The sequence below is a fragment of the Bacillus sp. LJBS06 genome, from assembly GCF_016924995.1.
GTDB classification, from domain to species: Bacteria; Bacillota; Bacilli; order Bacillales; family Bacillaceae; genus Bacillus; species Bacillus stercoris.
Genome location: NZ_CP070483.1, coordinates 3432137 through 3547479, shown reverse-complemented (window position 1 = coordinate 3547479; position 115343 = coordinate 3432137). Strand labels below are relative to the sequence as shown.

107 protein-coding genes, 1 tRNA gene and 1 pseudogene (2 of these 109 running past the window's edge) are annotated in these 115343 nt (G+C 44.7%); 85 read left to right on the top strand and 24 right to left on the bottom strand.

Features of this window, described 5'->3' with window-relative positions:
- The 10 genes from hpf to minJ form a co-directional block, all read left to right on the top strand.
- A protein-coding gene (hpf, locus tag JQX68_RS18035; RefSeq protein ID WP_069150409.1) for a ribosome hibernation promotion factor crosses the window boundary here: on the top strand, positions 1-402 show its 3' portion. It extends 168 nt beyond the left edge of the window; only the last 402 of its 570 coding nucleotides appear in the window; its start codon lies beyond the left edge, outside the window; its stop codon occupies positions 400-402.
- A gap of 167 nt (positions 403-569) precedes the next feature.
- Entirely contained in the window at positions 570-3095 is a 2526-nt protein-coding gene (gene secA / locus JQX68_RS18030) for a preprotein translocase subunit SecA (protein ID WP_040081672.1), read from the top strand.
- Positions 3096-3164: 69 nt separating this feature from the next.
- A protein-coding gene (gene prfB, locus JQX68_RS18025; RefSeq protein WP_101172229.1) for a peptide chain release factor 2 occupies positions 3165-4266 on the top strand; the annotation gives its coding sequence in 2 pieces (ribosomal slippage) (positions 3165-3236 and positions 3238-4266; 1101 coding nt in all).
- A 166-nt stretch (positions 4267-4432) separates the two neighbouring features.
- Complete coding sequence (locus tag JQX68_RS18020; RefSeq protein WP_147772589.1) at positions 4433-5278, top strand: YitT family protein; 846 nt, start codon at positions 4433-4435, stop codon at positions 5276-5278.
- A 48-nt stretch (positions 5279-5326) separates the two neighbouring features.
- Positions 5327-5665: a cytochrome c551 gene (gene cccB / locus JQX68_RS18015; RefSeq protein ID WP_014665540.1), complete on the top strand. Its 339-nt coding sequence runs from the start codon at positions 5327-5329 to the stop codon at positions 5663-5665.
- 233 nt (positions 5666-5898) lie between these two features.
- A complete protein-coding gene (gene ftsE, locus JQX68_RS18010; protein ID WP_014665539.1) occupies positions 5899-6585 on the top strand; it encodes a cell division ATP-binding protein FtsE in 687 nt (228 codons plus the stop codon).
- Positions 6578-7468, top strand: coding sequence for a permease-like cell division protein FtsX (ftsX, locus tag JQX68_RS18005; protein WP_015251119.1), 891 nt, complete (start codon positions 6578-6580; stop codon positions 7466-7468). Before ftsE ends, ftsX begins: the two co-directional genes overlap by 8 nt.
- A gap of 140 nt (positions 7469-7608) precedes the next feature.
- A complete protein-coding gene (ctpB, locus tag JQX68_RS18000) occupies positions 7609-9051 on the top strand; it encodes a carboxy-terminal processing protease CtpB (protein WP_147772588.1) in 1443 nt (480 codons plus the stop codon).
- 383 nt (positions 9052-9434) lie between these two features.
- A complete protein-coding gene (gene swrA, locus JQX68_RS17995) occupies positions 9435-9788 on the top strand; it encodes a swarming motility protein SwrAA (RefSeq protein ID WP_015251121.1) in 354 nt (117 codons plus the stop codon).
- Positions 9789-9866: 78 nt separating this feature from the next.
- Positions 9867-11060, top strand: a complete 1194-nt coding sequence (gene minJ, locus JQX68_RS17990; protein WP_147772587.1) for a cell division topological determinant MinJ — start codon at positions 9867-9869, stop codon at positions 11058-11060.
- 47 nt (positions 11061-11107) lie between these two features.
- Here the strand turns inward: minJ and JQX68_RS17985 are convergent, their stop codons facing one another.
- From JQX68_RS17985 to JQX68_RS17975, 3 genes are all read right to left on the bottom strand, one after another.
- Positions 11108-12442, bottom strand: a complete 1335-nt coding sequence (locus JQX68_RS17985; RefSeq protein WP_147772586.1) for an MFS transporter — start codon at positions 12440-12442, stop codon at positions 11108-11110.
- A 30-nt stretch (positions 12443-12472) separates the two neighbouring features.
- Entirely contained in the window at positions 12473-13042 is a 570-nt protein-coding gene (locus tag JQX68_RS17980) for a TetR/AcrR family transcriptional regulator (protein ID WP_147772585.1), read from the bottom strand.
- Positions 13043-13116: 74 nt separating this feature from the next.
- The gene (locus tag JQX68_RS17975; RefSeq protein WP_147772584.1) at positions 13117-15612 is read right to left on the bottom strand and encodes a PEP/pyruvate-binding domain-containing protein; all 2496 of its coding nucleotides are present in this window, start codon (positions 15610-15612) and stop codon (positions 13117-13119) included.
- 427 nt (positions 15613-16039) lie between these two features.
- Between JQX68_RS17975 and JQX68_RS17970 the strand changes: the two genes are divergently transcribed.
- From JQX68_RS17970 to hag, 4 genes are all read left to right on the top strand, one after another.
- Complete coding sequence (locus JQX68_RS17970; RefSeq protein ID WP_003228053.1) at positions 16040-16270, top strand: CsbA family protein; 231 nt, start codon at positions 16040-16042, stop codon at positions 16268-16270.
- A gap of 185 nt (positions 16271-16455) precedes the next feature.
- Positions 16456-18441 (top strand): excinuclease ABC subunit UvrB, encoded by a 1986-nt coding sequence (uvrB, locus tag JQX68_RS17965; protein WP_014665530.1) that lies wholly within the window; start codon positions 16456-16458, stop codon positions 18439-18441.
- Between the two features lie 7 nt (positions 18442-18448).
- The gene (uvrA, locus tag JQX68_RS17960; protein WP_147772583.1) at positions 18449-21322 is read left to right on the top strand and encodes an excinuclease ABC subunit UvrA; all 2874 of its coding nucleotides are present in this window, start codon (positions 18449-18451) and stop codon (positions 21320-21322) included.
- Positions 21323-21659: 337 nt separating this feature from the next.
- Positions 21660-22481: a flagellin Hag gene (hag, locus tag JQX68_RS17955; protein ID WP_147772582.1), complete on the top strand. Its 822-nt coding sequence runs from the start codon at positions 21660-21662 to the stop codon at positions 22479-22481.
- 196 nt (positions 22482-22677) lie between these two features.
- Here the strand turns inward: hag and JQX68_RS17950 are convergent, their stop codons facing one another.
- Positions 22678-22908, bottom strand: coding sequence for a hypothetical protein (locus tag JQX68_RS17950; protein ID WP_040081687.1), 231 nt, complete (start codon positions 22906-22908; stop codon positions 22678-22680).
- Between the two features lie 217 nt (positions 22909-23125).
- On the opposite strand from JQX68_RS17950, the gene yvlA reads away from it, so the two are divergent.
- The 5 genes from yvlA (at position 23126) to JQX68_RS17925 (ending at position 29170) form a co-directional block, all read left to right on the top strand.
- A complete protein-coding gene (yvlA, locus tag JQX68_RS17945; protein WP_147772581.1) occupies positions 23126-23452 on the top strand; it encodes a protein YvlA in 327 nt (108 codons plus the stop codon).
- Positions 23453-23476: 24 nt separating this feature from the next.
- Positions 23477-24574 (top strand): DUF4097 family beta strand repeat-containing protein, encoded by a 1098-nt coding sequence (locus JQX68_RS17940; protein WP_069150401.1) that lies wholly within the window; start codon positions 23477-23479, stop codon positions 24572-24574.
- Positions 24575-24578: 4 nt separating this feature from the next.
- Complete coding sequence (locus JQX68_RS17935) at positions 24579-24776, top strand: PspC domain-containing protein (RefSeq protein WP_014665524.1); 198 nt, start codon at positions 24579-24581, stop codon at positions 24774-24776.
- A 1-nt stretch (position 24777) separates the two neighbouring features.
- On the top strand, positions 24778-25137 hold the full coding sequence (locus JQX68_RS17930; protein WP_003228066.1) for a phage holin family protein: 360 nt from the start codon (positions 24778-24780) through the stop codon (positions 25135-25137).
- 163 nt (positions 25138-25300) lie between these two features.
- Positions 25301-29170, top strand: coding sequence for a lamin tail domain-containing metallophosphoesterase family protein (locus tag JQX68_RS17925; RefSeq protein ID WP_147772580.1), 3870 nt, complete (start codon positions 25301-25303; stop codon positions 29168-29170).
- A gap of 18 nt (positions 29171-29188) precedes the next feature.
- Here JQX68_RS17925 and nagR read toward each other — a convergent pair whose 3' ends face one another.
- Genes nagR through nagA form a run of 3 tightly spaced genes read right to left on the bottom strand, consistent with a single transcriptional unit; the run spans position 29189 to position 31853 of the window.
- Complete coding sequence (nagR, locus tag JQX68_RS17920; RefSeq protein ID WP_103031078.1) at positions 29189-29920, bottom strand: N-acetylglucosamine utilization transcriptional regulator NagR; 732 nt, start codon at positions 29918-29920, stop codon at positions 29189-29191.
- A 17-nt stretch (positions 29921-29937) separates the two neighbouring features.
- On the bottom strand, positions 29938-30666 hold the full coding sequence (gene nagB, locus JQX68_RS17915; protein ID WP_069838634.1) for a glucosamine-6-phosphate deaminase: 729 nt from the start codon (positions 30664-30666) through the stop codon (positions 29938-29940).
- Complete coding sequence (nagA, locus tag JQX68_RS17910; protein WP_147772579.1) at positions 30663-31853, bottom strand: N-acetylglucosamine-6-phosphate deacetylase; 1191 nt, start codon at positions 31851-31853, stop codon at positions 30663-30665. The genes nagB and nagA overlap by 4 nt, the downstream gene beginning before the upstream one ends.
- Positions 31854-32034: 181 nt before the next feature.
- Between nagA and hprK the strand changes: the two genes are divergently transcribed.
- From hprK to hprF, 5 genes are read left to right on the top strand one after another with little or no spacing between them, the layout of a single operon-like run.
- Positions 32035-32967, top strand: a complete 933-nt coding sequence (hprK, locus tag JQX68_RS17905; RefSeq protein WP_014665519.1) for an HPr(Ser) kinase/phosphatase — start codon at positions 32035-32037, stop codon at positions 32965-32967.
- A gap of 13 nt (positions 32968-32980) precedes the next feature.
- Positions 32981-33790 carry a prolipoprotein diacylglyceryl transferase gene (lgt, locus tag JQX68_RS17900; RefSeq protein WP_014665518.1) on the top strand — a complete coding sequence of 270 codons (810 nt, stop codon included), beginning with the start codon at positions 32981-32983 and terminating at the stop codon, positions 33788-33790.
- Between the two features lie 23 nt (positions 33791-33813).
- A complete protein-coding gene (locus JQX68_RS17895; protein ID WP_147772578.1) occupies positions 33814-34752 on the top strand; it encodes a nucleoside recognition domain-containing protein in 939 nt (312 codons plus the stop codon).
- A complete protein-coding gene (gene ppaX / locus JQX68_RS17890) occupies positions 34749-35399 on the top strand; it encodes a pyrophosphatase PpaX (RefSeq protein WP_147772577.1) in 651 nt (216 codons plus the stop codon). Before JQX68_RS17895 ends, ppaX begins: the two co-directional genes overlap by 4 nt.
- Positions 35400-35402: 3 nt before the next feature.
- Complete coding sequence (gene hprF / locus JQX68_RS17885) at positions 35403-35921, top strand: acyltransferase (RefSeq protein WP_040081693.1); 519 nt, start codon at positions 35403-35405, stop codon at positions 35919-35921.
- Positions 35922-35940: 19 nt separating this feature from the next.
- On the opposite strand, the gene pelC is transcribed toward hprF, so the two are convergent.
- Complete coding sequence (gene pelC / locus JQX68_RS17880) at positions 35941-36606, bottom strand: pectate/pectin lyase PelC (RefSeq protein WP_147772576.1); 666 nt, start codon at positions 36604-36606, stop codon at positions 35941-35943.
- 239 nt (positions 36607-36845) lie between these two features.
- On the bottom strand, positions 36846-37598 hold the full coding sequence (locus JQX68_RS17875; RefSeq protein WP_147772575.1) for a C39 family peptidase: 753 nt from the start codon (positions 37596-37598) through the stop codon (positions 36846-36848).
- A 250-nt stretch (positions 37599-37848) separates the two neighbouring features.
- On the opposite strand from JQX68_RS17875, the gene JQX68_RS17870 reads away from it, so the two are divergent.
- The 23 genes from JQX68_RS17870 to JQX68_RS17760 all read left to right on the top strand — a co-directional run bounded on the left by JQX68_RS17870 (position 37849) and on the right by JQX68_RS17760 (position 61515).
- On the top strand, positions 37849-39024 hold the full coding sequence (locus JQX68_RS17870; protein ID WP_040081699.1) for an ATP phosphoribosyltransferase regulatory subunit: 1176 nt from the start codon (positions 37849-37851) through the stop codon (positions 39022-39024).
- Positions 39017-39658 (top strand): ATP phosphoribosyltransferase, encoded by a 642-nt coding sequence (gene hisG / locus JQX68_RS17865; protein ID WP_014665510.1) that lies wholly within the window; start codon positions 39017-39019, stop codon positions 39656-39658. The genes JQX68_RS17870 and hisG overlap by 8 nt, the downstream gene beginning before the upstream one ends.
- The gene (gene hisD, locus JQX68_RS17860; RefSeq protein WP_147772574.1) at positions 39655-40938 is read left to right on the top strand and encodes a histidinol dehydrogenase; all 1284 of its coding nucleotides are present in this window, start codon (positions 39655-39657) and stop codon (positions 40936-40938) included. Before hisG ends, hisD begins: the two co-directional genes overlap by 4 nt.
- Positions 40935-41519, top strand: coding sequence for an imidazoleglycerol-phosphate dehydratase HisB (gene hisB / locus JQX68_RS17855; RefSeq protein WP_103031073.1), 585 nt, complete (start codon positions 40935-40937; stop codon positions 41517-41519). Before hisD ends, hisB begins: the two co-directional genes overlap by 4 nt.
- Positions 41520-42158 (top strand): imidazole glycerol phosphate synthase subunit HisH, encoded by a 639-nt coding sequence (gene hisH / locus JQX68_RS17850; protein WP_014665507.1) that lies wholly within the window; start codon positions 41520-41522, stop codon positions 42156-42158.
- Complete coding sequence (gene hisA, locus JQX68_RS17845; protein ID WP_103031072.1) at positions 42155-42892, top strand: 1-(5-phosphoribosyl)-5-[(5-phosphoribosylamino)methylideneamino]imidazole-4-carboxamide isomerase; 738 nt, start codon at positions 42155-42157, stop codon at positions 42890-42892. Before hisH ends, hisA begins: the two co-directional genes overlap by 4 nt.
- A complete protein-coding gene (gene hisF / locus JQX68_RS17840) occupies positions 42889-43647 on the top strand; it encodes an imidazole glycerol phosphate synthase subunit HisF (RefSeq protein WP_069150392.1) in 759 nt (252 codons plus the stop codon). Before hisA ends, hisF begins: the two co-directional genes overlap by 4 nt.
- Complete coding sequence (gene hisIE, locus JQX68_RS17835; RefSeq protein WP_103031071.1) at positions 43644-44267, top strand: bifunctional phosphoribosyl-AMP cyclohydrolase/phosphoribosyl-ATP diphosphatase HisIE; 624 nt, start codon at positions 43644-43646, stop codon at positions 44265-44267. Before hisF ends, hisIE begins: the two co-directional genes overlap by 4 nt.
- 263 nt (positions 44268-44530) lie before the next feature.
- Complete coding sequence (locus JQX68_RS17830) at positions 44531-46189, top strand: DUF2339 domain-containing protein (RefSeq protein ID WP_147772573.1); 1659 nt, start codon at positions 44531-44533, stop codon at positions 46187-46189.
- Positions 46190-46320: 131 nt separating this feature from the next.
- Entirely contained in the window at positions 46321-47058 is a 738-nt protein-coding gene (locus JQX68_RS17825; RefSeq protein WP_147772572.1) for a lipoprotein YvcA, read from the top strand.
- Between the two features lie 314 nt (positions 47059-47372).
- Complete coding sequence (locus tag JQX68_RS17820) at positions 47373-48098, top strand: lipoprotein YvcA (RefSeq protein WP_187248797.1); 726 nt, start codon at positions 47373-47375, stop codon at positions 48096-48098.
- Positions 48091-49998, top strand: a complete 1908-nt coding sequence (locus JQX68_RS17815) for a DUF6792 domain-containing protein (RefSeq protein WP_147772571.1) — start codon at positions 48091-48093, stop codon at positions 49996-49998. The genes JQX68_RS17820 and JQX68_RS17815 overlap by 8 nt, the downstream gene beginning before the upstream one ends.
- A gap of 14 nt (positions 49999-50012) precedes the next feature.
- Entirely contained in the window at positions 50013-50372 is a 360-nt protein-coding gene (locus tag JQX68_RS17810; protein WP_069838651.1) for a hypothetical protein, read from the top strand.
- A 166-nt stretch (positions 50373-50538) separates the two neighbouring features.
- On the top strand, positions 50539-52308 hold the full coding sequence (gene bmrA, locus JQX68_RS17805) for a multidrug resistance ABC transporter ATP-binding protein/permease BmrA (protein WP_040081720.1): 1770 nt from the start codon (positions 50539-50541) through the stop codon (positions 52306-52308).
- Between the two features lie 125 nt (positions 52309-52433).
- Positions 52434-53888, top strand: coding sequence for a tetratricopeptide repeat protein (locus tag JQX68_RS17800; RefSeq protein ID WP_148343229.1), 1455 nt, complete (start codon positions 52434-52436; stop codon positions 53886-53888).
- A 380-nt stretch (positions 53889-54268) separates the two neighbouring features.
- Positions 54269-55678, top strand: coding sequence for a peptidoglycan DL-endopeptidase CwlO (gene cwlO / locus JQX68_RS17795; RefSeq protein ID WP_069150381.1), 1410 nt, complete (start codon positions 54269-54271; stop codon positions 55676-55678).
- Between the two features lie 205 nt (positions 55679-55883).
- A complete protein-coding gene (trxB, locus tag JQX68_RS17790) occupies positions 55884-56834 on the top strand; it encodes a thioredoxin-disulfide reductase (protein WP_069150380.1) in 951 nt (316 codons plus the stop codon).
- A 318-nt stretch (positions 56835-57152) separates the two neighbouring features.
- Complete coding sequence (locus JQX68_RS17785) at positions 57153-57629, top strand: 8-oxo-dGTP diphosphatase (protein ID WP_080478281.1); 477 nt, start codon at positions 57153-57155, stop codon at positions 57627-57629.
- A gap of 24 nt (positions 57630-57653) precedes the next feature.
- The gene (gene rapZ / locus JQX68_RS17780) at positions 57654-58541 is read left to right on the top strand and encodes an RNase adapter RapZ (protein ID WP_003235371.1); all 888 of its coding nucleotides are present in this window, start codon (positions 57654-57656) and stop codon (positions 58539-58541) included.
- A 1-nt stretch (position 58542) separates the two neighbouring features.
- Complete coding sequence (mgfK, locus tag JQX68_RS17775; RefSeq protein WP_040082505.1) at positions 58543-59496, top strand: gluconeogenesis morphogenetic factor; 954 nt, start codon at positions 58543-58545, stop codon at positions 59494-59496.
- Positions 59497-59518: 22 nt separating this feature from the next.
- Complete coding sequence (gene whiA, locus JQX68_RS17770; RefSeq protein WP_003243775.1) at positions 59519-60469, top strand: DNA-binding protein WhiA; 951 nt, start codon at positions 59519-59521, stop codon at positions 60467-60469.
- A gap of 23 nt (positions 60470-60492) precedes the next feature.
- Positions 60493-60750, top strand: coding sequence for an HPr family phosphocarrier protein (locus JQX68_RS17765; RefSeq protein ID WP_003219835.1), 258 nt, complete (start codon positions 60493-60495; stop codon positions 60748-60750).
- Complete coding sequence (locus JQX68_RS17760; protein ID WP_205440370.1) at positions 60751-61515, top strand: arylamine N-acetyltransferase family protein; 765 nt, start codon at positions 60751-60753, stop codon at positions 61513-61515.
- Between the two features lie 35 nt (positions 61516-61550).
- On the opposite strand, the gene JQX68_RS17755 is transcribed toward JQX68_RS17760, so the two are convergent.
- Positions 61551-61760, bottom strand: coding sequence for a hypothetical protein (locus tag JQX68_RS17755; RefSeq protein WP_014665489.1), 210 nt, complete (start codon positions 61758-61760; stop codon positions 61551-61553).
- 146 nt (positions 61761-61906) lie between these two features.
- Between JQX68_RS17755 and psdR the strand changes: the two genes are divergently transcribed.
- From psdR to psdB, 4 genes are all read left to right on the top strand, one after another.
- A complete protein-coding gene (psdR, locus tag JQX68_RS17750) occupies positions 61907-62620 on the top strand; it encodes a two-component system response regulator PsdR (protein ID WP_014665488.1) in 714 nt (237 codons plus the stop codon).
- Complete coding sequence (gene psdS / locus JQX68_RS17745; protein WP_205440369.1) at positions 62614-63684, top strand: two-component sensor histidine kinase PsdS; 1071 nt, start codon at positions 62614-62616, stop codon at positions 63682-63684. Before psdR ends, psdS begins: the two co-directional genes overlap by 7 nt.
- Positions 63685-63766: 82 nt before the next feature.
- Positions 63767-64546 carry a lantibiotic ABC transporter ATP-binding protein PsdA gene (gene psdA / locus JQX68_RS17740; protein ID WP_205440368.1) on the top strand — a complete coding sequence of 260 codons (780 nt, stop codon included), beginning with the start codon at positions 63767-63769 and terminating at the stop codon, positions 64544-64546.
- The gene (gene psdB / locus JQX68_RS17735) at positions 64521-66461 is read left to right on the top strand and encodes a lantibiotic ABC transporter permease PsdB (protein ID WP_205440367.1); all 1941 of its coding nucleotides are present in this window, start codon (positions 64521-64523) and stop codon (positions 66459-66461) included. The genes psdA and psdB overlap by 26 nt, the downstream gene beginning before the upstream one ends.
- A 36-nt stretch (positions 66462-66497) precedes the next feature.
- On the opposite strand, the gene JQX68_RS17730 is transcribed toward psdB, so the two are convergent.
- A complete protein-coding gene (locus JQX68_RS17730) occupies positions 66498-67475 on the bottom strand; it encodes a 2-hydroxyacid dehydrogenase (RefSeq protein WP_081483646.1) in 978 nt (325 codons plus the stop codon).
- A 382-nt stretch (positions 67476-67857) separates the two neighbouring features.
- Here JQX68_RS17730 and JQX68_RS17725 point away from each other — a divergent pair, with 382 nt between their 5' ends.
- The gene (locus JQX68_RS17725) at positions 67858-68451 is read left to right on the top strand and encodes a beta-class carbonic anhydrase (protein ID WP_103749337.1); all 594 of its coding nucleotides are present in this window, start codon (positions 67858-67860) and stop codon (positions 68449-68451) included.
- Between the two features lie 18 nt (positions 68452-68469).
- The gene (locus tag JQX68_RS17720; RefSeq protein WP_147772569.1) at positions 68470-70062 is read left to right on the top strand and encodes a SulP family inorganic anion transporter; all 1593 of its coding nucleotides are present in this window, start codon (positions 68470-68472) and stop codon (positions 70060-70062) included.
- 27 nt (positions 70063-70089) lie between these two features.
- On the opposite strand, the gene JQX68_RS17715 is transcribed toward JQX68_RS17720, so the two are convergent.
- Positions 70090-70410 carry a MazG nucleotide pyrophosphohydrolase domain-containing protein gene (locus JQX68_RS17715; protein WP_040081731.1) on the bottom strand — a complete coding sequence of 107 codons (321 nt, stop codon included), beginning with the start codon at positions 70408-70410 and terminating at the stop codon, positions 70090-70092.
- Positions 70411-70526: 116 nt separating this feature from the next.
- Here JQX68_RS17715 and JQX68_RS17710 point away from each other — a divergent pair, with 116 nt between their 5' ends.
- The 10 genes from JQX68_RS17710 to pgmB all read left to right on the top strand — a co-directional run bounded on the left by JQX68_RS17710 (position 70527) and on the right by pgmB (position 83155).
- On the top strand, positions 70527-71102 hold the full coding sequence (locus JQX68_RS17710) for an LOG family protein (protein ID WP_103749340.1): 576 nt from the start codon (positions 70527-70529) through the stop codon (positions 71100-71102).
- Between the two features lie 199 nt (positions 71103-71301).
- On the top strand, positions 71302-72252 hold the full coding sequence (locus tag JQX68_RS17705; protein WP_134975070.1) for a LacI family DNA-binding transcriptional regulator: 951 nt from the start codon (positions 71302-71304) through the stop codon (positions 72250-72252).
- 111 nt (positions 72253-72363) lie between these two features.
- A complete protein-coding gene (mdxD, locus tag JQX68_RS17700) occupies positions 72364-74133 on the top strand; it encodes a maltogenic alpha-amylase (protein ID WP_205440366.1) in 1770 nt (589 codons plus the stop codon).
- A gap of 95 nt (positions 74134-74228) precedes the next feature.
- Entirely contained in the window at positions 74229-75482 is a 1254-nt protein-coding gene (mdxE, locus tag JQX68_RS17695; protein WP_014665477.1) for a maltodextrin ABC transporter substrate-binding protein MdxE, read from the top strand.
- A gap of 39 nt (positions 75483-75521) precedes the next feature.
- On the top strand, positions 75522-76829 hold the full coding sequence (gene mdxF, locus JQX68_RS17690) for a maltodextrin ABC transporter permease MdxF (RefSeq protein WP_040081736.1): 1308 nt from the start codon (positions 75522-75524) through the stop codon (positions 76827-76829).
- The gene (gene mdxG / locus JQX68_RS17685; RefSeq protein ID WP_147772566.1) at positions 76830-77666 is read left to right on the top strand and encodes a maltodextrin ABC transporter permease MdxG; all 837 of its coding nucleotides are present in this window, start codon (positions 76830-76832) and stop codon (positions 77664-77666) included.
- A gap of 4 nt (positions 77667-77670) precedes the next feature.
- A complete protein-coding gene (locus JQX68_RS17680; RefSeq protein ID WP_069150372.1) occupies positions 77671-78555 on the top strand; it encodes a DUF1189 domain-containing protein in 885 nt (294 codons plus the stop codon).
- Entirely contained in the window at positions 78533-80806 is a 2274-nt protein-coding gene (locus JQX68_RS17675; protein ID WP_069150371.1) for a glycoside hydrolase family 65 protein, read from the top strand. The genes JQX68_RS17680 and JQX68_RS17675 overlap by 23 nt, the downstream gene beginning before the upstream one ends.
- The gene (gene malL / locus JQX68_RS17670) at positions 80799-82484 is read left to right on the top strand and encodes an oligo-1,6-glucosidase (protein ID WP_205440365.1); all 1686 of its coding nucleotides are present in this window, start codon (positions 80799-80801) and stop codon (positions 82482-82484) included. Before JQX68_RS17675 ends, malL begins: the two co-directional genes overlap by 8 nt.
- The gene (gene pgmB / locus JQX68_RS17665) at positions 82481-83155 is read left to right on the top strand and encodes a beta-phosphoglucomutase (protein WP_069150369.1); all 675 of its coding nucleotides are present in this window, start codon (positions 82481-82483) and stop codon (positions 83153-83155) included. The genes malL and pgmB overlap by 4 nt, the downstream gene beginning before the upstream one ends.
- 45 nt (positions 83156-83200) lie before the next feature.
- On the opposite strand, the gene clpP is transcribed toward pgmB, so the two are convergent.
- A complete protein-coding gene (gene clpP, locus JQX68_RS17660) occupies positions 83201-83791 on the bottom strand; it encodes an ATP-dependent Clp endopeptidase proteolytic subunit ClpP (RefSeq protein WP_014665471.1) in 591 nt (196 codons plus the stop codon).
- A 269-nt stretch (positions 83792-84060) separates the two neighbouring features.
- On the opposite strand from clpP, the gene JQX68_RS17655 reads away from it, so the two are divergent.
- Positions 84061-84136, top strand: a tRNA-Arg gene (locus JQX68_RS17655).
- Positions 84137-84284: 148 nt separating this feature from the next.
- Positions 84285-84797 (top strand): annotated as a pseudogene (locus JQX68_RS17650) (DUF3231 family protein).
- Between the two features lie 35 nt (positions 84798-84832).
- Here the strand turns inward: JQX68_RS17650 and JQX68_RS17645 are convergent.
- The 6 genes from JQX68_RS17645 to sacB all read right to left on the bottom strand — a co-directional run bounded on the left by JQX68_RS17645 (position 84833) and on the right by sacB (position 90967).
- Entirely contained in the window at positions 84833-85153 is a 321-nt protein-coding gene (locus JQX68_RS17645; protein ID WP_069150367.1) for a DMT family transporter, read from the bottom strand.
- Complete coding sequence (locus tag JQX68_RS17640; RefSeq protein WP_134975076.1) at positions 85153-85488, bottom strand: SMR family transporter; 336 nt, start codon at positions 85486-85488, stop codon at positions 85153-85155. Before JQX68_RS17640 ends, JQX68_RS17645 begins: the two co-directional genes overlap by 1 nt.
- 80 nt (positions 85489-85568) lie before the next feature.
- Positions 85569-86153 (bottom strand): TetR/AcrR family transcriptional regulator, encoded by a 585-nt coding sequence (locus JQX68_RS17635; RefSeq protein WP_014665467.1) that lies wholly within the window; start codon positions 86151-86153, stop codon positions 85569-85571.
- Positions 86154-86248: 95 nt separating this feature from the next.
- Positions 86249-87811 carry an aspartate/proton symporter AspP gene (aspP, locus tag JQX68_RS17630; RefSeq protein ID WP_147772562.1) on the bottom strand — a complete coding sequence of 521 codons (1563 nt, stop codon included), beginning with the start codon at positions 87809-87811 and terminating at the stop codon, positions 86249-86251.
- Positions 87812-87918: 107 nt separating this feature from the next.
- The gene (gene levB, locus JQX68_RS17625; protein ID WP_136653784.1) at positions 87919-89469 is read right to left on the bottom strand and encodes a 2,6-beta-fructan 6-levanbiohydrolase; all 1551 of its coding nucleotides are present in this window, start codon (positions 89467-89469) and stop codon (positions 87919-87921) included.
- A gap of 79 nt (positions 89470-89548) precedes the next feature.
- On the bottom strand, positions 89549-90967 hold the full coding sequence (gene sacB, locus JQX68_RS17620) for a levansucrase (RefSeq protein ID WP_014665463.1): 1419 nt from the start codon (positions 90965-90967) through the stop codon (positions 89549-89551).
- Positions 90968-91505: 538 nt separating this feature from the next.
- Between sacB and JQX68_RS17615 the strand changes: the two genes are divergently transcribed.
- The 4 genes from JQX68_RS17615 (at position 91506) to padC (ending at position 94655) form a co-directional block, all read left to right on the top strand.
- A complete protein-coding gene (locus JQX68_RS17615) occupies positions 91506-92876 on the top strand; it encodes a serine hydrolase (protein WP_040081741.1) in 1371 nt (456 codons plus the stop codon).
- Positions 92877-93560: a broad specificity amino-acid racemase RacX gene (gene racX / locus JQX68_RS17610; RefSeq protein ID WP_147772561.1), complete on the top strand. Its 684-nt coding sequence runs from the start codon at positions 92877-92879 to the stop codon at positions 93558-93560.
- 131 nt (positions 93561-93691) lie between these two features.
- Positions 93692-94147: a DUF3237 domain-containing protein gene (locus tag JQX68_RS17605; protein ID WP_147772560.1), complete on the top strand. Its 456-nt coding sequence runs from the start codon at positions 93692-93694 to the stop codon at positions 94145-94147.
- A 22-nt stretch (positions 94148-94169) separates the two neighbouring features.
- Positions 94170-94655 carry a phenolic acid decarboxylase gene (padC, locus tag JQX68_RS17600; RefSeq protein WP_147772559.1) on the top strand — a complete coding sequence of 162 codons (486 nt, stop codon included), beginning with the start codon at positions 94170-94172 and terminating at the stop codon, positions 94653-94655.
- 26 nt (positions 94656-94681) lie between these two features.
- Here padC and JQX68_RS17595 read toward each other — a convergent pair whose 3' ends face one another.
- The 3 genes from JQX68_RS17595 to slrR all read right to left on the bottom strand — a co-directional run bounded on the left by JQX68_RS17595 (position 94682) and on the right by slrR (position 96879).
- Complete coding sequence (locus tag JQX68_RS17595; RefSeq protein WP_069150361.1) at positions 94682-94873, bottom strand: hypothetical protein; 192 nt, start codon at positions 94871-94873, stop codon at positions 94682-94684.
- 2 nt (positions 94874-94875) lie between these two features.
- Positions 94876-96345: a para-nitrobenzyl esterase gene (gene pnbA, locus JQX68_RS17590; RefSeq protein WP_147772558.1), complete on the bottom strand. Its 1470-nt coding sequence runs from the start codon at positions 96343-96345 to the stop codon at positions 94876-94878.
- Positions 96346-96420: 75 nt separating this feature from the next.
- Positions 96421-96879, bottom strand: a complete 459-nt coding sequence (gene slrR, locus JQX68_RS17585; RefSeq protein WP_147772557.1) for an HTH-type transcriptional regulator SlrR — start codon at positions 96877-96879, stop codon at positions 96421-96423.
- Between the two features lie 245 nt (positions 96880-97124).
- On the opposite strand from slrR, the gene JQX68_RS17580 reads away from it, so the two are divergent.
- From JQX68_RS17580 to JQX68_RS17510, 15 genes are all read left to right on the top strand, one after another.
- Positions 97125-97829, top strand: coding sequence for a YveK family protein (locus JQX68_RS17580; RefSeq protein WP_069150359.1), 705 nt, complete (start codon positions 97125-97127; stop codon positions 97827-97829).
- Positions 97830-97834: 5 nt separating this feature from the next.
- The gene (gene epsB, locus JQX68_RS17575; RefSeq protein ID WP_040081747.1) at positions 97835-98518 is read left to right on the top strand and encodes a protein tyrosine kinase EpsB; all 684 of its coding nucleotides are present in this window, start codon (positions 97835-97837) and stop codon (positions 98516-98518) included.
- A 234-nt stretch (positions 98519-98752) separates the two neighbouring features.
- On the top strand, positions 98753-100573 hold the full coding sequence (locus tag JQX68_RS17570; protein ID WP_205440364.1) for a polysaccharide biosynthesis protein: 1821 nt from the start codon (positions 98753-98755) through the stop codon (positions 100571-100573).
- Between the two features lie 11 nt (positions 100574-100584).
- Positions 100585-101730: a glycosyltransferase family 4 protein gene (locus JQX68_RS17565; protein WP_136653779.1), complete on the top strand. Its 1146-nt coding sequence runs from the start codon at positions 100585-100587 to the stop codon at positions 101728-101730.
- Positions 101727-102563: a glycosyltransferase EpsE gene (gene epsE, locus JQX68_RS17560; RefSeq protein ID WP_040081750.1), complete on the top strand. Its 837-nt coding sequence runs from the start codon at positions 101727-101729 to the stop codon at positions 102561-102563. The genes JQX68_RS17565 and epsE overlap by 4 nt, the downstream gene beginning before the upstream one ends.
- Complete coding sequence (locus JQX68_RS17555; protein WP_136653778.1) at positions 102556-103710, top strand: glycosyltransferase family 1 protein; 1155 nt, start codon at positions 102556-102558, stop codon at positions 103708-103710. Before epsE ends, JQX68_RS17555 begins: the two co-directional genes overlap by 8 nt.
- Positions 103707-104810 (top strand): biofilm exopolysaccharide biosynthesis protein EpsG, encoded by a 1104-nt coding sequence (gene epsG, locus JQX68_RS17550; RefSeq protein WP_069838682.1) that lies wholly within the window; start codon positions 103707-103709, stop codon positions 104808-104810. Before JQX68_RS17555 ends, epsG begins: the two co-directional genes overlap by 4 nt.
- Positions 104811-104834: 24 nt before the next feature.
- Positions 104835-105869, top strand: coding sequence for a glycosyltransferase family 2 protein (locus tag JQX68_RS17545; protein ID WP_136653777.1), 1035 nt, complete (start codon positions 104835-104837; stop codon positions 105867-105869).
- A gap of 4 nt (positions 105870-105873) precedes the next feature.
- Positions 105874-106950, top strand: coding sequence for a polysaccharide pyruvyl transferase family protein (locus JQX68_RS17540; protein ID WP_205440363.1), 1077 nt, complete (start codon positions 105874-105876; stop codon positions 106948-106950).
- Positions 106947-107981 (top strand): glycosyltransferase, encoded by a 1035-nt coding sequence (locus JQX68_RS17535; RefSeq protein ID WP_147772554.1) that lies wholly within the window; start codon positions 106947-106949, stop codon positions 107979-107981. The genes JQX68_RS17540 and JQX68_RS17535 overlap by 4 nt, the downstream gene beginning before the upstream one ends.
- Positions 107978-109495 (top strand): MATE family efflux transporter, encoded by a 1518-nt coding sequence (locus JQX68_RS17530; RefSeq protein WP_205440362.1) that lies wholly within the window; start codon positions 107978-107980, stop codon positions 109493-109495. Before JQX68_RS17535 ends, JQX68_RS17530 begins: the two co-directional genes overlap by 4 nt.
- On the top strand, positions 109492-110100 hold the full coding sequence (locus JQX68_RS17525) for a sugar transferase (RefSeq protein ID WP_014480945.1): 609 nt from the start codon (positions 109492-109494) through the stop codon (positions 110098-110100). The genes JQX68_RS17530 and JQX68_RS17525 overlap by 4 nt, the downstream gene beginning before the upstream one ends.
- Positions 110097-110747 carry an acetyltransferase gene (locus JQX68_RS17520; RefSeq protein WP_136653773.1) on the top strand — a complete coding sequence of 217 codons (651 nt, stop codon included), beginning with the start codon at positions 110097-110099 and terminating at the stop codon, positions 110745-110747. The genes JQX68_RS17525 and JQX68_RS17520 overlap by 4 nt, the downstream gene beginning before the upstream one ends.
- A gap of 4 nt (positions 110748-110751) precedes the next feature.
- Positions 110752-111918 (top strand): DegT/DnrJ/EryC1/StrS family aminotransferase, encoded by a 1167-nt coding sequence (locus JQX68_RS17515; protein ID WP_205440361.1) that lies wholly within the window; start codon positions 110752-110754, stop codon positions 111916-111918.
- Positions 111897-112865: a polysaccharide pyruvyl transferase family protein gene (locus JQX68_RS17510; protein ID WP_136653771.1), complete on the top strand. Its 969-nt coding sequence runs from the start codon at positions 111897-111899 to the stop codon at positions 112863-112865. The genes JQX68_RS17515 and JQX68_RS17510 overlap by 22 nt, the downstream gene beginning before the upstream one ends.
- Positions 112866-112874: 9 nt before the next feature.
- On the opposite strand, the gene yvfG is transcribed toward JQX68_RS17510, so the two are convergent.
- The gene (yvfG, locus tag JQX68_RS17505; protein WP_003219905.1) at positions 112875-113093 is read right to left on the bottom strand and encodes a protein YvfG; all 219 of its coding nucleotides are present in this window, start codon (positions 113091-113093) and stop codon (positions 112875-112877) included.
- A 78-nt stretch (positions 113094-113171) separates the two neighbouring features.
- Between yvfG and rpoN the strand changes: the two genes are divergently transcribed.
- Positions 113172-114482: an RNA polymerase factor sigma-54 gene (gene rpoN, locus JQX68_RS17500; protein ID WP_205440360.1), complete on the top strand. Its 1311-nt coding sequence runs from the start codon at positions 113172-113174 to the stop codon at positions 114480-114482.
- A gap of 25 nt (positions 114483-114507) precedes the next feature.
- Here rpoN and lutP read toward each other — a convergent pair whose 3' ends face one another.
- Positions 114508-115343, bottom strand: the 3' portion of a protein-coding gene (lutP, locus tag JQX68_RS17495) for an L-lactate permease LutP (protein ID WP_147772551.1). It continues 856 nt past the right edge of the window; the window shows 836 of its 1692 coding nt (coding positions 857-1692); its start codon lies beyond the right edge, outside the window; it ends in the stop codon at positions 114508-114510.

Here is a 115343-nt window from a genome sequence, read left to right as displayed (position 1 = left end):
ATTCCGATGACAGATCTGGCGCTTCGATCCGAGGTGCATAACGAGGATATGTACAACGCAATTGATCTCGCAACAAACAAACTGGAACGTCAAATCCGTAAGCATAAAACGAAAGTAAACCGTAAATTCCGTGAGCAGGGCTCTCCGAAATATTTATTAGCCAGCGGCCTTGGCTCTGATACAGATATTGCGGTTCAAGATGATATAGAAGAGGAGGAGAGCTTGGACATCGTCCGTCAGAAACGCTTTAATTTAAAGCCGATGGATAGTGAAGAAGCGATCTTGCAAATGAATATGCTCGGCCATAATTTCTTTGTTTTCACAAATGCGGAAACAAACCTTACAAATGTCGTGTACCGCAGAAATGACGGGAAATATGGCTTAATTGAACCGACTGAATAATGAAGAGAAGCCTTCCGTGATGTCCGCGGAAGGTTTTTGTTTTTCTTATTTGCAAATTCTTTGGAAATAACAAAAGGTGTGATATGATAATGAGAGGTATACATGGACTAGTAAATTATTTATACATGCCTCTAAAATAGGCATGTGATGATAGAGGAGCGTTATAAATGCTTGGAATTTTAAATAAAATGTTTGATCCAACAAAACGTACGCTGAATAGATACGAAAAAATTGCTAACGATATTGATGCGATTCGCGGAGACTATGAAAATCTCTCTGACGACGCGTTGAAACATAAAACGATTGAATTTAAAGAGCGCCTTGAAAAAGGGGCGACAACGGATGATCTTCTTGTTGAAGCATTCGCTGTTGTTCGGGAAGCTTCGCGCCGCGTAACAGGCATGTTTCCGTTCAAAGTCCAGCTCATGGGGGGCGTTGCGCTTCATGACGGAAATATCGCGGAAATGAAAACAGGGGAAGGGAAAACGTTAACGTCAACTCTGCCTGTTTATTTAAATGCGCTAACAGGTAAAGGTGTACACATCGTGACTGTCAACGAATACCTGGCAAGCCGTGATGCTGAGCAGATGGGTAAAATTTTCGAGTTTCTCGGTTTGACTGTCGGTTTGAATTTAAACTCAATGTCAAAAGACGAAAAACGGGAAGCTTATGCCGCTGACATCACTTATTCCACAAACAACGAGCTTGGCTTCGACTATTTGCGTGACAATATGGTTCTTTATAAAGAGCAGATGGTTCAGCGCCCGCTTCATTTTGCGGTAATAGATGAAGTTGACTCTATTTTAATTGATGAAGCGAGAACACCGCTTATCATTTCTGGACAAGCTGCAAAATCCACTAAGCTGTACGTACAGGCAAATGCTTTTGTCCGTACGTTAAAAGCGGAGAAGGATTACACGTACGATATCAAAACAAAAGCTGTACAGCTTTCTGAAGAAGGAATGACGAAGGCGGAAAAAGCGTTCGGCATCGATAACCTCTTTGATGTGAAGCATGTCGCGCTCAACCACCATATCAACCAGGCCCTAAAAGCTCACGTTGCGATGCAAAAGGACGTTGACTATGTAGTGGAAGACGGACAGGTTGTTATTGTTGATTCCTTTACGGGACGTCTGATGAAAGGCCGCCGCTACAGTGAGGGGCTTCACCAGGCAATTGAAGCGAAGGAAGGGCTTGAAATCCAAAACGAAAGCATGACCTTGGCGACAATTACGTTCCAAAACTACTTCCGGATGTACGAAAAACTTGCCGGTATGACCGGTACGGCAAAGACAGAGGAAGAAGAATTCCGCAATATCTACAACATGCAGGTTGTCACGATCCCTACCAACAGGCCTGTTGTCCGTGATGACCGCCCGGATTTAATTTACCGCACGATGGAAGGAAAGTTTAAGGCGGTTGCGGAGGATGTCGCACAGCGTTACATGACGGGACAGCCAGTTCTTGTCGGTACGGTTGCCGTTGAAACATCTGAGTTGATTTCTAAGCTGCTTAAAAACAAAGGAATCCCGCATCAAGTGTTAAATGCCAAAAACCATGAACGTGAAGCGCAGATCATTGAAGAGGCCGGCCAAAAAGGCGCAGTTACGATCGCGACTAACATGGCGGGGCGCGGAACGGACATTAAGCTTGGCGAAGGTGTAAAAGAGCTTGGCGGACTCGCTGTTGTCGGAACAGAACGACATGAATCACGCCGGATTGACAATCAGCTTCGAGGACGTTCCGGACGTCAAGGAGACCCGGGGATCACTCAATTTTATCTTTCTATGGAAGACGAATTGATGCGCAGATTCGGAGCTGAGCGGACAATGGCAATGCTCGACCGCTTCGGAATGGACGACTCTACCCCAATTCAAAGCAAAATGGTATCTCGCGCGGTTGAATCGTCTCAAAAACGAGTTGAAGGCAATAACTTCGATTCGCGTAAGCAACTTCTGCAATATGATGATGTTCTGCGCCAGCAGCGTGAGGTCATTTATAAGCAGCGCTTTGAAGTCATTGACTCTGAAAACCTGCGTGAAATCGTTGAAAATATGATTAAGTCTTCTCTCGAACGCGCAATTGCAGCCTACACGCCAAGAGAAGAGCTTCCTGAGGAGTGGAAGCTTGACGGTCTAGTTGAGCTCATCAACACGACTTATCTTGATGAAGGCGCACTTGAGAAGAGCGACATCTTCGGCAAAGAGCCGGATGAAATGCTTGAACTCATTATGGATCGCATCATCACGAAATATAATGCGAAGGAAGAGCAATTCGGCACAGAGCAAATGCGTGAATTCGAAAAAGTTATCGTTCTTCGTGCCGTTGATTCTAAATGGATGGATCATATCGATGCGATGGATCAGCTTCGCCAAGGGATTCACCTTCGTGCTTATGCGCAGACGAATCCGCTGCGTGAGTATCAAATGGAAGGCTTTGCGATGTTTGAGCATATGATTGAATCAATTGAGGATGAAGTCGCAAAATTTGTGATGAAAGCTGAGATTGAAAACAATCTGGAGCGTGAAGAGGTTGTACAAGGCCAAACCACGGCCCATCAGCCGCAAGAAGGCGACGATAACAAAAAAGCAAAGAAAGCACCGGTTCGAAAAGTGGTTGATATCGGCCGAAATGCCCCATGCCACTGCGGAAGCGGGAAAAAATACAAAAATTGCTGCGGCCGTACTGAATAGTTCGCTCCGGCACGTTTATTGACCGCGGCGCCTGCAGGCGCCTGCGGATCTTTTAATGAGGTGAATGAAATGGAATTATCAGAAATCAGAGCAGAGCTCGAAAATATGGCTTCTCGTTTAGCGGACTTTAGGGGGTCTCTTTGACCTCGAATCAAAGGAGGCCCGCATTGCTGAGCTAGATGAACAAATGGCTGACCCGGAATTCTGGAATGATCAGCAAAAAGCTCAAACGGTTATAAATGAAGCAAATGGTTTAAAGGATTATGTCAATTCGTATAAAAAATTGAATGAATCCCACGAAGAATTACAAATGACTCATGATCTTTTGAAAGAAGAGCCGGACTCAGATCTCCAGCTTGAGCTTGAAAAAGAACTAAAATCATTAACAAAAGAGTTCAATGAGTTTGAGCTTCAGCTTCTTCTCAGCGAGCCGTATGATAAAAATAATGCGATTTTAGAATTGCACCCAGGTGCTGGTGGTACAGAGTCACAGGACTGGGGCTCTATGCTTCTTAGAATGTATACAAGATGGGGAGAGCGCCGCGGCTTTAAAGTGGAAACGCTCGATTACCTTCCAGGTGACGAGGCGGGAATTAAGTCAGTGACATTGCTAATCAAAGGACACAACGCTTACGGATATCTCAAAGCGGAAAAAGGTGTCCATCGTCTCGTGCGGATTTCACCGTTTGATTCATCAGGCCGCCGCCACACGTCTTTCGTGTCCTGTGAAGTCATGCCTGAATTTAACGATGAGATCGATATTGATATCCGTACGGAGGATATTAAAGTTGATACGTACCGTGCCAGCGGAGCGGGCGGACAGCACGTCAATACGACAGATTCAGCCGTTCGGATTACTCACTTGCCAACGAATGTGGTTGTGACGTGCCAAACGGAGCGCTCACAAATTAAAAACCGTGAAAGAGCCATGAAAATGCTGAAGGCCAAGCTGTATCAGCGCAGAATTGAAGAGCAGCAGGCAGAGCTGGATGAAATTCGCGGTGAACAAAAAGAAATCGGCTGGGGAAGCCAAATTCGTTCTTATGTATTCCACCCGTATTCCATGGTAAAAGACCATCGGACTAATACAGAAATGGGGAACGTTCAAGCTGTAATGGATGGTGACATTGATACATTTATTGATGCCTACCTGCGTTCTAAGCTTTCCTAAGCTGAAAAACACACCTGATGCATACGGGTGTGTTTTTTTATTCCTCATATCCTTGATTTCACTGCTGCTTTAGCATATTACCACTGTATTTGGGTGTTATTTACATCTAATCAGGGAAGGATTAAAATGCTATCGGAGAGCATTGGAAGAAACGGAGGATATTTTGATGGACGTACGGAATAAAACATTATGGATTTTGCGGGATTATGTATACATACTGATAGGAGCAGCGATTACAGCCGTGTCCTTTAATGTATTTTTGCTTCCGAACAAGATCGCCGCCGGCGGTGTCAGCGGGATCAGTACGATTTTACAATCATACGGTTTTGAAGCAGCGTATGTACAGTGGATTATTAATATTCCTTTATTTATTGCGGGTGTCATTTTGCTCGGCGGGAAATTTGGGCTAAAGACGCTTGCAGGTTCTGTTTTTTTGCCGCTAGTAGTGTTTTTGACAAGGGATATTCAGCCGGCCACTCACCATGAACTCTTGGCGGCGATTTTTGGCGGTGTCGGGATAGGTGTCGGAATTGGCATTGTGTACTTAGGGAAAGGTTCGACAGGAGGAACAGCCTTGGCTGCACAGATCATTCATAAGTACACCGGCCTGTCATTGGGGAAGTGTCTTGCTATCATTGACGGAATGATCGTTATTACCGCTATGATCGTATTTAATATTGAGCAAGGCTTATATGCCATGCTTGGCGTCTATGTGTCCAGCAAAACCATTGATGTTGTGCAAGTCGGCTTTAATCGTTCCAAAATGGCGCTCATTATTACAAAGCAGGAGCAGGCGGTCAAGGAGGCTGTCTTACAGAAGATTGACAGAGGCGTGACGAAAATTTCAGCAGTTGGCGGATATACCGACGATGACCGTCCGATTTTAATGTGCGTGGTGGGGCAAACTGAATTCACCAAATTGAAACAAATCGTCAAACAGATTGATGAGTCTGCTTTTGTGATTGTAGCAGACGCGAGCGAGGTGCTGGGCGAGGGTTTCAAACGCGCTTAAACGAGGTTATAATATGGAAGAGATCGTAAAGGAGTTGTGCTTCTCAACATGAAATCAAAGTTATCGATACTAATGCTTGGATTTGCGCTTTCTGTTCTGTTGGCTGCCTGCGGTTCAAACGATGCAAAAGAAGAGAAGACAGACACCGGCAGCAAGACGGAAGCCACTGCATCTGAAGGGGAAGAATTATATCAGCAAAGCTGCGTTGGCTGCCACGGCAAGGATTTAGAAGGTGTGTCAGGACCTAATCTCCAAGAGGTCGGAGGCAAATATGACGAACACAAAATTGAAAGCATTATTAAAAACGGCCGCGGCAATATGCCAAAGGGGCTTGTAAATGATAATGAAGCCGCTGTTATTGCCAAATGGCTGTCAGAAAAAAAGTAAGATGAGAAAATCCTTGCCGAGTGCTGGCAAGGATTTTTTTATACCTTAACAATATGAATGAAAAGAAACTGTAATAGTATTATGTCTAAATTTGACGTATAATGAAGTGTATTGAAAAAGGAAACTTTCAGATTTTTCATCTTTTTACAAATGAATGGGTCATAAATTGTCGAATGCATTCGAAGAGTATGACCGTGTGATAGATAAAATGATATAAAAGATTAGGTGATTTCATGATAGAAATGAAGGAAGTATATAAAGCCTATCCGAACGGCGTAAAAGCGCTCAATGGGGTTTCTGTTGCCATTCATCCCGGCGAGTTTGTGTATGTTGTCGGTCCGAGCGGAGCGGGTAAATCTACTTTTATTAAAATGATTTACAGAGAAGAAAAACCGACAAAAGGACAAATTTTAATCAATCATAAAGATCTCGCAGCAATTAAAGAAAAAGAGATTCCTTTCGTGCGCCGTAAAATCGGCGTTGTCTTTCAGGATTTCAAGCTTTTGCCGAAACTTACTGTTTTTGAAAATGTGGCATTTGCCCTTGAAGTGATTGGAGAACAGCCGTCTGTCATTAAAAAACGGGTGCTTGAAGTGCTTGATCTCGTGCAGCTGAAGCATAAAGCGAGACAATTTCCTGACCAGCTTTCAGGCGGGGAGCAACAGCGTGTATCTATTGCCAGATCAATTGTGAACAACCCTGATGTTGTGATTGCTGATGAACCGACAGGAAACCTTGATCCGGATACGTCTTGGGAAGTCATGAAGACGCTGGAGGAAATTAATAACCGCGGGACAACAGTCGTGATGGCGACACATAATAAAGAAATCGTAAACACCATGAAGAAACGTGTCATTGCAATCGAAGATGGTATCATTGTGCGTGATGAGTCAAGAGGGGAGTATGGTTCATATGATTAAAATTCTCGGGCGCCACTTGCGTGAGAGTTTTAAATCTCTCGGGAGAAACACATGGATGACATTCGCATCCATTAGTGCTGTAACCGTTACGCTGATTTTGGTCGGCGTGTTTTTAGTGATTATGCTGAATTTGAATAACATGGCTACGAATGCTGAGAAACAAGTCGAAATCAAAGTGTTGGTTGATCTGACTGCAGATCAGAAGGCGCAGGACAAGCTTCAGAACGATATTAAGGAACTGAAGGGCATTCAGAGTGTCACGTTTTCATCTAAAGAAAAAGAGCTTGACCAGCTGGTTGATAGCTTTGGCGACAGCGGAAAATCCCTGACGATGAAGGATCAGGAAAACCCGCTTAATGATGCGTTTGTCGTCAAAACGACAGATCCGCATGATACGCCGAACGTGGCGAAAAAGATTGAGAAAATGGATCATGTTTATAAAGTCACTTATGGAAAAGAAGAGGTCAGCCGTTTGTTTAAAGTAGTCGGCGTTTCCCGCAACATCGGAATCGCGTTAATTATCGGCCTGGTATTTACGGCGATGTTCTTAATTTCCAACACCATTAAAATTACAATTTTCGCAAGAAGAAAAGAAATTGAAATCATGAAGCTTGTCGGCGCGACAAACTGGTTTATCCGCTGGCCGTTTTTCCTTGAAGGGTTGCTGCTAGGCGTATTCGGTTCTGTGATCCCGATTGCATTGGTGCTGAGTACGTACCAATACGTCATCGGATGGGTCGTTCCAAAGGTTCAAGGGTCATTTGTCTCTCTTCTTCCTTATAATCCATTTGTATTCCAAGTTTCGTTAGTGCTGATTGCAATCGGTGCAGTAATTGGAGTATGGGGAAGTCTGACTTCCATCCGCAAGTTTCTGCGAGTATAAAGTGAAAAAGCCGTCCCGCTTTCAGGGCGGCTTTTTCATTTGCCTTCTTTTTCTTCTATGATTACATGAAATCTCCATCCTTTACATATACTATCTCTAGGTTTTGATAAAGACAGTCTGGCATACAGGAGGAGTAAAGGATGAATCAAAAAATAATGGCTGTGATAGCAGCAGGGAGCATGCTGTTTGGAGGCGCCGGTGTATATGCGGGAATCAACCTGCTTGAGATGGATAAGCCCCAGACTGCAGCAGTTCCCGCGACGGCACAAGCTGACTCTGAACGGGATAAAGCTATGGACAAAATCGAAAAAGCGTATGAGTTAATTTCGAATGAGTACGTAGAAAAAGTTGATAGAGAAAAGCTGCTCGAGGGAGCCATCCAGGGAATGCTGTCTACGCTAAATGATCCTTATTCTGTTTACATGGACAAGCAGACAGCTAAGCAATTTTCTGATTCTCTTGATTCCTCATTTGAAGGCATCGGGGCTGAGGTTGGCATGGAAGACGGCAAAATTATTATCGTTTCCCCATTCAAGAAATCGCCAGCGGAAAAAGCCGGGTTGAAGCCTAATGATGAAATTATCAGCATCAATGGAGAATCGATGGCCGGCAAGGATTTAAACCACGCTGTGTTAAAAATAAGAGGAAAGAAAGGGTCCAGTGTTTCAATGAAGATTCAGCGGCCCGGAACGAAGAAACAGCTGTCATTCCGGATCAAAAGAGCTGAGATTCCGCTTGAAACTGTTTTTGCATCAGAGAAAAAAGTGCAGGGGCATTCTGTCGGATATATCGCTATCTCTACTTTTTCTGAGCATACCGCAGAGGATTTTGCAAAAGCATTGAGAAAGCTTGAGAAAAAAGAAATAGAAGGACTAGTCATTGATGTACGCGGCAATCCGGGCGGATATCTTCAAAGTGTGGAAGAAATACTTAAGCATTTCGTTACAAAGGATCAGCCGTATATACAGATTGCTGAACGCAATGGAGATAAAAAACGTTATTTCTCAACATTGGCCCATAAAAAAGCGTACCCTGTCAACGTGATTACGGATAAAGGAAGTGCCTCCGCATCAGAAATTCTTGCCGGCGCGTTAAAGGAGGCTGGCCATTATGATGTTGTAGGCGATACGTCTTTTGGCAAGGGAACGGTTCAACAGGCTGTGCCAATGGGGGACGGCAGCAACATCAAATTAACGCTTTACAAGTGGCTGACGCCAAATGGAAACTGGATTCATAAGAAAGGAATTGAGCCGACCATTGCGATTAAGCAGCCCGATTATTTTTCCGCAGGGCCATTGCAGCTGAAAGAGCCGCTTAAAGTGGACATGAACAATGAAGACGTCAAGCATGCGCAGGTATTGTTAAAAGGTCTCAGCTTTGATCCGGGACGTGAGGATGGCTATTTCAGCAAAGACATGAAAAAAGCGGTTATGGCCTTTCAGGATCAAAACAAGCTGAATAAAACGGGTGTAATCGACACACGCACTGCAGAGGCACTGAATCAGCAGATAGAAAAGAAAAAATCAGATGAAAAAAATGATTTGCAGCTTCAAACAGCATTGAAATCATTATTTGTCAATTAAAGGAGATGGTATTCCATCTCCTGTTTCTTTATGCTTAAAGAGATTATGGATCATAAGTCACATAAAAAATGAGTTTTTGACAAGAAATTAAAAAAATTTTCACAAATAAACATTTATAAAGGACTGTTATTACCCGATATCAATATATGAGAGAGACTTTCTAACGAGTTAATATGCATTTAAAATGAAACTTTTGCAAGTTGCCTAGTCTTTGTTTACTTCATACAATATAAGAAGGTTCTAAAAAGAACAGTAATCAGGTTTATGGCAGCTGAACGACAGGTATTTAAAGAGTAACGTTAGCGAGAATGCTTGTTAGCACTCCAGTACTGCTGCGTATACTGGCCCGTGCTTATCTGGATAAAGAAAATGGGGGTTCACAATTGAAGAGGGCAAGTATTGTGCGTGAGAAAAAATATTATGAATTAGTGGAACAATTAAAAGACAGAACACAAGACGTAACATTTTCAGCTACAAAAGCACTAAGTCTTCTTATGCTGTTCAGCAGATATTTGGTCAATTACACCAATGTCGAATCAGTAAATGACATTAATGAGGAATGTGCCAAACATTATTTTAACTACTTAATGAAAAACCATAAGCGATTAGGAATTAATCTGACAGATATAAAAAGGTCAATGCATCTAATCAGCGGGTTATTGGATGTGGACGTAAACCACTATTTAAAGGATTTTTCACTATCGAATGTCACGCTGTGGATGACGCAAGAGAGATAAACTCTCCTGAGGATATCCAAGCCATTTAATATTTGATAGAATATGAGTAACATGTTTGGCTTGAGGCGGTGAGAGATAGTGTCTGTTCAATGGGGAATTGAACTGTTAAAAAGCGCGGGCCTGTTCTTCTTACACCCGCTTTTCTGGTTTTTTATCATCATAACTCTGGCTTTCGGCTATGTAAGAATCAAAAGGGAACGCAAAACCTTTCATACAAGAATAGCAGATATTTATGATGATCTGAAATTTACATATACAAAGGGACTGATTCCAGGTTTTCTTTTGTCAGTTATTTTAGGTGGACTCGGAATATCGATTCCTCTCGGTTTACTTGCGATTATTGCCGTTATCACTGCAGCGGCAGCGTTCACTCTTCGCGCAAACTGGATGTCTGCTGCATATATCGTCAGTGTGAGTATGCTGATAGGTTTTGGACTGCAAGTCTATCAGGCTGAGCCCTTTCTGGAGAGATTTCCGCAAGGATTTGCAGTTGTTTGGCCGGCTGTGGCTGTGTTTCTAGGTTTGCTGATTATCACTGAAGGAGCGGTTGCTTATCGTTCTGCGCATGTGAGAACATCACCGGCGCTTGTCGTAAGCAGCCGCGGTTTGCCGATCGGACAGCAGCTTGCAAACCGGGTTTGGCTTTTGCCGCTGTTCCTTCTCGTGCCCGGTAATGGTTTAGAATCGCATCTTAGCTGGTGGCCCGTGTTTACTGTTCCCGGCGGCTCATTCCATTTTCTATGGATTCCTTACTTTGTCGGATTCGGACAAAGGGTACAGGGATCGCTGCCTGAAACGAGTATAAGGATCACAGCGAAACGCGTTTGTATGCTCGGCCTTGCCGTCACAGTTCTTGGTGCAGCGAGCTTGCTTTGGACGCCGCTTGCGGGTGCAGCCGTCTGTACAGCTTTGTTAGGACGCATTTTTCTGTCTATAAAGCAAAGGGTGAATGATAACGCGGCTCCGTTTTATTTCTCGAAACGGGATCAGGGCTTGATGGTGCTTGGGATTATCCCCAATACGCCGGCTGAGGACCTGGAATTGAAAATCGGAGAAATCATTACAAAAGTTAATGGGATACCGGTTAAGAACGTTTCCGATTTCTATGAGGCGCTCCAGCATAACCGTGCATATGTGAAGCTTGAAATTATCGGTTTGAATGGAGAAATTCGTTTTGACCAGCGAGCTTCTTATGAAGGAGAACATCATGAATTGGGCATCCTCTTCGTACAGGATGAACGTGAAGACGAAGCAGCCGCTTCGGGATCATAAAAGGCAGCCCGGCACCGCAGGAAGATGCGGGGCCGGGCTGTTTTGTATTACGCTGAGTTTTTTTCAATCCGTGCCGTTTCATCAGATTTGATGCCCAATGAAACAAAAACGCCGATAATGGATACAGCAAAGAGAATCATAAATAGGGTGTGATATCCCGAAATCAGGCCGATTAAGGCTGATGAAATGATGCTTCCGAAATAGCGGAAGGTCGAGAAAATGCCGGATGCCACTCCTGACATACTAGGATCTACTGTGGCAAGGGATGATACCTGCATGCTGGTCAGGCCGACTCCGGAAGCAAGCCCGCCAAGGATAAGAGACAGCATGAGAAACAAGACGGAATGTGAGCTGCTTAACAGCAAAAATAATAGATTCGATCCAGCCATCATAGCAAATGAAAGAAAAATGATTTTTTTTGCTCCCCACTTATGATGGAACTGTGCGCCCACCCAGTTGCTGGCTGACATGAAGATCGAAAATACGGAAAGCGCCATTCCGCTGTTAGACGTAGTAAGCCCAAATTGGTTCGTCATGAACAACGGCATGATCAATAAGACGGCATACATCATTAAATTGCTTAACAAGACTGATAGATTGGCATTTGTAAAGGTTGAGCTTTTAAACAGTGCAAAGTCAATGATTGGATGCTGTGTACGTTTTTCTCTTCTGAAAAAAAGCGGAACAAAAAGAAGTATTAATACACTGTATAACGCATAACCCCACGAAGCCTCATTTTTCGTCAGCAGGATAATGGAAACGATGCTGCCTGCAAGCAAGAGAGAGCCGATGATATCCAGCGGCGCGTCAGATTTATTTTCTTTATATTGAGGAAACATCGTTAATGCCGTAAATAAAGCAATGGCGAGGAACGGAATGTTGACCCAAAAAATCGAATGCCAGCTGAAGCTGTCAATCAGTATAGAGCCGATAAAAGGCCCGAGTGCTGCACCAAGTCCCGCGCCCAGTCCGAAAAATCCAAACACTTTCGGCAGGCGTTTTTCAGAAACCACATGCCGGATAATGGCAATGCTGTTTGGCGTAAGCAATGCCCCGCCGACTGCCTGCAATGCCCGAAAGACAATTAACAGGAGCAGACTTGGTGAGAGAGCGCAGCCTAAGGATGCGAATAGAAATAGGCCGACTCCCCATAAGTACATTGTTTTATTGCCGTACATGTCACCGAGCTTTCCTGCAATCGGCTGTGTGACTGCCATCACGATTAAATAAACGGTAACCACCCAAGTGATGCTTGCGAGGGATTCGTTATACGTATGGGAAATAGATGAAAGCGCGACCGCGATCATCGTTGAGTTAATGGGAACCAGAATGGCCCCCAATAATAGCGAGACGATCAGCGCCCATTCTTTTCTTGAGCTCATTGGGATCCTCCTTTTTATTATGCCAAGGAGTTAATCAGCAGAAATTCCTTTGACAAATAAAGCTGTGCTGTGCTCCAGCATTTTTTCCTGGGGCATTGATATGACCCGGTTTCCTAAATGGAGACGGTGAATAAAATAACCGAAGATAATCGACATAAACACGTCGGCATGCTCCGCTTCATTTCCTGTCTGAATAACCCCTTTTTCACCCATCGTTTTGAGATAATCAACCAATAGCTGTTTCATAGATTGGGGATATTCAGTGACGTGGTTAATGACATCCTGAAACATGGCCGGTTCACGAAAGCTGATTTTAATGATATCTTTTCTATGTTCGAGCTCCTCCAAGAGACAGGTTCCGATATGAAGCAGGTCTTTGTACAAATCCCCTTCGGTTTGTTCCAAAATGCTGCTTCTGTTTGGAGAATGACGAGAAAGCAAAGCCTCAACTAGTCCTTGTTTGTTTTTAAAGTTCCTGAAAATCGTCGCTTCACTTACATTTGCTTTTTCTGCGATTTCTTTTGTAGTCGTTGCGCGATATCCTTTTTGGACGAGCAGCTGCATGGCAGCGTCAAGGATTCTCTTGTTTGTCGGTCTCAATACGTTTCACCTCACGAATATACTGGCAGGACAAGTATACACCTGCCCCGCTTGTATAAGAAAGAGGGGACGCATCAGGACCGGCTGACAACTGTGATTTTGCCGCTGCTTCCGTCAACCGTGATGATGTCTCCGTCTCGCAGTCTTTCTGTTGCCGTGCGTGTGCCGAGAACGGCTGGAATGCCGTATTCACGGGCGATAATCGCAGCGTGAGACAAAATGCCGCCCGTGTCTGTAATAACCGCTTTGGCATCTTGAAACAGGCTGGTCCACAGCGGTGTGGTCATCTTGCAAACAAGTATGTCCCCAGGAGCGAATTGAGAAAATTCATTGGCGTCCCGAATGATCTTCACCGGACCTGTCGCAATGCCGCTTGATGCCGCAATGCCAAAAATATGATTCTCTGTGTTTTTTTCATCCTCTATCACAGCGCCGACGATTTCTTCAGCAGCTTTTAGCTGTTCTTTTGTCGGAGTGCCGAGATAGGCAGGGGCTTGGGCCAGCTCATACTCATGAAAGGTCTGCCTGCGTTTTTCAGCCTTCTCTTGCAGGGATACAGGGTGAAGAAGCGCGTGTTCCACTTCGTCGTCATATAAGAACCAAAGATCCTCACGATCTTGAATAACACCGTTTTCCGCCAGCAATTCACCTACCTTTAGCAGAAAGATTCTCGCCTTGGCATCCAGCATGGCGTCAATATAAAAGTGGTGATCATCTTTTATATTTGCAGCGTTCAGCGTCCATTGATAAAGGCGGTCAAATTCTGTGCGTAAATCGGGATCTTCTATGTTTTCCAAGAATTCATTGTATAATTTCTCTCGTTTTTCTTTCGTTTTCTGAAATTCATTGTCAAAGTGATAGCCATTACGGACATAATTTTGAATATTGGCCAGAGCAAAATACGGATTTTCCGCCCAGATTTGTTCAATCAGATCATGACTTTTAACAGATCTCCATCCGTATTCTTGCAAGAATTCATGGATGTTCTTCAGGAAGTGTCTTCCCTCATCTGTTTGTTCCAATTTCTCCTGGAGCTGTTCAGGCTTGTTGTTTTCAAAAATGGCCAGAAGGTGCGGGCTCTCCTGAACTTCAACGGAAAAAAGCCATAGGCAGCGGTCAGTTTCCAGTGATTTGTTCATTTTTCCTGTCAGCATCTCGTAAAAATGAGCGTTTTCGGACTCTCCTTGAATGTCCTGATACATCGCTTGCAGTTTGTTTGTTAAAAGGATTTGCGGGAAAACGATATTGAAGTGCTCTTCATAAGCCGTGAGATAAAAGGCCTTTAGTTGTCGAAAAGCATCCAGTGCGCTTTCTGCAGTATGCTCAGTTTGTGCGAGCTGGTCCAGTGTCCGGTAAAAAGGAAGATAGGTGTGATTGATGATGTCATACATCCGCTCCGATAAAATTGGGAAAAGCTCTTTGCCACAGTCTTCAGAAGGAGGCTGTTGTCCTCCTTGATTTTTGGAATAAATATGTCCGCGATAAAGTTTTACTTCATCAACAACTACACCAATCGGGAACTTTTGCATGCTCTTCTTTAAGCCATATTCCAATGCCGGCACGATGAAGGATGAAAATAACGGACTCACCGGACCTTCAATATTAGACTCCATGTTAAGCCAGAAATCATTCATATCAGCATCGGTAATCATGAAGCTGCGTTTTTCTTCTGCCGCTTTTTTGTCCTGTTCAATGGTTGTAATCGGGCGAGCTTGCAGAAGGTATATTTGATGATCAGCAATTCCAAATTCTATATCAACAGGATACCCGTACAGGTCTTCAGTTTTTTTTGTGATTTCAGCCAAATCAATCACTTGTTCATCTGTAAGGCAAAAACGGCTGCGCATGTCTTCACTCGTTTCCTTTTCAGCAATTCCTTCTGCCGCAGACTCCATGTAGATTTCTTTTGCCCCTATTTCTTTCTGAATCTCAAACGAAGATTTATGAACAATGAACGTGTCTGGGGTAACACTTCCTGAAACGACAGCTTCACCCAGCCCGTAGCTGGCGCTGATTAAAAGCTCTCTATCATCATGGGTAACAGGGTTGCGGCTGAAAATAACACCTGACACTTCTGAATCGATCAGCCCCTGAACGACCACTCCCATTAACGGCTCTGTGATTTGATTGTTCATTTTTTTCTTGTAGCTGCTGACCCGCCCTGAAAAAAATGAGGCCCAGCACTCTTTCACTTTAGCCAGAAACTCTTCCTCTGTTTTGATATTTAAGTAGGTTTCATACTGACCCGCGAATGAGGCGCCTTCTAAATCTTCCGAAGCAGATGAAGAACGCACGGCTACGGATCGATATGATTCTCTAAGCTGATAAAAAGAACTAGTCAGCTCATTTTTCAGCTCTTCCGAAAATGTCCCGGAAATGATCCCGCTTTCGACGCTCTTGCTAGTCTCTTGAAGCTGGTTGTCCTCCATAAAACGTGCGAGCGCGTTCGTTTGAATAATAAACCCGTCCGGAACAGGAAGAGCGTGTTTGGTCAATTTAATCAAATTCATTCCTTTTGCTCCAGCCAGCTGGCTGGACTCTTCTGCCTGGCGAAATAAAACAGAATACATAGTTGAAACCCCTCTCTCCTTCATTTTATTTTTCTCTCTAGCCTTTTATGGCGGAGCCTGTGTTTAAAAATGATAGTAAACACTATCATTCCATTGTAGGTTTTCAGGAAAATGCTGTCAAACGCAGAAAGTCCTAAATAAAATGAATAGTTAAGTTAGTTAGATTATCATGAAATATACGGATGAACTGGTTCTGTATACCTATTTTCTTTTATTCTAGGAATCTGGCGGCGGACTTGATGATGTAACAAAAAAAGTGCCGCTGTGTGGAACAGCAGCACAATGTCCGGCACCAAAATGCAAATATGGTGATTGATTTTGGATGAAAAGGGGTATGGTGTAGGAGAGGGAGCGAATGCATGATTGTCCGATTCTTCATTTTTTACTATAATCAGATCAGATGAAGAATCCCTGAGGAGGGTTTTTGTTGATTACAAAAGCCGTTTTTGCATTGTTTTTCCCTTTTATGCTTGTCGTTCTATTTACTAGAGTCACTTTTAATCATTATGTGGCGATCGCTCTAACAGCTGCATTGCTGTTTGCTTCTTATTTAAAAGGCTATACAGAAACGTATTTTATTGTAGGATTGGATGTTGTATCACTTGTGGCTGGCGGACTGTATATGGCCAAAAAAGCTGCAGAGAAAAAAGAAGAATAAATCGGACATAATGAATATAAAGACCGAATACCTGCTTTTACGTTTAAAAAGCAGGTTTTTTATACACAAAAACAGCTGGAAATAAAAAACCACCGAACTTTAGTTCGTATTTTTAGTGATTTTGCTTTCCATTGTGTTACTATATCTATAGGAAGATTTCGTTAAAGAAACGGAGGCTTATTTTTGTGAAAGATCGCTTTGAGTTAGTCTCGAAATATCAGCCCCAGGGAGATCAGCCGAAAGCCATTGAAAAGCTTGTAAAAGGAATTCAGGAGGGCAAGAAGCATCAGACTCTGCTGGGTGCGACAGGAACTGGGAAAACATTTACGGTGTCCAATTTGATTAAAGAAGTCAATAAGCCGACTCTCGTGATTGCCCATAACAAAACTCTTGCTGGACAGCTTTACAGTGAGTTCAAGGAATTTTTTCCGAACAATGCTGTCGAGTACTTTGTCAGTTACTATGATTATTATCAGCCGGAGGCGTATGTGCCTCAAACGGATACATTTATAGAGAAAGACGCTAGTATTAATGATGAAATTGATAAACTGAGACACTCCGCTACATCATCTCTGTTTGAGCGTAGAGATGTCATTATTATTGCGAGTGTGTCTTGTATATACGGCCTCGGTTCGCCTGAGGAATACCGGGAAATGGTCGTGTCATTGCGGAGTGAAATGGAAATTGAGCGCAACGAGCTGCTCAGAAAACTTGTAGACATTCAATATGCCCGCAACGATATCGACTTTCAGCGCGGTACATTTCGTGTGCGCGGGGATGTAGTGGAAATCTTCCCGGCATCCCGTGATGAGCATTGTATCAGAGTTGAATTTTTCGGTGACGAAATTGAACGGATTCGGGAAGTGGATGCGCTGACAGGAGAAATTCTCGGCGACCGTGATCATGTTGCGATTTTCCCGGCGTCCCACTTCGTAACGCGGGCCGAGAAAATGGAGAAAGCGATTCAAAATATCGAGAAAGAGCTTGAGGAACAGCTGAAAGTTATGCACGAAAACGGCAAGCTGCTTGAAGCGCAGCGTTTAGAGCAGCGGACAAGATATGATCTTGAAATGATGCGTGAAATGGGTTTCTGCTCGGGTATCGAGAACTATTCAAGACATTTGACGCTGCGGCCTCCAGGTTCAACGCCGTATACGCTGCTTGATTATTTCCCAGACGATTTTATGATCGTAGTGGATGAGTCGCATGTGACCATTCCTCAGGTGCGCGGCATGTTTAACGGAGACCAGGCGCGGAAACAGGTGCTCGTGGATCACGGCTTCCGGCTTCCATCAGCGCTTGATAACCGTCCGCTTCGTTTTGAGGAATTTGAAAAGCATATGCACAATATCGTGTATGTATCAGCAACACCAGGGCCGTACGAGATTGAACATACAGATGAAATGGTTGAACAGATCATTCGTCCGACGGGGCTTCTTGACCCGCTTATCGATGTCCGTCCAATCGAAGGTCAGATTGACGACTTGATCGGCGAAATTCAAGCAAGAATCGAGCGGGATGAACGGGTGCTGGTGACAACCTTGACGAAGAAGATGTCAGAGGATCTGACCGATTATTTAAAGGAAATCGGCATTAAAGTAAACTATCTGCATTCTGAGATCAAGACGCTTGAACGGATTGAAATTATTCGTGACCTGCGCCTTGGCAAGTACGATGTGCTTGTCGGCATCAACCTGCTGAGGGAAGGCCTGGACATTCCCGAAGTATCCTTAGTTGCGATTTTGGATGCGGATAAGGAAGGCTTCCTTCGTTCTGAGCGTTCGCTGATCCAGACTATTGGACGGGCAGCGAGAAATGCGGAAGGCCGCGTCATTATGTACGCCGATAAAATAACGAAGTCTATGGAAATTGCGATTAACGAAACAAAACGACGCCGCGAGCAGCAGGAGCGGTTTAACGAAGAGCACGGCATTACGCCGAAAACGATAAATAAAGAAATTCGCGATGTCATTCGTGCCACAGTAGCAGCTGAGGATAAAGCGGAATACAAAGCAAAAGCCGCGCCGAAGCTGTCGAAAATGACGAAGAAAGAACGCCAGAAAGTCGTTGAACAGATGGAGCATGAAATGAAGGAAGCCGCCAAGGCACTTGACTTTGAAAGAGCCGCGGAGCTTCGCGATTTACTTTTAGAGCTAAAAGCGGAAGGATGATGAACAAATGGCTATGGATCGGATAGAGGTGAAGGGAGCCAGGGCGCATAACCTGAAAAATATAGATGTAACGATTCCGAGAGATCAGCTTGTCGTTGTCACGGGTTTGTCCGGATCAGGTAAATCCTCCCTTGCCTTTGACACGATATATGCTGAAGGACAGAGACGGTATGTCGAATCGCTGTCTGCTTATGCCCGCCAGTTTTTAGGGCAAATGGATAAGCCTGATGTTGATGCAATTGAGGGACTGTCTCCCGCCATCAGCATCGATCAGAAAACAACGAGCCGCAATCCGAGGTCTACTGTCGGTACGGTAACGGAGATTTATGATTATCTGCGTCTTTTATATGCGAGAGTAGGGAAGCCTCATTGCCCGGAGCACGGAATTGAGATTACATCCCAGACCATCGAGCAGATGGTGGACAGAATTCTGGAATATCCGGAACGGACGAAGCTTCAGGTGCTGGCGCCGATTGTCTCGGGCCGAAAAGGTGCTCATGTCAAGGTGCTTGAACAGATTAGAAAACAAGGCTATGTCAGAGTCAGAATTGACGGCGAGATGGCTGAGCTTTCCGACGATATCGAATTAGAAAAGAATAAGAAGCATTCCATTGAGGTTGTCATTGACCGGATTGTGGTGAAAGAAGGCGTGGCAGCCCGGCTGTCAGATTCATTGGAAACGGCGCTCCGTTTAGGTGAAGGACGGGTTATGATTGATGTCATCGGTGAGGAAGAGCTGATGTTCAGCGAGCATCATGCCTGTCCGCACTGCGGATTTTCAATTGGTGAGCTTGAGCCGCGCCTGTTTTCGTTTAACAGTCCGTTTGGGGCGTGTCCGACGTGTGACGGTCTCGGAATGAAGCTTGAAGTGGATGCCGACCATGTCATCCCCAATCAAGATTTGTCATTGAAGGAGAATGCGGTCGCCCCTTGGACACCGATCAGTTCACAATATTATCCTCAGCTGCTTGAGGCAGTCTGCACCCACTACGGGATTGATATGGATGTGCCGGTCAAAGATCTGCCGAAGCATCAATTGGATAAAGTGCTGTACGGCAGCGGAGACGACCTGATTTATTTCCGATATGAAAATGATTTTGGTCAAATACGTGAAGGTGAAATTCAATTTGAAGGCGTATTGCGCAACATTGAAAGACGCTATAAAGAGACAAGCTCTGATTTTATCCGTGAGCAAATGGAGCAGTATATGTCTCAGAAGTCTTGTCCGACGTGCAAAGGCTATCGGTTAAAGAAAGAGGCGCTTGCCGTATTGGTTGACGGACGCCACATCGGAAAAATTACTGAGCAGTCTGTAGCCGATGCACTCGCCTTTTTCAAAGGCCTTACCCTTTCTGAGAAGGATATGCAGATCGCCAATTTGATTTTGCGCGAAATTGTGGAGCGCTTAAGCTTTCTGGATAAAGTGGGCCTCGATTACCTGACATTGAGCAGGGCAGCGGGAACGCTGTCCGGTGGAGAGGCACAGCGCATCAGGCTGGCGACTCAAATTGGCTCGCGCTTATCCGGTGTGCTTTATATTTTAGATGAACCGTCTATCGGTCTGCATCAGCGTGATAACGACCGCTTGATCAGCGCACTGAAAAATATGAGAGACCTCGGGAACACACTGATTGTTGTCGAACATGATGAAGACACGATGATGGCAGCGGATTATTTAATAGATATTGGACCGGGTGCCGGCATTCACGGCGGACAGGTGACATCTGCAGGTACGCCGGAAGAAGTGATGGAAGATCCAAACTCATTAACTGGCAGCTATTTATCAGGGAAAAAGTTTATCCCATTGCCTCCTGAAAGAAGAAAGCCGGACGGACGTTACATTGAAATCAAAGGCGCTTCAGAAAACAACCTGAAAAAAGTGAATGCCAAGTTCCCGCTTGGGACGTTTACAGCAGTTACAGGTGTTTCCGGTTCAGGAAAGAGTACACTTGTTAATGAAATTTTGCATAAGGCGCTGGCGCAAAAGCTTCATAAAGCGAAAGCGAAGCCCGGCAGCCATAAAGAAATAAAAGGTTTGGATCATTTAGACAAAGTCATCGACATTGACCAGGCGCCAATCGGTAGAACGCCGAGATCCAACCCTGCGACATACACCGGTGTATTTGATGACATTCGCGATGTATTCGCGCAGACAAATGAAGCGAAGGTCCGCGGCTATAAAAAAGGCCGTTTCAGCTTTAACGTGAAGGGCGGGCGATGTGAAGCCTGCCGCGGAGACGGGATTATTAAAATTGAAATGCACTTCCTTCCTGACGTATACGTTCCATGCGAGGTATGCCACGGCAAACGCTATAATCGGGAAACGCTTGAAGTGACGTACAAAGGAAAAAGCATCTCTGATGTGCTTGATATGACGGTTGAAGATGCTCTTTCTTTCTTTGAAAATATCCCGAAAATCAAACGCAAGCTTCAAACCCTTTATGATGTTGGTTTAGGTTATATTACGCTCGGCCAGCCGGCGACGACCTTGTCGGGCGGAGAAGCGCAGCGCGTGAAGCTCGCATCAGAGCTGCACAAACGCTCGACCGGACGCACGCTCTACATTTTAGATGAGCCGACGACAGGTTTGCATGTCGACGATATCGCCAGACTTCTTGTCGTGCTGCAACGGTTGGTAGACAACGGAGACACTGTACTGGTTATTGAGCACAACCTTGATATCATTAAGACGGCCGATTACATTGTGGATTTGGGCCCGGAAGGCGGAGCCGGAGGCGGAACCATTGTCGCGTCAGGAACGCCTGAGGAAATCACTGAAGTGGAAGAATCGTATACAGGCCGTTATTTGAAGCCTGTTATGGAGCGTGACAAAAAACGCATGAAATCGCTCTTGGAAGCGAAAGAAACGGCTACATCTTAAAAAACTTTATTAAGAGAGAACAGCTTGTCAGCAAGTCCATCCATGGGCTTAGCAGGCAAGCTTTTTCTTTACGGCATAATAGGTATAGAATCGTCTTTGGATAAAATTTCTTTGGGAAAACGCCTAAACATTTACAAATTGCTGTCGATATATGAATTGAAAGGCGGATGATGATTTCCAAATCAAGCAGACAAACCCTATTAAGGGGTTTAAAGGCATCCTTAATCAATAACTGAATCTACATAGGTTAGAAGCTTTATTGGAATCTCCTACGCCAGAAATCAAAGAAAAGGAAGTCTTTGATTTCAGAATAAATACACATGGAGGTAATTTACAAATGAGAATTAACCACAATATCGCAGCACTTAACACACTGAACCGTTTGTCTTCAAACAACGGTGCGAGCCAAAAGAACATGGAGAAACTGTCTTCAGGCCTTCGTATCAACCGTGCGGGAGATGACGCAGCGGGTCTTGCGATCTCTGAAAAAATGAGAGGACAAATCAGAGGTCTTGAAATGGCTTCTAAAAACTCTCAAGACGGAATCTCTCTTATCCAAACAGCTGAGGGTGCATTGACTGAAACTCATGCCATCCTTCAACGTATGCGTGAACTTACTGTTCAAGCTGGTAACACTGGTACACAGCAAACTGAAGATTTAACTGCAATTAAAGATGAGATGGATGCTTTAACTGAAGAGATCGATGGAATTTCTCAACGTACTGAATTTAACGGAAAAAAACTTTTAGACGGTAGTGTAACAGCAGGATTTACATTCCAAATTGGTGCAAATGCTGGCCAAAATATTAATGTTACAATTGGTAACATGGATGCAACAACTTTAGGAGTAAAAGGTATCGATGTTTCAGCAGATGATTTTAGTTTTGACACTGAGATTGTTAAAATCGATAGTGCAATTACAAGTGTTTCAAACCAACGCGCTAAACTTGGTGCGGTACAAAACCGTCTAGAGCACACTATCAACAATTTAGGGGCTTCTGGTGAAAACCTGACAGCTGCTGAGTCTCGTATCCGTGACGTTGACATGGCGAAAGAAATGAGCGAGTTCACAAAGAACAACATTCTTTCTCAAGCTTCTCAGGCGATGCTTGCTCAAGCAAACCAACAGCCGCAAAACGTGCTTCAATTGTTACGTTAATTCTGAACGGCTATCTTTTCTGATAGTCACAGCTTGCCGACAGAGTCCATTAACTGGATGTGCCGGCAGGCTTTTTTTGTTACAATCATGGTGTGACAGCTAGGGAATCACTTGTTTTTTCAAAACAAAAAAGGCAAGATATTATCATCTAACCTTTAGCTTTGTTTCAGTTATAATGATGAAATGTTTTCTGCAATTATAAAGTCTTCTTATACAGCTGCTTACTTACACTCATTAAATCTTGAACAATATGCGTGCTGCTGCTATCGAGGAGCACTTTTATATATTGGATATCGTGAGAGATCGGGAAGGGTCCGTGAATCTGTTCAAGCTCGGCGATCATTTCACGATTCATTCTTTTTTGTTCATGAATCAGCTTTAACACGGATTCTTGTGTTACTGTATAGTCACTGGTATCTTTCTCCATTGCTTGTCCAGCCTCCTTGGTTGCCGTAAGCTTTTTACATATTGTAATCGGTATAGCCGGAAGATTCTACTTCTAAAACTTTTTAAAATCCAATTTCCGTAAATCGGAGCATGTCTAAAGAATGAATTTGAAACCTGAAGAGATTTTAAACGTATAAATAAGTAAAACGTCCCTGATCTTTTGTCATGGACAATTCACAATAGGAGTGTGGAATGAATTGAACCGTAATCAAGCTATTATTGCATCACTTTGTTACTTCAGTGTGTTCATTGCGCCAATCATTGTGCCGATTGTCGCTTATTTTGTAGTAAATGAGAAAGAAACAAAACGCCATGCGATACGTTCTCTTATTTCTCACATTGTTCCGTTTGTCGGCTGTCTGTTCCTTTTTATTGCTTTACTTGGCGGAGCTATTGCGATTGATGGAGACAGCCTTCTTCCCGTATTTGTAATCATTGGGGGAGCGGTTATTTATTTCTTGGTTGTCATTGGCATTATCATTTGGAATGTGATTCAGGGCATTAAGGTCCTGCGTGCAGCATAAGTAGACAATGGGGAGGAGATCGTAATGAAGCAAGAAAAGGAACGAATCCTTAAGCTTGTTGAGGAAGGGAAGCTTACCGCACAAGAGGCTTTGACACTGATTGAAAAACTTGACAGCGACTATAAGGAAAAAGAAGAGAAAATCACAGCGCTCTCAGTTCACGTTCATGACGAGGAAGAGCCATTTACAACGGCAAAAAAAGAGAGCGGCAAGCCGTCTTTAGGAGCCAAGCTGTTTGACTGGATTGATTCTGCTGTGAAAAAGGTCAAGGAAGTTGACCTTGATTTAAACTTCGGCCATGCATATGATGTTCAGCACATTTTTCAATTTAAAGATACTGACTTTTCCAGTGTTGAGCTGCAAATTGCCAATGGCAGCGTGAATATCGTCCCTTGGGAAGATGAGGATATCAGAGCGGAATGCCAGGCAAAGGTATATCGCGCTGACAGCCAGGATGCGGCGAGACATGCATTTCTTCAGCATATTGAATGCGAAATCAAAGGAAATAAGTTTTTTATCCGTACTGAGAAAAAGACGATGAAAACGAATGTCACTTTGTATATTCCTCAAAAGGAGTATGATAAGATTCGGGTGAAGCTGTTTAATGGACCGATCAGAGGGGAACATTTACATGTAAAAGAGTTCTCAGCGAAAACGACAAACGGTGTGCTGTCGTTCTCACATTTAACAGCTGGAAAAGCCATTGCTGAAACGGCCAACGGGCAAATTAAGCTCGCCAGCCACAGCTGCGGAACGATAGAAGCGGAAACCATTAACGGATTGATCGATCTCCGAGGGAAAAGCGAATCCATTGACGTTCAAAGCTTTAACGGAAATATTGCGATTAACGTAACAGAATCAGACTGCCGCTCCATTTATGCAAAAACAACGACTGGGAGTGTGGAGCTTGCGATTCCGGACGATCTCGCAGTGAAGGCAGAGCTGAAAAGCAATCTTGGTTCGCTGTCCCATGAATTAATGGATGTTGAGATGCTGAAGGAAAAAAATGAAACCATTCAAAAAGAAATGATGTTCACTTCAAATCAGGCACATGATCAAAACATCACCGTCTTCTCAGAATCATTAACAGGCGCCATCAAACTAAAGTACTCACAGAGGTGATCGAATGAATAAGCTTTATCGCTCAGAAAAAGACAAGAAAATCGCTGGTGTCATTGGAGGTCTCGCGGAATATTTCAATTGGGATGCATCACTCCTCAGAGTCATAACTGTCATCTTAGCAATTATGACAAGTGTCTTACCGGTTTTGCTCATTTATATCATTTGGATTTTTATCGTCCCGTCAGAAAGGGATATGAAATGACATGGTAAAATGGGCAGTCAGCATTTTAGTCAATGCATTGTTATTAATCGTCATTGATGGATATATTGACTCCATCCATATCAGCAGCATTGGGGCAGCGATTATCGCCAGCCTCATTTTATCGATCTTAAACGTGCTGATTAAACCGCTTTTAATTATTTTTACACTGCCGGTCACCATGGTGACGCTTGGGCTCTTCTTGTTTGTGATTAACGCCATCACACTGATGATGACTGCGTCCATCATGGGTGACAGTTTTCAAATCGACGGCTTCGGCACAGCGATATGGGCATCCGTTATCCTGTCGGTATTTCATTTATTGATTCAAAAAGGCATTTTAGAGCCGCTTAGAAAAAAATAAAAAAAAGCTGCCGCAAAGGCAGCTTTTTTACATGTTCTGCAGCCTTCTTAAAAAATTGTGAAGTAATCGCTTTTTGTTGCTTTGTCAGATTGGACATTGTTTAAAAATGAACTCATAAGCTTCCCTGTTCAGACGCAAAATACATGAAAAGGGAGGTGTTTTGGTGAGGAAATACACAGTTATCGCTTCAGTACTATTGTTTTTTCTATCCGTTTTATTTGGCGGCCATCATGAATCGAAAGCCTTTCCTGCTATACAGCAGGAACTATTTCAAACGCCTCATTACATACCTTTGCTTGAAAATCCTCCTCAAATTGATGTGAAAGCTGAAATGAGAAGCAACCTAATGATTGAGGCTCAAGTTCGCGACAATTCGTATCAAGCATTTTCCGCCTTTCTTTTTTACAAACAAAGTAATGAGCTGGGCTACAAAATGGTGCCGATGGATCCGACACCCGGAGCGGTCCGCAAGTTTTTGGCGCAAATTCCGAAACGTTTGATTTGGAACAGCGAGCTTGAGTATTACATTGTGATGTCGAATGGGAAGCAGCGGGTGGAGTCGGAGACGCAGAAACTGAAGCTTGAAGGATATCAGGCTGACCTTGCGCATATTCCAGAGCTTTTGATCACAGAGCTGGCGGTTGATACAAAGAACATAGGACGCGCAGACGGTTATGAATTTATTGAGATTTATAATACGACTGACAGAACGATTGATTTTAAAGACTACCATATCCGTTACCGCTACCCAAAAGAAGGGCCTGACTCCGATTTGATTTGGAGACCTGATGAAAAGATCTTGATACCATCCGGCGAAACATTTGTCATCTGGCTGAAGCCTGCCGGGCATCCAGAATTGACGCCGGAAGATTTCAATCGGTATTATCAGACACAATTAATAGAAGGAAAAAATCTTGCGGTGATAGACGAGACAGAGGGTATGGCCAATACGAGGCCGCGGGCGGTTGTAATATCAACGAATACAGGAAAGGATGTTTCGGCAGCGCATTATCGGAAACATGCGCTGCGCCGGCTGTCATCTGTGCTTTATAAGTATCCGCTAAACGGAACTGCAGAACTTTTGAACATTTCAATCGGGGAAAAAAATCCGTCTCCCGGAACCGTATTACAGGCACAGGTACCCGAGCAGAAACGGAAAATCAAGCTGGATAAAGAAAAGCCGGTTATTGAGGATTTGACTGACCGCAAGCCTGTCCGCCCTGCTGAAAGCATTGAGCTGCGGGCTGACATAAGGGATCGCAGTCTGGTGAAAACAGCAGCTTTTTACTACCGGACGGATGAAAACAAACCGTTTAAGCGAATTCTTGCTGAAAAAGACCGCAACGATAATCTTTACCATTATATTGTGTATTCACCTGAACTGATTGGGAAGGATCAGCTTGAGTATTACGTGGCGGCCGGGGACGGGATGAATGAAGCAAGAACACCTGTTAAAATGATTGATATTAAACAAACAAGCAAGTCGCATGGTTTGCGGATGAACATTGAAAACAGAGACACGCTGTCGGGAACTCAGTTCCTCAAAGCCACGACAGACGGGCGGACTGACAGCATTAAGCTATGGATTGACGGAAAAAAACAAGTGACAGAGCCCGCGATGGAGAAAGAAGTGTATTTTGCGTTTGATACGAGGAAAACGAATCTTTATTTTAAAAACGCGGTAACGATGGAAGGCAAAGTATTAAAAGTGTTCGATGATACGACAAATAAATACCGCACCTATTCTGTTCCATTGCCGGAGACGCTGCTGCGCAAAGGGAAGCAGCTGCAGCGTATTACAATACGATCGGGTTCAAAGGTGTCACCGTTTGATACGGCTGAAAACCGTGATGATTTCTTAGTCAAAAACGCTCGATTGGTGTTATCGGATGGAACGGTAATCAGGGATGAGAGGGTTTCCCCTGAGAAGGAACTCTTGATTGGCGATAATCAGCGCTCGAATAAAAGCTGGCAATTTCAATTCAATCTGCCTGACGGACTGTTTACATCACAGCTGCTGGAGTGGGATACATCAAAGCTTTCTGAAGGCGCTCACCATATTCAAGCAAGCAACGGCAAGGAAAATGTCAGCCTGGTTGTAAGGGTAGATAATTCAGGGCCTCACATTGAGCCGAATATTACCGAGGGGCAAACATATAAAGGAAACCTTATCCTGCAGGCGGATATGTATGATAAATGGAGCAAAATTGAGGAAGCGGAAGCGTTTTTAGATGGGGAAAGCATTACACTCCCATATCATACGTCATCCTCTGAACTTTTGCCGGGAAAACATTCACTAAAAGTGACGGCAACGGATCTTGCGGGCAATAAAACCGTTATTGAGAGGACGTTTAAAATTGAACGAGAGCATCCGGACCAGCCGGAGGTGATAGACACCGAAGCTGACACGCATAAGGCCAAGCTTTCTGTGCGGGTGAAGGATCCGACGAATGATGCCATGGATGTTGGTTTTTATAGGGGATTTCAATATACAGCGCGCAATCATGTGAAAATATTTAAGCATGCGTCACTGACTGAACCGCCGAAAAGCTTTGTGCCGGAAAGTGAGACTCCGTTTACGAATAAAGAATTGGAGCTGGTATCTGCTGCTGATGGAAAAACAGTATCGACAGAAAAGAAAGAGCTTTTCCCTTATCATCGCTTTGAAGTGACTGTTGATCAATCTGTGGATGAGAATGATTTGGCGGAAGCAGTTTGGAAGGGCAGTTCTTTGCCGGGGAGAAAGGTGACGATGTATGTCTGGAATTATCGGACCAATGAATGGCAGCCAGTTGACAGCTTTGTCGCGCAGGGTGACAAACCGTTTACGCTGAAAGCGTCTGTGATCGCCGCCGATTTTGTACGGGAGTCGAAAATGAACGTGATTGTACAGGATGAAATTCCTCCTGCGAAGGATATGTACACATTTGTCTGGATGTCTGATACACAGTATTACGCCAAAAGCTATCCGCATATTTTTGATAAGCAGACCGAATGGATAAAAGATAATCAAAAGCAGCTCAATATCAAATATGTATTCCATACGGGTGATATAGTAGATGATTCTGCCGATATCAGACAGTGGAAAAACGCTGATCGGTCAATGTCCGTTCTGGATAAGAGCGGAATTCCATACGGCGTGCTGGCCGGTAATCACGATGTCGGGCATAAGGATGGTTCCTACAGGGCGTTTGGCAAATATTTTGGCAGCGATCGTTTTGATAAAAAATTGCATTACGGCGGTTCCTATAAAAACAACCGCGGACATTATGACCTGATTTCGAGCAACGGCAACGATTATATCATGCTTTACATGGGATGGAGCATTACGGATGAAGACATCGCGTGGATGAATCAGATACTGAAGAAGCACCCTGACCGGATGGCTATTTTAGCTTTTCATGAGTATTTGCTGGTCAGCGGAAACAGAAGCCCAATCGGAGAGAAAATATTCAAAGAGATCGTAAAGCCGAACCCTAATGTGGTGATGGTGTTGAGCGGGCATTATCATAGTGCGATGAGAAAAACAGATGAGCTGGATGATGATGGTGATGGGAAACCGGATCGTCTCGTGCATCAAATGCTGGCCGATTATCAGGGCGGGCCAGAAGGCGGGCAAGGGTATTTGCGTTTGCTTCAATTTGACCAGGCCAATGACATGGTGCACGTATCGACGTACTCTCCGTATGTAAAGGATAAGAATTACTATGATACGGATACCTATGGCAACAAGGATGAATTTTCCCTTTCGCTTGATTTGAAGCCAAGAATCAAAAAGGTGGAAACCGATTATTTTGAATGTAACGTATATACCAATGAAGAGCTCGGAAAACGAGAGCAAGTGAAGAGCGGGGATACAGCTGAATTCCGCTGGGATCATCTTGAACCGCAGTCTGTTTATTATTGGTACATTATCGTGGAAGACAGTTTTAACGGCAAAACGAAATCACCGATCTGGAAGTTCAAGACGAAAAAAGAGACATATCGTCCGGCACCAGACCAGTTTGATTTTCGCCATGTCTCCAATCCTTGAAAAGGGTTGGAGGCTTTTTTATGAAAGACGATCCATATAGTGGACAAATGTATAACGGTCGCCTCTGTATACGGATTTTGCATGTTCAAAAGCAGTTCCGTTCTGCAGATATGTTGTTCGTTTAATTAATAGGACAGGCGCTCCCTTTTGGATACCAAGAATGTGTGCTTCTTCCGAGGTGGCAGCGCTTGGTTCAAGCTCCTGTTTGGCACGGGCAATCGGTATGTTGTTGTACCTTTCAATATGCTCGTAAATCGACGACTGAAAATGCGATTTATTTAATTCACCCGCTAGCTCAAACGGAATATGTGAGGACTCAATCGCCATCGGAATATCATTTGCCAGCCGCACCCGAGTGATTTTATGGATAGAGGAGGGGTGCCCGCAGCCTAATATAGCCGCGAGCTCCTCAGTTGAATCAATAAGCTGATAATCAATGAGTTTGCTGCCCGGTGTCATTCCGCGGCTTTTCATATCCTCGGTAAAGCTTGTCAGTCCTTGGAGGGCTTGTTCCATTTTTGGCTTGCTGACAAAGGTACCCCGCCCTTTTAGCCGATAGAGCAAGCCTTCATTAACTAAATTAGAAAGCGCCTGGCGAACCGTCATCCGGCTGATCCCGAATTGTTCGGCATATTCGCGCTCAGAAGGAAGAGGCATGTCCGGCTGCAGCTCTCCGCTCTTAATTTGGTTTTTTAGTTGCTCCATAATCTGATAATAAATCGGAATAGGCGATTGTTTATTGATATGCATAAGTCAGCATGTTCCTTTCAAGGTCTTAATGACGCGGCTTCACGATCAATCAAAACCGTAACATCGGAATGCAGGTGCAAAGCAGATGCGGGAAACTCTTCGCTTATGTTTCCTTCTAACAGCTTACTTACAGCTTCCGCTTTGCTTTTTCCAGAAATGATCAGCAGAATGCGCTTGCTTGAGAGTATTGTTTGAATTCCCATTGTCAGTGCTTTTTTCGGCACGCTGTCTATGGAAGGAAAATATCTGGCATTCGCTTGGCGGGTTTGCTCATTTAATGTCACAACATGAGTTCGCGACTTGAAGGACGTTCCCGGTTCGTTAAAGCCGATGTGTCCGTTTCGCCCGATGCCGAGAAGCTGTATGTCAGTGCCGCCCAGGGATTCGACTAGCTGTTCATACCGTCGGCATTCGGCTTCCAAATCGTCTGCATTTCCATTTGGAATAAAATGCCGGTTAGGCTTGCTGTTGATATGCTGAAAAAAACGGTCGTTCATATAGAAGTGATAGCTGTTCGGATCGTTGTTTGAAAGTCCGGCGTACTCATCCAAATTAACTGTAGTGACGTTTTGAAATGAGAGATTCTCAGTTTGGTGCAGGCGGATCAGCTCGCGATATGTGCCTTCCGGCGTGCCGCCTGTCGCTAAACCGAGAACGGCATCAGGCTTATCTTTGATTGTAGCTGCTGTTATTCTGGCTGCTTTTTGGCTTAGCTCTTCATACGTTTGACATTCCATTACTTTCATATCTGGTCAGCCTCCTTGGATATAAATGCAATGTTTCCGCGGCAAATGGTGAGAATCACCTCACAATCACTGCTGACAATCACCAGATCTGCATCTTTTCCCACTGCCACACTGCCTTTTCGGTCAAAGATGCCCAGCTGTTTGGCCGCGTTTGCAGAAGTTATATTAGCTATATCCATCCAAGAGCAATTTGTAAACTCACGCATATGCCGTGCGCCATCGTTCATTTTGAGGATCGAACCGGCAAGGGTTCCGTCTGAAAGAAGAGCTGTTCGTCCTCTTACCGTCACACTTTGGCCGCCGAATTCATATACGCCGTCCTTCAGTCCTTTTGCCCTCATGGAATCAGTGATTAAAATGAGCTTGCTGCTGCCTTTTGCCAGAAAAGCAAGCTTTGCCGATAAAGGATGGGAGTGGATGCCATCGGCGATAAGCTCTGTCACAAATCCATCATGAGCCAGTGCCGTTCCAATTACTCCGGGTTCTCGGTGATGAAACGGGCTCATCGCGTTGTACAGATGGGTCATATGGGTCGCGCCTGCTTTGGCGGCCTCCGACAGCAATGCGGAATCGGCATCTGTGTGCCCCATGGACGCAATAATCGATTCGTCTTTCAAATGGCGGATCAGTTCAAAATGCTGATCCTCCTCCGGCGCAAGTGTAACAATTTTGATCAGTCCGCCCGCCTCCTGCTGCCACTTTTTGAACAGCGCAACATCAGTAGGCCTGATCCACTCTTTTGGCTGGGCTCCGGCTCTTTTAGGTGAAACAAAGGGACCCTCTAAATGAATGCCGAGCAGTTCCGCACCTAATAAAGAGGACTCTTCAGCCGCTTTCCACTCTCTTGCATTCACCAACGCTTGAGAAATGTTCCCATGCTCTTGGGTAATCGTTGTGGCTAAAAAGCTCGTCGTGCCTTCTTCGGGCAGTCTTGACGACATGATGTCAAGGGCGGAAAAGCTTGCGTCCATCGTATCCGCTCCATAGCCCCCGTGGATATGAATGTCTATCATGCCGGGAAGCAAAACGGAATCCGCAGGTGCTTGAATCTCTTTTGAATATGACTCCTTGGGCCGTTCTGTTGAGACTGTGCTGATTTTTCCGTCATTGATTCCGACATAGCCGTTTTTGATTACTTCATTTTCTGTCACGATCGATATGCCTTTGATAAGAAGACTCTCTGCCATAGATGATCCGCCTTTCTGGAATTTGAATACCTTTATTTTACTCTTTTTCAGACTAGTGATCTAGACCAGCTGAGGTGTTTTCCCCCCTTTTATAAAATCTGTTTTAGGTTCAAGCCCGAAAGTGATAAAATGAAAGTATTGTGAGCAAGCTCGGGGCAGCCCGGAACAGGAGGAACATATCGTGGCAAAGGTTCGCACAAAAGACGTAATGGAACAGTTCAATTTGGAATTAATCAGCGGAGAAGAAGGAATTAACCGCCCGATTACAATGAGTGACCTATCAAGACCAGGCATTGAAATTGCCGGATATTTTACATATTACCCGAGAGAGCGCGTGCAGCTTCTCGGAAAAACAGAGCTTTCTTTCTTTGAACAGCTTCCGGAAGAGGATAAAAAGCAGCGAATGGAGTCTCTGTGCACTGATGTAACACCTGCTATTATTCTTTCTAGAGATATGCCAATCCCGCAGGAGCTGATTGACGCTTCTGAGAAAAATGGGGTGCCTGTCCTCAGATCGCCGCTAAAAACGACAAGACTGTCAAGCCGATTAACCAACTTCCTTGAGAGCCGGCTGGCGCCTACCACGGCGATTCATGGCGTTCTTGTCGATATATATGGTGTCGGCGTGCTGATTACAGGAAAAAGCGGCGTCGGGAAAAGTGAAACAGCGCTGGAGCTTGTGAAAAGAGGGCATCGCCTTGTTGCCGATGATTGCGTTGAAATTCGGCAGGAGGATCAGGATACCCTTGTCGGAAACGCTCCGGAATTAATTGAGCATCTCCTTGAAATCAGGGGGCTTGGCATTATCAACGTGATGACGCTGTTTGGCGCCGGCGCGGTCAGAAGCAATAAACGAATCACGATTGTCATGAATCTTGAACTTTGGGAGCAGGGCAAGCAATACGACCGTCTCGGGCTTGAGGAAGAAACCATGAAAATCATTGATACAGAAATCACAAAACTGACGATTCCCGTCCGTCCTGGCCGAAATCTGGCAGTCATCATCGAAGTGGCAGCAATGAACTTTAGATTGAAGCGGATGGGGCTGAATGCCGCTGAGCAATTTACGAACAAGCTGGCGGACGTCATTGAAGACGGTGAACAAGAGGAATAGGAGTTGGCGTTAAATGAATGAAGCGATAGAACCACTCAATCCGATAGCTTTTCAGCTGGGGCCGTTAGCCGTCCATTGGTACGGAATCATTATCGGTCTCGGCGCTTTGCTGGGGCTGTGGATTGCGATGAGGGAAAGTGAGAAACGGGGGCTGCAGAAAGATACGTTTATTGATCTTGTCTTGTTTGCCATTCCGATTGCAATTATTTGTGCACGAATTTATTACGTTGCCTTTGAATGGGATTATTATGCGGCACATCCGGGAGAAATCATTAAGATCTGGAAGGGCGGCATTGCCATTCACGGCGGGCTAATTGGCGCCATTTTAACTGGTTATGTGTTTTCAAGAGTGAAAAACCTTTCGTTCTGGAAGCTTGCGGATATTGCCGCGCCAAGCATTTTGCTCGGCCAAGCGATCGGCCGCTGGGGGAACTTCATGAATCAGGAAGCGCATGGCGAGGCTGTCAGCAGAGCATTTTTAGAAAGCCTGCACCTGCCTGAATTTATCATCAATCAAATGTACATCAATGGGCAATATTATCACCCTACCTTTTTATATGAATCACTATGGAGCTTTGTCGGCGTTATTGTTTTACTGCTTCTGCGCAGAGCGAATTTGCGAAGAGGCGAGATGTTCTTGATCTATATCATTTGGTATTCAATCGGAAGATACTTTATTGAAGGAATGCGGACTGACAGCTTAATGCTGACAGAATCACTTCGCATTGCTCAGGTGATTTCAATCGTGTTGATTGTTTTGGCTGTGGCAGCCATCATCTTCAGACGCGTCAAGGGATACTCGAAGGAGCGGTACGCGGAGTAGACGTCAACAAAGGGGGATGGGGGATGAAGAAGATCTTTCTGGCCGGTCTTGCGGCAGGTCTTCAAACAACATGGACACTCGGTAAAGTCATTTTCCCGGTAACACTATTGGTCACTTTGCTTCAGCATACGCCTGTCATGGATTGGCTTGTACGGCTGATCACACCGGTAATGGGTCTCTTCGGGCTTTCCGGTGAAGCGGCCATTCCGCTTGTACTGGGAAATATGCTGAATCTGTATGCGGGAATTGCCGGGATTTTGACATTGGATTTGTCTGTAAAAGAAGTCTTTATTTTAGCTGTTATGCTTTCATTCTGTCATAACTTGATTATCGAATCGACAGTTGCCGCAAAGATTGGCATCAGAATTGGCGTTATATTGGCGGTGCGCATCGGTTTGGCCGCTGTATCAGCCATCGTCATCAATCTCATTTGGCATGGCGGACAGGAAACGGCACAGTACGGTTTTATCGCTGCGAAGAGCGTTGCGCCGGACAGCTGGCTGGCAATGCTGGCAGAAGCCTTAACGAAAGCCGGGCTTGGTGTTTTGCAGCTGGCGGCAATAGTAATCCCGCTGATGATCATCATCCAGTTTTTAAGAGATTTAGGCTGGCTGCATCGGTTCTCCAGGTGGCTCTCGCCGTTTACGCAGCTGCTTGGCATGAATAAAAATACGTCTATGACGATGGTGGCGGGACTGACGATTGGTCTGGCCTACGGAGCGGGTGTCATGATCAAAGCTGTCGAGGATGACGGCGTGAGCAAGCGGGATATGACATTGGCATTTATATTTCTCGTTGCCTGCCATGCGGTCGTGGAAGATACACTTGTCTTTATTCCGCTCGGCATACCGGTCTGGCCTCTTCTTCTTATTCGTGTCACCACAGCAGTTCTGCTGACAATGGCTATTGCGCATACATGGAAAAAGTGGAAACCCTCAGCGGTTGGAAAGGAAGCAATATGAGTGACAAACAAGTAACGACGATTCTGTTTGATTTAGACGGAACGCTTATTAATACGAATGAATTAATTATCGCGTCCTTTTTGCATACACTGGAGCATTATTATCCGGGCAAGTATAAACGAGAAGATGTCCTTGCGTTTATCGGACCGTCTCTTTTTGAAACGTTCTCCTCGATGGACCCTGATAAATGCGAGGATATGATCGCTATGTACAGAGCATACAATCATGACATGCATGATTCACTCGTCACTGAATATGAAACGGTATATGAGACCCTGGATGCATTAAAAAAATCCGGCTTTAAACTAGGGATTGTGACAACAAAATTAAGAGATACTGTCAATATGGGCCTCAAGCTCACGGGAATCGGCGAATTCTTTGAAACGGTTGTTACCCTTGATGATGTGACAAATGCGAAGCCTGATCCCGAGCCTGTGCTGTTAGCGCTGAAACAGCTAGGAAGCAAGCCTGAGGAAGCCATTATCGTCGGTGATAATTACCATGATGTGCTGGCAGGGAAAAACGCCGGAACAAAAACCGCAGGAGTCGCATGGACGATTAAAGGGCCGGAAATGCTGGCGAAGCATGAGCCTGATTTTATGCTTGAGAAAATGAGTGATCTATTACAAATTGTTGGAGTGAAGTAATCTGTGAGAAAAACAGATCGTCATCCGGTCTCGGGGGCCAACTCACTGTGGCATGTCTATCAAACGGTCCCTTTTGTAAAGGTCGTCAAAAATTTCATTGTCATACAAATTGCGCGATATACACCGTTTATAGGGATGAAAAACTGGCTGTACCGTACATTTCTGCGGATGAAGGTTGGAAAACAGACATCCTTTGCCCTCATGGTGATGCCAGATATCATGTTTCCGGAAAAGATCTCAGTCGGAACGAATACAATCATCGGGTACAATACGACCATTTTGGCCCATGAGTATTTGATTCAGGAATACCGGATCGGCAAAGTTCTGATCGGAGACGAAGTAATGATTGGTGCCAACACGACCATTCTGCCCGGAGTGGAAATAGGGGATGGCGCAGTTGTGTCCGCCGGAACGCTTGTCCATAAGGATGTGCCTGACGGGGCATTTGTCGGCGGGAATCCGATGAGGATCATCTATACGAAGGAAGAAATGCAAGAAAGATTGAAAAAGTCCGCTGAATAAACATCAGCGGACTTTTTTGTTAAAATTGAATATTGTTGTTTTCGTAAATATGCTGAACGCCAATCCATTTTTGACCGACATGAGAGTAGCGTGTGTTTGTCATTCTGACCGTGCTTGTTTTGCTGTCCGTCCGGAATATCGCTTCCTTCATGTTTGTGATGGTGCACTTATCAATGATCACATCAACGTGGAAGGTTGAACCGCCAAGCTGTCTAATGAACTTCCCACCATTGTCTGCCGAGAAATTTTTCACTGTGAATGTACTGGCTTTATTGATTTGGAAAATCTTATCTGACGCTTTTTGAGCAGAGCCGCCGTCAATGGTCACTTTTCCTTCCTTCTTTACCGTTAATGCATCCTCACCAACATCTTCCCACTTCACATTCTGAATGTTAACGTTTCCATAAGTGTGCACGCCATCAGCAGCAGGTGCGCCGAGCACCACATTTTTCAGAGTTGCTCCATCCTCCACACGAAAAACAGGTTTTTGGTTTTCGGACTGGCTTCCGTCACCTAGTTCTTTCCCTGCCACAAACCGCTGTCCTTTCCCGTCATATGTTGTATTTTTTGGTACGATCATTGTTTCGTGAACCACTTTGTCAGCTGCAAAAGCAGTTGATGACTGAAACTGGCTGAAACCCATAACCAAACCGAGCATACATAGGATAGACACAATTTTTTTCAATAATAAAATCCTCCCCGGATATCTTCGTTTTTTGCAAGAGAAGCGTCAGCGACTTGCTCCGGCTTCTCTAGCATAGATCGGGGCAAGGCTGAATCTGCTTTAATCATAAAAACAGACAGCCTGAAAGTAAAGACAATTTTGGGTGATAAATGGAAAATGAATCGATCTTACCGATTGAAACAAAAAGCATGAATATTGTCGTATTTGCTCAGGATAGAGCATATGCGGCTTTCAGGTGTTTACTTTTGAATAACCACGGCCTGGCTGCCCATTTGTTTCCACGCTTTTTCAAAGCTCGTCCTATCGGCTTTTCTGTTTTTATAGCCATACGGGTCATTGAGATACACATATTTCTCATCATATCCCGTAACGGCGACGCTGTGTTCGCTGTACGTAATCTCTATCGTTCCGCTTGGCGTTTTCCATGTCTGCATGTTGTCAACTGGCGCAAAGCTGGCGGTCGTAATGACCCAAACTGGATTGCCTTTTTCAAGCTGCTGATAAACAGCGGAAATACTTTTTCCAGTCAGATCTGATACTTTGTCACCGGCATAGGTTTTCGCCAGCTGATAGATCGGTCGATGGTAGACACCGAGACCAGGGCCATTTGCCATATCCCCGACAAATCCGTTATTCGGATTACCTTTTAATCCGCTGCTGTATGTCAAAGGCACTGTGGCAATCTGGTTTGCCAGGGTGTTTTTTGTCACGTCGTATCCCGCGTAATTCAGCACCATCGCAAGGCTTGTTACTTCACAGCCGTTATAGAGCCGAGGCGCGTCCATTTGATTGTAAAGGATGACATCAAGCGGCTTTGCGCTTCCCTTCAGCTCCTTTTTGCTATTCGCACCTGTATCTGTATCGCTATCAGAAACCGCTTTTTTCAGGCTGTTCAAAAAAGGAATATCTATATCTTTTGCATCTATTTTAAGTCCGAAAAAAATAACACCTGAAAGAATCATCAGGACACATAGAGTTCGCAGTGTTTTCATCTTTATCTCCTTGTTCTCTATTTGATTTGTATTATAGCATGCCAAACATAAAGAATTTGAGATATTACGTACCTTTAATACATTGTTCATGATTTTTTCATAATGAGGAGAAGGATATTTGGACTAAAAAAATTCTGGCTAAAGTTAAGCATTGATTTTCATTCTTTCATCTGCTAACATATTATCATATTAGCGAACTAAAGGATTCGGAATTTTCCTTCATAAGATGACAACGGAGGTGCGCGGGTTGATGTTTATGTTTGAAAAACCGCACGGCATGAGAGATACACTGCCCGGTTTATACGAAACGAAAAAAAAGGTGAGACGATCGTTAACCGATTTGATTGATAAATGGGGATATCAATTTATGGAAACGCCGACACTGGAGTTTTACGATACCGTTGGCGTCCAATCAGCAATAGAAGAGCAGCAGCTGTTTAAGCTTCTTGATCAGGACGGCAAGACATTGGTGCTTCGACCGGATATGACGGGGCCGATTGCAAGGGTGGCAGCATCAAAGCTTTTGAAACACGATCATCCGCTCAGAGTCGGCTATGCGGCAAATGTATTCAGAGCTCAGGAGCGTGAAGGCGGACGTCCTGCAGAGTTCGAACAGATCGGAGTGGAGTTAATCGGTGACGGCACGACGAGCGCGGATGCGGAGGTTATTGCTTTAGTCGTCGGTGCATTAAAAAACACTGGGCTGGCATCCTTTAAAATTGCCATCGGCCATGCCGGTATTGCGGATGCTTTGTTTGTTGAGGTGCTCGGAAACGTTGAACGGGCTGATGTGCTGCGGAGGTTCTTATATGAAAAGAACTACGTCGGCTACAGAGAGCATGTCAAATCTCTCCCGCTTTCCTCCATTGATAAAAGCAGGCTGCTTGAGCTCCTCGAATTGCGGGGCGGCATAGAAGTATGCGGACGTGCTGAGGAAATCGTCGATTCTGCACAAGGAAAAAGCGTGGTTGATGAACTGAAGGCGCTGTGGGATATTCTTGAGGATTACGGATGTACGGAAAATGTCCGCCTGGATCTGAATATGGTCAGCCACATGAGCTATTACACAGGGATTTTATTTGAAGTGTACGCTGAGAATGTCGGTTTTGTCATTGGAAGCGGCGGCCGTTATAACAAGCTGCTGGGCCATTTTGATTCACCTGCTCCGGCAACAGGCTTTGGGCTTCGGATCGACCGGCTGATTGAAGCCCTTCATATGAAAGACGAACCTTGTGATATAGATGCTGTTATTTTCAGCAAAGAGCAGCGGGCGCAAGCCATCGCTTATGCGAATGAAGAACGGATGAAAGGGAAAAAAGTGGTTCTTCAAGATTTATCGGGAATAGAAAATATCGACCAGATGACAAAATCTTTTGCAAACGTCACTTATTTTATCGGTGCCAGAAAGGAAGAGCAAAATGGGTAAGTTACTCACAATGGCGATGCCAAAGGGCCGGATATTTGAAGAAGCGGCAGGGCTGCTGAGGGAGGCGGGCTACAAGCTCCCTGAGGAGTTTGAAGATTCAAGAAAATTGATCATCGATGTGCCGGAGGAAAATCTTCGTTTCATATTAGCGAAGCCGATGGACGTAACCACGTATGTGGAGCATGGCGTGGCAGACGTCGGAATTGCGGGCAAGGATGTCATGCTGGAGGAAGAGCGCGATGTGTATGAGGTCCTGGATTTGAACATCAGCAAATGCCACTTGGCAGTCGCCGGACTTCCGAATACAGACTCGAGCGGCGTAGCGCCAAGAATCGCGACAAAGTATCCGAATGTGGCCTCCAGTTATTTCAGAGAGCAGGGAGAACAAGTCGAGATCATTAAGCTCAACGGTTCAATTGAGCTGGCCCCCCTCATTGGACTTGCAGATCGGATAGTGGACATTGTTTCCACAGGACAGACGCTGAAGGAAAATGGGCTTGTAGAAATGGAGCACATTTGTGACATTACCTCCCGCTTTATTGTCAACCCGGTAAGCTATCGAATGAAAGACGATGTGATTGACGAAATGGCATCCCGCCTATCTCTTGTTGTGGAAGGAGAAACGGCAAAATGAAGATCAAAACCATCAGCGGAGCAGAGCGGCTTTCTCTCAAGCGTTCCATCGATGCAGGAACGGAAGAGCAAAGAAAGACGGTCCGGTCCATTATTGAAGATGTAAAGGCAAATGGTGATCAGGCGGTCCGCAGCTATACAGCGAAATTTGACGGGATCGACATAAATAGCCCGCTCGTCACAAAAGAGGAAGTTGAGGAGGCATACACCTCGCTGGATTCACATCTTCTTCAGGTGATTAGGCAGGCAATCGAAAATATTAGGGAATATCACGAAAGACAGCTGCAATCCTCCTGGTTTTATCACAGAAAGGACGGCACAATGCTGGGACAGAAGGTGACGGCGCTTGATTCCGCCGGTGTATATGTGCCAGGGGGAACGGCCGCATACCCTTCATCTGTTTTGATGAATGTGATTCCGGCGCTTGTAGCGGGCGTTGAAAGAATCGTTCTCGTCACTCCTCCGGGAAAAGACGGTCGGCTGTCTTCGGGGGTTTTGGTTGCTGCTGCTGAGCTTGGCATAAAAGACATTTACAAAATGGGCGGCGCTCAGGCGATTGCGGCGTTAGCATACGGAACAGAAACCATTGAGCCGGTGGATAAAATCACGGGTCCGGGCAACATTTATGTCGCGCTTGCCAAACGAGAAGTGTTCGGCGATGTCGATATCGATATGATTGCCGGACCTAGTGAAATCGTCGTGCTGGCTGATGAAACAGCGATACCGCATGAAGTTGCGGCCGACCTGCTTTCGCAGGCGGAACACGATAAGCTCAGCTCATGTGTGTTTGTCACAGATTCCATGGCACTGGCCGAGGCGGTTTCAGCCGAGGTGAATGAGCAGCTGAAAACCTTGCCGCGACGAGAAATAGCGGAAGCTTCGGTGAGTGATTACGGTTGTATCTATGTGGCAGACACAATGGATGAAGCGATTGATACCGTTAATACGCTCGCGCCAGAGCATTTAGAAATCCTCACACAGTCTCCGGAAGCTTTGCTTGGCAGCATCAAACATGCGGGTGCGATTTTCTTAGGCAGATACAGCCCTGAGCCTGTCGGTGATTATTTCGCCGGGCCAAACCATGTGCTCCCGACAAACGGAACAGCCAGATTTTCAAGTCCTTTAAACGTAACGGATTTTCAAAAGAAATCGAGCATTATTTCTTACAGCCAATCAGCTTTTGAAGAGCATGCCGAAAGCATCGCGGCTTTTGCCAGACTGGAAGGGTTAGAAGCCCATGCCAGATCAATTGAAGCGAGAGAACGGAGGAATTCTAAATGAGAAAAGCGGAACGCGCCAGAAAAACAAACGAAACAGATATTGAGCTGGCATTCGCAATAGACGGCGATGGACAGGCGGATATCAAAACAGACGTGCCGTTTATGACACACATGCTGGATTTATTCACAAAACACGGACAATTCGATCTTTCCATAAACGCAAAAGGTGATGTTGATATAGATGATCACCACACGACTGAAGATATCGGCATCTGCTTAGGACAGGCGCTGCTTGAAGCGTTGGGTGATAAAAAAGGAATCAGACGCTATGGCTCGGCGTTTGTGCCGATGGATGAGGCACTTGCTCAAGTTGTGATTGATTTAAGCAACCGGCCGCACTTGGAAATGCGCGCTGACTTCCCGGCGGCGAAAGTCGGAACTTTCGATACGGAGCTTGTACATGAATTTTTGTGGAAGCTGGCGCTCGAAGCCCGGATGAACCTGCACGTCATCGTTCATTACGGCACAAACACACACCACATGATTGAAGCTGTTTTTAAAGCGCTGGGGCGCGCGCTTGATGAAGCGACAATGATCGATCCGCGTGTTAAAGGAATACCGTCAACGAAAGGGATGCTGTAAATGATCGGCGTAATAGATTATGGAATGGGCAATTTATACAGTGTCTCAAAGGCGCTTGAACGTGTCGGCGTGCCGTATTTTGTTTCTGAAAAGCCCGAGGCGCTGAAAGAAGCCGATGCCTTCATTTTGCCGGGAGTCGGTTCATTTGGAGACGCGATGGACAATTTGCGCCACACGAAGCTCGATCAATTGATTCACGATATGGTCTCAGAGGGAAGGCTGCTTCTCGGGATCTGCCTTGGCATGCAGCTTTTATTTGAAGAAAGCGAAGAAAACGGCACCGCTTCAGGGCTCGGGCTGCTAAAAGGAAAAGCAGTCAGGCTGAAAGCAGAAGATGAAAAAGGAAACAAGCTGAAGGTTCCGCATATGGGCTGGAATCGCCTTTCCTTTCATAACGAATCTCCGCTGCTGTCTGAAACAGAACAAGGCTACGCTTACTTCGTTCATTCTTATTACGTTGACGGGATGGAGGGGGATGCGCTTCTGGCAAGCGCCGATTATGGTGTGCGAGTGCCTGCAGTAGTCGGAAAAGGGAACGTCTTCGGCGCCCAATTTCACCCGGAAAAAAGCAGCACGGTCGGAATGTCCATCTTAACCCAATTCACGAAAATGGCAGCAGAACAGAAGGTGAAAAAATGAGTGCTTTTACATTATATCCGGCAATTGATATGAGAAACGGCAAATGTGTCCGCCTTGTTCAAGGGGATTATAATAAGGAAACGATATATGGCGATTCACCGTACGACATGGCTGCGTTATTTGCGAGAGAGGGTGCCGAATGGATCCATCTCGTTGATCTCGACGGGGCCAAAGAAGGGAAAAGAGTGAATGACCGCCATGTGATTGAGATTGCGCAAAAGCTGAATCTGAAAGTTGAAATCGGCGGCGGGATCCGTTCTGAAAATGACGTCTATGAATATTTATCAGCAGGAGTCGATCGGGTGATCCTGGGAAGTTCAGCAGTTTCTAATCCTCCGTTTGTCAAAAAAATGCTGAAACAATATGGTGAGAAGATTGCCATCGGACTGGATGCGAGAAACGGTTTTGTTTCAACAGAGGGATGGCTGGAAACATCAACCCTTAAGGCAGCTGAACTGGGCAAAGAGCTGGCCAATGAAGGTGCGGAAGTCTTTATTTTTACTGACATCGCAACAGACGGAATGCTGTCAGGCCCAAATGTTCAAAGCACGGTCGAGCTTGCTAAGGAAACGGGGAAATCGGTGATCGCGTCCGGCGGAGTCAGCTCTGTCGCGGATCTCGAAGCCCTCGCCCGCTATCAGGCGGATGGCGTCTCTGGAGCGATCATCGGAAAAGCGCTGTACACCAATCAGTTTACGCTGAGTGAGGCGCTTGAAAGGGTGAAGCGCAAATGATCACAAAACGAATTATTCCATGTCTTGATGTCAAAGAAGGACGCGTTGTCAAAGGAATTCAATTTCTCGAATTGAAGGATGCCGGTGATCCGGTTGAACTTGCCGAAGTGTACGACCGAGAAGGTGCGGATGAACTGGTCTTTCTTGATATCTCCGCCTCGCATGAAGGACGAAAAACGATGGTAGACGTCGTGGAGCAGGTTGCCGCGAAGCTTGCGATTCCGTTTACAGTCGGCGGCGGCATCAATCAGCTCAGTGATATGAAAACGATTCTGCGTGCCGGAGCAGACAAAGTGTCGGTGAACACGGCAGCTGTTCTCCGCCCTGAGCTGATTAAAGAAGGAGCCGAGTTTTTCGGTTCTCAATGCATCGTTCTTGCCATTGATGCCAAGTATGACAAAGAGTCTGACACATATAAGGTCTACACGCACGGCGGCAGAAAGAAAACAGATTGGGAAGTCACCGAGTGGGCAAAAGAAGGCGTCAAACGTGGGGCAGGAGAAATATTGCTGACAAGCATGGACTCTGACGGTGAGAAAAAAGGGTTTGACCACAGGCTGACAAAGCTTGTTTCTGAAGCTGTCCCCGTCCCTGTTATCGCCTCGGGAGGCGCGGGAAGCGCGCAGCATATGCTTGAGGCTTTTACAAAAGGGGAAGCCGACGCTGCGCTGGCCGCCTCAATTTTTCATTATAAAGAAACATCAATTAAAGAAGTGAAATCATACTTGAAAGAGTACGGGGTGAATGTGAGATGAAACAGGCAGACGAACTGTGTTTTAACGAGGACGGATTAATTCCTGCCATCGTGCAGGATGCGGCAAGCAAAGAAGTGCTGACACTTGCCTATATGAACAAGGAATCGTACGAAAAAACGCTGGAAACGAAGGAAACATGGTTTTACAGCCGCTCCCGCCAAGCGCTATGGCATAAAGGAGAAACCTCAGGGAACACGCAAGCCGTCAAAGGTATCCGGTATGACTGCGACCAGGACGCGTTGCTCGTACTCGTAGAACCGTCAGGCCCGGCATGCCACACTGGCAGCTACAGCTGTTTTACAAAGGAACAAACAGAAGAACAGGCCGCGGGCCGATTCGGCATCATGAACGAACTGGAGCGCGTAATCGCCGAACGCCAAGCGGAAATGCCTGAAGGAGCTTACACCACGTACCTCTTCCGTGAAGGCGTCGATAAGATTTTGAAAAAAGTTGGAGAAGAAGCATCCGAAGTCATCATCGCCGCGAAAAACCGGGATCATGAGGAACTCAAATGGGAAGCGGCGGACCTGCTGTATCACCTGCTTGTCCTGCTCAGAGAACAAGCCTTGCCGCTGGATGATGTGCTTGATGTATTGAAAAAACGCCATTCTGAAAAATAAAAGGATTGGAGCTGCTCATATGTCAGCTCCTTTTTTATGTATTTGTTTCAGCTGAACCATTTGTCTTGTCCTAATAGAAGAAATGAAAAAACCAATCGAATTTCCTATTTAACAAAAATTTCCCATGATGTAACATGACTAAGAATGAAAATCCCAAATGGATATCGGGTCTTTAGGATTATTTTATACAAACCGGTCAGGATAGTGAGGAAAAGACATAGTATGAAAAAGCGGCTGCTAATTATTCGAAAAATGAGGAGAGAATGGTGAACGAAAAAATTGATGAACTGAACAAAAGAGTTGGACGTTTAGAACAAGAACTGGAAAGTGTCAAAAGGGAGATCGCATATCTCGCTGCTGGCAAGAAAGAACAAACAGTAGTCAAAACGGAAGAGCATCCAAAAATCAACAAGGAAACCGAAGTTCCACAAAAGACGCCGGCTCCGCGAAAAGAGAACCGCACTTTAGAAAACATGGCGGGAAATTGGCTTCCGAAGATCTTTATTTTTGTTTTTCTTCTTGGTATGATTTGGGCATTTGTGGCAGCTGCAGAAAAAGGCTGGATCAACGCATATATGAGGGTAGGGGCGGGACTTATTGTCTCTATTGTGCTATATGTTCTCGGTAGCAGGTCACATAAGAAAAATGCCAGTGTATTGGGCAGTTCATTATTGGCGGGCAGTAATATTGTCTATATTGTTTCTTTGTTTGCGGGTAACATGCTGTACCAGATTATACCGACGCCGCTTACGATGATCCTTCTTGCTGCAGGCGTTGCGGGCGGTGTGTACATATCAAGAAAATACCGATCACAAACGCTAATCGCCATTATCGGCGCAGGTGTTTACTTGTATCCTTTTTTATTTGGCGGGAAACAAGGAAATGAATACATCTTTTATGTATATGAGTCATTGGTTTTCGCAGGCTTAATATATGAGACAGTTAAACAAAAGTACAGCGTGGCATGGAATATAGCAAACTATGCTTTTATATTAGCGATTTTTGCTTTCTTATCATTTACAGATGCGCAGGTGACGGGTTGGACACTTGCTGTATTTATCCTACAGCAGGCGATTACGATCCTATCAGCCTTACGATCGAACAGCCAATTTAAAAAAGCTGTCTATCTCACAGCTGTTACAATCGGAGCTTTTGTCGTTTTCATTACAGGGGTTGTCCTGTACATGAAAAACGATACAGCCTTATACGCTTTTTATACTGCTGCATTTATGTTTTACCTGTTGTTAAGCTTATGGAAAAGTAAAGAATTTGCCGAAATCAAACATACGTTTTTTCTCATTTCTATGATTTATTTTAATGTATTGGCAGCGGATGGATTAGCTGAAAATGTGAGCTTGCTGTACATCATATTCACCTTACAAGGAATCATGATGTGTTACGTGTCATACCGCAAAAAAAGCTGGTTGATCGGCATCGCCGGAGTGATTGTATTATTACAGGCAGCCTGCGGCCTCATACAATACCCGGCACGTTCATTACACGTTCTCAGCATTGTCTCTTGGCTGCTGCTGATCAGCTCACTATTTGGCGGCTATCTGTATTCGAAGAAAATACATTATAAACAAATCACAATCGTTGTTTCGTCCGCTGTTTCATTGCTGCTGCTTGTATTCTTCAGCAAATTATCCATATGGATGTCGGATAGGATTGACGGCGTATCAGTAAACGTCGGAGTATCCCTGTCTTGGTTTATATTTGTCATTGTGATGTATGCTGTTTATTACGCAACCAAAGACAAGACATGGAACCGAATTGGGCTGATCTTTTTATTCATTACACTTGCCAAAATAATTTTAATAGATTCTGCTTCGATTGATATTGTTTGGAGAGCGGTCTTATTCATCTTGCTAGGGGTCATTGGCCTGTTTATATCCAGAGTATTTTATTCGAAAAAAGAGTAACAATCATGTCTGGTCAAGACTGCCGATAGAACGCGGCGGTCTTTTTTCAGTATGATTCTATATTGTAATACGGCTAGAACTAAATAATCATGTTGTAACAATCTATCAGTTAAACCCGTGGGAGGTTCCTCATGAAAAAAATGATCTTGCTTTGCTTCTGCTTATTACTTACTCTGACAGGCGGATGCAGTATGAACAACAAAGAAAAAAACAACACAAAAGAAAATAACACAGAAGCTCCAAAACCAAAAGACATGGATCCAAAAGATCTGCCGCAAGTTCCGGCATTTCAAGATGAGAAGACGAGAGAGTACATGGTGACAACGATAGAAGAGGAGCCAGGGTATTATTTGCTTGAGTCTAGGCTGAAAGGGTTTAGGATGTTGTTTCCGGAGGATGGACAGTACGCACCTGATCTTTCTAGTACAGGAGAAAATGAAGAAACAATAGTATTTGATAGTTTTAATAAAAAAACTAACATTCAATATGATGTTCAACTGGATTATCATCAAGACAAAAGTTTTGCAAACGACAAGGATATAATGATTGACATAGTAAGTGGAAGAAACAGCTATATAGGAAAATATGAAAAAAGGAAACAATCCGATAAAATTGTATATTCTGCGCAAAAGAAAAGTGTTTTTGATGATGCAGAGGAAAAGAAGTACTTTTCTTATAGATTTTTTGGTTATGTTAAATCAACAAAAGAGGATTATCTGGGGATAGAGTATTCGTTTCGATTTGCCTGCTATAGTGATGGAGAGGCTTGTTCATTAAAGAAAGATGAAGCGAGAAAAAAAGTTGAAAAAATAATAGACTCTATTACCTTTTTAATAGTTAAAAAAGGAGATATAGAGAGTGGAGAATAGGAATATATTGAAGACTTTAAGATAACCTAGAGCAAAATTATATAGAAGCCACTCTGAAAACTAAGGGAAGAACCGTATGATAAACGCCTCTTTTCGTTTTGTGAAAAAAGTAACGGGTATTTGGATGTGTATGAGGTGTTTTGCTAGATTTGTTAGTGAAAGGAGATCAAAACCAAGTCGGATTTCCTATTTATCCAAATTCCTCCATGATATAACATAGAAAAGGATAAAATAATCACGTATTAACCAGGTCAATAGAATTATTTTTGATTTGAAATAGAATTCTATTCTCACAAAACCCGTGGAGGTTCGTAATGAAAAAGATCATATGTATTTGCTTTAGCTTATTACTTGCCCTGACAGGAGGATGCAGTATGCATGACAACGATAAAAACACCACAAATGACAATAAAACAGAAGCCGTAAAACCAAAAGACATGGATCCAAAAGACCTGCCGCAAGTTCCGGCGTTTCAGGACGAGAAAACGAGAGAGTACATGGTGTCAACGAAAGAAGAAGAGCCGGGGTATTATTTGCTTGAATCTAAGCTGAAAGGGTTTAGGATGTTGTTTCCGGAGAATGGGAAGTATTCAAGCTATTTGTCTAGCCGTGATGAAAATGAAGAAATCATCGCATTTGATAGCTATGAAAAAACAAAAAATAAAATGCTAAATGCACAAATAGAGTATTATCAAGGAGTAACTTTTATTAACAATCCTGAGACAATGTTAGACCAAATTAGTAGTGAAAATGGTTATAATGGTAATTTTGAAAAACTAGAGAGCGAAGGTAAAGATATTTATATCGCCTACAAGAAAAATAATTTTGAAAACGATAAAAATAAATATAATTTTTCGTACAGATACTTCGGTTATATTAAATCTACTGAGAAAGACCAACGAGGTATTGTGTTTTCGTTTATGTTTAGATGCCCAAATAATGATAAGCCTTGTACGTTAGACAAAGATAACTTAGGAGATCAGGTTAAAAAGCTCGTAAAATCTATCACCTTTTTAAATAAGGAGGGGAAAGATGGCTAACAATAATATATTTTCAAATGAAAATGTAAAACTGCGGTTAATAAATTTAGAGTATGATTATAAAAAAAAGTTTGCATCAAATAATCCTAAAGAAATAAAGGAAGCAAAAGTAGAATTTGAAGCGGAAGTCCGCAGGATCTATAAAGAAGAAACTAATCAAAATCTTCCTAAGGATATTGAGATTTATACATCTAAAGAACTGATTAAGAAAAATAACCAAAAAGATAAGTCAATAAAAGAATCGGGTTATGATGGTACGGCAATATATATAAAAGATAGTAAAAATCAAATAGACCAACTTCATATTATTTCGGAGGGTAGTGCTGATAACGAGGATTGGTCTTATAATTTTTTTGGCCTTTTCTTAGGGATCGACAGTAGCCAATACAGAGCAACGAGAGAATTTACTAAGGAAGCAAAGAAAAGAGCTGGAAATTCTGATGAGCTACATACTTACGCTCTTGGGCATTCACTTGCAAATAACAACCAGGTAATGGTTCAGTTAATAGATGGAGAGTTTGATGAAGTATATGGGGTAAACGGTGCTCAGGTTAGTGTAAATCATTTGTTACAAGCTGATAAAGATTTACTTGATGCTATGATCAATAAATTTAATGTTCTGAATACTGATGAACTTGAAAATGTCCGCAAAGAAGACCTAAAAAAAGCAATCACCCAATACTACAATGACAAAGGCGTCACAGCAAACATCACCCAGCGTATTTCCAAAGATGACCCGCTTTATGGCGTCAGCGGAAAGGCTGATTTTATTACATTTGGCAATGTAAAGATGAAAGATACAAATACAGATGTCAAAGGAATCAGAAGCATTATAGATAAGATTCCTGATGAGGAAGTCCGCTCTATCCAAACTTTTTTACGAAAGTATTCGGAAGAATATAAAAAAGGTGGGTTAAACGGATTTGTCATGGCTTCGACTGGGATAGATGCAGAGCTTGTCGGCAGTATTATTAGTGCTGATGGAAATATGGCGAAAGGGAAAATAGTGAAAGACCGGTTTGGTGACATACAGGTAATGGTTAAAAATATCGGGGGAAAAATGCCGGCCTTTATCAAATTCTTTCATACTATCTTGAATAATAGCGGAACAGTTGTGGATCAGCTTGAAGAGAATGGGTACATTAATGAGACGCAAAAGAAGAGTATCAAAAAACAGTTAAAAATAGTTAATAATAAGATAGGCGATATAGAAATTCAATATAAACAGTTAAAATACGCGCTTTCTACTAATAATGTAGTTGCAATTGTTTATTATGTCTGTGAGTTAATAGGTAGTGTTAATGAATTAAAAGATGCATTTGAAACACTCGACACAGAAACAAAAGACGCACTAAAACTCATCGTCGACGGCCACAGCATCGTTCAAATGCTCAACGCCTTGTCGAAGGAAAAAGGCTTCAGCTATAAAGGCTCCGATATTTATTTTACAGGCAAGAGCGGCTCGGGAGAAACGATTCAAGTCAATCTCTCATCCGCTGTCAGAATCTATCAAAACGGTATGAAAATCGTTGAAGATATGGAAGATGCGATTTCTCAGTACCAGAAGGTTTACAGTCAGGAAATCGATGAAGACTTCATAGACAAAAAACAGGCGATCACCACGGCGATTCATCATATGGAAGAAAACCCTTCGTATTATGCCTTCGATCTTCAATTCCGGCTTGCAGCTGGTTTCAGCCACACATTCGATAAATTGGAAAAAATCTCAGTTCATGAATCATTCCACACAGGTGCGCTTCCTGTTAATGATGGAATTGTTGCTGAATTAAAAAAACAGACAACAGAAAAAAGGGATTTTATCAAAAATATCCGCGAGAGTATTGAAAAGCTGTTTGAAAAAGAAGAAATGATTTCTCAGTTATTTGATTTTCAGCCTTAGGAGGAATTTGAAGAGTGACTTCCTTATTTTCAGAAAGTGAAACAGAAATTGTATCAACCACCTATATGTTTCTGACCAAAGATGAAATGAAGGGGAAAGCGGGCACCCTCAATCAACCGATCAACGACTTTCTCAGTCTGACAAAGAAATTTGAGTCTTCATTAAAAGAGGAAATCAAGGGGCAAAAAGGGTTGATTGTAAAAAAAATAAAAGAAGAACTTGAGTCGAAAAGCGAAAAACGAAAAGCTGCCCTTCAGATGATAAAAGAAGAACATACCGCAAAAGTTGATCGGTACAAAATGATAATTGAAGACCTGCGACAGCAGGATGTAACATTGACTTACAGAAAAAAGAAGCCAGTGAAAGATGTCTAACATAAAAAATCTCCTATTCAAACAATGAGTGGGAGATCTTTTATTTTCACCACGGCAAAAATATACTGAAAAAGTCTCTCGCCATTGATATGATTGAGAAAGAGTAAAAATCATCCTTTTGCTATGACTTTTCACCTTTCTGAACGCTGAAACAGGAGGAAAATATATGCCAACCCAGAAACAAAAATCTAAAAGTAAATTGAAACCCTTTTTTGCCTTAGTAAGACGGACCAACCCTTCTTATGGAAAGCTCGCCTTTGCGCTTGCCCTCAGTGTTGTAACCACGCTGGTCAGCCTGCTTATTCCATTATTAACGAAGCAGCTTGTCGATGGTTTTTCTATGTCAAATCTGTCAGGCACGCAAATCGGTTTGATCGCGCTGGTGTTTTTCGTTCAGGCGGGTTTAAGCGCTTATGCCACCTATGCGCTTAACTATAATGGACAAAAAATCATCTCTGGGCTGCGGGATTTATTATGGAAGAAATTAATTAAGCTGCCTGTCTCTTATTTCGATACAAATGCTTCCGGAGAAACAGTCAGCCGTGTAACGAACGATACGATGGTTGTCAAAGAATTGATTACAACCCATATCAGCGGATTTATTACAGGCATCATTTCTGTCATTGGATCATTGACAATCTTGTTTATTATGAACTGGAAGCTGACACTGCTTGTGTTAGTGGTCGTTCCGCTGGCCGCTCTTATTTTGGTGCCGATTGGAAGGAAAATGTTCTCCATTTCACGGGAAACACAAGATGAAACGGCTCGTTTTACAGGGCTGCTGAATCAAATTCTCCCGGAAATTAGACTTGTTAAAGCTTCAAATGCGGAGGATGTCGAATATGGGCGCGGGAAAATGGGGATTTCCTCATTATTTAAGCTTGGCGTTCGTGAAGCTAAGGTTCAATCACTTGTCGGCCCGCTTATCTCACTCGTGTTAATGGCAGCGCTTGTCGCAGTGATCGGATATGGCGGCATGCAGGTATCTTCAGGCGAGCTCACGGCCGGAGCGCTCGTGGCTTTTATTTTATATTTGTTCCAAATTATTATGCCGATGGGCCAAATTACAACATTCTTTACACAGCTGCAAAAATCAATCGGTGCAACAGAACGAATGATTGAGATCTTGGCAGAGGAAGAGGAAGATACAGTGACGGGAAAACAAATCGAAAATGCGCATCTGCCTATCCAGCTTGATCGCGTGTCTTTTGGATATAAGCCCGATCAGCTGATCTTAAAAGAGATCAGCGCCGTCATTGAAGCAGGGAAAGTGACAGCGATCGTCGGTCCGAGCGGCGGGGGAAAAACGACGCTGTTTAAGCTGCTTGAACGCTTTTACTCTCCGACTGCAGGGGCTATTCGGCTGGGGGACGAGCCGATTGACACTTATTCGCTTGAATCGTGGCGGGAGCACATCGGATATGTATCACAGGAAAGCCCTTTAATGTCGGGGACTATCAGAGAAAATATTTGCTACGGATTAGAACGAGATGTAACAGATGCTGAGATCGAAAAAGCCGCGGAAATGGCATATGCGCTCAATTTTATAATGGAGCTGCCGGATCAGCTTGATACAGAAGTGGGCGAACGAGGCATCATGCTGTCAGGCGGACAAAGGCAAAGAATCGCGATTGCGAGAGCGCTTCTCCGTAACCCAAGCATTCTTATGCTTGATGAAGCCACTTCAAGCCTTGACAGCCAATCTGAAAAGTCAGTTCAGCAGGCGCTTGAGGTGCTGATGGAGGGTCGCACAACAATTGTTATCGCTCACCGCCTATCTACCGTTGTAGACGCGGACCAGCTTTTGTTTGTTGAAAAAGGGGAAATTACCGGTCGTGGCACACACCATGAATTAATGGCTTCCCATGATCTTTATAGGGATTTTGCTGAACAGCAGCTGAAAATGAACGCGGATTTAGAAAACAAAGCCGGGTAAATTTTGGTCGAATCAGCCAATAAAAAAGAGGAGGGAATTTCCCAATCCTTCCTTTTGAACTATTGAGGGGCTTACGATTTATGGTATACTACTGACGGTAATATTGTATAAAACGGAGGGTAGTTGTGGGAAAACACACTTCTGAACATAAAAATCACGCACAAATTGTCCAGCTGCTTCAAGATGGACAATATTTTTTTCATAAAGGCTTGAAAGCGTATAAAGAGCGCAATCTGAAACGGGCAAGCAAACTGATTCAGCGCGCGGTTCATTTGGAGCCGGAGGATTCAGAGATGCTTTCACAGCTTGCGGTCATTTACTCGGAAATGGGCCAGTATCAAGAGTCGAACGATCTTCTTGACTATATCATGGCTAATCTGGAGGCCGAAATGCCGGAGTGCCATTACTTTAAAGCGAACAACTTTGCCCACTTGGGGCTCTTTCAAGAAGCTTATAAAGAAGCGGCCGCATATTCTGATGCGGACCCGGACGGTGAATTCGCGGAAGAAAACGATAGTCTGCTTGATTTGCTCGATCTAGGGGACGATGGCATTGAGGATTCGTTGTATGATCAGGATGAACTGCTGATGAAACAGGATCGGGCAAAATCATTGCTGGAAAGCGGCCAGCTTGCTGAAGCGGTTGCCGCGCTTGAGGAAATCACAGCTGAATATCCGGAGCTTTGGTCAGCATACAACAATCTGGCGCTTGCCTATTTCTATTCCGGAAACGTTGTAAAAGCGAAGCAAACCGCGTATGAAGTGCTTTCTCATAATGAAGGAAATCTTCACGCTTTATGCAATCTTCTCGTTTTCTACTATTATGAAAGAGAAGATGAAAAAGTGGCGGAATTGAGTGAGCAGCTTTCTAATGTCTATCCAATGCTGTTGGAACAGCGTTATAAACTGGGTGCTACCTTGGCGCTTGTCGGCCGTTACGAGCATGGGTATAAATGGCTCAAATCATTATATAAAACCGGCTTTGAAGGTGACGACACATTCTTTTACTGGCTCTCGTGCTCTGCTTATTTTACGGGGCATACCGACTTTGCCGAGACGATCTGGAGAAAAGTCGAGTCGCAATATCCCGGAGAAGACCGCCCTGCGCCTTGGGTTGAGCGAAGGGAAGCACTTCCTTCATCTGTAGAACAGCGTCTCGCAGCCTATTATATCAGCAGTACAAAGGGAGAAACGGAGCATCTTGAAGCGGTAATACGCTCAAAGAGAATTACCGCTCCTTTTGAAAATCACTTTGTAAAGCTGCTTTTGAATGGAGACTCTGTGGCAGCTGACGTTTCAGAGGATGCGCTGTTCGCCTATCAAACGGTCAAATTATTAGAGCAAGCTGAAAAAGAAGAGATGACAACAGAAGTCATGAGCTGCTGGGTTTTTCATGTCATCCAGCAAATCCGCGCAGCCGCTCCGTTGAAGAATGAGAAAGGCTGGGCGGCAGCGATCTGTTATATTTGGAAAGAAGCCCACGGCAAGCAAGACACGAAAAAAGACACAGCAGCCCGATTTGGCATCTCTCCGGCAACGTTGACGAAATATATGAAATATATTGATGATATTCTAGAATAGTATATTTTGAAGAGTCGATTTGTTTAATCGACTCTTTTTTTGTTTGATAGATTATATTAAGAAAATAATATCGACAGTTTTTTTACACGCTTAAGAAAAATGACAAATGATGTGTGGCTTGACATCTGTTTGAAACATAAATGTAATAAAATTTATCGCTAATTTGTCGAAACTTGATGGTATAATGATTCTCGTACATAAGGAATTAGTGTTTTTTACATATGATGTGAAATAAACGCTATACAACCAGAATAAGAGATGCACAGAATAATTAACCATAAACAACCATCATTCCTCGTAGAGTATGAGGAACGAAACTTGATGTTCAAAATACGATTCCAAATGAGGACAGGTTCACAGTAAAAGGGAGGATATAAAAAGTGAGAAAGAGTTTAATTACACTTGGTTTGGCTTCCGTCATCGGGACAAGCAGTTTTTTGATCCCATTTACAAGTAAAACTGCATCGGCGGAAACATTAGATGAAAAGAAACAAAAAATCGAAAGCAAGCAATCTGAGGTTGCTTCCAGCATTGAAGCGAAGGAAAAAGAATTAACTGAGCTTCAGGAAAATCAATCAAAGATTGAAAAAGAACTGCAAGACATTAACGCTAAGGCGCTTGATACAAGCAACAAGATCGAAGATAAAAAAGAAGAAAACGATAAAACAAAAGAAGAAATCAAAAAACTGAAAAAAGAGATTAAAGAAACAGAAGCACGCATCGAAAAACGCAATGAAATCCTGAAAAAACGCGTTCGTTCTTTACAGGAAAGCGGCGGATCTCAAGGATACATAGATGTTCTTTTAGGATCAACAAGCTTTGGTGACTTTATCTCTCGTGCGACTGCGGTCTCATCTATTGTGGACGCAGACAAAGATTTAATCAAACAGCAAGAGCAGGATAAAGCGAAGCTCGAAGATTCTGAAGCGGATTTGAATGACAAGCTGAAAGAAGTTCAAGCTGCATTGGCTAAATTAGAAACAATGCAAAAAGACCTTGATAAACAGCTTAATGAAAAAGACAAGCTTTTCGACGAAGCAAAAGCAAGCCAAAAGAAAACGGCTAAAGCGATTTCTGAATTAAAATCAGAAGCGTCTGAACTTGCAAATCAAAAAGCAAATACTGAAGCTGAACAAGCTCGCATCAAAAAAGAACAAGAAGCAGCTGCTGCTTTGATCAAAAAGCAGGAAGAAGCACAAAAAGCATCTGATGAAACACAAACAGATGACAGCCAAACGGCTACAACTGAATCAGCGAAAGCAAGCTCATCTGATGATTCTTCAGACAATTCTTCTAACGGTTCATCAAACAGTTCGTCTAACGGCTCATCTTCTAAGAAGAGCAGCGGTTCAAACAGCAATTCAGGCGGCACCGTTATCAGCAACTCCGGCGGAATTGAAGGCGCGATCAGCGTTGGTTCAAGCATTGTAGGACAATCTCCTTACAAGTTTGGCGGCGGACGCAGCCAATCTGATATCAACAACCGTATTTTTGACTGCTCATCATTCGTACGCTGGGCATACGCTTCTGCAGGTGTTAACCTTGGACCTGTAGGCGGAACAACAACTGATACGTTAGTTGGCAGAGGACAAGCTGTCAGCGCGTCTGAAATGAAACGCGGAGACCTTGTGTTCTTTGACACTTACAAAACAAACGGACACGTAGGAATCTACTTAGGAAACGGTACTTTCCTAAACGACAATACATCTCATGGCGTATCTGTTGACTCTATGAGCAATCCTTACTGGAAAGCAGCATTTAAAGGCGTTGTAAGACGTGTTGTTCAATAATAAATATGACAAGGGCCTTCTATAAACAGAAGGCTCTTTCTTTATTAACATATACCCTTTTCGAATACATTTAATCGTGTTGAGCAAAAAAATAGCGTATTACCATGAGATTTTATAGGATATGGGTAAGGAATACGTTTGATGGGGATTCTTATCTTATAAGAAAGAGCCCAAACTTGAAAAGATGGTTTAAGGAGTGAATAGTGTGTCAGAAGAAAAAATTTATGACGTGATTATAATCGGCGCGGGCCCTGCTGGGATGACGGCCGCTGTATACACATCAAGAGCGAATTTATCGACATTAATGATTGAAAGAGGAATTCCCGGCGGACAAATGGCCAATACAGAAGATGTAGAAAACTATCCTGGATTCGAAAGTATCCTTGGGCCTGAGCTTTCTAACAAAATGTTTGAACACGCGAAAAAATTCGGCGCCGAATACGCTTATGGCGATATTAAAGAAGTCGTTGACGGCAAAGAGTACAAAGTAATTAAAGCCGGTTCAAAAGAATATAAAGCGCGTGCGGTCATTATTGCTGCAGGTGCGGAGTATAAAAAAATCGGTGTGCCTGGCGAGAAGGAATTGGGCGGCCGCGGTGTATCTTATTGTGCGGTATGTGACGGGGCTTTCTTTAAAGGCAAAGAGCTTGTTGTTGTCGGCGGCGGAGATTCTGCTGTTGAAGAAGGTGTGTACCTGACACGTTTCGCTTCAAAAGTAACGATTGTTCACAGACGTGATAAACTCCGTGCGCAAAGCATTCTTCAAGCGAGAGCATTTGATAATGAAAAAGTTGACTTCCTATGGAACAAAACCGTGAAAGAAATTCATGAGGAAAACGGCAAAGTCGGTAACGTAACGCTTGTCGATACGGTAACCGGTGAAGAAAGTGAATTCAAAACAGATGGCGTATTCATTTACATCGGCATGCTTCCTCTATCTAAACCGTTTGAAAACCTGGGCATTACGAATGAAGAAGGCTACATCGAAACAAACGACCGTATGGAAACTAAGGTTGAAGGGATTTTCGCTGCCGGAGACATTCGCGAAAAATCACTGCGCCAAATCGTAACTGCTACAGGAGACGGAAGCATTGCGGCACAAAGCGTTCAGCATTATGTCGAAGAGCTTCAAGAAACGCTGAAAACCTTAAAATAAAAAGGGCTGTCATACGAGTTTCACATTACGTTACTGGGTTTTAATTCCGCTGTAACACATGTGTAATGCTTTTCGGTTATGATTAATAAAGTAATTGACCCCCTTTTTATAATGAATACACTTTTTTGGCACGGATTCTCCAGTTATCCGTGTCCTTTTTTTGTCCAAAAATAAAAGATGAATGCCGATTACAGCAAAATCATCTGAATTAACGAAAGAATATGCTGTAAAATAGAAGAAAAGATTGTCAATGTCTCTTCATTGTGGGAGGCATCTTGAAGCGGTATAATAAAGAGACGATGACAGGACGAAGGTTAGGTGACGTACTTGCAAAGAGTGACAAATTGTGTGCTTCAGACGGATGACAAAGTTCTTCTGCTGCAAAAGCCGAGACGCGGCTGGTGGGTCGCGCCGGGCGGCAAGATGGAGAGCGGAGAATCAGTCAGAGACTCCGTCATCAGAGAGTACAGAGAAGAGACTGGTATCTATATCATAAATCCTCAATTAAAAGGCGTTTTTACCTTTATTATTAAAGACGGTGACCACATTGTCTCCGAGTGGATGATGTTTACGTTTGTCGCTGATTCTTATACAGGACAAAATGTATCAGAATCAGAGGAAGGCAAACTGCAGTGGCACGATGTCAATGACATTCAGAGCCTGCCTATGGCCCCTGGAGACGGCCATATCCTTGATTTTATGATGAAGGGACAAGGGCTGCTGCACGGCACATTTACGTATACACCGGACTTTGAGCTGCTCAGTTATCGTTTAGACCCGCAGCACATCAAATAGAAAGACAAGTCAGGGGGGAGAAAGATGAGTGTTAGTGAATCACATGATATTCAGCTTGTCATTATAACCGGAATGTCGGGAGCGGGGAAAACTGTCGCCATTCAAAGCTTTGAAGATCTCGGCTATTTCTGCGTCGATAATCTTCCGCCTTCATTGCTTCCGAAGTTTTTAGAGCTGATGAAGGAATCAAATTCGAAAATGAGCAAAGTTGCGCTCGTGATGGATCTGCGCGGCCGCGAATTTTTTGACCGCCTGATTGAAGCGCTGGATGAAATGGCCGAGAATCCGTGGATCACACCGCGAATTTTATTCCTGGACGCGAAGGATTCCATTCTCGTCACGAGATATAAAGAAACGAGACGCTCGCATCCGCTGGCAGCGACTGGCCTGCCGCTTGAAGGCATTGCGCTGGAACGAGAGCTGCTTGAGGAATTAAAAGGCCGTTCTCAAATCATTTATGATACATCTGACATGAAGCCGCGTGATTTACGCGAAAAAATTGTAAAGCACTTTGCCTCAAACCAAGGAGAGACATTTACCGTAAATGTGATGTCATTTGGTTTTAAATACGGTATCCCGATTGACGCAGATCTCGTCTTTGATGTCAGATTTTTGCCGAATCCGTACTATATCGAAAGCATGCGGCCGCTGACTGGCAAGGATGAAGAGGTTTCCTCTTACGTCATGAAGTGGAATGAAACGCAAAAGTTCAATGAGAAATTAATTGATCTGCTGAGCTTTATGCTTCCATCTTACAAAAGAGAAGGAAAAAGCCAGGTTGTCATTGCGATAGGCTGCACAGGGGGCCAGCACCGCTCTGTGACACTTGCCGAGAATCTAGCTGATTATTTCAAAAAGGATTACTATACTCATGTTACTCACCGGGACATTGAAAAGAGAAGCCGGAAATAAGATGGGACAAAAACCGAAAATCGCAATCTTTGGCGGCGGTACAGGCCTTTCTGTATTGCTTCGGGGCCTAAAGCATAAACCCGTTGACATCACGGCCATTGTAACAGTTGCCGATGATGGAGGAAGCTCTGGCCGTCTGCGGAATGAACTGAAAATTCCGCCTCCCGGAGACATCAGAAATGTGCTTGCCGCTTTATCCGATGTGGAGCCGCTTGTTGAAGATCTTTTTCAGCACCGCTTCAATAAAGGGAATGACTTAACAGGCCATTCTCTCGGGAATTTGATTTTGGCAGCGATGACAAATATAACCGGTGATTTTTTTCACGCTGTCACAGAAATGAGCAAGGTGCTGAATGTAAGAGGGAAGGTTTTGCCGGCTGCAAATACCAGTGTTGTTTTGCATGCTGAGATGGAGGACGGCCGCGTGGTCTCAGGCGAGTCAACGATTCCGGCATACGGACAGCGCATTAAGCGTGTTTTTCTCACGCCTGAACAGATTGACCCGCTGCCGGAAACGATAGACGTGATCAGGGAAGCGGATTTGATTATTATTGGCCCGGGAAGCCTCTATACAAGCATTCTTCCCAATTTGCTCGTCCCAAAAATCGGGGAAGAAGTGATAAAGGCACCGGCGAAAAAAGTATACATTTGCAACGTGATGACTCAGCCCGGTGAAACGCTCCATTACACCGCTGCTGATCATGTGAAAGCGCTCAATCAGCATATGGGCTGCGGTTTTATTGATACGATATTAGTGAACAGTGAAGACATTCCCGACGAAATAAAGCGTAAGTACGAAATGGAATCCGCACGTCCTGTTGATTTTGATATCGATGAGCTGAAAGCGATGGGGCTTGAAGTCATCAGAGACCAAATCGTAACGTATAAAAATGACGTAATTCGTCACGATACACATAAAGTGGCCTCTCTTCTTGTTGATTTACTGAAAGAATGAAGCCTTGAAATGAGGTGGCTATATGTCATTTGCATCAGAAACAAAAAAAGAATTAACCAATCTGGAAGTGAAAGACTGCTGCATTAACGCCGAGCTGTCTGCACTCATCCGGATGAATGGAGCTTTATCATTTACAAACCGCCATCTCGTACTCGATGTTCAAACCGAAAACGCGGCGATTGCCCGCCGCATCTATACATTGCTGAAAAAACAATATGACGTGTCGGTCGAGCTGCTGGTCAGAAAGAAAATGCGGCTGAAAAAGAACAACGTCTATATTGTGCGTTTTTCAGAAAATGCAAAAGCGATCTTAGAGGATTTAAAAATACTCGGGGAAAATTTTGTGTTTGAACGAAGTATTTCGAAAGAGCTGGTCAAAAAGAGATGCTGCAAGCGTTCTTATATGAGAGGAGCATTTTTAGCAGGAGGTTCGGTCAATAACCCGGAAACCTCCTCATATCATTTAGAAATCTTCTCTCTTTATAAGGAGCATAACGATTCATTATGTGACCTATTAAATGAGTTTCAGTTAAACAGCAAAACGCTTGAACGGAAAAAAGGCTACATCACCTATTTAAAAGAGGCTGAAAAGATTACAGAGTTTCTGAACGTAATCGGCGCTCACAACTCGCTTCTGCGATTTGAGGATGTCAGAATCGTTCGGGACATGAGAAATTCGGTCAACCGCCTCGTCAATTGTGAAACAGCCAACTTAAACAAAACGATCGGCGCTTCGCTGAGACAGGTGGAAAATATTAAATACATCGATGAAAGAATCGGCCTGGAGGCGCTTCCTGAAAAACTTCGGGAAATCGCGCAGCTGCGGATTGACTATCAGGAAGTGACGCTGAAAGAGCTGGGGGAAATGGTAGCAAGCGGGAAAATCAGCAAGTCAGGGATCAATCACAGGCTGAGAAAACTTGACGAAATCGCAGAACAGCTGCGGACAGGGCAAACCGTCACTTTAAAATAACCGTAAAGAAAAGGGGAGATCTTATGGTTCAACAGAAAGTGGAAGTTCGATTAAAGACAGGACTGCAAGCACGTCCTGCTGCTTTGTTTGTACAAGAAGCAAACCGGTTTACGTCAGATGTGTTTCTTGAGAAGGATGGGAAAAAAGTAAACGCCAAAAGCATCATGGGGCTGATGAGCCTGGCGGTAAGCACAGGCACTGAGGTTACCTTGATTGCCCAGGGAGAAGATGAACAAGAGGCGCTGGAGAAGCTGGCTGCTTACGTTCAAGAAGAAGTTTAGGTGATAAAAATGAGTGACTTTCTAAAAGACTGCTTTCAGAAAATCGGCTGGGAGAAAGACCATGTCAGCTTCGGCGATCTTCCCCTTTTTCTCAAAGCAATGGCATACCGTTTTCCATTTGAAAACCGCGCCGTACTTGCAAAAGAGAATTATAGGGTAACAAAAGAAGATCTATGGCGCCGTCTGGTCAAAGAACAGCACGGCGGCCTATGCTACGATTTAAATGGCTTCCTTTATTTTGTCTTGCGTGAGGCCGGGTTTCATGTGAAGCTCATTCGGGGAACGGTTTATGCAGGCAATCAAGAGGGATGGGCGCTAGAAGGGACGCATGCTGCTGTATTGCTGTCTGTGGAAAACGGCGATTACCTCGTTGATATTGGCTTCGGCATCAACCTGGCGCTTCAGCCGATACCGATTTCCGGAGAAACGGTACAGTCACCAGTCGGGTCATTCCGAATCAAAAAAGAAGAGACAGAAATGGGCAGCCATGTGCTGCTGATGGACAAAGGAGAAGGCTGGCAAATTGGGTACGCCTTTACCCTTGAAGAGAGCGATCTCTGTGATTTAGATAACATGAAGGACATGATTCACTCTCATGAAAAATCTCCTTTTAACAAATCACCGCTTGCCTCAAAGCTGACACCGAGCGGAAGGATGGTCATGTCAGACCGCCATTTCACGATTCATGAAAACGGCGGTGACATTCAAAAAAGGGATATCGGCCCTTCAGAATTTGAAGAGAAATTAAATACTCATTTTTTGTAACGTAAAAAGCTTGCAGGTTATCTGCAAGCTTTTTCTTATGAGCAAGTGTAGATTGCTGTATCAAATGCGTCTTCAGGGATATACAGTTTTCCCTTTTCGTATTTATAAGGAATTTCATTCTCTTTAAAGCACTCTTTGGTATAGTCAGTTAGTGTATCTCCAATTTCTATGTATTTCCCGGTATAGTTGGGCTGACATGCTGAAAGAATTGACGTAATGGCCAGAAACAGCATGATTTTCTTCATCACGACACCTGCCTATTATGAAAATTTTACCTATACCATTCTATCATAACGAAAAGAAAAAGACCGATTTACTATTCTGCACATGCTATAATAATTTTGGAATCTTCTAGAAAAATCATCGTGATGTACATATAAGGGGGATCAACGTGTATCAGATTTTGCTTGTGGAAGATGATGAGCGGATTGCTTCTTTGCTGGGCGGTCATCTTCAAAAATACGGATATGAAGTAAAAATTGCTGAACAGCTGAATGATATAAAATTGGAATTTGCAGAAATGAAGCCTGATCTTGTCCTGCTTGACATCAACCTGCCTTTTTTTGACGGGTTTTATTGGTGCAGGCAAATACGTACGATTTCTAATGCGCCGATTATCTTTATATCAGCACGGACCGATGAGCTGAATCAGGTAATGGCGATTGAAAATGGCGGCGATGATTATATCACAAAGCCGTTCCATCTAGAGGTAGTGATGGCCAAAATCAAAAGCGTCCTGCGCCGCACATATGGTGAATATTCGCCCTCTTTGCCGCAGGAATCAAGAATAGTGGAACTTGGCGGGCTGACGATTTATCCTGATCAGAATGAAGCGGAGTGGAACAGTGTCCGGATTTTGTTTTCCCAAAAAGAATTCCAGCTTCTCTCGATTTTTGTGAGGGAGCATAAAAAAATTGTCTCCCGTGATGTGCTATTGGAGGCGTTATGGGATGACGTTGATTTTGTCGATGACAACACGTTAACGGTCAATGTCAACCGGCTGCGGAGAAAACTGGAGAATGCCGGACTGAAAGATTGTATTTCAACAATCAGAGGACAAGGCTATCAATTTCAAGTCAATCGGAAGGATGAAGCGGAGTGTTAAAGACGTATCTCATCGACCGTTTCGCCATTATACTATTTTCATTATTAGGGATAGGGGCCAGCATGCTGATTGCGTATTTAAGCATCATAGAGAGCGGCGCAGAACCATCTAAAGAAAATATGGTGTATATATGGATTTTGCCTGGTGTTCTTCTAGCTGCCGGTTTTGCAGCTGATTACGTCCGGCAATATTCCTTTCTCACCTATGTCAAAAAGCTTGCAGAACAAGCGTCTGCTGCAAATGACATCGGACAGTCTTTGAAAGCCCGAAAGCCAAGAACAGGAGAGCAAGGGCTTTGGACGAAAATGATCAACGCGCTCGGGCAGCAATACGAAAGCAGGCTCTCACAATATATCAATCAGCAAAAGCAGCATTATACCTTCACCAATCAATGGGTCCACCATATGAAAACACCGGTATCCGTCATTTCCTTAATGATTCAGGAAGGAAAAAGCGGAACCGCACCCTCTTTTCCGACGTTTTTAGAGGAGCTGGAGGATGAGAATGAGAGATTTCGCCACGGTCTTGATATGATGCTGCAAACGGCCCGGCTGGAGGAATTCGCCTTTGATGTAAAGCCGCAAACCTTTGATTTGGCCGAAATGGTTCGTTCACTGATCAATCAGGAAAAACGTCAGTTTATTAAACGGCGCCTTTTTCCAACATTACATGTGCCGCCAAATGCCGTTCAGATTTCCAGTGATCAAAAGTGGCTTTCCTTTGTTGTCGAGCAAATCCTTTTCAACGCTTTAAAATATTCAAAGCAAGGTGTGGGAGACCCTATTACAATCCGGATTGAAACACAGGGACATGAGACGCGCCTGTCGGTTGCTGATGAAGGCATCGGTATACCACCGCAGGATCTGCCGCGGATTTTTGACGCGTTTTTTACCGGAGAAAACGGACGAACCATGAAAGAGGCAACTGGAATGGGCCTTTATTTAGCAAAACAGGTGTGCAGCCGTCTCGGCCATAAGCTGTATGCGGAATCAAAAGAAGGGGCTGGCACTGTGATGACCATCGTGTTTTCAAGTGACACCCTCGCGAATGTGACAGCATTGTAAGGTTGGGGAGCGGAATTGCAAGAAAGTTCGATGGGAGGATGCTGACTTCCTTTTTATAATAAAGAAAAAGGAGGAGCAAAACATGAACGTGTTGCAAACAACGAACCTATCGAAAACGTACTATTCAAATAAAGGGACAATCTCATATCAAGCGCTCAGCGGCTTTGATCTCAGTGTGGCAAAAGGAGAATTTGTCGGGATTATGGGGCCGTCTGGAAGCGGAAAAACCACGCTCCTGAATTTGCTGGCTACCATTGATAAGCCGACGCAGGGCGAGATGATGATCAACGGCATTCAGCCGAAAACGTTAAAGGATCAGGACCTGGCTATGTTTCGCAGAAGAGAACTCGGTTTTGTCTTTCAGGACTTTAATCTGCTTGATACGCTGACGATACGTGAAAATATTCTCTTGCCGCTCGCATTGGATAAGATAAAGTTGAGAGAAATGGAAGCCCGTTTGGATGAACTGGCGGATACGCTGCAAATCAAGCATATTCTTGACCACCGGACATACGAGGTGTCGGGCGGGCAGCAGCAGCGGGCAGCCTGTGCCAGAGCGATTATTCACAATCCGGCCCTCATTCTTGCAGATGAACCGACAGGAAACCTCGACTCAAAATCGGCAAAGCAAGTGATGAACACACTGGCTCAGCTGAATGAAGAAAAGGAAGCGACGATTTTATTGGTTACGCATGATGCTACAGCGGCAAGCTTCTGTAAACGGATTGTGTTTATTAAAGACGGACGTTTCTTTTCAGAGATTCACAGAGGAACAAACAGGCAGGTGTTTTATCAAAGTATATTGGATACCTTGAGTGTGTTGGGAGGCGATTTTCATGAATTTGAGAACCATCGCCCGTAAAAACATTCTTGGGAATCTGCAACGATATGTCGCCTACTTTTTAAGCTGTGTGTTTGCCGTTTCAGTGTTTTTTGTCTTCACATCTTTTATTTTTCATCCTGATGTCAATGAAGACAATATATATGGCGGAAGCCTTGTCAAAACATGCTTGAGTGCAGCTCTTGTCGTCATCATTGTGTTTTGTATATTTTTCATCACATATTCCAATTCGGCTTTTTTGCAGGCAAGAAAGAAAGAGTTTGGCCTGCTGACGCTGTTTGGCACATCAAAGCAGCAGCTTCGCAAGATGATTTATTATGAGCAATCACTCATTTCTCTTGCAGCGATTGCGGCCGGCATTGGAGCAGGTCTTTTATTTTCAAAACTGTTTTTTATGATCATGACATGGATGCTCAGCGTGAAGGTGCCGATTTCGTTTGCCATTGTACCGAAAGCGTTTGTGATGACAGCTGTCGGCTTTCTCATCCTGTTTCAGACGCTGCTCATTTTATCACTGGGGCGGATTCGGAAGCTGGAAATCATTGAACTGATTAAATCGGCCCAAAAGCCGAAAAGCCTGCCGGTCTATTCGAAATGGCTCACTGTGCTGTCTTTGCTTTGTCTTGGCAGCGGTTATTACTTATCTGCAACAGCCAATGCGATCGACATGATGTTTCGTGTCTTTCCAATTTTGATCTTAGTATTAATCGGGACGTATTTCTTTTTTACCCAAAGCAGTGTGGCGTTCTTCCGCATGCTGTACAGAAAGAAAAACAGCTTCTATAAAGGCACGAATATTATTGTGCGTTCCAACATGATATTCAGGCTGAAGGATCATGCACGCATGCTGTTTTTAACCTCTGTCATTACGGCGGTCATACTCACAGCTACAGGTGTCATCTATATGTTTTATTCCGATTTACAAACGCAGGAGGAGCAAAGCATTCCTCAGTCTGTTTCCTGGGTGGAAAAAGACGCGTCGCGATTTCAGGTCATGAAGCCTGAGACGGCTGAACATACATTGAAAAAAGCTCATGCTGTTATCAAGTATAAGGTGGATACAACAGGGATTCCGGTCACTTTCCAATCAGATTTGCCGTATGGAAACAAGAAAACAGAAACGGAAGCCTTGCTGATTCCAGCAAATATCTATAATCTAGTCGCAAAGGAAAAAGGGCTTCCAGTTATTCATTTACAAGAAAATGAAGCATTTATTAATGTTCCTTTTCAAATGATGGTGAAAGACACATTTGGAGAAGGGGAAACAGCGGCATTTCATATGAAGTCAGGAAAAACACTTTCCTACACAATGAAAAAGCAGCAAAACAAAGGGATATTGATGTCAGTCGATGGAGTCAGCCGTTTATTGGTCGTCAGCGAAAAGAGCTTTGACAGTCTGACACAGAATGTGCCGCTGAAGGAACAGATGAGAGTGGTAGGTTATGAGCTTGAGAATTGGCAGGAGACGGTGGATGTCTCTGAAAAGCTTGAAAACATGGTGCCGAAAGAACATACATCTGATTTTCAAACGCGTGCTCCAAGCTATCAAATCGTGAAGCAGGGAGTTGCATTAATGCTGTTTATTGGTCTGTTTGTCAGCGTGCTGTTTTTTATCGTGCAAGGAAGCATGCTGTATTTGCGGATGTTTACAGAAATAGAAGATACAAGAGTGCAAGTTTTAGCATTAAAGAGAATGGGAATTACGGACAGAGAGATTCACTCGATCCTTGGAAAGCAAATTGGATTTTTGTTCTTCATCCCATTTATTGCGGGCACAATTCACGCCGGCTTTGCGTATGCTGCGTTAAGCAATATGCTGAATTCCAACTTATTTTTTGAGGCAGTAATTGTTATCTTCATTTATTTTGTGTTCCAGGCTGTTTATTATATCGTTACCCGCCATATTTATAAGCGTGCTGTTCTTCAGCGTATGTAATATAAAATCCGGTCTGTATCAGACCGGATTTTTGATTTATTGAAATTCTCTTGTGAGATTTTTCGGTGTTTGTCCTTGAATGGCTGCGATCATATTTTCGGCAGCCTGTTTGCACATGTTGAAGCGCACTTTAGCTGTTGCTGAACCAATGTGAGGAAGCAAAGTGACATTATCCAACTGTAAGAGCGGGTTATCTTGGGTAACAGGCTCTTTTTCGTATACGTCTAAGCCGGCTCCTCTGATCCAGCCTTCCTGAAGGGCGCGAATCAGCGCTTTTTCATCAACTGTCTTTCCCCGGGAAATATTGACGAAAATTGCTGAATCCTTCATCATCTTAAATTCACGTTCGCCTATCATATGGTACGTTTCATCTGTTAGCGGCGTAATGAGCAGAATAAAATCAGATTGCTCTAGCAATGTATCAAGCTCAGCGTACTTAACGCCGATGCTGTCTTCTGTTTCTTGTTTGCGATGGCGGTTATGATAAAGCACTTCCATATCAAAACCAAATTTGGCGCGTCTCGCTGCTTGTTCGCCAATTCTGCCCATGCCGATAATGCCTAACGTTTGATGATGAACGTCAATGCCGAAAAGCGCTTCCTCTTCAACGGTTCCCCATTTTCCCGCTCTGACAAAACGGTCCAGTTCGGCAACACGTCTGGCAGAAGACAGAATCAAAGAAAAGGCCAGATCTGCTACTGTGTCATCCAGTGTATAAGGTGTATGAGTGCCGACGACTCCTCTTTCTTTCATTGCTTCTATATCGAAGTTATCGTAGCCTACTGATTGGTTGCTGACCACTTTGAGCTTTGGCGCGTGTTCCAGCAATTCACGATTGATTGACGGTCCGGACGTTCCTGACGTTAAAAGCCCTTCCGCATCTTTTAATTTCTCAAATAGCACATCACTCGGAAGCGTATCCTCCTGCCATACTTCATAACGGCAATGTTCACCGATGAATGCTTCAATCTCTTCAGGAATCGGTTTTGTGATAAATACAAATGGTTTCAACAAGGCTCCCCCTTTATGGCTGTTGTCCATTTTATTATATCGGAAATAAATAGATGTTAAAAATATGGCTGCGTCCATTTTAATTTCTGGTTCTTTTGAACTTAAAATGGAGGTCGGACAGCTAAATTCGCTTAAAAAAGTTTTTTAATTATCAGAATTCACCTATATTTTTTGTCAGACAAATCATCAATATCGAGTTGGAGCCAGATTATAGGATTCAATAAATATAAATTTTATTATCTTTGAAAGATATAAATGTTTATGTTTTGATTCTACAGTCCAATTATAGTGTCTTTTTTTGAAAGCCTTTTCGCGGTGTATTCCTATGCTATAATTCCTTACTGTAAGCTGGGGAAGAAGGCTTGCAAAATTATATGGATGGGAGATGAATCAAATGGTTTCTTTAACATCAATTTTGGAACACAATCAGCGGTTTGTCAGAGAGAAGAAGTATGAACCGTACAAAACGACTAAGTTTCCTTCAAAAAAGCTCGTCATTGTCACCTGTATGGATACAAGGCTTACAGAACTTCTTCCGCAAGCAATGGGGCTTAAAAACGGTGATGCTAAAATTGTAAAAAACGCGGGAGCCATCGTTTCTCACCCATTTGGAAGCGTGATGCGAAGCATACTGGTTGCGATTTATGAATTGCAGGCTGAAGAGGTGTGCATTGTCGGCCATCATGAATGTGGAATGTCAGGACTGAATGCTTCCTCAATTCTTGAGAAAGCAAAGGAACGCGGAGTAGAGGAAAGCTGCCTGAATTTGCTGACGAGCGCCGGACTTGATTTGAAAACGTGGCTGACCGGCTTTCACAGCGTGGAAGAAAGCGTTTCCCACAGTGTGAATCTGATCAAGAACCATCCGTTGCTGCCGAAAAAGGTGCCGGTACACGGGCTTGTCATTCATCCTGAAACAGGAAAACTAGATGTGGTCATTAACGGTTATGAAACTGAGCTCATAAACACACATTTATAAGGGAGGTTATAGCAAAATATGCGATTCTCAGGGAGATTCAAGGGATACAATTTGCAGAAATTTCAGAAAGATTTAATTGCAGGTATCGTAGTAGGTGTCGTGGCAATTCCATTAGGGATGGCGTTTGCCATTGCCTCGGGAGTCGAGCCTGAATATGGGCTATACACTGTTGTTATAGCTGGGATTTGTATTTCTTTGTTTGGAGGATCTAAATATCAAATTGGCGGTCCGACGGGTGCCTTTGTCCCGATTCTTTTCGGCATTATCATGCAGTATGGCTTGGAAAATCTGCTGATTGCGGGGTTTATGGCAGGAGTGATGCTGGTGCTGTTCGGGCTGTTTAAGCTCGGAAAAATAATGAAATTCGTGCCGAAACCCGTTATCGTCGGTTTTACAGCCGGAATTGCCGTGCTGATCTTTACGGAACAAATCGCTAATTTTCTCGGATTGAGAAATGTTGAAAAACATGAGAACTTTCATCACAACATGTTTGAAATTGTGCAGCAGCTCGGCACCTTTAACGTGTATGCCATTTTGACAGCTGTGATCGGGCTTGTCATTTTGCTTGTATCCGCCAAAGTGATGCCTAAAGTGCCGGGCGCTTTGTTGGCGCTTCTTATTTCCACAGTGGTCGCGGTTGTCTTTTTCCCTGACCGCATGGCAACAATCGGGTCAACTTATGGAGAAATCCCCCGCCATTTGCCTGAATTTCAGTTTCCTGAGCTTACTCTGGATAAAATGGTCATGATGTTTCCGGCAGCGCTTGTCATCGCGCTTCTTGGAGGACTTGAGTCGATTTTGTCGGCAATGGTCGCTGATAACATGAAGGGCTCAAAGCATGACAGCAACAAAGAGCTTGTCGGCCAGGGGATTGCGAATATGGCAGCGCCCTTGTTTGGCGGAATCCCGGCTACAGGAGCGATTGCAAGAACGGCGACCAATATAAAAAACGGAGCGGTTTCCCCTGTTTCCGGCGTCGTTCACGGTGTAGTCGTTCTCCTTGTCCTGCTTGTATTCGCGCCTTATGCCTCCCATGTGCCGCTTGCCAGTATGGCACCGATTCTCATGGTGGTCGCGTGGAATATGAGTGAGCGCAAGGAAGTCGCAAATATGCTGAGACTGAAAAACGCTGATTCCTTTATTTTGGCGGCGACCTTCGCCCTCACAGTTCTGTTTGACTTAATCATCGGTGTGGCAACCGGATTGCTGCTTGCATTCGTGTTCTTTATCAGAAGAATGAGCGAAGCGACCCGCATCCACAATCAGGAATCGCATCCTGTTCTGGGGAAGAGAGAAGATCCATCTGTCAGCATGTATGCAATAGAAGGGCCGCTGTTTTTCGGATCAATTGATTCCCTTGAATCGTCATTGCTGGAGCATGTACAGAAAAAACCGAAAACCCTCATCCTGCTCATGAATAAGGTGCACTATATGGATACGTCAGCTGAAGCGGTGCTAGGGAACATTATGAATCGAATTAAGCGCCACAATGGAAAGCTGATGATTGTAGGATTACAATCGCAGCCGAAGGAGCTGCTGCATAAAACAGGCCTTTTTCACAAAATAGGAAAACAGCATTTCTTTGATCACCATGATGAAATCACAGGTTAAAAAAAGCGGCCATTGCGGCCGCTTTTTTCATGCATGCTCAAATCGTTTTGTCAGTTTTTCTTGGTGGGCCTTCATGACGTCTTCTAAAGAGACACCATACATATCAGCAAGAATGGCGATATTTCCGATGACATCTCCCATTTCTTCGATCAATTCTTGTTTTTTCTCAGCGCGTGACGATTCTTTCTCATCCGGCCGGTCTCTGCCAATTTCATACGCCCTCACAGCCCGGGCCAGTTCTCCGGCTTCCTCCATTAAAAAGCCGACCCGAATAAACGGCCCGTATTCTGTCCAGCCTCTTTTTTCGTAAAACTCTTTCATCCATTTTTCTGCATCAGCCAGCTGCAACATCATCACTCCTGCATTCTTTATGTATTTCATATTGATATTATCACATGAAGATGGGACAATATATAGTGTCTTTCGGGATATTTAACACGATATATAGATGCGGAGATGACAAGATGAAAACCATTTGTGTATTTGCAGGGTCAAACCCAGGGGGAAATGAAGCGTATAAAAGAAAAGCGGCAGAGCTTGGCACGTACATGGCTGAGCAGGGAATCGGGCTTGTCTATGGGGGCTCCCGCGTAGGCTTGATGGGCACGATTGCTGACGCGATTATGGAAAACGGCGGAACTGCAATCGGGGTCATGCCGAGCGGTTTGTTCAGCGGAGAAGTTGTTCATCAAAACCTGACTGAGCTGATTGAAGTAAACGGGATGCATGAACGAAAGGCTAAAATGAGCGAGCTGGCGGACGGCTTTATCTCGATGCCGGGAGGGTTCGGTACATATGAAGAATTATTTGAAGTGCTTTGCTGGGCACAGATTGGCATCCACCAAAAACCAATCGGACTGTACAATGTAAACGGATATTTTGAACCGATGATGAAAATGGTGAAATACAGTATACAAGAAGGGTTTTCTAACGACTCGCACCTAAAACTGCTTCACAGCTCGTCACGGCCGGATGAGTTAATTGAGCAAATGCAAAATTATTCTTATCCGATTTTAGAGAAAAAGTGGACGGAAATTTAAAAAGATCCTTTATTGTGAATAGCGTATTTGGTCTAATTGCCGGGCAGAGAATGTATTAAAAATCGAGTTTTTTAACAATGTGAGGTTTCCAGAAGGAAATCTCTTTTTTATTTCTCTTTTGCCTGCATGGTATATTTAGCAGTAAAAGAGGACTTTTTCACTAGTTTGGATAATAAGCACAGATAAGGAGGGGATGAAAATGGCAACGTTGTCAGATGTGGCAAAAAAAGCTAATGTTTCGAAAATGACGGTATCACGAGTGATCAATCACCCTGAGACGGTGACAGATGAATTGAAAAAGCTTGTTCATTCTGCGATGAAAGAGCTGAATTACATCCCTAATTATGCGGCAAGAGCGCTCGTGCAAAACAGAACACAGGTTGTAAAACTATTGATTCTTGAGGAAATGGATACGACAGAACCATATTACATGAACCTGCTGACAGGAATCAGCAGGGAGCTGGATCGCAATCACTATGCTCTCCAGCTTGTGACAAGAAATTCTCTCAATATTGGCCAATGTGACGGCATTATTGCTACCGGCTTGAGAAGGACTGATTTTGAAGGTGTAATAAAAGCGTTTGAGAAGCCGCTCGTCGTATTCGGGCAAAATGAAATGGGCTATGACTTTATCGATGTGAATAACGAGAAAGGCACTTTTATGGCAACCCGCCATGTGATGGGGCTGGGTGAGCGGGAAGTGGTCTTTTTTGGCATTGATTTAGATGAGCCTTTCGAACGTGCAAGAGAACAGGGGTATATACGGGCAATGAATGAAAGCTTTAAAAAGACGAATATGTTTCGGGTTGACAACAGTTCTACGAAAAGTGAAGGCCTTGCAAGAGAACTGCTGACATCCATGGACAATCAGGCGGCATTTGTCTGCGCATCTGATCGAATCGCGCTCGGCGTCATTCGTGCGGCACAATCGCTTGGAAAGCGAATTCCAGAAGATGTGGCGGTTACCGGGAATGACGGTGTGTTTCTTGATCGCATCTCCTCACCGCGGTTGACTACGGTCAGACAGCCTGTTGTTGAAATGGGAGAAGCCTGTGCGAAAATGTTGCTGAAAAAAATGAATGAAGACGGTGCAGCTCAAGGAAGCCTATTTTTTGAACCAGAGTTAATTGTACGAGAATCAACGCTGTAAGCCCTTATTCTGTTATCGGTAACAGGGGGAAAAGGATTGTTCCTGCTATTCCGTCATGATACTTTCAAACTATGAGCCGGCTTCAATAACACGGAAATCAAAGGGGGAGACATGATGGAATATGCAGCGATTCACCATCAGCCATTCAGTACTGATGCTTATTCTTATGATGGGCGGACAGTGCATATCAAGATTCGGACGAAAAAAGATGATGCAGATCACATTCGCGTCATTTGGGGTGATCCCTATGAGTACAACGACGGCAGCTGGTCGGCAAACGAGCAGCCGATGAAGAAAATTGCCGCAACAGACGTGCATGACTATTGGTTTGCTGAAGTGGTGCCGCCATTTAGGCGTTTACAATATGCGTTTGTTGTAGCAGCCGATCATGAAGACATCTTTTTCGGAAGCTCGGGTGTATGCCCTTATAACGAAAAAACATTGGAGACGATCCATTATTATTTTAAATTTCCATTTGTTCATGAGGCTGATACATTTCAAGCGCCTGAATGGGTTAAGTCAACGGTTTGGTATCAAATTTTTCCGGAGCGTTTTGCAAATGGAAGAGAAGACTTGTCACCGAAGAATGCATTGCCGTGGGGGAGCAAGGATCCGGACGTCAATGATTTTTTTGGAGGGGATTTGCAAGGGATTGTTGACAAGCTTGATTATTTAGAGGATTTAGGGGTGAACGGCATTTATCTGACGCCGATCTTTTCCGCGCCTTCTAATCATAAATACGACACGCTGGATTACTTTTCTATTGATCCGCATTTTGGGGATCCCGAGCTTTTTCGTACATTGGTCAGCCAGCTTCATCAGCGGGGGATGAGAATTATGCTAGATGCGGTTTTTAACCATATAGGAAGCGCATCTCCGCAATGGCAGGATGTCCTCAAAAACGGAGCTCAATCCCGCTATAAAGACTGGTTCCATATTCACTCTTTTCCTGTCACAGAAGACAATTATGACAGGTTTGCTTTTACAGCTGATATGCCGAAGCTAAACACGGCGAATCCCGAGGTGCAGAAATATTTGCTTGATATTGCTTTGTACTGGATTCGGGAATTTGACATTGACGGCTGGCGTTTGGATGTCGCAAATGAAGTGGATCACGTGTTTTGGAAGACATTCAGGAAGGCTGTATCAGCAGAAAAGCCTGATGTTTATATTTTAGGTGAGATCTGGCATTCTGCTGAACCCTGGCTTAGAGGGGATGAATTTCATGCGGTGATGAACTACCCTTTTACAGAACCTATGAATGAATACTTTGCTGACCAGACGATCCCAGCCTCACGTATGGCCCACCGTGTCAATGCACATTTGATGAATGGGATGAAGCAGGCCAATGAGGTGATGTTTAATTTACTGGATAGCCATGATACAAAGCGCCTTTTGACCAGATGCCGCAATGATGAGAAGAAAGCTCGCGCGTTGCTGGCCTTTATGTTTGCCCAGACAGGCTCACCATGCATCTATTACGGAACGGAAATCGGGCTGGACGGCGAAAATGATCCATTATGCCGGAAATGTATGGTTTGGGAAACGGAAAAGCAAAACCAGGACATGCTGCGATTTATGAAACGGTTAATTGCTTTACGCAAGCAGGAAAACACTTTGTTGACTGAAGGACATCTTGAGTGGAATCTGCTGGATGACAAAAATGATTTTATGAGCTTTTCGCGGACTCTCGATGAAAAAATACTGATTTATTTCTTTAATCAGGGGAATGCGGTTCAACACGTCAGTTTACGAGAATTGAATATTGAAAGGAATAAGAAAATCTGCGATGCATGGACAGAGCAGCCGCTTCATCATCACGACGTCATTGCCGTTCAGCCGGGGGAATTTTTGATTTTGAGTGCTGCCGCCCCAGTATAACATTCTGTTATCGGTAACAAATCGAAAGCTGTTGTAACCGCTTTCTTCAGGACAATACAATTGTTATAGTTTCGTAAATAGAAGGGGGAAAAGAGATGATTCTTTTTAAAAAGGGGTTCGCCATATTGGCGGCATCATTTCTGGCAATCAGCCTTGCCGCCTGCTCAAGTTCAAAAAATCCAGCAAGCGCTGATGGCAAAAAGGTGCTGACTGTGTCTGTCGAGGAAACGTATAAAGAATACATTGAAAGCATCAAAGCAAAGTTTGAAAAAGAGAATGATGTCACAGTCAAAATTGTTGAAAAGCAAATGTTCGAACAGTTGGAAGCGCTTCCCCTTGATGGCCCGGCGGGTAACGCGCCTGATGTTATGCTTGCTGCATATGACCGGATCGGCGGTTTGGGACAGCAGGGGCATTTGCTCGACATTAAGCCCTCTCATACAAAGAGCTTTGGAGAGAAAGAAATGCAGCAGGTGACAGTTGACGGCAAAGTGTACGGAATGCCGCTAGTCATTGAGACACTTATTTTGTATTACAACAAAGATCTTTTAAAAACAGCACCCAAAACATTTAAAGACCTTGAAAAGTTAATGGAGGATCCTCGATTCGCGTTTGCTTCGGAAAAAGGAAAATCAACCGGATTTTTAGCAAAATGGACTGACTTTTATATGTCGTACGGCTTATTGGCTGGATACGGCGGATATGTATTTGGAAAAAACGGCACAGATTCCGGGGACATCGGCCTGAACAACAAAGGGGCTGTGGAAGCGGCGAAATATGCAGAGAAATGGTTTAAAACCTATTGGCCGAAAGGAATGCAAGACAATTCAAGCGCAGACGACTTTATTCAACAGATGTTTTTAGAAGGCAAAGCGGCTGCGATCATTGGCGGACCGTGGTCAGCTGCCAACTATAAAGAAGCTAAATTGAACTACGGAGCAGCTCCCATTCCGACATTGCCAAATGGAGAAGAATACGCCCCTTTTGCCGGCGGGAAGGGCTGGGTTGCCTCGAAATATACAAAAGAACCCGAGTTGGCTGAAAAATGGATTGAGTATGCTACAAATGATGCCAATGCTTACGCTTTTTATGAGGATACAAACGAAGTTCCAGCCAACACTGCTGCAAGGAAGAAAGCTGATGAGCAAAAGAATGAACTGACGTCAGCTGTGATTAAACAATATGAAACAGCAACGCCGACTCCAAATATTCCAGAAATGGCTGAGGTATGGACAGGAGCGGAAAGTTTGATTTTTGATGCAGCTTCAGGAAAAAAATCCACACAAACAGCAGCGGATGATGCTGTAAACACCATAAAGGAAAATATTAAAGAAAAGTATGTGAAATAAAACGGCGGGATAGCGTCCGGAAGAATAGAGGGCGGAAAAATGAATAAACATCATACACTTGCAAAGCAAAAACGAAAGGCAGGGCTTTTATCGATCATTCCAGGACTTGGGCAGATTGCGAATCAGCAGTTGTCAAAGGGGCTCTTATTTCTTGCCATCACAGGCTTGTTTGCTTTTGAATTATGCGTTTTCGGTATTCAGGCGCTAACCGGATTGATGACATTGGGAAGTGTTGCCGGTGAAGACCACTCGCTGTTTATGCTGATTGAAGGCACGCTGCAATTGATCGTGACGGTGATTTTCCTCATGTTCTATATCTTTAATATTCATGATTCGCGTAAGACCGCCGCAATGAAAGCGGCGGGTTTGGAGATCAATACATCGGCCAAGGATATGCTCAGTTATGCGGGTGATAAAGGGTTTCCATATCTCTTTACACTGCCGGCATATATCATGATGGTATTTGTGATTATCTTTCCGGTTTTGGTGACTCTGTTTGTTGCATGTACAAACTATGATTTTTATCATATACCGCCTAATCATCTGATTGACTGGGTCGGTTTCAAGAATTTCTTGAATATTTTTTTCCTCGGCTCCTATCGTGAAACATTTGTAAATGTACTCGGCTGGACGGTCATCTGGACCATTTGCGCAACAACGCTGCAAATCATTTTAGGTATTGTGACCGCCCTTTTCGTCAATCAGGATTTTATCAAAGGCAAGCGGATATTTCGAATGATTTTCTTATTTCCATGGGCTGTTCCGGCGTTTATTACAATCATGAGTTTTTCCAACATGTTTAACGACAGCATAGGAGCGGTGAATGCACAGGTGATTCCACTATTCAATCATCTGCCGTTTGTTGAGCTGCCTGCGATCGCGTGGAAGACCGATCCTTTCTGGACAAAGACAGCCCTCATTATGATTCAGACGTGGCTCGGCTTTCCATATATTTATGTCATGGTAACGGGAGTGCTTCAGGCGATTCCAGGTGAATTATATGAAGCGGCAAAGATTGACGGGGCCACTTTTATTCAGCGTTTTCGGCATATTACATTTCCGATGATTTTATTTGCGACAGCACCCGTGATGATTACTCAGTATACGTTTAATTTCAATAATTTCTCGATCATCTACTTATTTAATGAGGGAGGACCAGGCAGTGCGGGAGCCGGAGCCGGGTCGACCGATATCTTAATTTCGTGGATTTATAAACTGACAACAGGCACATCACCCCAATATTCTGTTGCGGCGGCTGTGACACTGTTAATTTCTTTCATTGTCATTGGAATTTCACTGATTGCTTTCAAAAAATCGAATGCTTTTGGCAATGAGGAGGTTATGTAGGTGAACGCGAGAACTGCCAGATTCCTTAGTAGAATCTGTACGTATTTGTTTTTAACGCTTTTAAGTATTGTCATTATATATCCGTTGCTGATTACGGCATCATCAGCCTTCCGTGTGGGGAATTCGGCGGCTTTTCAGCTCGATTTTTCGGGGGCTTGGACATTGGATCATTTTAAGCGGCTATTTGACGAAACGCTTTATCTCAATTGGTACAGCAATACACTCGTCATCGCGCTATCGGTTATGGTTTTACAGGTTACAATCGTGACGCTTGCCGGGTACTCGTACAGCCGCTATCGGTTTGCAGGCAGAAAAAAGAGCCTGATATTCTTTTTAATCATTCAAATGGTGCCAACGATGGCAGCGCTGACTGCTTTTTATGTCTTGGCGATGCTGATAGGCGCACTCGATCAATACTGGTTTTTGACAGCTATTTATATCGGCGGCGGAATTCCGATGAACACGTGGCTGATGAAAGGTTATTTTGATACTGTGCCGAGAGAAATTGATGAAGCCGCGCGAATTGACGGAGCGGGCCATCTGAGGATTTTCGTTTCAATCGTTCTGCCGCTTGTTAAGCCAATGCTCGCGGTGCAAGCGCTTTGGGCGTTTATGGCACCGTTTGGCGATTATTTGCTGGCAAAGTTTTTGCTTCGCTCACCGGAAAGGCTGACCATTGCTGTAGGGCTGCAGTCCTTTATTTCAAATCCGCAGCAGCAAAAAGTCGCTCTATTTGCGGCTGGTGCCATCCTTGCCGCACTGCCGATATGCGTTCTATTCTTTTTTCTCCAAAAGAACTTTGTGTCCGGTTTGACAGCCGGCGGAACAAAGGGGTAATTCAATGAAGAATCTGGAGAATAAAAGCTTTATCATCTGCTGCCTGAAGGCGGTTGCATCTCCATCAGGTGTTTGCCGCTGGGGGAATACCTTCAGCTGGCTGCAGCTCTCTTTTCTCTTTATGTTTGTAACGGCCTCCTTGATGGCACCGTTGACAGTTTCGTTTCTGAAAATGGATCGTTTCAGCGTTGCATCTTTCGTGCCGTCAGCGATTCAAAAGGTGAATGATACATTTGCTGATCAATTACAAGGTGTTCAAATCAGAAACGGAAAACTAACAGGCGTGAAGAGCTCTGAGAGGATTGAAGATGGGCAGAATGTGATGGCTGTCGATATGAAGCATGAATATGAGACAAACGGTGAAAATGGGCGATTGAAAGTGAAGGGATTTGACAACGCCATCGTATTTCAGCCTGATCGACTGGTAATGACCGATCAAAACGGAGCAGGGTTTTCTGTTGGCTATGCAAAAATGGACGTTAAGCTCGAGAATCCAAACGCCCATGATGTAGAGGTTTTGATCGATACATTGTGGTTGGCGCAGTATAAGCCGATGATTATGCTCCTGGCATATGCGGTGATTTTGATGATCCAGCTGTTTGTAACGGTTGTTCTTGCCGGAGGCCTTTGGATCACAAAAAGATCAAACATGGTCTCTATTGCGTCATTCAAGGAAGCGGCATCTATAGCGATTTGCGCTTCAGCACTGCCGGCATTTGCGGCAGCTGCTATCGGTCTGATTCATTTTGACTTAATTACTGTATTGATGATCCATTCGTGCGGCGTCACTTTAATGATCACTTTTGCATTTAGATATTTGACAAAATCCCGCCGTGATAATGGAAACTTACATTCGGGAGGAAATGATGATAAATCAGCGGTTATTTGAGATTGATGAATGGAAAATCAAAACAAATACATTTCAAAAGGAGCACACGCGGCTGCTGGAAAGCCTGACGTCTCTTGCCAACGGCTATATGGGGGTCAGAGGGAATTTTGAAGAAGGCTATTCAGGCGACAGTCACCAAGGCACATATATTGCAGGCGTGTGGTTCCCTGACAAAACGCGAGTAGGCTGGTGGAAAAACGGGTATCCGGAATATTTCGGTAAAGTAATCAATGCGATGAACTTTATAGGCATAGGCTTATTTGTAGACGGTGAAAAAATTGATCTCTATCAAAATCAAATCGAATCATTTGAGGTGGAACTCAATATGAAAGAGGGGATTCTGCGGCGAAGCGCTGTTGTCCGCATTCAGGATAAAACCGTCAGAATCAGCTCGGAGCGATTTCTTAGCCTTGCTGTAAAAGAACTTTGCGCAATTCATTATGAAGCGGAGTGCCTGACGGGAGATGCTGTCATTACGCTTGTTCCATACCTGGATGGAAATGTGGCAAATGAAGATTCTAACTACCAAGAACAGTTTTGGCAGGAAGAAGTGAAAGGGGCTGATTCCCACAGCGGCTATTTAGCGGCAAAAACGATCGAAAATCCATTTAGAACACCGCGTTTTACTGTTTTAGCCGCAATGGCAAACGTGACAGATGGCTTTGTCAGTGAAAGCTCTCAAACAGCCGGGATGTATGTTGAGAATCGCTACAGCTACCAAGCGAAGGCATCTTTGAAAAAGTTTATTATCGTCACGACTTCCCGTGATTTTCGGGAAGAAGAATTGTTAACGAAAGCTAAGGAGCTTTTGGCGAATGCTGTTGAGAACGGTTACGAAGAAGCAAAACGGAGGCACACTGATCAATGGAAGGAAAGATGGTCAAAAGCGGACATTGAGATTAAAGGGGATGAGGAGCTTCAGCAAGGAATCCGCTACAATATCTTTCAGTTATTCTCGACATACTACGGGGGCGATGCCCGTTTGAATATCGGGCCGAAAGGATTTACTGGCGAGAAATATGGAGGTGCCGCCTATTGGGACACAGAGGCTTACGCTGTTCCGATGTATTTGGCGACAGCCGAGCCAGAGGTGACGAAAAACCTGCTTTTGTACCGCTATCATCAGTTGGAGCCTGCTAAACGAAACGCCGCAAAATTGGGGATGAAGGGGGCCCTTTATCCGATGGTGACGTTTACAGGGGATGAATGCCACAACGAATGGGAGATCACCTTTGAAGAAATTCACCGCAATGGCGCGATCTGCTATGCAATCTACAATTATATCAATTATACAGGCGACCGCGGCTATATGGAGGAATATGGAATAGACGTTCTTGTGGCAGTCAGCAGATTTTGGGCCGATCGCGTTCACTTCTCGAAACGAAAAAACAAGTATATGATCCATGGCGTCACAGGGCCGAATGAATATGAAAACAACGTCAACAACAATTGGTATACAAATGTCATTGCGGCTTGGACGTTGGAGTATACATTAGAAAATCTCGAAAGTATCTCAGCGGAGAAACGCCGCCTTCTTGATATACAGGAAGAAGAATTGAGCGTCTGGAGAGAAATCATCCAGCACATGTACTATCCGTATAGTGAAGAACTGCAGATTTTCGTTCAGCATGACACATTCTTGGACAAAGACCTGCAAACAGTTGATGAATTAGATCCAGCTGATCGGCCTCTTTATCAGAATTGGTCATGGGACAAAATTCTCCGTTCCAATTTTATTAAGCAGGCAGATGTTCTCCAAGGCATGTATTTTTTTAATGACCGTTTTACAATGGAAGAAAAACGGCGACACTTTGAATTTTATGAACCGATGACTGTTCATGAATCAAGCCTATCGCCATCTGTCCATGCGATTCTCGCAGCCGAACTCAAGCTGGAACAAAAAGCGCTCGAATTATATAAGCGCACAGCAAGGCTTGATCTTGATAATTACAATCATGATACGGAAGAAGGCTTGCATATTACTTCAATGACGGGAAGCTGGCTGGCAATTGTTCACGGTTTTGCGGGCATGCGCACCGCGAATGAGACGCTGTCATTTCATCCGTTTTTACCGAAGGAATGGGACGGCTATTCATTCAACATCAATTATCGAAACCGATTACTCAATGTGACGGTTGACGAAAGGAGCGCCGTGTTTGAGCTTGTAAAAGGCGAGCCGCTGCATATGAAAGTTTATGAGGAACCGGTTGTCCTAAAGGGACGATGTGAAAGGAGAATCCCTAATGAGTGAATGGTGGAAAGAAGCTGTCGTTTATCAAATTTACCCGCGCAGTTTTTATGATGCCAATGGAGATGGATTTGGAGATTTGCAAGGTGTGATTCAAAAGCTGGATTACATCAAAAATCTCGGGGCGGATGTCATCTGGCTCTCCCCGGTGTTTGATTCCCCGCAGGATGACAACGGCTACGATATCAGTGACTACAAAAACATGTACGAAAAGTTTGGGACAAATGAAGATATGTTTCAGCTGATAGATGAAGTCCATAAACGCGGAATGAAAATCGTCATGGATTTGGTTGTGAACCACACGTCGGATGAGCATGCCTGGTTTGCTGAAAGCCGCAAATCGAAGGACAATCCTTACCGGGATTATTATTTTTGGAAAGATCCTAAACCGGACGGCTCAGAGCCGAATAATTGGGGATCGATCTTTTCAGGCTCGGCGTGGACATACGATGAAGGGACAGGACAGTATTATTTGCATTACTTTTCGAAAAAACAGCCTGATTTAAATTGGGAAAATGATGCCGTTCGCCGGGAAGTTTATGATGTAATGAGATTCTGGATGGATAAAGGCGTTGACGGCTGGCGAATGGATGTGATCGGCTCCATTTCCAAGCACACCGATTTTCCGGACTACGAAACGGATCACACCCGCAGCTATATCGTCGGCCGTTATCATTCTAACGGCCCCCGTCTTCATGAGTTTATTCAAGAAATGAACAGGGAAGTGCTTTCTCATTATGACTGCATGACGGTCGGAGAGGCAAACGGCTCTGATATTGAAGAGGCGAAAAAATATACAGACGCAAGCAGGCAAGAGCTGAATATGATCTTTACATTTGAACATATGGATATTGATACAGAACAAAACTCGCCAAATGGGAAATGGCAGATCAAACCGTTCGATTTGGTTGCTTTAAAAAAGACGATGACAAGGTGGCAGACCGGGTTAATGAATGTCGGCTGGAATACCCTGTATTTTGAAAACCATGATCAGCCGAGGGTTATTTCTCGCTGGGGCAATGACGGGAAGCTGCGTAAGGAATGTGCGAAGGCATTTGCAACGGTTCTGCACGGCATGAAAGGAACGCCGTTTATTTACCAAGGAGAAGAAATCGGTATGGTCAACAGCGATATGCCGCTGGAGATGTATGACGATCTTGAAATAAAAAATGCATATCGTGAGCTAGTCGTTGAAAACAAAACGATGTCAGAAAAAGAGTTTCTCAAAGCCGTGATGACAAAAGGACGGGATCATGCGAGAACACCGATGCAGTGGGATGCCGGAAAACATGCGGGATTCACAGCCGGAGCCCCGTGGATACCGGTAAATTCCCGCTATCAAGCTATCAATGTGAAAGAGTCCTTGGAAGATCAAGATTCCATTTTCTATTACTATCAGAAGCTCATTCAATTACGAAAGCAATATAAGATCATCATATATGGCGATTATCAGCTGCTGCAGGAAAATGATCCGCAAGTTTTTTCTTACCTCCGAGAATATCAAGGGGAAAAGCTTCTCGTCGTTGTGAATTTGTCGGAAGAAAAGGCGCTGTTCGAAGCGCCTCCGGAACTGATTCATGAGCGTTGGAAAGTGTTGATTTCGAACTATCCGCAGGAGCCGGCTGACTTGAAAAGTATTAGCCTCAAACCTTATGAAGCTGTGATGGGCATTAGCATATGAGAGCTGTCATTTTTGATTTAGACGGAGTGATAACAGATACAGCTGAATATCATTTTCTTGCTTGGAAGCACATCGCAGAACAAATCGATATCCCCTTTGACAGAGACATGAATGAAAGGCTAAAAGGAATCAGCCGAGAAGCGTCACTTGAAAGGATACTTATTTTTGGCGGAGCGGAAAAAAAGTATACAAATGCTGAGAAACAAGAACTCATGCATCAAAAGAATCAATATTATCAAACGCTGATCAGCAAATTGACGCCGGAAGATCTTTTGCCGGGGATCGGCAGGCTTCTATGTCAATTAAAAAACGAAAATATAAAAATCGGGTTAGCATCCTCTAGCCGCAATGCCCCCGAGATTTTAAGACATTTGGCAATTATTGATGATTTTGATGCCATTGTTGACCCGGCAGCTCTTGCGAAGGGGAAGCCCGATCCTGAAATCTTTTTAACAGCTGCAGCGCTGCTCGATGTTTCCCCGGCTGATTGCGCGGCAATAGAAGACGCAGAAGCAGGCATTTCCGCAATCAAATCCGCAGGGATGTTTGCGGTTGGAGTCGGTCAAGAACAGTCGATGCTTGGTGCTGATCTGGTTGTGAGGCAGACGAGTGATCTGACACTTGAGCTGTTACACGGGGAATGGGAGCAGTATAGAATCAAAAGTGTTTAAATAAAAAACCTGCAAGAGACGCAGCTCCTGCAGGTTTTGTTGTGACTATTTGTCTTCTGTGTGAGTCAAAATTTTGTCAATCAGGCCGTATTCAAGCGCTTCTTCAGCAGACTTGAAGTTATCACGGTCTGTGTCGCGTTCGATTACTTCAAGCGGCTGGCCAGTACGTTCAGCAAGGACTTTGTTTAATTTGTCGCGAAGCAAGAGAATGCGTTTCGCGGCAATTTCAATTTCTGTCGCTTGACCTTGCGCACCGCCAAGAGGCTGGTGAATCATGACTTCACTGTTTGGAAGCGCATAGCGTTTGCCTTTTTCACCGGCTGCAAGCAGGAACGCGCCCATTGACGCAGCCATACCGATACAAATTGTAGATACTTTCGGTTTAATAAACTGCATGGTATCATAGATCGCCATACCGGCTGTAATAGAGCCGCCCGGGCTGTTGATGTAAAGAGAAATTTCTTTTTCAGGGTCTTCTGCTGCTAAGAATAAAAGCTGTGACACGATGGAGTTCGCAACGTTGTCATCAATCGCAGATCCAAGCATGATGATACGATCCTTTAATAGACGAGAATAAATGTCATACGCTCTTTCCCCGCGGTTCGTTTGTTCAATGACTGTAGGTATTAAATTCATAATGCTCCTCCTTCACCTTTTAGGTAAGTATGTAGTTACATGATACATTTTTGGTCAATAAAGGTCAAACAAAAAGCTGGCCTGATATGCAAAGTCGTCTCTTTTTCCCATTTTCCCCAAAAATACAGGGGTTCAAACCATCTTATGTCAAATTGCCAATTAAGATGCTGTGTCTGTTTAAAAAACGGCGTCTTGAAATAGAGGGTTGTTATTTGAATGGAATTATCGTATAATTAGTTGTGCTGACGTTCTCATAACGCAGTCCATATGCGCTCGTAGCTCAGTTGGATAGAGCGGTGGTTTCCGGTACCACGTCTGTCGGGGGTTCGAATCCCTCCGAGCGCGTCCAATAGAACAACAGGAAAGACAAGGGTTTGGCATTTTGCCGCTCTTGTCTTTTTTGTTTCATAAATCTTTCTTGCTGCAACATATATTTTCCTCCTCTCGGGCAGTTTATGAGATGTGCGATATTGAATTTGCGAGGAGGATGAACATGGGTATTTTAAGCGGAAACCCGCAGGATGAACCGATGCATTATGGTGAGGTATTCGGCTTGTGGAGTTATGTGATGGCGGGCAATAAAATGGTCGGCAATTACCAGATGCTATTGCATCATGTCGGTGATGACGACCTGTAGAAGCTGCTACGTGAGTCTATTGAGAAATGCCAAGATGAAATCAAACAGGTCAGCACGATCCTGAAAGAAAACGGGGTGGCGCTGCCGCCGGCTTCTCCTGAACCGCCGACAGCAGATCTTAACGATATTCCGCCCGGTGCACGGTTTCTCGATCCGGATGTGGCGGCCTCCGCGGCAGCGGAAAATGCTGCAGGTCTTGTGACATGCAGCAAAATGATGGGGCAATCGATTCGTGAGGATATTGCCATGATGTTTGGGCAATTTCATATATCGAAAGCGGCAACCGGCGCAAAATACTTAAGGCTGCTAAAAAACAAAGGCTGGCTCATCCCGCCGCCGCTTCATCTTGAAAAACATCACGACGCTTAATGGCAAAGGCATATACAGCTGTATATGCCTTTATTTTATGAAGAAGACGTAAGACGCAAGCCGATAACGCCGGCTAGGATAAGGCAAAGAGAAATCACCTGTGAGAGCTGAAACCGCTCCTTAAACCAAATGAGCCCGACCGCCGAAACGCCAATGCTGCCAATGCCGGTCCAGACGGCATAAGCGACTCCGGCAGGCAGGACGATCATCGCTTGGGACAGGCAGTAAAAGGATAAGCCGAATCCAAGCGTCATCACAATGATCGGCCATTTTTTTCTTGTCCCATCAATATATTTCATGGCAACGGCAGCTATAATTTCTTCTATGCCGGCAATCACTAATAAAAACCATGCCATTATTGTTCACCTCCCGGCTGAGATTTGCTTTCTTTCGTAAATAATTTCATTCCTAAAATGCCAGCGAGCAACAAAGCTAAAAAGAACATCTGGGCTGCTGAGAAGGATTCGCCCAGAACAATTCCGGTCATATATGTTCCGACGGTTCCGATTCCGACAAACACAGTGTACGCGGCGGCCATGGGGATTTTTCGATAAGAGCGGATCAACAGGAGAAAGCTGATCGCGATCAAGATAAAAATGATGATCCAATCCAAAAGCGAATCGGCATGTTTGAGGGAAGAGGCCCAAACAACTTCTAAAAGTCCTGCAATCAAAACAAGAACCCAATTCAAATGAAACACCTCTCTAATTTATGAATGAACGTCAGTCATTTTCAGGGCGTAAAAAATGATCGGTGTTACCCAGTCATTTTTTAAGCAGTACCTAAACTTCGTTTTAAGAAAGTAAAGATTTCTTTTTTATACACTTCAACATTTTCATCTTGTTCAAATCCGATATAGAATCGTTCCGCAGTGTTCTCGACCAAGTTGATAATCGTTCTGGCCGTCCATTTTGAATTGATTCCTTCCGTTATCTCATGGTTTGCAATTGCCTTATTGATGATTTTTTCAAGCCAGGAATAATAAGGCTGATAGATCGTTTCCCATTTTTCCATGGAGTGGTCGATCGCAAGCCCGGAATAACAGAGGACAATAATATCCTTATGGCGTTCTGTAATGAGAAATGTCTCATCAATTAATATATCTAAAACGGTCCAAAAATCCTCGTCCCCATGCAGCCTGCCTTTGATTTGATCAAGTGTATGGGTGAGAAGATTTTCTGCAATAGCCGGTATGAGGGCATTTTTAGATGAGAAATACAAATAGAATGTTCCTTGTGCAGTGCCGGCCTTTTTGACAATATCAGAAATAGAAGCCTTATCCAGGCCTTTTTCAGAAATGACTTCTATGGCTGCCTGCAGAATTTTTTCATATTTGCCTGATGTTTGTTTTGGCATAAGGAACACCTCCTAGAAATGACTGACTCTCATTCATTTTATCGCGTGTATGTATGTTTGTAAAGAATAAAGAAGCAAGAAAACCTCTTGCTTCTTTATTTATCATAATCAATGGCGGCTTTTGGGAGCCCGGTATACTTGGCCCAGTAATAAATCGCAAGTGAGCCGATTGCGACTAAAATGAGGTCGATGGGATTGCTGATGATCCCTAAGCCATGTCCGAAAGAACCGATGTAGGAAAAGATCAGCATCATAATATAAAACCCGATAAGCCACCAGGCTGATTTCAGCTGCTGAGCGAGGCTGACATCTTCTTTAGGTGTATATTTGCTGAAGCAGAGATAGATCAAAAACATCACGAGCTGTGAACCGAGCAGCCAGGAGACTGTTCTCCATCCTGACCAGTACACGATAAACGCTGTAAATATAAAGGAAAGCGGACCGATAATGCTCATTCCTTTTAAATAAAATGGCCTGTCTAAGTCCTTCGCGTTAACCCTCAGCGCAGCAGAAGAAATGGGTGCAATCGCATATGAAAGAATGAGTGCGACTGAACAGACATTGACGAGCGCGTTCCACGAAGGAAAGGGAAGTGTCCAGAAAATGGACAGGGCAAACGAAAGCCAAAGTGAAGCGCGCGGTGTCCCCGTTTCTTTATTGACCTTTGAGAATATGCCAAATAATGTCCCGTTGCGCGCCCAGGCGTAAACGAGCCGAGATGTCGTATTCATAAAAATATTTCCGTTTCCCCCGGGAGACAGAATGGCGTCTAAAATGACAAGCGTTGCAAGCCAGCCTAACCCGAGCATGACCGCAATATCCTTAAACGGCAATGAGAACTCCCGGCCTATTGCCGGCCAGCCATTTTTCAGCGTTTCTGTCGGAATTGCACCAATAAAGGTGACCTGCAAAACAGTGTAAATGATGGTTGAAACGATGATGCAAATGATTAAAGCGATCGGGATATTACGCTTTGGATTTTGCACTTCACCTGCTACAGATACAATTGGATGCAGGCCGAGATACGCAAACATCACGCCGCCTGTCGAGATGGCGGCCTGAATACCTGTAAATCCAAACGGTGCAAATCCTTCAACGGATAAGTTCTCCGGCTGAAAATGAAAGATCAGCACGATAATGATGGTAATCGGCACAATATATTTAAAAATCGATATGATGAAATTCGCCTTAGCGAAGGTTTTGACGCTCCAATAGTTCAGCAGGAAAAACAAGCATAATAAGGCAAACTGCAAGATCCAGCCGGAAATGGTCGGTGAATCAGATCCTTTAATGGTCAGGCCGGGAAACCAATAAGCCACATACTGGCGCACAGCGGTCACTTCAATGGAAATCAAGCTTGTGTAAGCGACAATCGTGACAAACGAAATTAAATAGCCGACAAGGTGGCCATGTGAATAAACGGGGTATCGAATGATGCCTCCGGTACGGGGCAGAGCGGCTCCGAGCTCTGCATATACGAGCCCGATTAACAAAATAATGGCTCCTCCGAGGATCCAGGAAAAAGCGCCGGAGGGCCCAGCTTTTGAAGCGACATTACTGACAGCGAACAGCCACGCTGATCCAAAGATGGCTCCCATCCCAATTAAAATCAGATCAAACAGAGACATTGATTTCTGAAAATTTCCTTGTTTAGACATTCGCTTCCTCCTTCGAAACCAGCCTTATATTCCTTACAATGCCCAATATGTAACAGAGAATACCGCCCTTAATAAAAAAACAGGCGCAGCCTGCGCTGCACCTGTTTTTATTCATGAATCGAATCAAAGTGTTTCACTGTTATATTTTTGAAGGAGGCTGTGCCGCCATCAGAAAAAAGAGTAATGCCTTTATCTTCAGGCTTTGGGAAGACTTCATTTGAAAAAACGGTTTTCCCGTCGCCAACAAATACTTCTATCGTTGTTTTATCAACAAGTATTTTCAAATGCACCTTACGTTTGCTTCCATCATAAGGAGCTTTGCTTTCGACATAGGTATTGCTTTTGTCAGGCTGATTTGTGGCTGCTCTATTGACATATGCATAGCCGCCTTCAGCGAAAATGCCGACATCAATATGGCGTTTTTGGTCTTCAGATTCTCTGAGCCTGACGCCTGCATTCTTTAGCTCTGACCAAGAAAGATCCGTATCAAGCTGGTACGTATCACCTGTTATCGACAATGTTTTTGATCCGTTCACATCCTGATCCTCTATTTTGTCAGTTGAAACAGTCAGCTGCTCCAAAGCTTCAATCGGCTGTGAGACGAGGCTGTATGTTCCGTCCTGCTCTTGCAGCCGGAGTTCGCGTATGACAGAATCTGTGCCGTTAAAGCCGTTCTTCATTGTCGGGGTGTTGTTGGCATAATCCCAATTGTTCATCCAGGCAAGCGCATACCGCTTTTCTGATGGATCTGTGCTTTTGCTGTCTTCGAACGTCACACCGCCGTACCAGTCAAAACCATAGTCAAGCCATTGGGCTTCAGTCTGATCCGCTGTGAATTCTTTTCCGTCGAAGCTTCCGGTCCAGTAGGCGTACGTATTTGGTTTGCCCCACGGTTTACCGTTCGCGCTCGCACCGAGAACCCATTTATTCGTTCCGTCGCTTGCCCGCATCATGTAGAGGTCAGGACATTCGACCATTCCCGCCTGCTCTGGGAAGAATCCGCTTGTGTAATGCCAGTCCTTAAGATTATCGGATTCATAAAAGCCGATTTTTGATCCTTCAGCCATGACCATGACCCATTTGTTATCCTGGTCATCCCATATCACTTTCGGATCTCTAAAATCGTCTGTGCCCGGATTAGGCATAACGGGGTTGCCACTGTAGAATTTGAATGATTTTCCTTTGTCTGTGCTGTACCACAAATATTGTTCCTGTTTTTTGTCTTTGGCTGAGGGCTGTGTCACAATCGCGACAAGCGCATTTTTCCCGAAGCCGGCTGTGTTCTCTTTATCCACCACGACGGAACCGGTCCAAATATCACCGTCCGGGTTTGTATATTTCGGAATCGCCACGCCTTCATCGGTCCAGTGCACCAAATCCTCTGAGACGGCATGGCGCCATTCTGTGCCGTTGCCTTTGGGGTAATCCCGGTTATATAGATAGAAATAATGATACTTGCCATCAAAATAGATCGGTTTTTGAGGGTCATTTTTCCATTTATCCGGCGTCGTAAAATGATATGCCGCCCGGTAGTCCGGCTTCTGTGTTGATTTTGTTTTTTGGTCATGTCCTTCTTTTGGAAATAAGTCGATAAACAGCAATATTCCTAAAAAGCTCAGGAATACGGTTAGCCATTTGCCTGCTTTTTTATAGTTCATATGGGATTCACCTTTATGATGTTGATAAGAAATAAAAGAAAATGCCAATAGGATATCGGCATTTTCTTTTGCGTTTTTATTAGTTAACTGTTAATTGTCCTTGTTCAAGGATGCTGTTTTTCACAACAGATGTTTTCTTGCCTTTGATGTTCAGCAGGAAGCTTGGCGCAAACGTTGATTGTTTGTCTGCGTAGAATCCTCTGTTTGTCATGTAGCTTGTAATCACGACATTGTTTCCTTTCGCTTGAGGTACAGCGAAGTGTGAGTAAGTAAAGGTTACATCGTTAGGATCAAGATCCATTTTTAACACAAGGCCAGTTTTGTTCAGCGGCTTGTATGGGCCAGTTAAAGAATTAGAAACATAGCCAAGCATGTAAATATCGTTAGACGTGATGCCGTCAATTGTCATTTTTGATCCGCGGGAGTCAGTGAACAGATACCATTTGCCGTTCATTTTAAATACGTTCGCACGTTCAATTTCGTCTGTTACTGTGTTAGATGCAATCAGCGGTTTCATCACTTTTTTCAGTGTGTAGTCATCGTTTAGCTCAATCATGCCGAGTGCGCCGTTAGCTAATTCAGCAGTGCGCTTTTTATCACTTTGCAGAAGTTTTTGACTTTCTTGACGGAAGAACGATGTGCTTTTGCCATAGTATGCTTTGTTAAATAAAGATTCTTCGCCTTGGTAGCCATCTTCAGTTCCAGTGTTTGCTTCAAATACTAAGTATTTGTGGCCTTTATCTTCTACGTAGTGAGGATCTCTCAGCGTATGGTTATCGCCTGAGCTGTAGTTGCCTTCATCGATGAACTGCTGTACATTTTGATACGTTTTGCCATCGCCGTCAAAGATTGATTTATGATCCTCTACACCGTTGATGTTCAAAGAGTTGTCTGATGTTGATACGTTAACTTGTGCAGTTGTCAGTGTTTGTTTGCCGTAATGTGTACCGGAAAAGTCAGTGTAGAACAAACGGATGTGACCGTCAGATGTGAATGTCGCTGAGCCAGACCATTCTTGTGTTTGTTCTTTCAGGATTGAATCATTTGCATCGAATTTGTCGCTGTCTTTGAAGACGCGGCCAGCGTTTTTCCAGCTGTCAATAGAAGTTTCGCCGACTTTTTGATAGAACATGTAGATAGATGTGTCATCCGCATTTTTAGGATCTCCGGCTAATGCAAAGACGATGTGGTAGCCGTGATAGTTTGCGACTGTGCCGTCAGCGTTTTGCAATGGCCAGCTGTCCCAAACGTCAAGGCCTTTTGCAGAAGAGATGTTTTTAATTGTGGACGAATCGAATTCAGGCACTTGATATTTTTCATTTTTTTGCTGTTCAGGGATTTGCAGCATATCATGGCGTGTAATATGGGAAATGCCGTAAGTTTCTTTATATGGTTTTTGAGTTGCTTCTTTCGCAAACGCTTGAGTCGCGCCTCCTGCCAGCAGTGCAGTAGTAAAGGTTAGTACCGTTGCTTGTTTTGCAAACTTTTTGATGTTCATCGTTCATGTCTCCTTTTTGTATGTACTGTGTTAGCGGTCTGCTTCTTCCAGCCCTCCTGTTTGAAGTTGGCAAGTCAGTTACGCACAATAAAAAAGACCTAAAATATGTAAGGGGTGACGCCAAAGTATACACTTTGCCCTTTACACATTTTAGGTCTTGCCTGCTTTATCAGTAACAAACCTGCGTGATTTACTTTTCGACCTCATTCTATTAGACTCTCGTTTGGATTGCAACTGGTCTATTTTCCTCTTTTGTTTGATAGAAAAACATAAACGGATTATAATATTACAGGTCTAAGGAACTAAAATATCTATCAATTTCTTTTCGTTCTCTGTATTTTTTATTGCCTCTGTCGCATAGGCATAAAGTTGCCTTTTTTATAATCATTCAGAAAATTGCACAAGATTTCATTCCACTAAATAAAAGTATACAGCGTGTATACGTGATCGATTAAAAAGGATCTCTAACTGAGGGATATTTCAAAATATTTGAAACGTTCATAGCCTGGTAACGTACAAAGCTATGGGAGGTGGAGAAATGAAGCAGAATAAAAGAAAGCATCTTCAGACGTTATTTGAGACATTAGGCGAAAAACATCAGTTTAACGGGACGGTTCTGGCTGCGGAGGGTGGCGATATTTTATATCATCACTCTTTTGGTTATGCGGAAATGACGGAAAAACGCCCGTTGCAAACCAACTCTTTGTTTGAGTTAGCGTCTCTGTCGAAGCCTTTTACAGCTTTGGGAATCATCTTGCTGGAGGAGAAGGGGATTCTCAGCTATGAAGACCAAGTGGGGCGCTGGCTGCCTGGCTTTCCGTATCAGGGCGTAACGATTCGGCATTTATTGAACCATACGTCAGGGCTTCCTGATTATATAGGTTGGTTTTTTGCCAATTGGGATCAAAACAAGATTGCGGTGAATCAGGATATTGTCGATATGCTGATGAATGAGGGGCTGCCCGGTTATTTTGAACCGAATGAAGGCTGGCTGTACAGCAATACAGGGTATGTTCTGCTGGCGGTTATCATTGAAAAAGCATCTGGCATGAGTTATGCGGATTTTATGAAAACAAGTATTTTTTCACCGATCGGCATGAATGAAACAAGAGTGTATAACAGGAGGCTTTTGCCTGAGCGAATTGATCATTATGCATATGGATATGTGTATGATGTACACTCCGAAACATACGTCCTTCCAGACGACCTGGAGGAAACGAACTATGTTGTGTACCTTGATGGCATACAAGGGGATGGGACGGTGAACTCTGTCACAAGCGATTTATTTCGTTTTGATCAGGCTTTATACCAGGACGAATTCATCAGCAAGGCTTCTAAGGAATCCGCGTTTTCTCCAGTGCGCCTCAATAATGGAGAAACAATTGATTATGGCTTTGGCTGGGTACTGCAAAACAGTCCTGAAAAAGGGCGGGTTGTCAGCCATAGCGGAGGATGGCCCGGCTATTCAACGATGATGATCCGATATATCGATCATCGTAAAACGCTGATCTATTTGAGTAATAAGGAAGAGGATACTGAATATGAACAAGCGATTCTGAAGGCGGCGGAACATATTCTATTTGGCCAGCCATATGAGGTCCCGGAACGTCCTGCTGATAAAAAGAAAAAAGCAATTGATACGGCGATATACAGCCGCTATGTTGGCAGCTACTTGCTTCAGGATGGGACGGCTGCACGGGTGACAGCCGAGAATGAACGGCTTTATTTGGAGATCACCGGGCAGCTGAGACTGGAGTTATTTCCTTCCTCGGAAACGCGTTTTTTTCTGCGAGCATTGTCTGTTGAAGTCGAGTTTATGTTAGGCGAGGATGCTGCGAAAAGCTTTATCCTCTATGAGGATGGCTCAGAGGAAGAAGCGGTCCGCACGAATGAGAAAGGAATGAACTAGATGATCGGAATATTAGCCGGAATGGGGCCGAAATCGACCTCGCCGTTTATTGATAAGGTGATTGATTACTGTCAGAAGCTGTATGGGGCTTCAAACGACATTGACTATCCGCACATGATGATCTATTCATGCCCGACTCCCTTCTATGCAGATCGTCCGATTGACCATGATGAGATGAAGAAAGCGATTATCGACGGAGCGGTAAAGCTCGAGAAAACAGGCGTTGATTTCATTGCGCTGCCTTGTAATACGGCGCATGTCTACTATGAAGAGATTCAGCAGTCATTGTCGGTTCCTTTGTTAAATATCGTTGAGGAAACGATAAAAGCGATTCCGCATCCTGCAAAAAAAGCGGTGGTGTTAGGAACAGAGCCAACCATCCAATCCGCCATCTACCAAAATGGCCTGAAGGCAAATGGACAAGAAGTTGTTCACAAGGACCTTTGGCAGCACGCTGTGAACCGGCTTATTGCCGCAATCAAACAGCCAAATCATATGCAGCATACACAAGCATTGTGGCAGACGCTATATGAAGAAATCAGTCAGCATGCAGACATAATCATTTCAGCCTGCACGGATTTAAATGCGGTGTTAGATCATTTTCAAAGTGAGATTCCGATGATAGATTCCTCTGCCTGTCTTGCAAAAAGCACTGTCAGCACATATCTTGCGTATCAAAGCTAGCTTAAGACAAGGACTGTCTTCAAACAGTCCTTGTTTTTTTATGTTCCTATTGTTTGACAGTTAACTGCAATGGTGTTAAAGTAAACATGTAAATAGTTACATGATTTTTTTCTGAAGGTGAGGTGGTGCTCTTGAAGAAGCCGGTTTTAAAACCATTCGCCTCTTTAGAAATCAAGGTTGATCCGCCTATCACAATTGGTGAGACAGGCCTGGGGCTGAGACGATTTATTTCGATTCGTTCGGGAACAATAACCGGGGAAGTAAAGGGACGTATTTTGCCGGGCGGCGCCGATTCGCAAATGATTCGTGCTGACGGCAGAACCGATTTATCTGCCAGGTATGTAATCGAAACAGCAGATCATGAACTGATTTACATTGAAAACAATGGAATACGGCAAGTCAGCGAGCCGTTTCGAAAACAAGCGGCAGCCGGGGAAATCATTGATCCGGAGCATATTTATTTTCGTATGGTACCGACGTTTGAAACAGGCAGTGAAGCCTATCAATGGCTGCATGACCGCTTGTTTATCGGTTCCGCAGAAAGAACCCCTGATTACGTTCGACTAGACATTTATGAAGTACAGTAAAAGACTAAGGAGAGTGTGAAAGATGGACAACTTTATCGGAAGCCACATGATTTATACGTATGAAAACGGATGGGAATACGAGATTTATATTAAAAACGACCATACAATTGATTATAGAATTCATAGCGGAATGGTTGCCGGACGCTGGGTTCGGGATCAGGAAGTGAATATTGTCAAACTGACAGAAGGCGTATATAAAGTGTCTTGGACAGAGCCGACTGGCACGGATGTTTCATTAAACTTTATGCCAAATGAAAAACGCATGCACGGCATTATTTTCTTCCCGAAATGGGTGCATGAACATCCTGAAATTACAGTGTGCTACCAAAATGACCACATTGACTTGATGAAAGAATCACGCGAAAAATATGAAACGTATCCAAAATACGTTGTACCTGAATTTGCGGAAATTACATTTCTGAAAAATGAGGGAGTCGACAATGAAGAAGTGATTTCGAAGGCTCCTTATGAAGGAATGACAGACGATATTCGTGCGGGAAAATTATAAGAAACATCAAAACCCGGAAAAGAGATTTACTTCTCTTTTCCGGGTTTTCTTTTTGCTGAGTATGTGGGAACCATCATAATTCCCGTGAAAAACAGTGTGATGCCAGTCCAGCGCATAGGCTGGTAATAGGCTGTGTCCCGTAAACATAACACGGCCGACAAAATAATGATACAAGCTGCCACAACAATGGCAGCACCAATATATCCTGTTTTCCTCATGTTTATTCTCCTTTTGAAGGGAATAATTTCTGCCTTTTTTCAGAATCCGGATCGTTTTCGATCACAATCTCCGAATCAAAAATCAGCGTCTCTCTCGTTTCTTCGTGATACGTCGGCCAATTCACAGTTTCGGTGCTTGGGTTTCCTGTTTTAGCGAACGTGATCCATGCTGATTGTATCGTGTGAGAAAGCTGTTTCACCTCATCCGTAACCTCCGCGTTTGCCATCCGCTTCAACCCATCCAGATTTCCAAAGACAAAAGGAAGCTCTAATGCGTGAAACGCTTTATTGTACGGTGGCTGCTCCGAGTGCCAATCGAACCTGTACATCCAAACCGGGGCGTAGTGGGACTGTGCGGATGCATAGGCAACGGCCGGGCGCCAAAATAACAAATCAGTCATCATGTGAATCTGGCTTTCCAGAGAACGCGGATACAGATCGGCGGCTTTCTTGGCCAGCGGCTGCCCTAATAAATACTCGAGTGCAGCATCAAGCGTTTCCTGAGAATGAACGTCTGAATCAGGGGTGAAAAATAAATATCCTTCATCACGGGTTGTTCCGATTAATAGCGGAATGCCGGCAGCAGCCCCTTCTGCTATTGCTTTTTCTGGTTCAGCAGGCAGTGTTTTCGGATCAAGGGCGGGCTGGAAAAACAGATGAAAGATATTCTCTTTTTCTGCGATCCGAAGCTGATCCGCCGCTTTTAGCAAATCTTCTGCAGAAACCGTATGCAATTGATCCAGTTGGCTCACGTTAATCCCAAGGATCTGTAAAAAGGCTGCCGCGGTGCTCGCCGCTTGTTCTTTCGTCATCGTTCGAGAAGCGCCGCTTTCCATGATGGCTTTCTGGAACAGGCCTTTTGCCGCAGGCATTGCGAGCAGCGCGGCAATGCTCATGCCGCCGGCGGATTCTCCAAATACTGTTACGTTATCGGGATCACCGCCAAACGCTGAGATATTCTCCCGCACCCATTTCAGTGCGGCGGCTTGGTCTAAAAGCCCAAGGTTATCGGAATACGCCTCATCAAATGAAGACAAGTGCAAAAAGCCAAACGGCCCCAGCCGATAGTTCAGTGTAACGACAATGACTTCTCCCTGCGCCGCAAGTTTTGATCCGTCATACAATGGATCACTGCCCGCTCCAAGATAAAAAGCGCCGCCGTGAATCCACACCATGACAGGCAGGTTTTGACTTGGTGTGTCAGGCGCAAATACATTGAGATACAAGCAATCCTCGGACTGGCGCGGCAGTTCAGTATACGATAGTGAAAGCAAATCAGTCGGCTGCGGGCAAACAGGGCCATAGGCTGTAGCATCAAGTACATCTTCCCACACTTCAGGCGGCTCAGGTGCTTTAAAACGCAATTGTCCGACAGGCGGCTTGGCAAAGGGGATGCCTTTCCATATATGTACGCCGTTTTCCGTTGTGCCTTTTACTTTGCCGTATTGAGTCGTTACTGTTTGATGAGTCATTGTGTCCTCTCCCTTTTTCACCCATTATAAACAGATTTACCCTCAAGGTGCGAACGTTAGCCCTCTAGCCGATCATCATCTTCCCATCGTTTTTAAAAAGGATTTGACTTCATGGACAGTCAAGCCGATTTCTCTTGCTTCCGCCATCAGCGCTTTCCATTCTTCTATATTGGATTCGGTCAGTTTACGGTTGCGGTAAGAAGCCGTTTCAGGCTGTTCTTTCTTGAGTCTGTTCGTAAAAGTGAACAATTCTTCCTTTTCCATTCCAGCTTGTACGGCTTGTACTAAATGTACGCGCCACTCCTCTTCATCGCCGCTGATTTTTTCATACATCATTGTTTCTGCGTCAAATAATTCTGTTAATTCCACATCAAGTGTCGCCGAAACTTTTTTTAAAAATTGAACGGATGGATTCGTGTGAACGCCTCTTTCAATCTTGCTTAAATAGGATTTGGATACGCCTGACTCAACCGCCAGCTGATTAATAGAATAGCCTTTTCTTTTACGGTATAAACGGATAATTCTTCCAATCATAATGTGAAATTCTCCTCTATTCCTGTCGTTATTTTGTTCATTATAAGGAATTATTCGTTCTTTATAAAATTTAAAATAATAAGGGAAGTGCAGTAAATTAGAGGAAAATCATGATTTTGTTCTCTAAAAAGAACTTATTGGCTTATTTTGCAATTTTTAAATAATACTATTTTCTTTTATAATCCAATCATTAACAGAAAGGGGCGCGGGAAGCCAGCCGCGGGAAGGCTGAAGGCTATGAATACATGAATGAGAATATGAGTTTTAAAGAATTATATGCGATTGTCAGACACAGATTCGTGCTGATTCTGCTCATCACAATCGGCGTTACCCTGATTACGGGTTTTGTGCAATTTAAGGTTATTTCACCGACCTATCAGGCGTCGACACAGGTGCTGATTCATGAATCAGACGGTGAAGAAAACTCGAATCTCAGTGACATCCAGCGAAATCTTCAGTATAGCAGCACGTTCCAATCGATTATGAAAAGCACTGCCTTGATGGAAGAGGTCAAGGCGGAATTGCACCTATCTGAATCGGCTTCCTCGCTGAAAGGAAAAGTAATCACCAGCAGTGAAAATGAATCAGAAATTATCACCGTTGCCGTCCAGGATCACGATCCGGCGAAAGCGGCTGAGATTGCGAACACATTAGTGAACAAGTTTGAAAGAGCAGTAGATGAAAGAATGAATGTACAAGGCGTACATATATTATCAGAGGCGAAGGCTTCGGAAAGCCCGATGATCAAGCCGGCCCGGCTGCGAAATATGGTCATGGCTTTTGGCGCTGCTGTCATGGGCGGCATTACACTGGCATTTTTTCTGCATTTTCTCGATGATACATGCAAAAGCGCACGGCAGCTCAGCGAGAGAACCGGATTGCCATGCTTAGGCTCCGTTCCTGATGTTCAAAAAGGGCGGAATCGCGGGATAAAACATTTCGGGGAGTGAAGCGAGTGATCTTTAGAAAAAAGAAAGCAAGGCGAGGTTTGGCTCAAATATCTGTTTTACACAATAAATCAGTTGTTGCGGAACAATATCGCACCATCCGGACAAACATTGAGTTCTCATCTGTCCAGACCAACTTGCGATCCATCCTCGTCACCTCCTCTGTGCCTGGTGAAGGTAAATCGTTCAGTGCAGCGAATCTTGCGGCTGTCTTTGCGCAGCAGCAGGAAAAGAAAGTACTGCTGGTGGATGCCGATTTAAGAAAGCCGACCATCAATCAGACGTTTCAGGTTGAGAATGTAACCGGGCTGACAAATGTGCTGGTCGGTAATGCTTCACTCAGTGAGACGGTGCAAAAGACGCCGATCGATAACTTATACATCCTGACAAGCGGCCCGACCCCGCCAAATCCGGCTGAACTGCTGTCTTCAAAAGCAATGGGAGATTTAATATCTGACATCTATGAACAATTCAGCCTCGTCATCTTTGATTCCCCTCCGCTTTTGGCTGTTGCCGATGCTCAGATTCTAGCAAATCAGACAGACGGCAGCGTGCTCGTCGTTTTAAGCGGAAAAACAAAAACCGATACCGTCTTGAAAGCAAAAGATGCACTGGAACAATCCAATGCGAAGCTGTTAGGCGCTCTTTTAAACAAAAAGAAAATGAAAAAATCGGAACACTATTCCTACTAGTTTTTGGAAAGGTGATGTCTCCTGACCTGTATCAATGGAGGCACTCGGCTCTGCTGTGGGCAGCTGAAGTTGCTGCCTTAGATGCTGGTCGTCGCTGGCGGGGCGTGAGGATGGGTTAAATGCCCACTTATCTGATATATACATAGGACGTGTTGTCGGTTTAGCTGTTGCCGATGTTTTGGAGAGACGAAAACCGCCGCAGCTAAACCGATAAAAGAATTAGGGGGGAATAGGTTGAGTTACCGGAGAAGACTGTCAATGATTATTGCGCTGGATACTTACCTCGTTTTAAATTCAGTTATTGCAGGATATCAATTTTTAAAAGATTCCTATCAATTTTATGACTCCGGAGCATTACTGCTTACCGCTGTCAGCTTGCTCCTCAGCTATCATGTGTGTGCTTTCCTGTTCAATCAGTATAAACAGGTGTGGACATACACCGGGCTCGGCGAGCTGCTTGTCCTGCTTAAAGGCATTACGCTTTCCGCCGCTGTGACCGGCGTCATTCAGTATGCTGTGTATCATACGATGTTCTTTCGTCTGTTAACCGCGTGCTGGGTGCTTCAGCTTTTGTCCATTGGAGGGACGCGTATTTTATCCAGAGTATTAAACGAAAGCATTAGAAAAAAACGCTGCGCCTCATCCCGCGCGCTGATTATCGGGGCGGGCTCAGGCGGGACTCTGATGGTCAGGCAGCTGCTTTCCAAAGATGAACCTGATATCATACCTGTCGCTTTTATTGATGACGACCAAACGAAACATAAATTAGAAATCATGGGGCTGCCCGTAATCGGCGGAAAAGAAAGTATCATGCCTGCGGTGCAAAAGCTCAAAATTAACTATATTATTATTGCCATTCCTTCACTCCGCACCCATGAGCTTCAGGTGTTATATAAAGAATGTGTGCGAACCGGAGTAAGCATTAAAATTATGCCTCATTTTGATGAAATGCTGCTCGGCACACGAACTGCCGGACAAATCAGAGATGTAAAAGCTGAGGATCTGCTCGGCAGAAAGCCGGTGACCCTCGACACTAGCGAAATTTCAAACCGCATCAAAGGAAAAACAGTTCTCGTCACGGGAGCGGGCGGATCAATCGGCTCGGAAATCTGCCGGCAGATCAGCGCGTTTTTGCCTAAGGAAATCATTCTGCTCGGCCATGGGGAAAACAGCATTCATTCGATTTATACAGAGCTGAATGGACGATTCGGCAAACACATTGTGCTCCATACGGAAATCGCTGATGTGCAGGACCGCGATAAAATGTTTACCTTGATGAAAAAGTACGAGCCGCATGTTGTCTACCATGCAGCTGCCCATAAGCATGTCCCTTTAATGGAACACAATCCTGAAGAGGCGGTCAAAAACAATATTATCGGAACAAAAAATGTCGCGGAAGCAGCCGATATGTCGGGAACTGAGACATTCGTGCTGATTTCATCGGACAAAGCGGTGAATCCAGCCAATGTAATGGGGGCGACAAAACGGTTCGCGGAAATGATTATTATGAATCTTGGAAAAGTCAGCAGTACCAAATTTGTTGCTGTCCGTTTCGGCAATGTACTCGGGAGCCGCGGCAGCGTCATTCCGATTTTCAAAAAACAGATTGAAAAAGGCGGCCCTGTGACAGTAACACATCCGGCAATGACCCGCTATTTCATGACGATTCCCGAGGCATCAAGGCTTGTGATTCAGGCTGGGGCATTGGCGAAAGGGCGCCAGATTTTCGTTCTCGATATGGGAGAGCCCGTAAAGATTGTGGATCTGGCCAAAAACCTCATCCATTTGTCAGGCTACACGACAGAGCAGATTCCAATTGAATTCACAGGCATTCGTCCCGGCGAAAAAATGTATGAAGAATTACTGAACAAAAATGAAGTCCACGCTGAACAAGTCTTTCCAAAAATTCATATCGGCAAAGCGGTAGACGGCGACTGGCCGGTGCTGATGCGCTTTATCGAGGATTTCACTGAACTGTCGGAAGCCGACCTGAGAGCGAGGCTGTTTGCGGCAATCAATACATCAGACAACATGACGGCTGCCAGTGTTCATTAGGGGGAGTGAAAATGACGAAAAAGATATTGTTTTGCGCGACTGTTGATTATCATTTTAAGGCCTTTCACCTCCCTTATTTTAAATGGTTCAAGCGAATGGGCTGGGAGGTTCATGTCGCCGCGAGCGGACAAACCAAGCTGCCGTATGTGGATGAGAAATTCTCCATCCCGATTCGCAGGTCACCATTTCACCCTCAGAATCTGTCCGTTTATAGGCAGCTGAAGAAAGTGATCGACACCCATGAATACGACATGGTTCATTGCCATACACCGGTAGGCGGCGTTCTCGCCAGGCTGGCGGCGCGGCAGGCGCGGCGGTGCGGAACAAAGGTGCTGTACACAGCGCACGGCTTTCACTTCTGCAAAGGGGCACCGATGAAAAATTGGCTTCTATACTATCCGGTCGAAAAGTGGCTTTCAGCATATACGGACTGCCTGATCACGATCAATGAAGAGGATTATACACGGGCGAAAGGACTTCAAAGGCCGGGCGGAAGGACGCAGAAAATACACGGCATTGGCGTCAATACCGAGCGTTTCCGGCCTGTTAGCCCGAAAGAGCAGCAAAGACTCAGAGAAAAACACGGATTCCGTGAAGATGATTTTATATTGGTTTATCCGGCTGAGCTTAATGTGAACAAAAATCAGAAGCTGTTAATTGAAGCCGCAGCCTTGCTGAAAGAAAACATTCCTTCGCTCCGCCTTGTGTTTGCCGGGGAAGGGGCAATGGAACAAACGTATCGAACGTTAGCTGAAAAGCTTGGCGCTTCCGCCAATGTCCGTTTTTACGGCTTTTGCCGCGACATACATGAGCTGATTCAGCTTGCAGATGTATCTGTCGCATCCAGCATGAGAGAGGGCCTTGGCATGAATGTGCTTGAGGGAATGGCGGCAGAAAAACCGGCGATCGCCACAGATAACCGCGGGCATCGGGAAATCATCCGCGACGGAGAAAACGGTTTTCTGGTCAAAATCGGTGACAATGCTGCTTTTGCCCGCCGGATTGAACAGCTTTACCACAAGCCGGAACTCTGCCGAAAGCTTGGACAGGAAGGCCGAAAAACAGCCTTGCGCTTTTCGGAGGCGCGAACGGTGGAAGAAATGGCAGATATTTATTCCGCGTACATGGATATGGATACAAAGGAGAAAAGCGTATGAACTCAGGACCGAAAGTTTCTGTCATTATGGGCATTTATAATTGCGAGCGCACGTTGGCAGAAAGCATAGAATCCATACTCAGCCAATCCTATAAAAATTGGGAGCTGATTTTGTGCGATGATGCGTCAACAGACGGCACGCTCCGCATCGCGAAGCAGTATGCCGCTCATTATAGCGACCGCATCAAACTGATTCGAAACAAAACAAACAAGCGGCTTGCCGCATCATTAAATCATTGTCTTTCGCATGCGACAGGCGATTATATCGCACGTCAGGACGGAGATGACCTTTCGTTTCCGCGCCGTCTGGAAAAGCAGGTCGCGTTTTTAGAAAAACACCGCCACTATCAGGTGGTTGGCACCGGCATGCTTGTGTTTGATGAATTTGGCGTAAGAGGCACCCGCATCCTGCCTTCTGTTCCGGAGCCGGGCGTCATGGCAAAAGGGACCCCATTTTGCCACGGCACGATTATGATGAGAGCGAGTGCCTACCGCACGCTGAAAGGCTACCGGTCGGTGCGCAGGACGAGACGAATGGAGGATATCGATTTGTGGCTTCGCTTTTTTGAAGAGGGCTTCAGGGGCTATAATCTTCAGGAAGCCTTGTATAAAGTGAGGGAAGACAGCGATGCATTCAAACGGCGGTCATTTACGTATTCGATCGACAATGCCATCCTTGTCTATCAGGCGTGCAGACGCTTGAAGCTTCCTATATCTGATTACATATATATCGCAAAACCGTTAATCCGCGCGTTTATGCCCGCAGCCGTGATGAATCGCTACCACAAAAAAAGGGTAATGAACCAAAAGGAAGGGCTTGTCAAGCATGAATAGCGGCCAAAAACGCGTGCTCCATGTTCTCAGCGGCATGAACAGGGGCGGCGCGGAAACCATGGTGATGAATTTATATCGGAAAATGGACAGAAGCAAAGTACAATTTGATTTTTTAACGTATCGAAATGATCCGTGCGCTTACGATGAAGAGATTTTATCCTTAGGCGGGCGGCTTTTTTATGTCCCGAGCATTGGGCAAAGCAATCCCCTTACATTTGTGAGGAATGTGAGTAACGCGATAAAAGAAAACGGGCCGTTCAGCGCCGTTCATGCGCATACAGATTTCCAAACGGGTTTTATCGCTCTTGCGGCAAGGCTCGCCGGAGTGCCGATCAGGGTCTGCCATTCCCACAATACGTCTTGGAAGACCGGCTTCAATTGGAAGGATCGCTTGCAGCTGATGGTGTTCAGGCGGCTCATCTTGGCGAATGCCACTGCACTGTGTGCCTGCGGAGAGGATGCGGGCAGGTTTTTATTTGGACAGTCCAACATGGAGCGGGAGCGTGTTCACCTCCTTCCGAACGGGATTGATCTTGAGCTGTTCGCCCCAAATGGGCAGGCGGCTGATGAAGAAAAAACAGCCCGCGGTATTGCAGCTGACCGGCTCATCATTGGCCATGTGGCCCGGTTTCATGAAGTGAAAAACCATGCGTTTCTCCTGAAGCTTGCCGCACATCTCAAAGAAAGAGGCGTTCGCTTTCAGTTTGTTCTCGCAGGAGACGGGCCGTTGCGAGGGGAGATAGAGGAGGAGGCGCGGCGGCAAGATCTGTTGTCAGAGGTTCTCTTTTTAGGCACTGAAGACCGCATTCATGAATTGATGCGTACATTCGATGTATTTGTTATGCCTTCTCTGTACGAAGGCTTGCCGGTTGTGCTTGTGGAAGCGCAGGCGTCGGGGCTTCCATGCATCATTTCAGACAGCATTACAGAAAAAGTCGACGCCGGGCTCGGGCTTGTCACAAGATTAAGTCTCTCTGAGCCGATCAGCGTTTGGGCTGAAACCATTGCAAGAGCGGCCGCCGCAGGCAGGCCGAAGCGCGAGCTCATCAAGGAAACACTCGCCCAACTTGGCTACGATGCACAGCAAAATGTAGGAGCGCTGCTGAATGTATACAACATCCGCACGGAAAAGGACAATAACCGATGATTGTATATGCCGTCAATATGGGGATTGTCTTTGTTTGGTCTTGGTTCGCTAAAATGTGCGGCGGCCGTGACGATTCGCTTGCCACGGGGTATCGGCCGAATAAGCTTTTGATCTGGATTCCACTCGCTTCACTTGTGCTCGTGTCAGGCCTCCGCTATCGAGTTGGCACGGATTTTCAGACGTACACGCTGCTGTACGAATTGGCGGGCGATTATCAAAATGTGTGGCAGATATTCGGTTTCGGCACAGCGAAAACGGCGACAGATCCGGGGTTTACCGCACTCCTTTGGCTGATGAATTTTATCACAGAAGATCCGCAAATCATGTATTTTACGGTTGCGGTCGTGACCTATAGCTTTATTATGAAGACACTCGCCGATTATGGCAGGCCGTTTGAGCTGAGTGTCTTTTTATTTTTGGGAACCTTTCATTATTACGCGTCTTTTAACGGCATCAGGCAATACATGGTGGCAGCTGTTTTGTTTTGGGCGCTCCGTTATATCATCAGCGGGAACTGGAAGCGATATTTTCTCATTGTGCTGGTCAGCTCGCTCTTTCATTCGTCCGCGCTGATTATGATTCCAGTGTACTTTATTGTCAGAAGAAAAGCCTGGTCTCCGGCGATATTCGGCCTATCCGCTTTATTTCTCGGCATGACCTTTTTATATCAAAAATTTATTTCTGTGTTTGTCGTTGTACTTGAAAACAGCTCATACAGCCATTATGAAAAATGGCTTATGACAAACACAAATGGAATGAATGTGATCAAAATCGCTGTTTTGGTTCTGCCGCTGTTCCTTGCATTTTGCTATAAAGAACGACTGCGGAGTCTGTGGCCGCAAATTGATATTGTCGTCAATTTGTGCCTGCTAGGTTTTTTGTTCGGCCTTTTGGCCACAAAGGACGTGATTTTTGCCAGATTCAATATTTATTTCGGTCTGTATCAAATGATCCTAGTCCCTTATTTCGTCAGGATATTTGATGAAAAATCGAATGCTCTTATCTATATTGCTATCGTTGTTTGTTATTTTCTTTACAGTTATTTGCTTATGCCGGTTGATTCATCGGTTCTGCCTTACAGAACGATTTTTTCCCGGTAATTTATGCACGAGGAGCCGGTCATTATGGAAACACCTGCGGTTAGTCTGTTAGTCGCTGTTTATAACACAGAAACATATATCAGAACGTGTCTCGAATCACTGCGGAACCAGACAGTGGACAATATTGAAATCATCATCGTCAATGACGGTTCAGCTGACGCCAGCCCGGATATCGCGGAAGAATACGCCAAAATGGACAACAGGTTTAAGGTGATTCATCAGGAAAACCAGGGGCTCGGTGCGGTTCGGAATAAAGGCATTAAAGCTGCACGCGGCGAATTTATCGCGTTTATCGATTCAGACGATTGGATCGAGCCTGATTATTGCGAGCAGATGCTCCGCGCAGCAGGCGATGAAACTGATCTGGTCATTTGCAATTACGCCGCGGAGTTTGAGGATACTGGCAAAACCATGGACTCAGACATTGCCCAAACCTATCAGGATCAGCCAAAGGAGCATTATATCAAGGCATTATTCGAAGGGAAGGTCAGAGGGTTTTCATGGAACAAACTGTACAGAAGAAGCATGATTGAAGCCCATCGGCTGTCGTTTCCGCTCCGAGGCGAGCTGGAGCATGTCGAGGATCAGTTTTTCAGCTTCAGAGCTCATTTTTTCGCCCGCTCGGTATCCTATGTAAAAGCGCCGCTCTATCATTACCGAATTCACCTTTCCTCCATTGTGCAGCGCTATCAGAAAAAACTGTTTGAATCAGGGCTTGCGCTGTATGAGGCGAATGCGGCGTTTTTACAGGAGAACAACAAACTGGAGGAGTACCGCAAGGAGCTTGATACCTTTATCGTTCTTCACAGCAGCATCTGTATGCTGAATGAATGGAAAACGAGCGGCAGCCGCCGGCTGTTTGAAAAGCTTAGAAATGTTGGCGTGATATGCGCGGACCCGGTGTTTCAAGAAAGTCTTTCAAAAACGGGAACAGCGCCTTTTGACGCAAAACGGTCATGCCTGCTTCTGATGGCGAAATACAGAATGATTCCGTTCGTCGCGATGGCATCGGCTGTGTATCAGCGGGTGATCGAGTACAAAATGAGAAACAGAGGGTGAGGACATGTCGTTACAATCGTTGAAAATTAATTTTGCAGAATGGCTGCTGCTTAAGGTCAAATACCCGTCCCAATATTGGCTGGGAGCGGCAGACCAGCCGGTAAAGGCCGCAGCACATCAGAAAAAAATCATACTGACCCTGCTGCCGTCACATGACAATTTGGGAGATCACGCAATTGCTTATGCCAGCAAGACATTTCTTGAGCAAGAATACCCGGACTTTGACATCATCGAGGTCGATATGAAGGACATTTACAAATCAGCAAAAAACCTGATCCGCTCGCGCCATCCGAAGGATATGGTCTTTATCATCGGCGGCGGAAACATGGGGGATTTATACCGTTATGAGGAGTGGACACGCCGCTTCATCATTAAAACATTTCATGACTATCGGGTTGTCCAGCTTCCGGCAACGGCTCATTTTTCCGACACGAAAAAAGGGCGGAAAGAGCTGAAGCGGGCACAGAAAATTTATAATTCGCACCCGGGCCTGTTGCTGATGGCGCGGGATGAAACAACGTATCAATTTATGAAACAGCATTTTCAAGAAAAAACAATTCTGAAGCAGCCGGACATGGTGCTGTATTTAGACAGAAGCAAGGCCCCCGCAGAGCGCGAAGGGGTTTATATGTGTTTGCGCGAGGACCAGGAAAGCGTGCTTCAGAAGGAGCAGAGAAACCGGGTCAAGGCAGCGCTATATGAGGAATTCGGCGAGATCAATTCCTTTACGACAACGATTGGGCGCCGGGTCAGCCGCGATACACGGGAACAAGAGCTTGAAGCACTGTGGTCTAAGCTGCAAAGCGCAGAAGCCGTCGTCACAGACAGGCTTCATGGCATGATTTTTTGCGCGCTGACAGGAACGCCGTGTGTTGTTATTCGCTCCTTTGACCATAAGGTGATGGAAGGCTATCAATGGCTCAAAGACATCCCATTCATGAAGCTGATTGAACATCCGGAGCCGGAGCGTGTAACAGCCGCAGTAAATGAGCTTTTAACAAAAGAAACACCCCGTGCCGGCTTTCCGAGAGATGTGTATTTTAAAGGTCTGCGTGACAAAATCAGCGGTGAAGCGCAATGACCCCGCTCGTCAGCATTATTGTCCCGATGTATAATGTTGAACCATTTATAGGGGAATGCATTGATTCTTTGCTTGGCCAAACGCTTTCTGATATTGAAATCATCCTCGTGAATGATGGAACACCGGATCGGTCAGGCGAAATTGCAGAGGATTATGCAAAACGGGATGTGAGAATCCGGGTCATTCATCAATCAAACGGCGGGCTTAGTTCAGCGCGAAATACGGGAATAAAGGCCGCGCGGGGCACTTACATCGGCTTTGTCGACGGAGACGATTATGTATCATCCGCCATGTTCCAGAGACTGGCTGAAGAAGCGGAGCAAAATCAGCTCGACATCGCCGGATGCGGTTTTTACAAGCAGTCACCGGACAGGCGGACATATGTGGCGCCGCAGCTTGAGGCAAACCGCGTGCTGACAAAATCGGAAATGACTGAACGGCTTAAATATGCTCACGAAACGAGATTTATCTGGTATGTATGGCGTTATCTTTACCGCCGTGAGCTTTTTGATAGGGCGAATCTGATGTTTGAGGAAGACATCCGTTTTGCTGAAGACTCTCCCTTCAATTTGTCCGCTTTTCGCGAAGCGGAGCGGGTGAAAATGCTTGATGAAGGATTGTACATTTATCGTGAAAACCCGAACAGCCTGACAGAAATTCCTTATAAGCCGGCGATGGATGAACATCTTCAAAAACAATATCAGGCTAAAATCGCATTCTACAATCACTATGGCTTAGCAGGCGCATGCCAAGAAGATCTGAATGTGTACATTTGCAGGCACCAGCTTCCGATGCTTTTGGCAAATGCCTGTGCTTCTCCGAATTCGCCGAAAGACATCAAAAAGAAGATCAGACAGATTTTGTCCTATGACATGGTGCGGCAGGCTGTCAGACATACACCGTTTCAGCATGAGAAATTATTAAGAGGAGAGCGTTTGATATTAGCACTGTGTAAATGGCGGCTCACTTTTCTCATCAAGCTGTTTTTCGAGCAGCGGGGGACGATGAAAGGCAGTGCGAAGCAGGCATGAAATTCACGATAAACTTCAGCGCGAATCTTACGGCTTTTCTCTTATCTGTTTTCCTGTCGGTTTGGCTGACGCCTTTTATTGTCAAAACGCTCGGTGTGGAAGCGTTCGGCTTTGTTCACTTGACACAAAATGTGATTAATTACTTTTCGATTATCACCGTGGCTCTCAGCTCGGTTGTCGTTCGCTTCTTTTCTGTTGCTGCCCACAGGGGAGAGCGGGAGAAAGCAAATGCGTATATCAGCAATTATTTAGCGGCCTCTGTTTTGATTTCATTGCTTCTCTTGCTGCCGCTTGCGGGCTCGGCTTTTTTTGTTGACCGAGTCATGAATGTGCCGCAAGCGCTTTTGGCTGATGTGCGTGTGTCGATTTTGATCGGCAGTCTGCTGTTTATCTTAACGTTTCTGACGGCTGGTTTCGGGGCTGCACCATTTTATGCCAACCGCCTTTACATCACAAGTTCCATTCAGGCGGTGCAAATGCTTGTACGCGTGCTGTCTGTGCTGCTCCTGTTTGCATGCTTTGCGCCAAAAATCTGGCAGATCCAGCTTGCCGCTTTAGCTGGTGCTGTCATCGCGTCTGTACTGTCTTTCTATTTCTTCAAAAAGCTGATTCCATGGTTTTCGTTCCGTATGAAGGATCTTTCATTCCGCACAAGCAAGGAGCTGTTTCAAGCGGGCGCATGGAGCTCCGTCAATCAAATCGGCGTCCTGCTTTTTTTGCAGATTGATCTGTTAACCGCCAATTTGATGCTTGGAGCGTCCGCATCCGGGAAATACGCGGCGATTATCCAGTTTCCGCTGCTTTTGCGCAGCTTGGCAGGAACGGTCGCATCCCTGTTTGCGCCTATCATGACTTCATATTATTCAAAAGGCGATATGGACGGATTGATGAATTACGCCAATAAGGCAGTGAGGCTGAATGGCCTTTTGCTTGCACTTCCTGCTGCCTTATTGGGCGGGTTGGCGGGGCCTTTTCTGACAATCTGGCTCGGACCGTCCTTTTCGTCGATAGCACCGCTTTTATTTATTCATGCCGGATACTTGGTGATCAGCCTCGCCTTTATGCCGCTGTTTTATATTTGGACCGCTTTTAATCAACAAAAAACACCGGCGATTGTTACCCTGCTGTTAGGCGCAGTGAATGTGGTGCTGGCCGTCACACTGAGCGGGCCGGCTCATCTCGGTCTGTACGGCATAACATTGGCCGGGGCGATTTCCCTTATTTTAAAAAATGCCGTCTTCACGCCGCTTTTTGTATCCCGCATTACAGGCTGTAAAAAGCACGTGTTCTTTAAAGGCATCATCGGGCCTCTTTCAGCCGCTGTGTTTGCCTGGACGGTCTGTAAGGCCCTGCAGTTTGTTGTGAAGATTGACGGCTGGACGTCACTGATAGCGACGGGAGTGACAGTCAGCTTTTGCTACACTGTTTTCGCTTTTATGCTCGTTTGTACAAAAGAGGAAAGACAGCTGGTACTAAAACGGTTTCGAAAAACGAAAGGAGCTGTGAATCTTTGATCCTGAAACGACTTTTTGATCTGACGGCCGCCATTTTTTTGTTGTGCTGTACGAGTGTGATCATTTTGTTCACCATCGCCGTTGTCAGGCTGAAAATAGGATCACCTGTCTTCTTTAAGCAAGTAAGGCCGGGCCTGCACGGCAAACCGTTCACCCTGTATAAGTTCCGGACAATGACGGATGAACGGGACAGTGAAGGAAATCTGCTGCCCGATGAAGTTAGGCTGACGAAAACAGGCAGGCTGATCAGAAAGCTAAGCATTGATGAGCTTCCGCAGCTTCTGAATGTTCTGAAAGGCGATCTCAGCCTTGTCGGGCCGCGGCCGCTTTTGATGGACTATCTGCCCCTTTATACAGAAAAACAGGCACGGCGCCACGAGGTGAAGCCGGGTATCACAGGCTGGGCGCAAATCAATGGCAGAAACGCGATTTCCTGGGAAAAGAAATTTGAATTAGATGTTTGGTACGTTGACAACCGATCATTTTTTCTCGATTTGAAAATTCTATGTTTGACGGTGCGAAAGGTTCTTGTTTCAGAAGGGATTCAGCAAACCAATCATGTGACCGCGGAACGGTTTACCGGAAGCGGAGATGTGTCCTCATGAAAAACGTGGCCATTGTGGGTGACGGCGGACACGGAAAGGTGATCAGAGAGCTGATTAACGCCCGCGCAGATACGCGTTTAGCCGCGGTGCTGGATGATAAATTCAAAACGTTCGAAGGCGGAAAAGAATGGTACACAGGCCCGCCGGAAGCCATTAGTGAATTGCGCAGGCTCATTCCCGATGTGCTGTTTTTGATTGCTGTTGGAAATAACAGTGTCAGAAAACAGCTGACTGAGCGACTGGGACTGAAGAAAGATGATTTTATTACATTGATTCACCCGTCAGCCATCGTCAGCAAATCGGCTGCTATCGGGGAAGGGACAGTGATCATGGCGGGCGCAATCATTCAGGCGGATGCGCGCATCGGTGCCCACTGCATCATCAATACGGGCGCAGTGGCAGAGCACGACAATCAAATCAGCGATTACGTTCATCTGTCCCCGCGTGTCACACTGTCAGGAGCGGTTTCCGTTCAGGAAGGCGCTCACGTTGGAACCGGTGCGTCCGTCATACCGCAGATCACAATCGGGGCTTGGAGCATTGTCGGCGCCGGCTCTGCGGTAATCCGTTCCATACCGGACAGGGTAACGGCGGCCGGGGCACCGGCACGCATCATTTCTTCCATTCAAACATCAAACAAAGGATGATTCTATGCATAAAAAAATCTACTTATCTCCCCCTCACATGAGCGGCAGGGAGCAGCACTATATTTCGGAAGCCTTTCGCTCAAACTGGATCGCGCCGCTTGGGCCGCTCGTGAATTTATTTGAAGAACAGCTGGCAGAACGCGTCGGTGTAAAAGCAGCAGCTGCGGTCAGCTCTGGAACGGCTGCGATTCATCTGGCGCTGCGTTTGCTTGACGTAAAAGAAGGAGAAAGCGTGTTTTGCCAGTCCTTCACATTTGTAGCAACCGCCAATCCGATTTTATATGAAAAAGCGGTGCCCGTCTTTATTGATTCTGAGCCTGACACATGGAACATGTCGCCGAAAGCCCTTGAAAGAGCATTGCAGGAAGCGAAAAGAAACGGAACTCTGCCAAAAGCCGTTATTGCCGTCAATCTATATGGGCAGAGCGCGAAAATGGATGACATTGTAAGCCTGTGTGATGCATACGGAGTTCCTGTCATTGAGGACGCAGCCGAATCTCTCGGAACAGTCTACAAAGGGAAGCAAAGCGGGACATTCGGGCGCTTCGGCATTTATTCATTTAACGGGAACAAAATCATCACCACATCAGGCGGAGGGATGCTTGTTTCAAATGATGAAGCCGCAATGGAAAAAGCAAGATTTCTCGCTTCGCAGGCCCGTGACTCGGCTGTTCATTATCAGCACAGTGAAATGGGGCATAATTACAGGCTGAGCAATATTTTAGCCGGTGTGGGCATTGCCCAGCTCGAGGTGCTGGATGAGCGCGTAGAGAAAAGAAGGACCATTTTTACGAGATATAAAAATGCACTCGGTCACTTAGCCGGCGTCCGCTTTATGCCGGAGTACGCAGCAGGCGTATCCAATCGCTGGCTCACCACGCTCACGCTTGATAACGGGCTCAGCCCCTATGACGTAGTTCAACATCTTGCTGAAGAAAACATTGAAGCCCGTCCGCTGTGGAAGCCGCTCCATACCCAGCCGCTGTTCGATCCTGCTTTGTTTTATTCCCATGAAGATACAGGAAGCGTATGCGAAGAGCTTTTCAAGCAAGGGATCTGTCTCCCATCCGGGTCAAATATGACAGAAGATGAGCAAGATCGGGTCATTGACGTGCTACTGCACTTATTCCAAAATGCCGAGGTGAAGAAATGGACAGCAAGCATTCGATGATCAGCCTCAAACAGAAATTGTCCGGGCTGCTCGACGTCATTCCGAAACAATCTGAGATCGTATATGCGGACTATCCTCTATATGGGAATGTAGGGGATTTATTTATTATGAAAGGAACAGAAGCCTTCTTTCAAGAACACGGGATTCGGGTCAGAAAACGCTGGAATCCTGACAATTTTCCAGTCGGGCGAAAGCTGGACCCTAATCTTATCATCGTCTGCCAGGGAGGCGGAAACTTCGGGGATCTGTATCCGTATTATCAAGGCTTTAGAGAGAAAATCATCCAAACCTATCCGAACCACAAAATTGTGATCCTGCCGCAATCGATTTATTTTCAAAACAAAGACAACCTCAAGCGGACGGCGGAGATATTTTCTAAGCATGCGAATCTCCACATCATGACAAGGGAAAAAGCCTCCTATGCTACGGCACAGGCTTATTTTTCAAGAAATCACATTCAGCTTCTGCCTGATATGGCTCATCAGCTGTTTCCCGTCATTCCCACGCAGCAGCCGTCTAATCAAAAGCTGAGATTTATCCGAACAGATCATGAAGCAAACCAGGAGCTTCAGGAACACGCTAAAGCGGAGAGCTACGACTGGCGCACGGTCCTGTCAGCTTCAGACCGCCGGACGATCGCTTTTCTGCAAACGCTCAACGTCCTGAACAAAAAAGCGGGCAACCCTTTGCCTATTGCGTATATATGGGGAAAATACTCGGATTATATCGTCAAAAAAGCCATTCGGTTTTTCAGCCGTTACGAATCGGTGGAAACATCAAGGCTGCACGGCCACATCTTGTCTTCTCTTCTTCAAAAAGAAAACACGGTCATTGATAATTCCTATGGGAAAAACGCCAATTACTTTCATACCTGGATGGAAGGAGTGCCAAGCACCCGGCTCATCCAGGACGCCTCAAAGAAGGAAAACCTTCCTGCTCACGTGTGAGCGGAAGGTTTATTTTGATTCTCCACGTTTGACTTTGTTGTATGCTTCATCTAAATGCTGAATCCGCTTTAAGACGACAGCGTTTTTCGTCAGCTGGTCTTGCACGAGCGTTGAGACGACGGAACGGTAGTAGCTGTTCATCGCGTGGATTTTATCCTCAGACTGATTCATTTCAATATGCTGTTTTAAATTCTCAATAAAATAAGGGACGGAAAAAAGTTCAGACATTTCTTTGGCAGCTCCTTTTTCATAAATGTATACGGTGTGATCTCAATCATGTACAATGAAGAAAGGGGAGTGAGCAAGATGGATATGAAACTTCAGCAAGTACAAGTATTAAAGCCTCAACTGACACAGGAGCTCAGGCAGGCCATCACGCTGCTTGGCTATCATTCGGCAGAGCTTGCCGAGTACATTGATGAGCTCTCACTGGAAAACCCTCTTATTGAACGAAAGGAAACAGACACACCGCCACTATCTTACCATAAAACAAATAAAAACAGGATGAATGCACAGGAAGCGGGCCTTCAATTAAGTGATCCGCAAAAAACATTGCAGGATGCGTTAAAACAGCAGTCACTCGATATGAATCTGTCAAACACTGAAAAAAAGATTTTTAATTATCTGATTTATTCGCTTGATTCAAACGGATACTTGGAAGAAGATGTGGAGGAGGCGGCACAGCGCTTATCTGTATCGGCCAACGAAACAGAGGCTGTTTTGGCAAAACTCCAGTCACTAGAGCCGGCTGGAATCGGCGCGAGATCTTTGCAGGAATGCATCCTTCTTCAATTACAGCGGCTGCCGAACAGAAATGAACACGCGGAAATGCTTGTTTCTGCTCATTTTGATGCTTTTGCGCAAAAAAAGTGGAAAGCGCTTTCAGTGGAGACTGGAATTCCGCTTGATACCATTCAGGATATCTCAGATGATATAGCGGCTCTTCATCCAAGACCGGGTCTTCTGTTTGCCCGGCCAGAGCAAGATGTGTATATCGAGCCTGACATTTTTATCACCGTAAAAAACGGGCACATTGCAGCGGAGCTGAATACCCGCTCGTTTCCCGAAATCGATCTGCATCCGCAGTACAGTACGCTTTTATCATCCGGCTCCTGTCAGGATACTGTCTCTTATTTATCCGCGAAATATCAGGAATGGCGCTGGCTGAGCCGCGCGCTGCGGCAGCGAAAACAGACCATCAAGAGGATAATCAATGAGCTGATCACACGCCAAAAGGATTTCTTTCTGAAAGGGCGAAGCGCAATGAAACCGCTGACTCTCAGGGAGATAGCAGACTGCTTAAGCCTTCATGAATCAACTGTGAGCCGGGCCATTAAAGGAAAAACGATCCAAACGCCTTACGGGCTGTTTGAGATGAAACTCTTTTTCTCAGCAAAAGCCGAGGCTTCAGGAGATGGAGATGCGTCGAATTATGCAGTCAAAATGCATCTTGAAGACCTGATCAATCAAGAGGACAAAACAAAACCGCTCTCAGATCAAAAGCTTGCCGAATTGCTATATGAACAGCACGGCATCCAAATCTCGAGACGCACCGTGGCTAAATACCGCGATCAGATGAACATTCCGTCTTCGGCAGCGAGAAAACGGTATAAATAAAAACCTCCCGTGTTGGGAGGTTTTTTTAAGGAATCATCCAGCTGAACACATGATGCTGCAAAAAGGTGATGATACAAACGAGCAGCAGCAAAAACAGACTGTGTTTAATGGTAAAACGGAAAAGATCTGACTCCTTTCCGGCGAGTCCAACCGCGGCGCATGCCACCGCAATCGACTGCGGCGAAATCATTTTTCCTGTGACACCGCCTGAAGAGTTGGCGGCGACAGACAGAACAGGGTCCATACCGACCGATAACGCGGTGACTTTCTGCAGGTTGCCGAACAGCAGGTTGGCAGAAGTATCCGAGCCGGTAATAAAGACGCCGAGCCAGCCGAGAACAGGCGAAAAGAAGGTAAACATCGAACCCGTCAGCGCGAGTGTCATCCCGAGTGTCGTGCTCATTCCTGAGGAGTTTGTGACATAGGCAAAACCAACCACAGATGCGATGGTCAAAATCGGAAGCTTTAACTCTTGAATTGTTTCTTTAAAAACGGCTCCCCAGTCTTTCCACGAAATTGCCGTGATGAATTTTGACAGCACAGCGGCAATCAAGATGGCGGTGCCGGCTGAACCGAGCACGTCAAGCTTGTAAACCGCTTCAATCGGCGTACCGTCAGCATTGGCAATCTGATTGTTCAAAAAAGGCACACCAGGGGCAAAAGTCAGTTTTTCCCCAACAGCATTCAGCCATGTCAAGAACACAGCAGAGCCTTCATAATGCCCGGTCAGCGCGGATTTGACAGATGGAATGCCCCATACGGAAATCATCACCGTCAGCAGCAGAAATGGCGACCAAGCCTTGAAAATCTGTCCGCCACTGTACGCAGGCGCTGTCGGATTCGTTCGCGCCGTTTCAATCG

Coding starts and splice junctions, on each gene's coding strand:
- JQX68_RS17555 (WP_136653778.1), top strand. CDS start 102,556: ATGAATAGCGGCCAAAAACGCGTGCTCCATGTTCTCAGCGGCATGAAC.
- rapZ (WP_003235371.1), top strand. CDS start 57,654: ATGAGTGTTAGTGAATCACATGATATTCAGCTTGTCATTATAACCGGA.
- mgfK (WP_040082505.1), top strand. CDS start 58,543: ATGGGACAAAAACCGAAAATCGCAATCTTTGGCGGCGGTACAGGCCTT.
- JQX68_RS17705 (WP_134975070.1), top strand. CDS start 71,302: ATGGCAACGTTGTCAGATGTGGCAAAAAAAGCTAATGTTTCGAAAATG.
- JQX68_RS17580 (WP_069150359.1), top strand. CDS start 97,125: ATGAATGAGAATATGAGTTTTAAAGAATTATATGCGATTGTCAGACAC.
- JQX68_RS17710 (WP_103749340.1), top strand. CDS start 70,527: ATGAAAACCATTTGTGTATTTGCAGGGTCAAACCCAGGGGGAAATGAA.
- ftsE (WP_014665539.1), top strand. CDS start 5,899: ATGATAGAAATGAAGGAAGTATATAAAGCCTATCCGAACGGCGTAAAA.
- aspP (WP_147772562.1), bottom strand. CDS start 87,811: ATGTCTAAACAAGGAAATTTTCAGAAATCAATGTCTCTGTTTGATCTG.
- JQX68_RS17940 (WP_069150401.1), top strand. CDS start 23,477: ATGAAGCAAGAAAAGGAACGAATCCTTAAGCTTGTTGAGGAAGGGAAG.
- JQX68_RS17510 (WP_136653771.1), top strand. CDS start 111,897: ATGGACAGCAAGCATTCGATGATCAGCCTCAAACAGAAATTGTCCGGG.
- nagR (WP_103031078.1), bottom strand. CDS start 29,920: ATGCATATCAATAAACAATCGCCTATTCCGATTTATTATCAGATTATG.
- JQX68_RS17875 (WP_147772575.1), bottom strand. CDS start 37,598: ATGAAAACACTGCGAACTCTATGTGTCCTGATGATTCTTTCAGGTGTT.
- pgmB (WP_069150369.1), top strand. CDS start 82,481: ATGAGAGCTGTCATTTTTGATTTAGACGGAGTGATAACAGATACAGCT.
- lgt (WP_014665518.1), top strand. CDS start 32,981: ATGAATGAAGCGATAGAACCACTCAATCCGATAGCTTTTCAGCTGGGG.
- epsE (WP_040081750.1), top strand. CDS start 101,727: ATGAACTCAGGACCGAAAGTTTCTGTCATTATGGGCATTTATAATTGC.
- JQX68_RS17765 (WP_003219835.1), top strand. CDS start 60,493: ATGGTTCAACAGAAAGTGGAAGTTCGATTAAAGACAGGACTGCAAGCA.
- JQX68_RS17755 (WP_014665489.1), bottom strand. CDS start 61,760: ATGAAGAAAATCATGCTGTTTCTGGCCATTACGTCAATTCTTTCAGCA.
- JQX68_RS17680 (WP_069150372.1), top strand. CDS start 77,671: ATGAAGAATCTGGAGAATAAAAGCTTTATCATCTGCTGCCTGAAGGCG.
- sacB (WP_014665463.1), bottom strand. CDS start 90,967: ATGAACATCAAAAAGTTTGCAAAACAAGCAACGGTACTAACCTTTACT.
- padC (WP_147772559.1), top strand. CDS start 94,170: ATGGACAACTTTATCGGAAGCCACATGATTTATACGTATGAAAACGGA.
- JQX68_RS17530 (WP_205440362.1), top strand. CDS start 107,978: ATGAAATTCACGATAAACTTCAGCGCGAATCTTACGGCTTTTCTCTTA.
- hisF (WP_069150392.1), top strand. CDS start 42,889: ATGATCACAAAACGAATTATTCCATGTCTTGATGTCAAAGAAGGACGC.
- mdxD (WP_205440366.1), top strand. CDS start 72,364: ATGATGGAATATGCAGCGATTCACCATCAGCCATTCAGTACTGATGCT.
- nagA (WP_147772579.1), bottom strand. CDS start 31,853: ATGGCAGAGAGTCTTCTTATCAAAGGCATATCGATCGTGACAGAAAAT.
- JQX68_RS17815 (WP_147772571.1), top strand. CDS start 48,091: ATGGCTAACAATAATATATTTTCAAATGAAAATGTAAAACTGCGGTTA.
- JQX68_RS17545 (WP_136653777.1), top strand. CDS start 104,835: ATGGAAACACCTGCGGTTAGTCTGTTAGTCGCTGTTTATAACACAGAA.
- JQX68_RS17820 (WP_187248797.1), top strand. CDS start 47,373: ATGAAAAAGATCATATGTATTTGCTTTAGCTTATTACTTGCCCTGACA.
- mdxE (WP_014665477.1), top strand. CDS start 74,229: ATGATTCTTTTTAAAAAGGGGTTCGCCATATTGGCGGCATCATTTCTG.
- psdB (WP_205440367.1), top strand. CDS start 64,521: ATGAATTTGAGAACCATCGCCCGTAAAAACATTCTTGGGAATCTGCAA.
- malL (WP_205440365.1), top strand. CDS start 80,799: ATGAGTGAATGGTGGAAAGAAGCTGTCGTTTATCAAATTTACCCGCGC.
- JQX68_RS17615 (WP_040081741.1), top strand. CDS start 91,506: ATGAAGCAGAATAAAAGAAAGCATCTTCAGACGTTATTTGAGACATTA.
- nagB (WP_069838634.1), bottom strand. CDS start 30,666: ATGAAAGTAATGGAATGTCAAACGTATGAAGAGCTAAGCCAAAAAGCA.
- JQX68_RS17540 (WP_205440363.1), top strand. CDS start 105,874: ATGTCGTTACAATCGTTGAAAATTAATTTTGCAGAATGGCTGCTGCTT.
- JQX68_RS17985 (WP_147772586.1), bottom strand. CDS start 12,442: ATGAGCTCAAGAAAAGAATGGGCGCTGATCGTCTCGCTATTATTGGGG.
- JQX68_RS17935 (WP_014665524.1), top strand. CDS start 24,579: ATGAATAAGCTTTATCGCTCAGAAAAAGACAAGAAAATCGCTGGTGTC.
- hisB (WP_103031073.1), top strand. CDS start 40,935: ATGAGAAAAGCGGAACGCGCCAGAAAAACAAACGAAACAGATATTGAG.
- JQX68_RS17515 (WP_205440361.1), top strand. CDS start 110,752: ATGCATAAAAAAATCTACTTATCTCCCCCTCACATGAGCGGCAGGGAG.
- JQX68_RS17830 (WP_147772573.1), top strand. CDS start 44,531: ATGGTGAACGAAAAAATTGATGAACTGAACAAAAGAGTTGGACGTTTA.
- ctpB (WP_147772588.1), top strand. CDS start 7,609: ATGAATCAAAAAATAATGGCTGTGATAGCAGCAGGGAGCATGCTGTTT.
- hisA (WP_103031072.1), top strand. CDS start 42,155: ATGAGTGCTTTTACATTATATCCGGCAATTGATATGAGAAACGGCAAA.
- hisIE (WP_103031071.1), top strand. CDS start 43,644: ATGAAACAGGCAGACGAACTGTGTTTTAACGAGGACGGATTAATTCCT.
- JQX68_RS17825 (WP_147772572.1), top strand. CDS start 46,321: ATGAAAAAAATGATCTTGCTTTGCTTCTGCTTATTACTTACTCTGACA.
- JQX68_RS17725 (WP_103749337.1), top strand. CDS start 67,858: ATGAATCAAATGGTTTCTTTAACATCAATTTTGGAACACAATCAGCGG.
- hag (WP_147772582.1), top strand. CDS start 21,660: ATGAGAATTAACCACAATATCGCAGCACTTAACACACTGAACCGTTTG.
- bmrA (WP_040081720.1), top strand. CDS start 50,539: ATGCCAACCCAGAAACAAAAATCTAAAAGTAAATTGAAACCCTTTTTT.
- JQX68_RS17535 (WP_147772554.1), top strand. CDS start 106,947: ATGACCCCGCTCGTCAGCATTATTGTCCCGATGTATAATGTTGAACCA.
- secA (WP_040081672.1), top strand. CDS start 570: ATGCTTGGAATTTTAAATAAAATGTTTGATCCAACAAAACGTACGCTG.
- yvfG (WP_003219905.1), bottom strand. CDS start 113,093: ATGTCTGAACTTTTTTCCGTCCCTTATTTTATTGAGAATTTAAAACAG.
- JQX68_RS18020 (WP_147772589.1), top strand. CDS start 4,433: ATGGACGTACGGAATAAAACATTATGGATTTTGCGGGATTATGTATAC.
- slrR (WP_147772557.1), bottom strand. CDS start 96,879: ATGATTGGAAGAATTATCCGTTTATACCGTAAAAGAAAAGGCTATTCT.
- JQX68_RS17895 (WP_147772578.1), top strand. CDS start 33,814: ATGAAGAAGATCTTTCTGGCCGGTCTTGCGGCAGGTCTTCAAACAACA.
- hisG (WP_014665510.1), top strand. CDS start 39,017: ATGGGTAAGTTACTCACAATGGCGATGCCAAAGGGCCGGATATTTGAA.
- hisD (WP_147772574.1), top strand. CDS start 39,655: ATGAAGATCAAAACCATCAGCGGAGCAGAGCGGCTTTCTCTCAAGCGT.
- pnbA (WP_147772558.1), bottom strand. CDS start 96,345: ATGACTCATCAAACAGTAACGACTCAATACGGCAAAGTAAAAGGCACA.
- JQX68_RS17675 (WP_069150371.1), top strand. CDS start 78,533: ATGATAAATCAGCGGTTATTTGAGATTGATGAATGGAAAATCAAAACA.
- rpoN (WP_205440360.1), top strand. CDS start 113,172: ATGGATATGAAACTTCAGCAAGTACAAGTATTAAAGCCTCAACTGACA.
- racX (WP_147772561.1), top strand. CDS start 92,877: ATGATCGGAATATTAGCCGGAATGGGGCCGAAATCGACCTCGCCGTTT.
- clpP (WP_014665471.1), bottom strand. CDS start 83,791: ATGAATTTAATACCTACAGTCATTGAACAAACGAACCGCGGGGAAAGA.
- JQX68_RS17975 (WP_147772584.1), bottom strand. CDS start 15,612: ATGTATTCTGTTTTATTTCGCCAGGCAGAAGAGTCCAGCCAGCTGGCT.
- uvrA (WP_147772583.1), top strand. CDS start 18,449: ATGGCTATGGATCGGATAGAGGTGAAGGGAGCCAGGGCGCATAACCTG.
- JQX68_RS17720 (WP_147772569.1), top strand. CDS start 68,470: ATGCGATTCTCAGGGAGATTCAAGGGATACAATTTGCAGAAATTTCAG.
- ppaX (WP_147772577.1), top strand. CDS start 34,749: ATGAGTGACAAACAAGTAACGACGATTCTGTTTGATTTAGACGGAACG.
- JQX68_RS17595 (WP_069150361.1), bottom strand. CDS start 94,873: ATGAGGAAAACAGGATATATTGGTGCTGCCATTGTTGTGGCAGCTTGT.
- JQX68_RS17950 (WP_040081687.1), bottom strand. CDS start 22,908: ATGGAGAAAGATACCAGTGACTATACAGTAACACAAGAATCCGTGTTA.
- JQX68_RS17645 (WP_069150367.1), bottom strand. CDS start 85,153: ATGGCATGGTTTTTATTAGTGATTGCCGGCATAGAAGAAATTATAGCT.
- cccB (WP_014665540.1), top strand. CDS start 5,327: ATGAAATCAAAGTTATCGATACTAATGCTTGGATTTGCGCTTTCTGTT.
- JQX68_RS17870 (WP_040081699.1), top strand. CDS start 37,849: ATGTTTATGTTTGAAAAACCGCACGGCATGAGAGATACACTGCCCGGT.
- mdxF (WP_040081736.1), top strand. CDS start 75,522: ATGAATAAACATCATACACTTGCAAAGCAAAAACGAAAGGCAGGGCTT.
- JQX68_RS17635 (WP_014665467.1), bottom strand. CDS start 86,153: ATGCCAAAACAAACATCAGGCAAATATGAAAAAATTCTGCAGGCAGCC.
- epsG (WP_069838682.1), top strand. CDS start 103,707: ATGATTGTATATGCCGTCAATATGGGGATTGTCTTTGTTTGGTCTTGG.
- JQX68_RS17565 (WP_136653779.1), top strand. CDS start 100,585: ATGACGAAAAAGATATTGTTTTGCGCGACTGTTGATTATCATTTTAAG.
- JQX68_RS17930 (WP_003228066.1), top strand. CDS start 24,778: ATGGTAAAATGGGCAGTCAGCATTTTAGTCAATGCATTGTTATTAATC.
- whiA (WP_003243775.1), top strand. CDS start 59,519: ATGTCATTTGCATCAGAAACAAAAAAAGAATTAACCAATCTGGAAGTG.
- psdA (WP_205440368.1), top strand. CDS start 63,767: ATGAACGTGTTGCAAACAACGAACCTATCGAAAACGTACTATTCAAAT.
- levB (WP_136653784.1), bottom strand. CDS start 89,469: ATGAACTATAAAAAAGCAGGCAAATGGCTAACCGTATTCCTGAGCTTT.
- ftsX (WP_015251119.1), top strand. CDS start 6,578: ATGATTAAAATTCTCGGGCGCCACTTGCGTGAGAGTTTTAAATCTCTC.
- hisH (WP_014665507.1), top strand. CDS start 41,520: ATGATCGGCGTAATAGATTATGGAATGGGCAATTTATACAGTGTCTCA.
- JQX68_RS17520 (WP_136653773.1), top strand. CDS start 110,097: ATGAAAAACGTGGCCATTGTGGGTGACGGCGGACACGGAAAGGTGATC.